Here is a 112,188-nt window from a genome sequence, read left to right on the forward strand (position 1 = left end):
CTGTCGCACACCGGCAGCGGCACGGCCGACCTCGTCTGGCACCTGCACTACGCCGACGACTACCGGCGCGAGGACGGCACCTGGCTGTTCCGCCGCCGCCGGCTGTACATCGACTTCATCGCCACCGCCCCGGTCCGCCGCTGGCGCCCGCCGGACCAGCAGGAGCAGAGGTGACGGGCCCGGGCGTCGGCCGGCTCCGGCCGTCGCCCGGGGGTGCAGCGGTGCAGGCAGCGCGGCGGATACCGGAGCAGCAGCGACAGCAGACCCAGGGGAGGCAGCAATGACCGCCGCAGAGCAGGGCGCCGACGGCACCGGACCGGCCGGTGCGGGCCGCGCCGCGGCCCGCCCGCCAGCAGACCGCGGCGGCGATCGCCCGGTCGCCGCGGTCACCGGAGCGGGCGGCGGTATCGGCGCGGCCACCGCCCGCAGGTTCGCCGCCGACGGCCACCTGGTCATCGTCAACGACATCGACCCCGATGCCGCCGCGGCGACGGTCCGCACCATCGCAGCGGAACGGGCCGCAGCCGGCGATGCGTCCGGCAGCGCCGCCGCCGTGGCCGTGCCCGGCGATGCGAGCGCCCCGGAGACCGCCGAAGCGGTGCTCGCCGCGGTGCGCGGCCCCGGCGGCGGGCGGCTGGACGTGCTGGTGAACAACGTCGGCGACTTCCGGCCGAACTCCCGTACGTTCCTGCGGTCCACCCCGGAGAAGTGGCAGCGGCTCTACGAGGTCAACCTGCTGCACGTCTTCCGGATGACGCACGCCCTGCTGCCGCTGATGACCGAGCGCGGCAGCGGCGCCGTCGTCAACGTCTCCACGGTGGAGGCGTTCCGCGGCATCCCCGGAAACGCCGCCTACTCGGCCTTCAACGCGGGCGTCGCGGCGTTCACCCGCAGCCTCGCGGTCGAGGTCGGCCGGCACGGTGTGCGGGTCAACGCCATCGCCCCGGACCTCATCGACACCCCGCAGACCCCGGCCGAGGCCATGCTCCGCGGCCGCGACCCCGACCTCGTCCGCACCTGGGTCCCCCTCGCCCGCTTCGGTACCCCGGACGACTGCACCGACGCCGTCGCCTTCCTCGCCTCTCCCGCCGCCCGGTTCACCACCGGCCACACCCTCCCCGTCGACGGCGGCACCCTCACCGCCTCCGGCTGGTACGCCCAGTCCGACGGCCCCTGGTGGACCAACATGCCCGACCGCGCCTAGGACCTGTCCTGCTGCACACCGCCCCGGCACGCACCTCGCCGCGTCGGTGGCGGACCGCCGCCGGCCGCGGTGTGCGGACGGCACGGTTGGAGGGCCGGCCGGCATGCAGGGCAGCGCGGCCAACCGGTAGTACGGGCGGGCGGCGCTCTCTGTGCAGCCCGGGTGCGCGCCGCAGCGCTCCGCACCCGCTCCGTCCGAGCGTTTCGGCCGCGCGAGCGGGGGAGCGCCGCGCGGAGTGCCACCGCAGGTGCGGATCCTCCTCACGTCTCGACCGCCCTGGAGGGCCGGCCGGGGTTGGGATATCCCGATGCCCGCGGGCGTGGAGGAACCGGCGGGAGAGGGGCCAGCCGGGGCTGGCCCCTCTCCCGTCTCAGTGGACCGCCGGCTCGGCGAGGACGCAGCGGGTGCCGGCGGGGATGGTGGGCATGCACCTGTTGCAGTGGATGCACAGGGAGTCGGCGGCGGGGTCGGCGGCGATGCGGTTGACGAGGTCGGGCTGGCGGAGCAGGGCGCGGGCCATGGCGACGAACTGGAAGCCCTCCTGCATGGCGGTGTCCATGGCGGGGCGGTCGGCGACTCCGCCCATCAGGATCAGCGGCATGTCCACCTCGGCCCGGACCTGGCGGGCGTCGGGGAGCAGGTAGTTGGCGGAGTAGGGGAAGGGGCGCAGCAGAGCCGAGCCGGCCAGCCGCAGTCCGAGGCGGACCGGCTGCCGCTGCACTGCGGCGAGTTCGCGGACCGGGGCGTCGCCCCTGAGCAGGTACATCGGGTTGAGGAGTGAAGAGCCGGCGGTCAGTTCGAGCGCGTCGAGCGAGCCGTCCTCCTCCAGCCAGCGCGCGACCTGGATGGACTCGTCGAGCCAGAGTCCGCCGGGCACTCCGTCGTCCATGTTGAGCTTGGTGATCAGGCCGATCCGGTCGCCGACGGCGTCCCGGACGGCGCGCCCGATATCGCGCACCAGCCGGGCCCGGTTGCGGAGGCTGCCGCCGTAGGAGTCGGTGCGCCGGTTCAGCCGCGGACTCAGGAACGCGCTGGCCAGGTAGTTGTGGCCGAAGTGGACCTCCACCGCGTCGAACCCGGCCTCCGCGGCCATGGCGGCGGCCGCCGCATGCCGGCGCACCACCCGGTCGAGGTCCGAGCGGCGCGCCGGGCGCGCCACGGACAGCGCCTGCGGGTTGGGGGTGCGGCCCGGCCCGATCGCCGGCAGGCCGGTGCTGCGCGGGTCGGCGACCGGGCCGGCGTGGCCGATCTGGGCGGAGACCGCGGCGCCCTGCCGGTGTACCGCGTCGGTGAGGCGGCGCAGGCCCGGCATCGCCTCGGGGCGCCAGTACACCTGGTCGCGCGTCGTGCGGCCCTCGGGGGAGACGGCGCAGTAGGCGACCGTCGTCATGCCGGTGCCGCCGGCCGCGTGCCGCACGTGGAAGTCGATGAGCTCGTCGCTGACCAGGCCGCCGGGGGTCATCCCCTCGAAGGTGGCGGCCTTCAGGATGCGGTTGCGGAGCCGGACGGGCCCCAGGGCGGCCGGGGCGAGGACGTCAGGGGCCTGGCCGTCGGTCGGTGCGATCACGGTTCCTCCTCGATTCCTCCGTCGGAGCCTCGGCCGCAGCTCAGCGGCGGGTGCGGCAGGGACGGACACCAGCATGGGCACCGGGAGCGGGAGCGCACCATCCGCGGGAGTCGGTAATGGGCGATCTGTCACTACTGCTGGCGCTCTGTTGACCTCCGCGAACGCCCCGCCCCCCACCAGGGTGTCCGCCGGACCGGACGCCCTCGCGGGCCGGTGGTGGCCCGCTGACCGGGACAGCCCGCCCTCGCGCCGCCGCAGCTCCCTAGGTTCGAGGCGTGGCGCCCGCCGGGCGGCCGGCTCCGCCGCTCTGCGGGGTGCGGTCGGCCGGCAGGCGGGCGCCCACGAGGCGCACCGACGACCCGCGAGCGAGGACGGACCATGAGCTCACCCACCGACCTGGACGGCAAGGCCGCGATCGTGACCGGCGCCGGCGCGGGCCTGGGCCGCGCGGAGGCACTGGCCCTCGCCGACCGCGGCGCCGCCGTCGTCGTCAACGACATCGGCGCCGACGCGGACGCGGTCGCCGCGGAGATCACCGCCCGGGGCGGCCGGGCCGTCGCGGTCCGCGGGGACGTCGGCGACTGGGCCACCGGCCCGGCCTTGGTGGACGCCTGCGTGGACGCGTTCGGCGCGCTCGACGCCGTCGTGAACAACGCCGGCGTACTGCGCGACCGGATGGTCTTCAACCTCGACGAGAAGGACTGGGACGACGTCATGCGCGTCCACCTGAAGGGCCACGCCGCGCTCTCCCGCGCCGCAACCGCCCACTGGCGGGCCCGCAGCAAGGCCGCGGGGGCACCGGTGGACGCCGCCATCGTCAACACGTCCTCGGAGGCGTTCCTGTTCGGCGGCGCCGGCCAGCCGAACTACGCCGCCGCCAAGGCGGGCATCACCGCCCTCACCCTGTCGACCGCGCAGGGCATGCAGCGCTACGGTGTCCGCGCGAACGCGATCTGCCCGCGGGCCCGCACCGCGATGACGGCCGGTGTCCTGGCCGGTCCGGACGGCGGCGATGACGGCGGGGGACTGGACGTCCTCGCGCCGGAGCGGGTGGGCACGTTCGTGGCCTACCTCGTCTCCCCGGCCGCGGCGGCGATCAGCGGCCAGGTCTTCGTCGTCTACGGCGGCATGGTGGCGCTGATGGCGGCGCCGGAGGTCGAAACCCGCTTCGACGCCGACGGCGGCGCCTTCACCACCGACGGCCTGCACGCGGCCCTCGCCCCGTACTTCGCCGACCGCGATCCGGCCCGCACCTACGCCGCCTACTCCGTCGCCGAACTCGACGACACCGGCGTCGGCAACACCGCCGCTCCGCGCTGAACCGCCCAACCTGCGGCCCGGGCCGCGGCCGCTCCCCGTTCCCGCGGCCGCGCCCCGGTTGCGGCCCCGTGGTTCCAGGCCGGTGGTCTTTCGGATTCCGCGGTGCCGGCCCGCCGGCGTCCGACCGCGTGCGGGGCGCAGGGCGGCTCCCGCCGCTCCCCGGGGCGGCTTCGCCACTGGCCCCGGCGGCGCTGCCGCTCCGGGTGCCGGCCCTGGCGCCTGGCTGGAGTGGATCGCCGCGCGGCCTTGCCCGCGGTCTCGTCCGCGGAGTGGGAGCGCCCCGGCGCCTACCCGCTGGCTTCAGGTCGGCGGCTCATCGGAGGGCCGACGGACGTGCGCCAACGCCTGGGCGTGTGCTGAGGCGTGCCGTTTCGAGCGCGGCAGGAGCGGACCGCCCTGGCGCGCGATGGCCGGTCAGGTCTCGCTGGTGAAGCCGCATTGCGCGGGCCCCGCGGTGCTGCGCTGCCGCTTCCGCGCTCGGCCGCTGCCGAGGGGTCGTGCACCGTGTCGGCCGCGGCGGTGCGGCCCGGCGTGCGCGGCTGACCGACGAGCGGCGCGCCTCCAGCGCCGTGTCCGGCCGGCCTCCGGTGCATCGCGGACGGCCGGGGCCGGGCGGGGACGCCCGGCCCCGGCCGCCGGCGGCGGCAGGATGCCCGATGCCCCCCACTGCCGCCCCGCGGCGCTTCAGAGGCGGGCGGCGCCGTTGATGCGGGTGATGGTGTCGACCATGTGGGAGCGGATGAGGCGCAGGAGAAGGTTCTCGTCGCCGTCGGTGATGGCGTCGAGGATCTTCTGGTGCTCCTCCACGAGCTCGCCGGGCTCGGGGTAGACGTCCTGCATGACCGTGAGGCACATGCGGGTCTCCACGAGCAGCGTCTGGGCCATCCGCTCCAGCCGGTCGTTGCCGGAGCAGGACACCAGGGTCTGGTGGAATGCCTGGTCGGCGTCGCTCATCGCGACCCGGTCCGACGTGGCGGCCGCCTCCTCCAGGCGCTGCAGTGCCGCCGTCAGCCGCGCGACGGCCTCGCCGCGGTTGCCGTGCATGATGAGCTCGCACGCCGTCCGCTCGACGGCGAGCCGCGCCACGTAGACGTCGTGCACGTCGTCCGGCGTGAGTTCGCGCACGAACAGGCCCCGGTGCCGCTCGCTGCGCAGCAGCCCTTCCTGCACCAGGCGCTGCATCGCCTCGCGCAGTGGCCCGCGGCTCACCCCCAGCCGCCCGGCGAGGTCGGTCTCGCCGAGTTGGTCGCCGGGCGCCAGCGTGCCGTACATGATGGCCTCGCGCAGCTGGTCCGCGATGAGCGCGGACGTGGAGCGGCGCGGGACCGGATGGAGTCCTCCTGGCGAGGTCATGGCATCAGTTCACCCTTTCCCGGGCGGATCGTGCGCCCATCGGACGGGTCCGCTGGGCCGGTCGGGCGGGGGTGCGCCGCCCAGGCCGCACCCTATGCGGCTGTGCGGCCGCGGCCTCCCGGGGGAGCCCGCGGCCGCAGCCGCCCGCGCTGTCGGTTCGCTGCCGCCGCTTCCGGCGCGGCGGCCGCTTCGCTCGGTTCCCTCTCTCGTTGTTCCCGGATCTCGGGGGGCGGTGTGTCCGGCCGCTGGCCGCCCGCGGCCCCCGGCGGCCGGCCCGCCGGGGCCCGGACTCAGCCTGCGGCGACCTCCGCCGCGGTGCGGAACAGGGTGCCCAGGCCCCGCCGCGGAGCCGTGTCCCCGGCCAGGCGCAGGCCCTCCCACACGGTCACCTGGTTGGCCGTCAGCACCGGCTTGCCGAGCCGCGCCTCCAGGTCGTCGAGGATCTCCGCGCTGTGCAGCGCCGTGTCCGGGACCAGGACCGCCTCGGCGTCGGGGTGGTCGCCGGCAGCCACCCAGTCCAGCACGTCGCCGGCCTCCAGGGTGCCGACCTCCGCCGCCGTCACGATGCCGCGGCCGCGCCACGCGGCGACCTCGACGCCGGCCCGGCCGAGGAAGGCGGCGAACCGCTCCGCGACGTCCTCCGGGTAGGTTGCGGCCACCGCCACCCGGGACAGCCGCAGCTGCCGCGCCGCCGCGACGAACGCGAAGGACGTGCTGGACGCCGGCACCCCCGCCTCGGCCGCCACCCCGGCGGCCTGCTCCTCGGCGCCCTCCCAGCCGAACACGAAGCTTCCGCTGGTGCAGGCCCACATCGCGGCGTCCACGCCGGCGGTGCGCAGCGCCCGCGCGCCTTCGCTGAGCACGTCGGCGCCGCCCACGTCGAGTAGCGCGTCGACGCGGTGCGCGTCCTCCCGCATCAGGGTGTGCACGACGTGCAGGCCGACGCCCGGGCCGAGCCGCTCGGCGAACCGGGGGTAGTCGTCCTCGGCGCTGTAGCCGGGGTAGAGGAATCCGACGCTGGTCATCGTTGCTGAACCGCCTTTGCTCTCGGGGGGCGCCGCCCTCGGGTGCTGCGCCGCCGGGTGCTGCGTCCGGTGCTGCGGATGCACTGCATGCGGTGGTGCCGTGCTGCGGGGGTGGGCGGGGCGCGGTGCCGCGGACCGCCCCGGGCCGGTCATGTCTGCGCGGCCCGCGCGGTGGCGTCCACCAGGTGCTGGCCGCGGGCGACCGCGCCGCGGCCGATCGCGCGCAGGGCCGCCCACATGGTGACCTGGTTGGCCGCGATGACCGGCTTGCCGAGCATGCGCTCCAGCGGCGCGATGATGTCGTAGGTCAGGACGTTGGTGCAGCTGATGTAGACGGCCTCGGCGTCCGGCCGGTCGGCCTCGCGCACCGCCTGCGCCACCTCGGCGTAGCCCACCCGCCAGATGTGGCCGAGCAGGCCGAGCCCGACACTGGACGTGGTCTCGATGCCGTGCTCGCCGAGGTAGGCGAGGAGCCGGTCGGTGACGCTGTCGACGTAGGGCGTGACGACGGCGATCCGGCGCAGCCCGAGCGCCTCCAGGGCATCGATCATGGCGCCGGAGGTGGTGACCGCGGCCGGCGCGCCGGCGTCCAGGATCGCCTGGGAGAGCCGCAGCTGCCCCTCGGTCCCGTGCACGAAGCTGCCCGAGGCGCAGGCGTAGCCGATGACCAGCGGCTCGGGCGCCATCAGGTCCCGGGTGGCCCGCGCGGCGCCGCTGCCGTCGCTCAGCGCCGACGCCTGGTCGACGGTCACCGGCACCGGAACGAAGGGCAGCCGCGTCACATAGAGCGAGATGTCGTCGGGCGCCCACCGCCAGAGCTCGCGGTCGAGGGCGAAGTCGTAGGGCGCGATGATGCCCACCCCGGACTGCCAGGGCGCCTCGGTCAGCGCCGAGATCTCCACCAGGCCCTCCGCGATGCGGGGGTCCGGAAGCCGCCCGGGCTCGCCGAGCAGTGACATCGTCGCCGCGGCTTCGCCCGCGGCCGCTTCGGGCGGCTGCGCGCCGGCGGAGCCCTCCGGATCGTCACCCGATGCCGATGAGCCAAGGTCGGTCCGCATTGGTCACTCACCTCCTTCTCTGCGTTCTCCACCGGTGTTCGGGAGGCTCCCGGCGGCGGTGCGCCGGGCGCCCTGTGCGGGGGATTGGGGCCGGGATCCCGGCTGTGCTCGGTCGCGGTGCGGACTCCGTGCGGAGGTGCGGCGGCCGGCGCCGGGACCGGTGCGGCGCAGCGTCAGTCTTCGATCCGGCGGTAGACGAGCCGCTCGCCGACGGCACCGGAGCGCCACACGTCGTTGCATGCCTCGGCCATCCGGTCCAGGCCGTCGACGATGCCGGCGTAGACGTTGCCCGGCACCCAGCCGACGTCGCCGTTGAGCAGCAGGTTGTTGCGCCCGTAGAAGATCGCCAGGTCGATCACCCCGGGCAGGTGGTCGATGCTCTTCTCCTCTTTGAAGCGGCGGTCGAGCATGCCGCCGTTGAACGAGAAGTAGACGACGTCCCCCGGGATGGGCGTCACCGTGGGGTTCTCCTGGCCCGGCTCCTCGTCGGCGAACCGGGGCACCATCGTGTACACCTCGTTGCGGGCGTACTTCGCGTGGTAGATGTCGCCCCCTTGGGGCAGCGCGTTCCACACCGCCTCGCAGGTGCGCGGGGCGTCCTTGTCGTAGAGCTCGGCGACGCATTCGACGCCGCGCTTCTCCAGGGAGATCGACATGTACCGGGGCATGGTGAACCTGCCCTTTCTGGACCGGGGGTGCGGGCGGGGGCCGTGTGCCGCGGCGCGGAGCCGCCCCTGTGCGTCGGTGCGGCGCAGCGGATGGGCGGCGCCGCGGCTGGGCCGCTGTTCTCTCTGTGCTGTCTATAGAAGGGCCGCCGCCCGCTGATTGTCAACAATCGTACGATCGCGGGCCCCGACGGGCAATGGCTCCGCCGCCGCGGTGTGTTACTTCTTTGTGACACCGTGCGGTGCGGTGCGTGCGGCGGCTCCGGGAACGCAGTGGGGCGGGAGTGATCGAGCGCGGGGGCGGGGCCGCTCCGCTGTCCGAGTGTTCCGGACACGGCGGCAAATGTCGATTGTTGACAATCCGACGTGCGGGTCCCTAGCGTGTGCCTCGCCGGACGGCCCAGGCCGTCCGGCGCCAGCGGACCGGCCGCCACTACACCGGCCGCGGGCACGCCGACCGTGCCGATCGCACCGTGGAGCGCGCGCCGACCCGTCTGCAGCGCACGAACCAGCATCGCCCGCCACGTCCGCTTCGGAGCCGCCCCCGTGACCCGCCCGACCAGCAGTGCAGCCCCCGCCCTCGTCGTCCTGCACGGACGCGACCTGCCGCCCGGCCACGAGCGCATCGACGGCCATCCCGGCCTCGGCGCCATCCGCTATGCCACGGCGGACACCCTGCCCGCCGCGCTGCCCGGCGCGCAGTACCTCCTCGTGTGGGACCTGTTCACCGAGGCGCTCACCGCAGCGTGGCCCAAGGCGGATGCGCTGGAGTGGGTGCACGCCGCCACGACCGGCGTCGACAACCTGATGTTCCCCGCGCTGGTGGACAGCAGGGTCGAGGTCACCAATTCGCGCGGTGTCTTCGACGGGCCCATCGCCGAGACCGTGCTGGGCTTCGTCCTCTCCTTCGCCAAGGGCCTGCACACCACCCGCGACCGGCAGCGCGACCGGATCTGGGAGTGGCGGGAGACCGAGCGCGCCGAAGGCCGGCACGCCCTGGTCGTCGGAACCGGCGGCATCGGCCGCGCCACCGCGCGCCTGCTGCGCGCCGCCGGGCTCACCGTGGAGGGCGCCGGCCGCACCCCGCGCACCGGCGACCCCGATTTCGGCACCGTGAGCGAGGCCCGGCTGGGCGTGCCCGGCGGTCTCGACGACGCGCTGCCCCGCGCCGACTACGTCGTCTGCGCGGCGCCGCTCACCCCGGCCACCCGCGGCCTCTTCGGCGCCGGCGCGTTCGCCCGGATGCGCCCCACGGCGCGGCTGATCAACGTCGGCCGCGGCCCCACCGTGGTCGAGGCCGACCTCGCCGCCGCCCTGGAGTCCGGCGCCATCGCCGGCGCCGCGCTGGACGTCTTCGAGGAGGAGCCGCTGCCGGTGACCTCGCCGCTGTGGTCCCTGCCGCAGGCCATCGTCTCGCCGCACATGTCCGGCGATGCGGCCGGCTGGCGCGGCGAGCTGGTCCGGCTCTTCCTCACCGAACTCGACCGCCGCCTCGGCGGTGAGGCCCCGCTCAACCCGGTGGACAAGGAGCGCGGGTACCCCGCCTCCTGAGCCCCACCCCCGCTGATCGGCCCGCCGGGCGCCTCCCAGCAGCACCCGGCACCGCCCGCACCACCAGCCGCCGCCGCTCGCTGAGCGGCCGCACGGAAAAGAGGTCATGGGGATGACGACGAGTTCCGACCGGGTCCCGGCGGGGGTGCCCGCCCAGCCGGGTGCCGGCAATGCCGACGCGAACCCGGCCGACCTCCCGGCCACCGACCTGCTGGCGCACTACGCCTCCGGCGCGCTCTCCCCGGTCGACGCCACCGAGGCGGTCCTGGAGCGCATCGAGCGCACGAACCCGGCCGTCAACGCGTTCAGCCAGGTGTGGGCGGACGAGGCGCGGGCCGCCGCGGCGGAGTCCGACCGCCGGTGGCGGGCCGGCGCCCCCTCCGGCGCGGTGGACGGCGTCCCCACCGCGATCAAGGACATCATGCTCACCCGCAGCCGCCCCACGCTGCGCGGCTCGGCCACCGCCGACGCCGACCGCGACTGGCCGGAGGACTCGCCCGCCGTTGCCCGGCTGCGCGAAGCCGGGGCCGTCTTCACCGGCAAGACCACCACGCCGGAGATCGCGTGGAAGGCGGTCACCGACTCCCCGCTGACCGGGGTCACCCGCAACCCGCTCGACCTCGCGCTCACCCCGGGCGGCTCCAGCGGCGGTGCCTCCGCCGCGGTCGCCGCCGGCATGGGGCCGCTGGCGACCGGCACCGACGGCGGGGGCTCGGTGCGGATCCCGGCGGCGTTCACCGGCACCGTCGCGCTGAAGCCCACCTGGGGGCGCGTGCCGCACTACCCGGCCAGCGCGTTCGGCGCGCTCGCGCACTCCGGTCCGATGACCCGCACCGTCGCCGACTGCGCGCTGATGCTCGACGTCATGTCCGGACCCGATCCGCGCGACTGGGGCGCGATGCCGCCGCCCGCCGAGTCGTTCCGCGCCGCGCTCGACACCGTCGACGTGCGCGCGCTGCGCATCGCCTACAGCCCGGCGCTGCACGGCCTCTACGTCGATCCGGAGGTCGCGGCCGCCGTGCGCGCGGCAGTCGCGGAGCTGGAGCGGCTGGGCGCCCGGGTCGAGCAGGTCGACCCGCCGCTGGAGGACTGCCGGCAGGCGTTCCACGTGCTCTGGTTCAGCGGCGCAGCGAAGGCCATGGCGGGGGTGCCCGGCGACAAGCGCCACCTGATCGACCCGGGCCTGCAGGAGGTCATCGAGGAGGGGCTGGGCTACACGGCGCAGGACTACCTCGACGCCACCGCCGTGCGGATGGCGCTCGGCGAGGCGATGGGCCGCTTCCACGAGCAGTACGACCTGCTGGTGACCCCCGCGGTCGGCATCGTGCCGTTCGAGGCCGGCCGCGAGGTGCCCGAGGGGTGGGACGACCCGCGGTGGACGTCGTGGGCCGGGTTCAGCTACCCGTTCAACATGACCTCCCAGCCCGCGATCAGCGTTCCCTGCGGCACTGCGCACGACCTGCCGGTCGGCCTGCAGATCGTCGGCCCGCGGCACGCGGACGCGCGGGTCCTGGCCGCAGCCCACGCGTTCGAGGGGGCCGACCGCCGCTAGCGGCGGTCGCGTTCCGGAGGTCCGCGCGGGGCGCCCGGGGCGGCGCGAGAGGCAGGTGTCCGGCGCCGGCCGGGTGGAGCAGCCGCACCCGGCCGGCGCCGCGTTGCTCTGCGGGGCCCGCGCCGCGGACACCGCCGCGCCCCGGCCTGCACCGCAGGGTGCGCCGGTACGCCGCGGCACGGCTGAACGTGAGCCTTCGGCGGTTCAGGACCTTCGTCGCCGCCGATCCGCGACTTTTGGCGCGGTTGCGAACCGCGGGTCCGGATACCGTCGATCCCGTGCGGAGGCCGCCGCTGAGGCGCCGCCGGACGGCGATACGGTCAAAGCGCGGCCGTCCGCATCGCCCGTTCGGGCGGCGCGGAGCAGCCCGGCGGAACGGCGCTGGGGCCGCAGCGCGGCGGCGCAGCCGGCCGCCGCGCAGCAGCACCGAACCGACAGCGCAAGCAGCCCCGCGACGGCGCGGCCACCGCGCGGACCCGGTCCGCAGCGGCCGCAGCCCGGCGCGGCACAGACCAGATACGGCGGAAGGCGGACCATGGCCGAGGCGTCAGAGCGGGAACCGATCCGGGTGTTCCTCGTCGATGACCACGAGGTCGTCCGCCGGGGTGTGTCCGCCCTGCTCGAGAGCGAGCCGGACATGAAGGTGGTCGGCGAGGCGGGCACCGCCGAGCAGGCCCTCGCGCGCATCCCGGCCGCATCGCCCGACGTCGCGGTGCTGGACGTGCGGCTGCCCGGCGGTTCCGGCGTCGGCGTGTGCCGGGAGATCCGTTCCGAGCGGCCCGGCATCGCGTGCCTGATGCTCACCTCGTTCGCCGACGACGAGGCGCTCTTCGAGGCGGTGATGGCCGGCGCGGCGGGCTACGTCCTCAAGCAGATCCACGGCGCCGACCTGGTCGGCGCGGTCCGCACGGTCGCCGCGGGCGGCTCGCTGCTCGACCCGGGCAGCACCGGCCGGGTCATGGAGCGGCTGCGCAGCAGCACCGTCGAGCCCGACCCGCTGGCCGAGCTCAGCCCGCAGGAGCGGCAGATCCTCGACCTGATCGGTGAGGGCCTCACCAACCGGCAGATCGGCGAGCGCCTGTACCTTGCCGAGAAGACCGTGAAGAACTACGTGTCGAGCCTGCTCTCCAAACTCGACCTCAAGCGCCGCACCCAGGCCGCCGTCCTCGTCGCCGAACTCCGCAACCGCAACCGCCCCAGCGGCTCCGACCACTGGTGACCGCGGGCGCGGCGCCCTAGGACGTGTCGGGTGGGTGGCGTTCGTCGCGCAGTAGCGCAGTTGTCCACCAAACACGCCCTAACGTCGGGGCATGGTGAACCCCCCTCCGGCATCCGGCCTCCCGGGCGGGCCCCCGCCGCCCCCGGCCGCAGCCGCCTTCGACCAGATCGTGGTGAACGCCGCCGATCCCGCCGCTCTGGCGCGCTTCTGGGGCCGCCTGCTCGGCGTCGAACCGGCCGTCCGCGCGGATGGCTGGGCCGTACTGGCGGGCGAGGGCGCGCGGCCGCGCCTCTCATTCCAGCCCGACCCGGCCCCGGTTCCGGTGGACCGCATCCACCTGGACCTGAGGGTCGGCGACATCGCGGCGGCCTCCGCGGCAGCCGTGGCCCACGGCGCCACCGCTGTCGGTGCCCCGGTCACCGACGAGCAGGGATCCTTCCAGGTCCTCCGCGACCCCGAGGGCAACGTCTTCTGCCTCACGGCCCCCGCGCAGCGCTGAGAGCGCTGTGTACGGGGGCTGGGGCCGGGCCGCGCGATCCGGGAAGGCCGGGATCCCCCGCGGCGGCTCCGGGAACGGTGCCGCCGACCGTCAGGCGTAGTCGAAGCCGGCGTTCTCCGCGGCGGCGGAGGACAGCGGGACGCTCCAGGCGAGGACCGTGCCGCCGTCCGGCGCGGGTTCGGCGGCGAAGCGGCCACCGAGGCCGGCCGCCCGCTCCCGCATGTTGCGCAGCCCGCTGCGCCGGCCGCCCTCCGGGATGCCGCGGCCGTTGTCGGTGACCTGCAGCGTGACGTGGTCGCCGACGTCCACGGACACGTGCACCTCGGTCGCCTGCGCGTGCCGGGCCACGTTGGACAGCGCCTCGCCGAGCACGGCGAGCAGGTGTTCGGCCACGTCCGGGCAGACCGACGCGTCGATCGGGCCCTCCAGGCGCACGCCCGGCTGGCAGCCGAGCGAGCGCGCCGCGCCCTCGGCCGCCGCGAGGATGCGGCCGCGCAGCGACGTGTCCTGCTGGGACGGAGCGTGCTGCAGCGCGAAGACGGTCGAGCGGATCTCGCGGATGGTCTCGTCGAGGTCGTCGATGGTGTGCTGGACGCGCTTGCGCGCCGCGTCGTCGCCGATCAGCCGCACCGTGCTCATCAGCGACATCGCCGAGGCGAACAGCCGCTGGATGACGACGTCGTGCAGATCCTTCGCGATCCGGTCGCGGTCCTCCAGTACGGCGAGGCGCTCGGTGTCGCGCCGCGCGTCGGCGAGCTCCAGGGCGACCGCGGCCTGCCCGGCGAAGGCGTTGATCATCTGCCGGGTGGGCTCGGCGAACGGCGCGCGGCGGGCCTGCTTGCCGAGCAGTAGCACGCCCCGGGTCCGCTCCGGGGTGCCGAGCGGGATCAGCAGGCCGGGGCCGAAGCCGCGGTGCGTGAGCATGGGGCAGTTCGCGTGGCGCAGGTCGGGGATGGCGACCGCGTCCCCGCTCCGGTAGCACTCGCCGCAGGCGGTGTCGGAGATGAGCAGCCGGGTGCCGATCACCTCGGAGGCGACGGTGCCGTTGGCGATCTCCGCGGTCAGCTCGGTGCCGTGCCGATCGGGCAGCAGGACCACGGCCACGTCGGCGTCGGACATCTCGCGGGCGTGCTTGGCGAGCAGCTGCAGCACTTCGCTGGTGTTGTCGCCGGACAGCAGGCGGGTGGTGATCTCGGTGGAGGCGGACAGCCAGCGCTCCCGGGAGAGGGTCTTCTCGTACAGGCGGGCGTTGGTGATGGCGACGCCGGCGGCCGCGGCGAGCGCGGTGACCGCCGACTCGTCGCTCGCGTCGAACTGGCCGCCGCCGCGCTTCTCGGTGAGGTAGAGGTGGCCGAAGACCGTGCCGCGCACCTGGATCGGCACGCCGAGGAAGGTGCGCATCGGCGGGTGGTTCCTCGGGAAGCCGGTGAAGCGCGGGTGCTCGGTGAGATCCGCCATGCGCAGCGAGGAGCGGCTTTCGGTGAGCGCGGAGAACAGGCCGGTCCCGTGCGGGAAGCGGCCCATCCGCGCGGTCCCCTCGGCGGTGAGGCCGACCGGGATGAACTCGGAGAAGCGGCCGTCGTCGCCGATCACGCCGAGCCCGGCGTAGCGGGCGTCGACGAGGTCGGCGGCGGCCTGGGTGAGCCGACGCAGCACGGTCGCCAGGTCGAGGTCGCCGCCGATGGCGAGCACCGCTTCCAGGAGCGAGTCCATCCGGCCCCGCGTCGACGCCTCTGTCCGCAGCTGCGTGTTCAGCTCCGCCAGCAGCAGCGCGAGCCCGGAGCGGTCCGCGCCGCCGGCGCGGTCGGCTGCACCGGCCGGGCGGTCCTCGCGGGCGGTGCGGTCGGCTGCACCGGCCGGGCGGTCCTCGCGGGCGGTGCCTGCGGCATGCGCCTCAGCGGAAGGCCCCGGTGTCCGCGCCGCGGTCCCGGACGCCTCTGCGCGGGTGGGCCCGGTTGCGGCCGGCGGTGGGACGGGCGTACCGGAAAGGGGGTCGGCGGCGCCGGGGCCCGCCGTCCAGGGGGCGGAGCCGGGGCCCGGGATGTCCGCGGGGGCGGGCGTTTCAGGGGGTTCGGCCACGTGTCCACACCTCCGCCGACCACGCTACCCCGCCCGGGCCGCACGCACGTTCGGATCCCCACTTGCCGGCCCCGGGGCGCCCTGTTCCGCGCCGCCCCGGCGCACTGGTGGCACGGTCCGCTGCCGGCGCCGCCGGACGCGCCCCAGCGCGGATGGAGCATCCGCGCGGAGTGGTCGGGGACGGCGCCGATATCGATTCTCGGGTGACCGAAACCCGAATAGTGGTACCGTCACAATCGGTAGCGCATCGAATTCGCCCCGTCATATCGGCGGGCCCGGCCGGATCGAGGTCTCCCGTGCAGTGCAGCCCCGCGACGGAGCGCGCCGAGTGCGCGCGCGCCGCGCTGCTGCGCCCGCTGGTGCGCCTCCTCTGCCTCTGCGCGATCGCTCTCGCGGCCTGGACCGCGGCGGCCGCCGCTGCGGCGGCGGACACGGCCGCAGACAGGGCCGAAAGCGTGCTCGGCGGTGCCGCGCAGGTCGCAGGGCAGGCGGACGGCGCGGAGCACGCGGAGCCGCCGGAGCACACCCCCGACCCGCCGGAGGACGCACCGCAGCCGCCCACGCCGGCGCCCGGGGCAGAAGGGGCCGTCGGCGACGGCGTCGCTGCGGTCACCGGGGCTGTCGCCGAGACCGGAGCGCCCGACACGGTCCGCGGTGTCGTCGGCGCTGCCGCCTCCGGCGGCGAGGCTCCGCGCCCCGCCGCCGACCTGGTGGAGCATGCGGGCAGCGCCGTGCGCGCGGTCGGCACGGCCGCGGCGGAGACGGCCCCGCCCCGCGGCGCCGGGTCCGCAGACCTCGGGGCGGTCCGGCTGGGATCGGCCGTTGACGCGCTCGGTGCGGTGGCGGACCCGCCGGCCGATCCGGGCGGCACGCAGCACCACCCGCACCAGCGCACCGCAGCGGACTCCGACGGTGCCCAGGCTGCCGATCACGGGGACGAGCGCACTGAGCGGCCGCGCGCGGAGCGTCCGGACCGCGGTGGTGCACAGCCGCGCGCCGCACTCCAGCAGGCAGCCGCGGACGGTACGGCGGCGCAGGCCGGCGACCGCGGCTCCGCCGAGCGGCCGGAAACGCCGGCCGGCGGCGAGCGCAGCCCCCATGGATCGGCGCCGCAGACCACCGTGCAGACCGCGCCGGTCGCCCACCCGGGCCACCTGCCGTCGGCGATCGCCGCCGTGCCCGGCCCCGTGCAGCGGCTGCTCCCGGCCGACGCCGCAGGCGGCGCGGTCCGGCAGGCCGCCGACGAAGCTGCCATCTCGCCGGACTAGCCGCCCGCTCGTGCGGCCCGCCGGCCTGGCCGGCGGGGCACCCGCGCAGCGCCGCGACGGCCGTCCCGCATCTCACTGCCCGCCCAGTCCCTGGGGGCCGACGTGAGCCCCTTCCGCCCGCGGAAGTGGTTCACGCCGGCCGGCGCAGATCCGACCGCACCCGCAGCAGCGCAGCGCCTCCGGCGCGGCGGACGCCCTGCGGGACACCGCAGAAGCACCGCAAGCACATCGCCAGCAGATCAGGACGCGCGGGAGGCGCCCAGCCGCCGCCCGGCCCGACCGAAAGGACCCGTCTTCATGTTTGACTTCGCCCGCACATCCGCCACCGCCGCCATGGTCGCCGCCGGCGCGGCCGGCTTCGCAGCCCTGGGCGCCGGCGTCGCGTTCGCCGCGGGGCCGTCCCCCCTCGACCCCGCGACCGGCCCGGTCACCGACGCGCTGGGGGCGGCGCAGGCCGGCTACGCACCGGACGTGCCCGAGCTGTCCGTGGTGCTGCCCGCGCCGGACACCCGCAACCTGGGGAGCTCCGCCGGCGACGCGTCCGGCACCGGTCCCGCCGTCGGCTCCGGGCTGACGGCGGCCGACGACGTGATCGGCACCGCGAGTGACGCGGCCTTCGGCAGCGTCGGACTGGAGCCGCGGCAGCCGCAGTCCGCGGAGTCCGCGCCGTCCCTGGTCGGCAACCCGCTGCCGGACGCGGGCGCGGACCTGCGCGACGCGGCGAAGGGCGTCACCGACATGGTGGTGCTGATGGAGCAGGACGACCCGCGCGACATGCTCAGCCACGACCAGGGCGGCGACGAGGCACCCGGCGGTGCGGCAGGGCTGCCGCTGGCCGAGCCGGACCTGAACGCATCCGCCCCGTCCGGGGTCCGCACCGACCTGCTGCCCGCCGACGAGGAGCCGGGCAGGACGCTGGCCGGCGTCACCGGCGTGGACACCGCGCCTGAAGCGGGCTCGCCGGTGCACAGTGCGGCCAGCGCGGACGCCGGCGCCGCGGCCGAGGAGCTGCCCGAGCCCGACGACGCCGCCGGGACGGTCCGCTCGGCCCTGCCCAACACCGCCGAGGCCCTGGGCGACGGCGTTGACGCGGTGGCCGCCGAGCCCCTGGTGACCGTCGACCGCGAGGCCGTCGCCGGCGTCACCGGCGGCACCCCGCTCGAGGAGCCCGTGGACAGCGCCCTGACCGAAGGCATCAGCCTCCAGCACGGCGCCTGAGAAGCCCCGCCGCCCGCGGTGTCCGCTGGGACCGCGGGCGGCGGCCGCCCCGCGACACCCGCTGAGGTCGCGGGGCTTTCGCGTGCCGGGGCCCGGTGCCCCTGCCCGGGCCCGCAGCGCGCGGGAACACCGCCTGCGCGCGGCAGGGGGTGCCGGAGGAGCCGCCCCCCGGCGCCGCGACGGCACGGAGCCCGCGCCCCGTCGTTCCGGGGCGCGGGCTCCGTGCAAGTGTCGGGCCGGACGGCTACTCGGCCGCTTCGGCCTCGGCGTGGTGCGGGGAGCCGGGGGTGCCGGCCTCGGTGGTGTCGGTGGGCTCGCCGAGGGCGCTGCCCTCGAGCCACTTGTCCCAGTCCTCCACCCAGAAGCCCCAGCCGTTGTCGACCTCCATGGGGCGGCCGCTGTTCACCACGTCCACCGGGTCGCCGGGCAGCGACTCGTCGTAGAACCACTTCGCGTCGGCGCTGTCCATGTTGATGCAGCCGTGGCTGGTGTTGGCCTCACCCAGCTGGCCGTTCCACGGGGCGCTGTGCAGGAACTCGCCCGAGTCCGAGATGCGGACCGCGTGGTCCACGATCTCCTCGTAGTAGGTGGGGTCGTCCTTGCTGACGCCCATCGTGTCGTTGCTCATGCGGTAGTTGGTGTGCTTGTCCATGGTGAGGTGGACACCGCTGCGCGTCACCCAGTCCTGCTGCGTGTTCTGGCCGAGGCTGACCGGGAACTCCTTGACCTGCTCCCCGTCGCGCTGCACCGTCATGGTGTGCTCTTCGTTGTCGACCTCGGTCAGCTGCTCGCGGCCGACCTCGAAGGAGAACTCGCTGTTCTTCATGCCGTAGACGCCGTCCGACGCCTCGACCCCGGCCAGGTTGAGGTCGACGGTGACCTTCTGGTCCGGCTCCCAGTACTCCTCGGTGCGGAACACGGCCCGCTTGTCGCCGAACCAGTTCCACGCGCCCTGCGCCGGCTTCTCCGAGACGACGTCGATGGCCGACTCGACCTCCGCCTTGTTCTCCACCGGCATGTCGAAGTCGACCACGATCGGCATGCCCACGCCGACCTTGGAGTCGGTGATCAGCTGGCGTTCGCGGGTGTCGGTCTTCACCTCCAGGCGCGGACCGTCCGCGGCCTCCTCGGCGGCGAAGGTGCTGACGGCTTCGGTGCCCTCGCCGTCGGAGTTCTCCGCGATCGCGGTGACGGTGACGTCGCTGCCCGGCGTCAGCGTCCAGTCGCTGGTCCAGGTGGCCTTGTCCTTGCTCAGGCTGCCGGTGAGCGACGTGTCGGCCTCGCCCTCCCCGTCCGGCGCGCTCTGCTCGACCACCACGTCGGTGATCTCCCCGTTCTCCGCGGCGACCGTGATCGGCGCGCCGAACGGCACCTTGGTGCTGCCGTCGGCGGGGGAGATGGAGACTTCGGCCTTCTCGGCGGCGCCGGTGAGGTCGCCCTCCTCACCGCCGCTGCATCCCGAGGCGAGCAGGACGACGGCGGCGGCGCCGATCGCCCCCCGCCGGATGGCAGGGGATGGGAAGGAGCGGGGAGTCACTGCGGGTCCTCCAGAGCGTCGGAGTGGAGACGGGCGGTCGGTGCGGCGGAGTCGCCGCCGGTCGGCCGCCGGCGCAGCCGGGGCGGCGGTGCCAGCGGGGCCGTGCCGACACTTCGTCGCGGCGACGAGCGGGCACGGTGTGCGGGGGGTGACGGGGGATCAGATGCCGCGGCGCCGGGGCCGGTTCCCTGAAGGGCGGTGCCACTGTGTGCGGGTGGGGCCCGGTACTACCCGTTGGGACCCGGTTCGCGGGCATTCGGTTCGGTTCTGATCATGCCATCCGGTGCCGGATCCAGCCGCTGAGCACGCGGGCGGCGGCCGGATCCGGACACGGTGCACGGCAGTGCACCGGCGGCTCAGTCGGCGGGCTGGCCACCGCCCTCCTCGTCGGTCCCCTCCCCCAGGCCGTCGCTGCACGGGTCGGCGGTGGCGTCGCGGCCCTCGATGGAGTCCTCGTCGGCGCCTTCGCCGTCCTCGTCGAGTGCGACCGGGGTGAATGCGGCCCCGCCGTCGAAGCCCGCCGGGCCGGCATCGCCCGGTTCCCGGTCCGCCTCCGGGGAGGCGGACGGCGATGGGGACGGGGAGGCCGACGGGTCGGCGCCGTTCGACTCCAGGTCGGCGTCGATCGGCCGGTCCTCGCGGATCGACGTGAACAGCCGCGCGGCGTCGTCCTCCCGCCACACCACCCGGTTGGGGTCGAAAGGCGCGGTCGTCCACGGCACCGTGTAGAACTCGATGTCGGTCAGGTCGGTCTCGGCGAGCGTCGCGCCGATCGACACCATCTCGGAGAAGACCAGGTCGTCGTCTGTCGCCGTGTGCGCGGTGACCGCCCGCAGCAGCCCGTCGAGCTTGCCGGGGTCGGAGAGCACGTCGCTGCCGGTGGCCTCCTCGGCGAGCGCACCGAGGAACATCTGCTGCCGGTCGATGCGGCCGATGTCGCCGCCGTCGCCGATCTCGTAGCGGGCCCGCACGAACGCGAGCGACTCCTCGCCGTCGAGCCGCTGCTCGCCGGCGTCCAGGTCGAGCTTGGCCCGCTCGTCCTCCATCGGCTCGGGGATGCACATGGTGACGCCGCCGACCGCGTCCACCATGTCGCGGAAGCCGACGAAGCTCAGGTGGGCGAAGTGGTCGATGCGGATGTCGGTCAGCGACTCGATGGTCTTGACGACGCACGGCGGGCCGCCGTGGAACAGGGCCGCATTAATCATCCCGTAGTAGGGGGCGGTGCCCTCGGTCTCGCCGTACTCCCCGCATTCCGGCAGCTGCACGAGGGAGTCCCGGGGGAAGTTCACCACGGTGACGCGGCTGTCCGGGGAGATGTGGGCGAGCATCAGCGAGTCGGAGCGCTCGCCCGCGAAGTCCTTGCCGCCGTACTCGGCGTTGCCGTCCTCGCGCCCGTCCGAGCCGATGAACAGGATGTTGAGGTCGTCGCCGATCTTCTCCGGGCGCTCCTCCTCGACGAGGGCGCTGCCCAGGTCGTGCTGGACCATGTCGGAGCGGAGCGACCGGAAGTAGGCGGCCGCGCCGCCGGCTCCGGCGGTCAGGACAAGGACCAGGCCGACGGCCGTCCAGGCGGCGATCCGACCGCGGCGGCGCTTGCGCGGCGCCGGGTGCGAGCCGGTGGCGGCGGTACCCGCCGCGCTCTCGGCGCCCGGGGCGGCGCTGGCATCAGCGGCGGTGGAGTCTGCGCCGGTCGCGGACCGGGTTTCGGTCTCGGATTCGGCTTTGCCGGTATCGGTGTCCGTGGCACCTGAAGCGGTGTCTGTGCTCTCCGCGGCGGCAGGGGATTCCGCGTCGGGGGCGGGTGCGCCGGCGGCGGGTCCGTCCGGGTTCCGCGCGCCGCCGTCGGGGCGTGCCGGGTCGCCGTTTGCGGATGCGTCATCGGGTTCAGCGGGCATCGAGGGGTTCTTCTCGGCTCGGCGGGCGGGCGGGAGCAGGTCGGCCCGGACGCCGGCGGCGGCCGCAGCGGAGACGGGCAGACCAGAACGCAGTGGGGGAGGGAGGCGTACTGCTGTGGGGCAGTGCAGCAGATCCTATGAGACGGGCGCCTAATAATGCGCGGCGGGGATGCCCGAATTTCGATTCAGCCGCCCTGATTGCCGCCGGAAAACATGTCGGATCGTGATGGCGCCGCGTCCTCCGGATGCGCTTTCGGCGCTCGTCGGGTGTTCTGTCCCCGCGCCCGGCCGTTCGGGGCCGCAGACGCGGCCTGCGGGGGCGCGCCGGAAAAACGGGCGCACCCCCGGGCCGGCGCGGTCAGCTGCGCTTGGCGTAGAGCCCGTCCACGAGGTAGACCAGGGCCGCGGCCACGACGATCTGCACGATCAGCACAAACAGCCAGGCCGTGGCGAAAAGCGAGGCGATCCAGCCGCCGACGAATGCGGCGACGATGCCCAGCACCAGGGTCAGCCAAATGGGCAGATGCTGCTTTCCTGGGATGACGAGCCGTCCGAGTGCACCGATGATCAGCCCGACCACGATCGCGCTGATGATGCCGCTGATGGCCATGGGTTCCCCCTTCCGCGCTTCTGAGGGGATGCGTGCCCTCAGGGGGCATTGTTGCCGGACGGCCGGAAAAAATGTCTGCTTCAATGCACTTTGCGAACTTGTGTGGCGGCCTTGGTGCAGCTCCAGGAGCCGATCGGCTGCGCTGGCCGGGCGCATGCAAACGCCCCGCCGGCCCGCAGACTCGTGCGGGCGGGCGGGGCGCGGTGCTGTTCGCGGAGGGGGCGGCGCGGGAGGCTCCCGCCTCGCGCGGAGGGAACGGGGTGCAGGCCCACTCGGGAGGGCGTCCCGCCGCTGGTGCGGCGTACCCAGTGCAGCGCCCCCGGTGCTGCGGCCCCCAATGGGGTGGCGTGGGTGCACGTCCCTCAACGCGCCGGCGCCGTGCCGTGCGGCCTCACACGCTTACTCGTTCCAGAAGGAGCTTTCCTCGGGGTCCTTCGCGACGGCGCCGGTGCGGCGCGCGGTGTCTGCGCTGTCGTCGGCTCCTGCCGAGCGCGGACGGCGGCCCGGCTTGCGGGTCGGCTCCTTCTTCGCCTCCTTGGTGCTGCCGGAGGCGCTGCCGGCGCCCGGGGCGCCGGTGTTCTTCGGGGCGGCCTTCCCGGCCGCCTTCGCCGCGCCGGCCTTCCCGGCGGGGACGGAGCCCTTTCCGGCGGGGCTCGGCGCCGGGGCGGCGGGTGCGCCGCCGGTGTGGATGTTCAGCGCTTCGTCCTCGACGTCCAGCATGCGCTGGACGGGTTCCGGTACGGCCGGCAGCCGCTCGCCGCGGAAGTGCGCGCCGAGGACCTCGAGGGCGTGGTCGCAGATGATCCGGCGGCCGGACTCGCCGGTCTGGCCGCCGAGCTCCTGCAGTTCGGGCAGGTGCAGCTCGCGCAGCAGCCGGATGAGCGCGCGGACGCGCTCGCGGGTCTTGCGGTCGGTCACGGCGACCGCCATCATCTCCGCCTCGGCGACCGAGGCGGTGGGCGAGCGCCCGTCGACGGCCGCCTCGCGCTCGGCGATGAACAGGCCGGTCAACTGGCGGGTCGACTCGCGGGTGGCGGTCCGGACCTCGCCGCGGTGCACGTGGCGGGCGTGCAGCCAGGTGACGGCCACGCTACTGACGAGGGCGATGCCGCCGCCGGTCAGCACGAGTAGGAAATCGTTCACGGGGTTCCTCCGGTATGGAGCGGGGGCGTTCGGGGGCGCCACGTGGTCCGGCAGCATTCGCGAGTGCGGGGCGAATTGTCAAGTTGATGGGGGTACGTCCGCCCTTGGCGGTCGCTCCGCGGCGGTCCGTCGCAGAACTGCTGACCTGCAGGAAATACAGGGGCCGCGGGCCGGGGGCACCGCGGTGGCGGACATGCGCCGGCCGCGCCGTCCACAGGCTGTGGACGGCGCGGCCGGTACGGTGCGGGCGCGGCGGTGCGGCCGCGCCCGCGGTCGGTGCAGCCGAGAGGGCTCGGCCCGCTAGTGCGAGGTTGCCTTCTCTGCGCCGATTCCGGTGAGCGAGCGGACTTCCATCTCCGCCTGCTTCTTCGGGTTGGACTCGTTGTTGGTCACCGTTCCCAGCCAGCCGAGCAGGAAGGACACCGGGATCGAGATGATGCCCGGGTTGCTCAGCGGGAACAGGGCGAAGTCGGCGCCGGGGAGCATCGCCGTCTCCGACCCCGACACGGCCGGCGAGAGCACGATCAGGACCAGAGCGGTGGTGAGGCCGCCGTACATGCTCCACAGGGCGCCGCGGGTGTTGAACCGCTTCCAGAAGAGCGTGTACAGGATGGTCGGCAGGTTCGCCGAGGCCGCGACCGCGAAGGCCAGCGCCACCAGGAAGGCCACGTTCTGGTTCTTCGCCAGCACGCCGCCGGCGATGGCGGCCGCACCGATGACCAGCGCGGTGATCCGGGCGATCTTGACTTCGTTGACCTGGTCGGCGGCGCCGCGCCGGAACACGTTGACGTAGACGTCGTGTGCGAAGGACGCCGACGCCGTGATCGTCAGGCCGGCGACCACCGCGAGGATCGTCGCGAAGGCCACCGCCGCGATGAACCCGAGCAGCAGCGGACCGCCCAGCGCCAGTGCGAGCAGCGGCGCTGCCGAGTTGACGCCGCCGGGAGCGCTGTTGATGGCGTCCGCACCCACCAGGGCGCCCGCGCCGTAGCCCAGCACCAGCGTGAACAGGTAGAACAGGCCGATCAGCGAGATGGCCCAGACGACGGACCGGCGGGCCTCCTTAGCCGTCGGCACCGTGTAGAAGCGCATCAGCACGTGCGGCAGCCCGGCGGTACCCAGCACCAGGGCGATGCCCAGGGAGACGAAGTCGAGCTTGGTCAGCCAGCTCTCGCCGTACTGGGCACCGGGCGCCAGCAGGGCCTCGCCGGCACCGTCCTCCCGGGCGACCGCCTGGGCGAGCAGCTCGGACAGGTTGAAGCCGTTGAGCGCCAGCACCCACAGGGTCATCACCAGGGCGCCGCCGATCAGCAGGCCCGCCTTGATGATCTGCACCCAGGTGGTGCCCTTCATGCCGCCGATCAGCACGTAGATGATCATGACGACGCCGACCGCGGCGATCACCAGGTTCTGGCCGATGTTGCTCTCGATGCCCAGCAGCAGGTTCACCAGCGAGCCCGCACCGGCCATCTGCGCCAGCAGGTAGAAGAAGGAGACCGCCAGGGTGGCGACGGCCGCCGCGGCGCGGACCGGGCGCTGGCGCATGCGGAACGCCAGCACGTCGCCCATGGTGAACTTGCCGGTGTTGCGCAGCAGCTCGGCGACGAGCAGCAGCGCCACCAGCCAGGCCACCAGGAAGCCGATCGAGTAGAGGAACCCGTCGTAGCCGTGGATCGCGATGGCGCCGCAGATGCCGAGGAACGAAGCGGCGGACAGGTAGTCGCCGGCGATGGCGAAGCCGTTCTGCGGGCCGGTGAACGAGCGGCCGGCCGCGTAGTAGTCCGCCGCGGTCTTCGTGTTGCGGCTGGCCCGGAACACGATGAACAGCGTGATCGCGACGAAGAGCCCGAACACGCTCATGTTCAGCACGGGGTTGATCTCGGGGATGGTGCCGGTCTCGGCGGCAAGGCCGGCGTCGAGGGGGGCGTGGGTGGTCATCGGCTCGTCTCCTCAAGCTCGGTGCGGAGCTTGTCGGCGATCGGGTCGAGCCGCCGGTTGGCGTAGCTCGCGTACAGGCCCGTGATGGCGAAGGTGGTGACGAACTGCAGCAGCCCGAAGATCAGGCCGAGGTTGACGTTGCCGAACACCGGGGTCGCCATGAATTCGGGCGCGTAGCTGGCGAGCAGGACGTACAGCAGATACCACACGATGAAGAAGGCGGTCATGGGGAAGACGAAGACCCGCAGCCGCCGCTTGAGCTCAGTGAATTCGGGACCGGACTGGACATCGGTCCAATCGCGCTCGGACGCGGAACCCACGTCCTTGTCGTTATCGGGGCCGCTCACTCCGGACCTCCTGGGGGGATGGATGGCTGTGTTCCAGGCCACACTAGGAAGCCGGTTTTCCTGCCGGTAACCACCGGTGGCCGGAACCGCCGGAGTGTGCGGTGAGCGGTCGGTGAGCGGTCGTCCGCGCGCGACGAGCGGATCCGCGTGTCAGCGCAGTGACGTTCCGCGGTGGTCGTCGTCGAGGTGCAGCCGGAGGAGTGCGGTCCGCGCCCACTCCGGCGGCCGGCCGGACAGCGAGACCGCGATCATCGCGGCGAACGCCAGCGGCACCGTCCACGGCGCGGGCTGCACCACGAGCACCCCCGGCCAGCCGCCGATGTCCGGCCCGAACAGGGCCAGCGCGATCGCGCCGCAGGAGGCGCCGAGCCCGGTGAGCACGCCGGCGACGGCGCCCGCCCGGGTCAGCCGCGGCCACCACACGCCCAGTACGAGCAGCGGGCAGAACGTCGACGCGGCCACGGTGAAGCCCCAGGTCACCAGCACACCCGCGTCGATCCGCACGGCGAGCAGCGCCAGCAGGACCATCACCGGAGCCGCCGCCACCACCGCCAACCGGAGCCGCCGCAGCCCGCCGGGCAGCAGGTCGTGCGCCACGGCCCCCGCGATGACCAGCAGCAGCCCCATCGACGTCGCGAGGAAGGCGGCGAACGCGCCGGCCGTGAGCAGCGCGGTGAGCAGACCCCCCTGCCAGCCGGAGTCGAGCTGGGCGGGCAGCGCCACCACCGCGGTGTCGGTGGCGCCGGACAGGTACAGCTGCGGCACCAGCACCCGCGCCAGCGCGCCGTACACGCCGGGGAAGAGGTAGAAGACGCCGAGCAGCGCCACGGTGAGCGCCGCGGTGCGCCGCGCGGACCGCCCGTCCGGGCTGGTGTGGAAGCGCATGAGGATGTGCGGCAGGCCCATCGTGCCCAGCACGGTCGCGGTGAGCATCGCGAGGGTCCCGAGCAGCCGGTGGCCGGAGCCGTCCACGTCGAGCAGCGGCCGTTCCCAGTCGGTGCCGCCGGGCGCGGCGCTGCCGACCACCTCGGGCACCGGGGCCCCTTCGGCGAAGACCAGCATGCGGCCGGCGCCGAACCGGTGCTCGCCGGGCGCGGCGGTCCACACCGTGCCGTCGGTCTCGGTGAGCCGGGTGGGCTCGCGGAACTGCAGCAGCGCGTCGGTCTGGAAGGAGACCGTGGCGTCCTGCTCGAAGTGGGTGAACTCGGCGGGATCGACCGCTTCGGCGCGCACGTCCGGGCCCGCCAGCGCCAGCAGCCACAGGGCGGGCACGATGAACAGGACGAGCTTCAGGCAGAACTGGAACGCCTGCACGTACGTCGCGGCCCGCATGCCGCCCAGCGCCAGCGTGGTGGCGACGACCGCGCCGGAGATCGCCACCCCCACCCAGTAGGGCGTGCTGCTCACGGCGCTGAGCACCAGCCCGGCGGTGCGCAGCTGCGGGACCAGGTAGAGGCCGGCGATCACGAGCACGACGACGGCGCTCAGCCGCCGCAGCCCCGGGGATCCCAGCCGCGCCTCCGCGAAATCCGGCACGGTCAGTGCCCCCGAGCGGCGCATCGGCGCCGCGACCAGCACGAGCATGGCCAGGTAGCCGGCGGTGAAGCCGACGGGGTACCAGAGCGCTCCGGTGCCGTGCTTGAGCATGAGCCCGGCGATGCCGAGGAACGAGGCGGCCGACAGGTACTCGCCGGAGACCGCCGCCGAGTTCAGCAGCGGCGACACCCGCCGCGACGCCACCAGAAAGTCCGACGTGGTCCGCATCGCCGCCACCCCGCGCAGCCCGATGACCAGCGTCACCACCACCAGCGGAGCCAGCGCCACCAGCGCCGTCACCGGTCCTCCCGCCCGGATGCGCCGCCGGGATCGCGGCCGTTCTCCGGCGGGCCCGCGCCGCCCGCGGAGGAACCGCGCCGGGGCCCAGCGTGCGGGCCGTCGCCCGGCTGTTCGGCCTCGGGGGGTGCCGCCCCGCCCGGTCCGGGGTGCTCGCCCCGTGCAGAGGGGGCGCTGCCGCCGGATTCCGGGTGCGGGCCGGCGCCGCCAGCCCACCGGCCCTCCTCAGGTGCGCGGGCACCGGTGTCCGCGCCCGCCCCCGGGCCGGGTCCGCGGGCGCCCCCGGCCGGGGGCGCGGGGGACGGAGCGTGCGGCGCCGCAGCCGCCGGGCGGCGGCGGACGCGGACGGCGATGCGGAGGCGGTGCTGGGCGGCGTGCGGAGCGCCGGGGTCGGGGGCGCCGGCCGGGTCCGGGGCGGTCGGCGCCCGCTCGATGTGCTCGGACCGGTAGAGCTGCCAGAAGCCGATGGCCGCCATCGCCGGATAGGGGAGGACGCCGAGCGCTAGCCACGACACCGGGATGCCGAACAGGGCCACGGCGTCCAGATCCGGGCGGGCCCACAGCAGCAGCGGCAGGCCGGGCACGACGAGCGCCACGCCCAGCAGAGCCAGGCCCGCCTGGGTGCGCTGCCGCCGGTAGTGGACCTCGGCGCGCTCGGCGTCCCCGGCGTCCAGCCGGGCCACCCGCCAACGGCCGCGGGCCCGGCCCCGCGCGTGGGCGAGGCGGGTCTGCGGGCTGGTCACCGCGACGCGGCGGCTGCGCTCCATCAGCCGCGGCCGCCGTTCAGCTCGCCGCGGCGCGCCGCCGCCATCAGCTCCTCGCGCAGTGCGCGCGAGTGGCGCCGGCTGACCGGGACGTCGCCGATCTCGGTGTGCGCCAGCAGCCCGCCCGCCGTGTCGCTGCGCAGCTCGCGGACCGCGTCCAGCGCGACCAGGTAGCCGCGGTGCACGCGGCTGAACCCGGCCGGCGTCCAGTACTCCTCCAGCCGGGACAGCGGCATCCGCAGCAGGTGCGCGCCGGCGCGGGTGTGCAGCCGCACGTAGTCGCCGTTGGCCTCGGCGTAGAGCACCTCGCTGCGGCGCACGTACCGGATCCGGCCGGCCGTCTCCACCGGCAGCACCGGCATCGTGTCCGGTACCGCCGCGGACTCCGGCGCGCCCGGAGCCGGAGCTGGTGCCGTGCGCCCCGCGGTGCGCGCTCCGGACACCCGCACCACCTTGTCCAGGGCCTCGGCGAGCCGCTCCGCCCGCACGGGCTTGAGCAGGTAGTCGACGGCGCCGACCCGGTAGGCCGCCACCGCGTGCCGCTCGTGCGCGGTGACGAAGACGATCGCCGGCGGCTCGCTCAGCCGCGCCAGCAGCGAGCCGAGCTCCATCCCGTCCAGGCCGGGCATCGAGATGTCCAGGAACACCGCGTCGAACCGGTCGCCCTGGATCTTCTTCAGTGCCGCGAGCGGGTCGCCCGCCGTGACCACCTCGGCGACGTCGGGCTGGTCGGCGAGGAGCCGCCCGACCTCTTCCAGGGCGGGAACGATGTCGTCCACGGCCAGTACGCGCAGCCGGGCGCGCGGCCGCCGCGCGGGGCTCACGGCAGCACCCCCGGCTGGAAGCGGGGCACCCGGACGACGACGCGCGTTCCGGCGCCCTCCGCCGTCTCCACCACCAGCCCGTACCAGGAGCCGTAGACGTGCCGCAGCCGCCGGTCGACGTTGGCGAGCCCGACCGAGTCCGCGTCGCCGTTGCCGGCCAGCACGCTGCGCACCGCTTCCGGCGGCATGCCGCGGCCGTCGTCCTCGACGCTGATCACGCAGTCGTTGCCCTCCGCTTCGCCGCACACCTGGACGGTTCCGGTGCCGGAGTGCGGCTCGATGCCGTGCCGGATCGCGTTCTCCACCAGCGGCTGCAGTACGAGGTAGGGCACTGCGACGCCGAGCACTTCGGGTGCCACCCGCACCAGTACGTGGAGGCGCTCGCCGAGGACGGCCCGCTGGAGGGCGAGGTAGGTCTCCACGGCGTGGAACTCGTCGGAGACCGTCGTGTAGTCGCCGTGTGAGGCGAGGCTGTAGCGGGTGTAGTCGGCGAAGTCGAGGAGCAGGTCCTGGGCGCGGTCCGGATCGGATCGGGCCGCCGACGCGATGACGGTGAGCGCGTTGTAGACGAAGTGCGGCGAGATCTCGGCGCGCAGCGCACGGAACTCGGCCTGCGCGGCGCGCTCGGCGGTGGCCTCCAGGCGGGCCCGCTCCAGAGCGTCGGAGACCAGCGCGGCAGCCTCCCGAGCGGCCTGCGCGGGTACGTCGCCGTGCACCACCAGGGCCCCGGCGAGCTCCTCGTTCGCGAGCAGCGGCAGAGCGGCCAGCGGGGCGCGGCCGCTCGGGGCCTCATTGCGCAGGACCGCGTCGATCAGCGGCGCTGTGTTGGCGTGCTCAGCCAGGCGCCCGGACCAGATGGGGGTGCCGGACAGGTCGGCCAGTGCGAGGCCGTCGGCGCCGAGGAGGCGGCGCAGGCCGCGCGCGGCCGCCCGGCTGCCGGGGCCGCCGAGTCCGTCCTTCAGGCGCTCGCGGACGCTCCGGGCCGCGGCGAGCGCAGTGGCGGCGGCCGCGCCGGGAGCGGGCCGGGGCTCAGTGCGCGGCCGGAGGAGCCGGAGAGGCGAGGCCATGGTCGATTCCGCTTCGGGGGGTGAGTGACGTGGGACACCGTTCCCCCAGGAGTCTAGAGGTTGTGGTCCCGCGGCACCGCGGCGGTGCAGGCGGCCCGACTGCGCCGCCTGCACCGCCGCGGTCCGGGTCCGCCCGTCAGCCGCTACTCGGAGGGCTGCGGCGGCTCAATGTCCGGACACTCGATGGCCGGGTTGACGCCGAAGTAGTTGAGCGGCCCTACGGCGATCGTTGTGACGGTACTCCCGATCGTGGCGCAACTCCCGTCGAAATCGGTCAGATAGCCGCGCTGCAGCGCCGCGATGGCGCCGATGACGAGCCAGACGGCGAGGAGCGAAGGAAGGATGATCCGTCCGCGCATTCCTACCTCCCGGGGGTGAAGGCGGTCGTGGCCGGGGCCGGGGGCCGGCGCCGGGTACTGCCTGCGGTGCCGCGTCCGCGCCTGCTGCCCGCGGCCGCTGCTCCGCTGCGCTTCTCCGTGCTCTCCTCGGCACGGTCCTCTGATCCTCCTTGCGCATTCCGTGCCCCGATCGGACCGGGCCAACCGGGTGCGTCCGAGGCGCTCCGGGAAAGCGCAGTTCGCGGCGGGGAACCGGGCCCGGCCGCGGTGCGGCGGCTCCGCCGGGACCGCGCCGGGCACCCGATCCGGCTCTCCGACGAGCCATCCCCCCCAATCGTCACTCTGGGTAGTTAATGGGTCGATGGCGGAGGGCGGTTTCGCCCAACGGCGGGTGACGGGGGATGCGCGCAATGGATCCCGGATTCCCCTAGATGAAGGGGCATTCCGTCGGTGTGGACGTGCGTTTTCCCACGTCGGAACCTTTCCCGGAAGGCCTGCGTACGACTCCGGTTAGTACTACCGTGAGTAACGAATTGGCGACGGGCTGTCTGTGTGTTCGCAAGCGGAGCGGCCGCAGTGTCCGCCGCCGGGCCCGCTGTGATGGCGCGCACGCGATCCGCACGCCGGCGCGCTGCTCGGGCGGATCTACCGCGCGCAGGAAGCACTACTGCGGGGACTGTGGTCTGCGCGGCACGGTGCTGTGCATCGGTTCACGCCCCGACCAGGGATTTTCTACCTCTTGTAGGCCCGTTGCTGGTATTTCGCGCCGATATCGCGGTTCTCTCTTGACCCGCAGCGGTGCGGTCCTTTGCGGCGGAGCCGCAAGGCATGACCGCGGTCAACACCGCGGCCGGCAGCACATCTCCCGCACCGCCGTCTGCGCGCGGCTCAACGACGACATCCGCGAAGGAGGGCTCGATGCCCGCTGCGCTGTGGGCGCTCACTCTGGGCGCTTTCGGTATCGGTACGACCGAGTTCGTCATCATGGGGCTCCTGCCCGAGGTCGCAGCCGGCCTCGGAGTCGGCATCCCCGAGGCCGGACACCTGATCTCCGGGTACGCGGCCGGCGTCGTGATCGGCGCCCCGCTGCTCGCCGTACTCGGCTCACGCATTCCCAAGAAGGCCATGCTGCTCGCGCTCATGGGCCTGTTCACGGCGGCCAACGCCGCCTCCGCCGTCGCGCCGGACTACGAGACCCTGCTCGCGACGCGCGTCCTCGCCGGGCTACCGCACGGCGCGTTCCTCGGCATCGGCTCGGTCGTCGCCGCCGACATGGCCGCCGGGCACCGGCGCGGCCAGGCCATCGCACGCGTGCTCATGGGACTGACGCTGGCCAACGTCGCCGGTGTCCCGCTCGGCGCGCTGATGGGCCAGGCGATCGGTTGGCGGACGGCGTTCGCCGCGGTGGCCGCAATCGGTCTGGTCGCGCTGATCGCGCTGCGCGCGGTGATCCCGGACCAGCCGGCGCCGAAGCGCATCCCGGTCCGTACCGAGCTGCGGGTCTTCACCCGGCCGCAGGTGCTGCTCGCCTTCGCGATCGTCGTGTTCGGGTTCGGCGGCAGCTTCGCCGCCTACTCCTACATCAGCCCCATGCTGACCGGGGCCACCGGCTTCGGCCCGGCCGGGGTGACCGCGATGCTCGCCCTGTACGGCGTGGGCATGACGGTGGGCGCCGCGGTCGGCGGGCGCCTCGCCGACCGCGCGCCGATGCGCACGCTGTACGGCTTCACCGGCGCACTCGCGGTGCTCCTCGCGCTCTTCACGCTGACGGTGCACAGCCCGGTCCTGGCGCCCGTCACGCTGTTCGGCATCGGCGCCACCGGGTTCATCGCGGTCACCGCGCTGCAGGCGATGATCCTGGATCGGGCCCGGGAGGCGCCCAGCCTCGCGGCCGCGATGATCCACTCGGCGTTCAACATCGCCAACGCGGTCGGCGCGACCCTCGGCGGCGCGGTGATCGCCGCCGGCCTGGGCGCGCCCGCGGTCAACCTGGCCGGCGCGGCCCTGTCGGCCGTCGGCCTGGCGCTGGCGGTGCTGCTCGGCGTGGTCGACCGCCGGCGGGCGCACGCGCCGGTCGCCGAGGCCGAGGCGGTGCTGCGCGCTGCCGAGGACGGGGAACCGGAGCCCGACCGGCAGCCGGACCGCGTCACCGCCGCAGACTGAGCGGGGCGCGGTACACCGGAGAAGCCGTGCCCCGGACAGAGAGGTGCGGGCCGGCGGAGGGGCTCCCTCCGCCGGCCCGCACCCGGGTCCGCCGGATCAGACGGTCAGCACGATCTTGCCGCGGGTGTGCCCCTCGGCGATGAGCCGCCATGCCTCGGCTGCCTCGGACAGCGGCAGCGCCCGTTCGACGTGCACCGACAGTGTGCCCGCGTCCGCCAGCGAGCCGAGCTCGGCCAGCCCATCGGCGTCCGGCCGCACCCACACGTAGCGGCCGCCGGCCTCGTCCGCTCCGGCGTCGGCGATCGACACGATCCGCGCGGCCGAGCCCACCAGCGGCAGCGACTCCGCGACCTGTCCGCCGCCGACGAAGTCGAGTGCCGCGTCCACGCCGTCCGGCGCCAGGGCGCGCACCCGGTCGGCGAGCCCGTCGCCGTAGGCCACCGGCTCGGCGCCGAGCGAGCGCAGGAAGTCGTGGTTGCGCTCGCTGGCCGTGCCGATCACGCGCGCCCCCTCGGCCGAGGCGATCTGCACCGCGAAGGATCCGACGCCGCCGGCCGCGGCGTGCACGAGCACCGTGTCGCCCTTGCCGATCCGTGCCACACGCACCGACCGCAGCGCGGTCAGCCCCGCCAGCGGAACGCCGGCGGCCTGCTCCCAGGTCAGCGACCGGGGGCGGTGCGCCAGCATGCGGACGTTGGCCGAGACCTTCTCGGCGTAGGCGCCGTTCTGCGCCCAGTCCTTGCGGATGTAGCCGTATACCTCGTCGCCGATGGAGAACTCGCCGGCGTCGAACCCGACGGCCTCCACCACGCCGGCCACGTCCCAGCCCGGGACCAGGGGGAAACCGGTCTCCATGATCGGATCGAGGCCGCCCGCTGCAAGCTTCCAGTCCGCCGGGTTCACCCCGGCCGCCTTGACCCGGACCAGCACCTCGCCGGGCGCCACCTTCGGGTCGTCGAGCTCCACCTCCGCCAGCTCGTCAGCGGTTCCGTACTGCTGCATCGCCATTGCCTTCATACGGGCGTGAATCCCCGTGCGGTCCGCAGAATTCCCGCCGCGGGCCCGGGACGGCATCCCCACGGCCGCGGCGGTGCAGGTACGTGCTGGTTTGTCCGGACCTGGCCGCGGAAACGTAGCCGACGACGGTCGGCCGACAGCGGCGGGGGAGCCATGGGCGGCGGCAGCGGCAGCGGGGGCAGCGGCGACGGACTCGCCGAGTACCGCAGGCGGCGGGACTTCGGCCGCACGGGCGAGCCCGACGGGAGCAGAGCGGGCACCGGGGACGGCTCCGGCGGCGCACCGGTCTTCGTCGTCCAGCACCACATCGCCCGCGGCGACCACTTCGACCTCCGTCTTCAGGTCGGCGACGTGCTCAAATCCTGGGCCGTGCCGAAGGGGCCGTCCACCGATCCGCGCGTGAAGCGGCTCGCGCTGCCCACCGAGGACCACCCGCTCGACTACGCGGACTTCGAGGGCACCATCGCGGCCGGGGAGTACGGCGGCGGCACCGTCCAGGTCTGGGACCGCGGCACCTACACCAACGCCACCGAGAAGCACGGGCAGGCGTTCACCATGGAGGAGGGCCTGGAGCACGGCCACCTGGTGGTGGTCCTGGACGGGGAGAAGCTGATCGGGGGATACGCGCTCAGCCGCTTCCGCACCCGCGAAGACGGCGAGGCGTGGCTGCTCGTCAAGGAGCGCGACGCCGGCGCGGACGCGCGGCGCAACCCGGTCTCCACCGAGAACCGCTCCGTCGAGACCGGCCGGACGCTGCGCCAGATCGCCCGCGCGGACGGACGCACCCTGCACGGCCGGGCCAAGGAGAGCGGCGATGGGTGACCCGCTGGAGCGGGTACCCCCGGATCAGCGCAGCCTCCTGCGCGCGGCGCCGCTGCCCGAGCACCCCGGGGCGATGCTCGCGACGCGGGCGCCGCGGGCGTTCTCCGGATCCGGCTGGATCTTCGAGCGCAAGCTCGACGGCGAGCGCGTCCTCGCCGTCCGCCGCGGCGGGCGCGCCCGCCTGGTCTCCCGCAACGGAAAGGACCTCACCGCCACCTATCCCGAGGTGGCGGTCGGCGTGGAGGGCGACGGCGCCCAGGACAGCCCGGATCTGGTCGCCGACGGCGAGGTGGTGGCGTTCTCCGGCGGGCGCACCAGCTTCGCCCGGCTCCAGCAGCGGATGGGGCTGACCGATCCCGAGGAGGCGCTGGCGGCCGGGGTGGCCGTCCACTACTACGTGTTCGACCTGCTGTCCTACGACGGGTGCGACCTCACCCGCCTGCCGCAGCGCACGCGCAAGCAGGTGGTGCGGGCGGCGCTGGAGTGGGTCGAGCCGCTCCGCTACACCCCGCACCGCAACGCCGCCGGCGAGCAGGCCTACGCCGACGCGTGCCGCAGCGGCTGGGAGGGCGTGATCGCGAAGCGGTCCGACGCGCCCTACCGGCCCGGCCGCGGCCGGGACTGGCTGAAGCTGCCCTGCGTCGCCGGGCAGGAGTTCGTGATCGGCGGCTTCACGCCGCCGCAGGGGTCCCGGATCGGCTTCGGCGCCCTGCTCATCGGCTACTACGCGGACGGCGCCCTGCGCTACGCGGGCAAGGTCGGCACCGGCTACAGCGACCGCACCCTGCGCGCGCTCCGCACCCGGCTGGACGGCATCGCCCGCACGTCCTCCCCGTTCGCCGACCCGGTCGGTGAGCGCGGCGCGCACTGGGTCCGGCCAGAACTGGTGGCGGAAGTGCGCTTCACCGAATGGACCGGCGACGGCCGGCTCCGGCACCCGGCCTACCTGGGCCTGCGCGACGACAAGGCGCCGGCCGACGTGGTTCGCGAGCCGCCGGGCCCGGGGGGTTAGGCGCCCCCGGCGGCCGGGCGGCGCCGGATGATCCCGTCACCCGCTGAGCACTCTGCGCACGAGGCGGCATGCCGGGGTCCGGGGCCGCGCCGTCAGGCGAACGGGTCGGTGCGCCGCCAGAACACCGGGAGCTGGAGGTCGACGCCGTCGCGGGCGGCGCGGTCGGCGAGGAAGTCGAGGGTGGCGCCGAGGTCGTCGACGGCGTGCGGCAGCGCCCGCGGCGGCCGGTCCAGTGGCCGGAAGAAGTCGTCCCAGTGCACCGGCAGTAGGCGCCGGACCCCGGTCGCGCCCACCGTCTCCGCCCAGTACTCCTCGCGGAACCGGGCTGAGCGGCGGCTGAGCCCGGTGATGCCGAGGTAGGCGGCGTCAGCGCTGCGGCCCTGCAGCGCGCCCGGCACGAACTCGGCGCTGCCGTGCACCAGGACCGTGCCGGCGGGGTGGCCGATGAAGAAGCTGTAGCAGGCGCCGGTGCGCCACGCCCCGGCCCGCGCCGGCGGCGTGAGCGGCGCTTCGACCGTGCCCGGGAAGCGGTCGCCGGCGCTGTGCACCGAGTGCGCTGCGGTCACGGTGAATGCGCCGTACCGCAGCGCGCTGTCGCCGGCGAGGACGCGGATGCGCTCTGCGGGCAGGCCGCCGCCGCGGGCGATGTTGGCGGTGGACTCCGAGCCCACGACGTCGGCGCCGGTCTTCAGCGCGACCGCGGGGGCGTCCATGGCGTGGTCGTAGTGGGAGTGGCAGCACAGCACGGCCGCGCAGGACCGGCGGCCGAGGCCGAGGCGCTGCAGTGAGCGGTCGATGGCGGCGTGGTCCGGGCCGATCCGGGCGGTGCCGACGCGCAGCAGGCCCGGCCGGGAGAAGAAGCCGTCGGTGAGGATTGCGGTGGCGCCGTCGTCCAGCAGCACGGTGCTGGTGCCGAGGAAGACGCCGCGCACCGACCCGGCGGGTGCGGGTTCGGGGGCCGAGGGCTGGAAGATGCCGCGGTAGGGCGCGAGATCGGGGCGGGAGAGGGGGGAGTGCACGGTCCGGCCGCCTTGAGGGGGTTGGGAGAGCGGAGTGCCGACAGCGTAGGGGCCGGGGCGGATCGGGGCGAGAGGGATGAGGACGCGGACTCCGTTCGGCAAACGTGTCCTTTTCGTTACTCTGAGTTTTTATATGCGTGCTCACGGTTACCAACGTGTGCGGGACGGCCGCCCCAACCCGCAACACGGACTCCATCCACAGGAGAGGCAACACCATGCGCATTGCCGCGAAGATCGCCGCCACCACCGCCGTCGGTGCCGCACTCATGGGCTTCGGCGCCAGCGCCGCGTCCGCCGACGACCACTTCCACCACGGTGGCGTGGGCAATGATGACGTCGTCCAGCAGTGCGTTGACCAGCAGGGTGCGCTGGGTCTGATCAACCTGGACCTGAACCTGCTCAACCAGTGCATCGCGAACAACTCCTGATGCACTGAGCCGGCCGCTCCGGGGGCGCTTCCCCGGGGCCGGCCGCTGAGCGAGCGGACCGGTACTGCACGCCGCACTGCGCGGCGGGCGGTACCGGTCCGTGCCGTTCGCGAGATGCTGTGCGCCTCAGCCTGGCTGCTGCGCGGGGTTACGCCGTGCAGCCGTCCTCGGCGAGCAGCGCCTTGAAGGTGTCCGGGCCGACGTCGCCGTCGGCGTCGATGCCGGCATCGGCCTGGAACTCCCGCACCGACTGCTCGGTGACCGAGCCCCAGAGGCCATCGGTCGCCTCCGCGCGCTTGATGTCGTAGCCCTGCGCAGTCAGTGCGGTCTGCACCGCATGCACCTTCTGGCTGGGCTCCTCCTCGGTGCCCTGCCCGACGATGCCGAACGCCCCCCGAAGGCTCTCCCAGGTGTCCGGGTCGATCGTGCTGCCCTCGGGCAGGCCCATCGCCACCCGGAAGTCGTGCACCGCCACACCGGTCCCCTCCGTGTAGACCTCGTCCGGTTCCCCGTTGTAGTGGCCCCATTCGGCGAGCAGGTGCTCGACCGACTTGACCCGCCAGTCCTCGGCCCCCGCCTGCAGGTCGACCCAGGAGCACTCCTGGATCTGCTGGCGCACCTGGGGCGAGGTGTCCGGACCGTCAGCCAGGGCGGCCGGCGCCCCCGCAGCAATCCCTCCGGCGAACAGCGCAGCGGACGCGAGAACGGCGGTCGCCGCGGCCCGGATGGTCTTACCTGCGTGCATGGAGTGGTCCCCTTCCACTGCTGTGTTCCTGCGGACATGAGAGGAGACTCGGCCCAGACGCGCATGGTTCACGTAAAGCTGCGAATACGTCCCCCGAGATAGGAAACGGTCACCTTTCCCCGCATCGGACAACCGAATACGCATTTAAGCGTCGGTAGTGCCCCGGGATCGTCCGGAACGCCTCGCGGCACCGCGCTGGTCAGCGGCAGACGAGGGCAAACCCCTGCCGGCCGTCGGCGGGCGCCGCTACGGTCGCTTCCCATGGGAAGCCGAATCGCTGTTATCGCCATCGACGCCAACGACCCCGAGGCGCTCGCCGAGTTCTGGAGCCGCGCGCTGGACTGGCCGGTCGTGGAGGTCGACCCGCGGGACGGGGGGCAGAGCCTCGCGCCCGAACCGGGGGCGCCGCTGGGCATCGACATCTTTCCGGTGCCGGAGGTGAAGCCGGCGCAGAAGAACCGGCTGCACCTGGACCTCCGTGCGACGCCCGGGACAACGGTCGAGCAGGAGTTGGAGCGCCTGATCAGCCTCGGCGCCCGCCACGTCGACGTCGGCCAGCCGGACGACGCGCCCTGGACGGTCCTCGCCGACCCCGAAGGCAACGAGTTCTGCCTCCTGCACCGCCCCGACGCCCCGCCCGCCTGATTCGTCGCCCGGTTCCGGTCGCTGCGCACCGCTTTCGCGCTGCGACCGGAACCGCTTCGGTTGTCGCGCGTCAGGAATGGGCGCGGACGTGCAGCGCGCGGATCTGCTCGGCCAGCTCCGGTGCAGGCCCGTCGACCGGCACGCCCGGGGCGACCTCGCCGATCGGAAGCGGGCGGACCGGCCCGGGGGCGACGCCCAGCTCGCTGAGCCACGACGTCAGCTGCTCCGTCGACGACGCGTACACGATCCGCCCCAGGCCGACCCACCCGTGCGCGGCCGAGCACATTGGGCAGTGCTCGCCAGAGGTGTAGACGGTCGCCGCCGCCCGCTCATCCGGCTCCATGTTCTCCCCGGCCCACCGCGCGATCGCAAACTCCGGGTGCTGCGTCGCGTCACCCCCGGCCTCCTCGTTGTGCCCCTCGAACAGCACCTCCCCGTCCGACACCAGTACCGACCCGAAGGGCCCGTTCCCCCCGTCCAGCGCCTGCTCGGCCAACTCCACACACCGCCGCAGAAACCCAAGGTCGTTCGCTTCCACGCTCTCCCCCTCCGCTGATCCGATTCACGGCCAAGAGGCCAAGGCTATGGCCGCGCTCGCCGGCGCGGATTGCAGGTGCGTTCCGGTGGAGGGTGAGGAGGCCCGGAGCAAAGACGGGACCCTTTCCGGATGCCCGCGGTCCGTTCCGGCAGTTCCCGCACGCGCCCGGACGGTGGCGGTCGGGCCCGGCGCGGCAGTGGCAGACATCGCCACAAATTGCGCGGAGTACACGTGCGCAGGAAATTGCAGGTGGGGAAGTCCGTGCGATGCGCGCTCAATTCGGACGCGTGCGCGAAATACCCCCGATGCCTTATCTCGTGATTGCAGTGTGATGATTTTGTGATGATAGTGTGATGTCTCACTGTCCGCCGAAGCGCGTGTGAGCTGCTCCTCCAGATCGCGCGCGTGGCGGAGGTCCTGAGTCGACGACGATGAGGCGGAGGAAACAAGAAATGATCATGATCGGAGACCTGCGCTCCCTCGGGCGGGTCGTGGTCGTCGTGCTGGTGGTGCTTGTGGCAGCGGGCTTCACGGCAGCCGGATCCGCGATCGGCACGGCGGTTCTCCTCGGTGCGGCCTCACTGGGCATCGCCGCCGAGCTTGCGCTCCGCCTGGTGCCCAGCGGGGAGGCGGCGTGACCGGGCCCGAGCACTCGGCGGCCTCGGATCCGCCCGCGGTGCCCGATCCCTCCCTCCGCTACTACCGGGACCACTTCCGCCCGGACCCCGCGGCACTGCCCCGTGCTGTGCGGACGACCGAGGGGGGAGAGGTCTACGCGTGGACGCGCCTGATCCCCCGGCAGCGACCCGTTGATCGGCCGACGAGACGGACCGAACCGCAGATTCCGCTCCCCCCGGACCCCGTTTCCGAGTTCCGGCCGCCGCTCGTGGCGGACCTCGATGGCCATGGCACCCTCAAGCCGGACCCCTTAGCCGCGGACACCCCGGCGGAATTCGTTGCGGCGATGCGGCGCTTCCGCGCATGGGCCGGGGACCCGAGCGTCCGTGACCTGGAGAAGTACAGCGGGGGCCTAGTGCCGCGGTCGACCTTCCAGGACGCGCTGCACGCCGGCACACTCCCCAAGCAGACCGTCCTGGCGGCGTTCATCTCTGCCTGCGGCGGAGGCGTCGAGGAGGTGAGCCGCTGGGTCACCGCCTGGCGCGCCCTGCGCCTGCGCGCCATGGACGGCGGTTCCCCCACCTGACCGCCACTCGCTGAGCATGCTGATCGGCCCCGCCCGTACTCCGGTACCGGGCGGGGCCGCTTCCGTCTCAGTCCTCGATCGGGACGTCGGGGACGGTGCCGTAGCCGGGGGCGATGAAGTCGAGGGTGTCGGTGTCGGGCTGCGGGGCGGGGATGTAGAAGGAGCCGTACTGGGTCGGCGTCGTCGTTCGACGCTCCAGCCTCCGGTGAGGCAGTCGCCCCGCCGCCCTCCTCTGGTGAACCGCCGCCTCCCTGGCCCGGCAGCAGCCCGCATCCAGCGGTGCCGAGGGTCACTGCGGTCAGCGCCGCCGTCGATCGAACGCTGTTTCTCAGCGGGATGCCCACCCGAACCTCCACTCTCCGAAGTGAAGGTGGGACGGGACGTCACCGCCGCGGGTTCCGCCGCGTTGCGGCGGCCGGGAGTCCGGATGCGGACGTGGCGACGCCCCCGCCGGGTACGGAGGGGGCGATCGGTCGCACTCAGGGGTCTTCGTCGTCGGGTGGGCCGAGGCTGTTGAGCCAGGCCAGGTGGCTGGTCAGGGCGGTGCGTCCCTGCGGGGTCAGCCGGAACCAGGTTTTGGGGCGGCGGCCGACGGCTCCCTTGCGGACTTCGAGGTAGCCGGCGGTTTCCAGGGTCCGGCTGTGTTTGGAGACCATCGGGTCGCTGATCCCGATCATGTCGCGCACGGCGGAGAACTCCACCCACTTGGCGCCTTGCAGGAGGGCGCAGATCGCCAGTCGCGGACCGGTCTCCAGTTCCGGATGCCGCTCGGACGTGCCCTGGTCGTTGGCGGTCACACCCGCACCCGGCCGGCCTCGATATCGCGGCGCATGGCCGCGTACATCCACAGGTTCCCTGCCAGAGAGGCCAGCGCGACGGGCGCCAGGACGATCAGCGCTGTGCCCTCCTGTCCGCGGTCCACCAGCGTGAAGATGGCGATCAGGCCGAGGAGCGTGGCGATCAGGACGGCCACATGCAGGCGGCGGGCGCTGGGGTAGGCCATGGCGTGGCGCGGCAGGGACACCCCGGAGCGCCGGCGCTGGAACCAGGCGGAGGCCGTTGCCAGCAGAGCCACCGCGGCGAGAACCCACGGGAGGTAGTTCCCTTCAACGCCCAGCAGCGACATCCAGATGGGCAGGCCGGCAGCGAGGACGCCGCCGATCCCCTGGGTGACCCAGAAGGATGCGGGCGGGGCATTGCGTGCGGCGAGTGCGCGGCGGGCTTCGGCGGCCTGGTCGAGCGGAGTGGCGTCGGGGTCCATGGTGAGCTCCTGTCCGTTCGCAACTACTTTCTAATAGGAAAGTAGATACCGAAGGGCGAGTTCTTGTCAACCGTGCGGGGGTGCTGCCGTCCGGCACGGCGGTGCGTCGGACGCCGTCGAGGGCTCTCTGAGCAGGGAGGGCGCCGGACCCGCGGCGGGCGCGGGCGAAGCGAGCGGCGCACCGGGTCCCGCCAGCCGGCTGTGCACCGGATCGCGGCGTGGCTGGGCAGCGGCAGCGCTGAGCCGGTGTGCCCGGGGCTGCGGGCGCCGCCGCAGCCCCGGGGATTCAGCCGAGTGCCCGGGGCTGCGGCTTCACCGTCCCCCTGGAGCGTTCACGACAGGGGGCGCCGCCGCACCGCGCGCTGGACGATGTACCCGGCCGCGGCAGCGGCCCCCACGGCAAGCCCGGCGATGCCGACGGCGTGCGGGAGCCGAGGGTGCCGCGTCACCGGCGCTGCCGGACGAAGCGGCGGGGTCCGGTGGAACTCCTCGTCCAGGATGCGGTTGAAGCGTCCCAGGCGGCCCTCGGTGACGACCGCGAGGCGCTGCTCCCGCGCCGCTTCCCAGTAGGCGCGGCCCGGAGGGGCGGAGAACATCTCCCGTGCCACCGCACGGAGCCGCTTCTCCGGCATGGCGCCGGTTTCGTAGGAGACGCCCCACTGAGTGACGATCATGTTGACGTAGAGCTGCTGGCGCCGCGTCTTCGCGTCTTCAGCGGTGGGGACCGGGCCCCAGCATTCGTCCAGGTCGGGATCGTCCATCGCCATCATCAGCAGGTCGCTCATCGCCTGGCGGCGTGATTCCTGGACGGCGCGCCGATTCTCTCGGGACTGCAGAACCAGGGTGGCGATCACTCCGGCGAGGGCGATTGCGGCGATCAGTGCAGAAATGGCCCCGTACGTCTGCCCAATTGCGCTGAGACGCTGCCATTCCCCATCAGAACCGCGGAATACAGAAAGCCCAAGGGGTGACGCCACCACCAGTGCTGCCGCCGCGATCACCACGGTGCTGAGCGCAGCGATCATGGACCGCCGCAGTGCTCCCGTGTCGGACTGGTACGCGGAGCGGACGGATCGGGCGGCGGTGCTGGAGCGGGGGAGTCGAGTCACTGAGGCGGGTCCGGTGGGCCCAGGGGGGCGATTTCTCGCGCAAAGTACTCCTGGACGGGCTCGGCCCGGTCGTAGAGGCCGGCGACCAGGACTTCCATGTCGTGAACCGCCGCGGGGTCGTCAATGCGGACGGCGCCGATGGGTTCCATGTCTTCCGTATAGCGGACGTTGTAGAGCAGGGTTGCGCCGAGGATCAGGAGTTCGGGCAGGGGGCCGCCCGTCTCGTGGCCGGCGGCCTTCGCCGCGTCGAGAACCCTGATGTGGCGCCCGCTCTCGGAGAAGACCCGGAGGCTGTGCATCTCCCAGCGGAGGTAGGGGCTCGGTGGGTGCTCCACGAGGCGCAGGCGCCGCAGCTCGGCTCCGCGCTCCGCTTCGGCGGCGACCTCCTGCGCCGCTGGCTCCCGATCCAGCTCGAACAGCGCGAGCACCCGTTCCCAGTCGCCCGCCAGGAAGGCATCCCACGCGGGATCGCCGACCTCGGAGAAGTGCTGGGCGCGCTCCAGCTTCCAGAGGGTTCCGGAGTGCGCGGCGAATTCCCGCGCCAGGTCAGCGTGGTACTCCGGCCGGTCCAGAGTCCGGCCGGAGAGGGAGGCGAAGCGGTCATGCATCCGGGATGTCCTTCTTCGCGGCGCGGAGCATAGCGCCGGGTATCACGACGAGGCGCTCGTCTGTGCCGACACTCAATCCTTCGGGGAGGCGGTGGGCGTAGAGATCGGTCGCGTCGCGGCCCACCACGGCCACATCGCCATTGCTCAACTCCCACAGATCGGGGCAGTCCGGCGTGGTCCTGCTCTCGCCGAGTTCGAGTGCGGATTTCCCCAATCGCCGCTGGAATGCGGCGGTGGGATCGATCTCCCAGGGCCTGTTCATCGGGGGTCTCCTTGCGGACAGCGTCGCGGGTGTACAACCACAGTGCCCCGATGGGGCGATCGCCACACAAGAATGATCGCCACATGTCTCGAACGTCCATTCAAGCAATTGCGGCATTGGAATCCCTGGAAAACAAGGAATGACCGGCGGCTCCGCCTGGAGTGGGCGGTCATTCCCGGAAAACGGCACCGGGGGGGGGTTCGGTTCGGGCCGGCTGCTCCGGTGGGGAACGAGCCGTATCGGGTGGAACCCGCACCAGGGCTCCCCGGCCATTGGACCGCGGGCCTGGCGGGGTTCTCCGCGCCCCGACCGGTCTGGGCTGGTTTGCCGCGTCTAGGGTGAGGGAGCGACGGGAGCCAGGAAGCCGGTGTGAATCCGGCACGGTCCCGCCACTGTGACCGGGGAGCCGAGTCCGACGGAGGCCACTGCGCGGAGCGCGGGAAGGCCGGACGAGGCGGTGATCCGGGAGTCAGGAGACTGACCCGTCGCGATCGTCGACCAGGGGCGCGGACCCCGGGTGGGCCCGGGGTGTGCCGGGAAGCCGGCCGCATCCCGCGCGACGCCTCGGAGCACCGCGTCCGGACTCCCGGAAGAGGACCAGACGTGCACCGATCCGCCCGCCTCGCCCCCCGCCGCCTCGCCCCGCCCGCCCTTGCCGCCGGCGCCGCCCTGTTCCTCGCCGGCTGCGGCGCAGGGGATGCCCCCGGCGAGAGCGCGGCAGCCGACGGCTTCCCGGTCACCGTGCAGGAGTGCGGGAACGAGGTCACCGTCGACGCGCCGCCGGAGCGGGCCGTCACCCTCAACCAGCACACCACCGAGGTCATGCTCGCCCTCGGGCTGGAGGACCGGATGGCCGGCACCGCCTTCCTCGACGACGCCGTCCTCCCCGAATACGAGGACGCCTACGGGGACATCCCGGTCCTCGCCGACCAGTACCCCTCGTTCGAGGAGATCCTCGCCGCCGAGCCCGACTTCGTCTACGGCGGCTACGCCGGCAGCGCGTTCGACGCCAACGAGGGGCGCGGCCGCGAGCAGCTAGAAGAGGCGGGTATGACCACCTACGCCAACATCGAGCAGTGCACCGGCGACGTCACCATGGACACCGTCGCCACCGAGATCCGCAACGTCGGCACCCTCTTCGGCGTCGAGGACCGCGCCGACGACGTCGTCGCCGGAATCGACGAGCAGATCGCCGGTGTCGAGCAGTCCCTGGAAGGCACCGAGCCGGTCGACGTCCTGGTCGTGGACAGCCTCGACGGCACCATCTTCACCTCCGGCGGCGCGGGCATCGGCGACGAGATCGTCACCGCGGCCGGCGGCCGCAACGTCTTCGCCGATCTCGACGACGTGTTCGGCGACGTCTCCGTGGAGCAGGCCGCCGAGCGCGAGCCGGACGCGGTCCTCTTCTACGACTACGGCGGTACGCCCCTGGCGGAGAAGCAGGAGGCGGTGAAGAACGATCCGCTGCTGTCCGGCCTGGAGGCCGTCCAGGAAGAGCGCTTCGCCGTACTGCCGCTGACCTCGGCCGTCGTCGGCAACCGGGTCGGCGGCGCCGTCGAGGACGTCGCGGAGCAGCTCCACCCGGAGGCGTTCTGACCGCGACCGCCCGAAGGGGAGCGGGCCCCGCGCCGCGCGGCGGTCCGCCCGCGCGCCGGAGCGGTGCCGCGGCGCGCGGCCGCGTCCCCCTCGGGCTCCTCCTGCCGGTACTGCTCGCGGCGCTCCCGGTCACGGCCACGTTCGGCGTGATCGCGGGCTCGGTCGACGTGTCCTTCGCCGACACCTGGCGCATCGCCGCCCACCAGGCCGCGCCGGGCCTCGTCACCCCCGACTGGCCGGCGGCGCACGAGGCCATCGTCCTCAAGGCCCGCGCGCCGCGGGTGCTGCTCGCGGCGCTGGTGGGAGCGGGGCTGGCCGCGGTCGGCGGCGTGCTGCAGACGCTGGTCCGCAACCCGCTCGCCGACCCGCTGCTGCTCGGCATCTCCTCGGGCGCGACCCTGGGAGCGGTCGCCGTGGTCGTCACCGGCATCAGCGTCTTCGGTGCGCTGACCCTGCCGTTCGCGGCGTTCCTCGGCGCGCTGGCGACGCTCTTCGCCGTGTCCGTGCTGGCGCGCACGCAAGGGCGCATGTCGGTGATGCGGCTGATCCTGGCGGGTGTGGTGGTGGGCCAGGTCTGCCAAGCGGCGGCCAGCCTGGCGATCCTGGCCTCCGGCAACCCGCACATCTCCGCCCAGGTGCAGCGGTGGACGATGGGCGGCCTGGCCGGGACGTCGTGGGCGACGCTGCCGCTCGCCGCGGCCGCGGTCGGACTGGCCCTGCTCGGGGTGGCGGCAGCGGTCCCCGCGCTCAACGTCCTGCAGCTCGGCGAGGAGATCGCCGTCGGGATGGGCCTTCCGGTGCAGCGGTTCCGCGCCCTGATGTTCGTGACGACGTCCCTGGTCACCGGTGTGCTCGTGGCGGTGTGCGGTCCGATCGGGTTCGTCGGGCTGATGATGCCGCACATCGCGCGGCTCCTCGTCGGCTCCGACCACCGGCGCATGCTGCCGGTCGCGGTGCTGCTCGGCGCCCCCTTCATGATCATCGCCGACCTCGCCGCGCGGATGGTTGCCGCGCCGGAGGAGATCCCCGTCGGCATCCTCACTGCCCTGTGCGGCGCGCCGTTCTTCCTCTGGCTCATGCGGCGCGACGCCACCAAGGGGCGGACGATGGGCTGACCTCGCCGGGGCGGCGGCATGCCGAGGTCGGACATCGGCCGCCAAAGCGGGCGAGGTAGCCTCGTCCTGCCAGATGAGCCCCTCCGGCGGAGGGGCGAGGGAACCCGGTGCGATTCCGGGACTGACGCGCAGCGGTGAGGGGGACGGACGAGCAGGCCCGCGGGGTGACCCCGGGCGGCCACTGGAGCGGAGCTCCGGGAAGGCGCTCGATCCGGACGAACCCGAGTCCGAAGACCTCTGGCGCCGGCGGCACCCGCCGCCGCGACCACCCGCGGGCCCCGCGTACGGGCCCCTGATCGCGAAGGATGCGCATGCCTGCGAGGGATGCCTGCGCTGATTCCGCAGCGGAACCGGCGCCTGAGCCGCACTCCGGCGCGCCGAGGAGCGCTGCCCCGGCCGCAGCGGCCGAAGGCGGACCGGTTTCAGCGGCCGCGCAGCGCACCCGGCCCGACCGCTGCCCCGGGGCGCTGCGCCCGTGGGCCGCCGATGACGGCCTCCTGGTCCGGCTGCGGCTGGTCGGCGGGCGCCTCCCGGTCGCGTCCCTCCGGGCGCTCGCCCAGGTGGCCGAAACCCACGGGTCGGGGCGCATCCACCTCACGCTTCGCGCCAACCTCCAGGTGCGCGGACTCCCCGCGGGAGACGGGCCGGGCGCGGCCGTGGCCGCCGGCGCACTGCGGGCGATCGAAGCCACCGGCCTGCTGCCGTCCCGCTCCCACGAGCTGGTCCGCAACATCATGTCCTCCCCGCTCAGCGGCTTCAGCGGCGGACGCGCCGACCTCCGCGCCGCCGCCGCGCAGCTGGACGCCCTGCTCTGCGGAGCGCCGCACCGCGCGCAGCTGCCCGGCCGGTTCCTCTTCGTGCTCGACGACGGCCGCGGCGACCTGCTGGACCGCCCCTGCGACCTCGGCCTCGCGGCACTCGACGGAGACACCGCACAGCTGCGCGTCGGCGACGGCTACGGCCCGGTCGTGCCGCTCGCGGATGCGCCCGGCGAGCTGGTGCGGCTCGTCGACGTGTTCCTGGAGCAGCGCGGCACCGGCGCCGGCGCCGCCTGGCATGCCGCGGAGCTGGCCACACACCTGGCAGCGCCGGCAGCCCCGGATCCGCGCCTGCCCGAGGCGGCGCCGCCGCTGCCGTTCGGCCCCGTGCCCGGCGGCGGGCGCCACGTCGCGGTGCCCGACGGCGGGCTCACCCGCGCCGGCGCCGAATCCGTCGCCGCCGAAGCTGCCGGTGCCGGTGCCGCGTCCGTCGTCGTCACCCCCTGGCGCGGCATCTTCATTCCGGGAGGCCCGCGGTGAGCCGCTGCCCTTTCGGTCAGACCTCCGCCGCGGCCCGTGCCGGAGCCCGGTCCGCCGCCGCCCGCACCGCTGCGCGCCGCCCGGCTCGGTTCGCCGCAGCGGCCGCGCCCGCCCGTCCACAGGGTAGGGGAGCGCAGCTGCTCCGCGCAGTTCCTCCCCGGCGGCGTTCGGAGCCGCCGCGGCCCGGCGGCCGCGGGCCCAGCCCCGGAGCGGGCGCGGGGGAGGCGCCTGCGGCCGTTGCGGCGCGCGGCCGGACCCGGATCCGCATCGGTCCCGCGGGCGGGGGGGCGGTCCCCGGTTATCCACAGGCCTGTGCAGGGCCGCAGCGGGGAAACGGGCGCTTCGTGCACTCTGGTGCCGAAGCAGGCGGCGGTTGGATTGTCGACGTTGGCGGAGGTGTGCGGTGACAGGTCCTGAGGCGAATGCCCGTGCGGGGGAGGTGCGGCGGCCGCGGCGGCGGTACGCCTACGTCGACAGCGGCCCGGCGATCTACGCGGACTCGTTCGCGACGATCCGCAGCGAGGCGCGCCTCGGGCACCTGCCCGCGGACGCCGAGCGGATGGCCGTCCGCATGATCCACGGCACCGGCCAGGTCGACCTCGCCGATGACCTGGTGATCCACCCCCGCCTCGTCGCGGCGGCCCGCACCGCCCTGCGCTCCGGCGCGCCCATCCTGTGCGACGCCACCATGGTCGCCACCGGCGTCACCGCCGACCGCCTCCCCGCCGGCAACGGCGTCCACTGCCTCCTGCACGACGAGCGCGTTCCCGCCCTCGCCCGCGCGTGGGGCACCACCCGCACCGCCGCGGCCGTCTCGCTGTGGGAGCCGCTGCTGGAGGGCGCCGTCGTGGCCATCGGCAACGCGCCCACCGCGCTGTTCCACCTGCTGGAGATGCTCGCCGACGGAGCGCCGCGCCCCGCTGCGGTCATCGGCTGCCCGGTCGGCTTCATCGGCGCCGCCGAATCCAAGCAGGCCCTGACCGGATTCGCCGAGGAGTACGGCATCGACATCCCCTACGTGGTGGCCCTCGGCCGCCGCGGCGGCTCCGCCATGACCTCGTCGGCCCTCAATGCGCTCGCGAAGGAGGAGGAGTGACCGGCCGCCTCTACGGCGTCGGCGTCGGCCCCGGCGACCCCGAGCTCATCACCCTGAAGGCCGCGCGGCTCATCGCCGCCGCCGACGTCATCGCCTACCACGCCGGCGCCGGCAAGGACTCCAACGCGCGCCGCACCGCGTCAGACCTCATCCCGGCCACCGCGGTCGAAGAGCAGCTCACCTACCCGGTGACCACCGGCACCACCGACCACCCCGGCGGCTACGCCGGCGCGATGGCCGACTTCTACGCCGAGTCCGCCGCGCGCCTCGCCGCCCACCTCGACGCCGGCCGCGATGTCGTCCTCCTCGCCGAGGGCGACCCGCTCTTCTACGGCTCCTACATGTACATGCACGACCGGCTCGCCGGCCGCTATCCGGCCGAGATCGTGCCCGGCATCGCCGCGTTCACCGCCGCCAGCGCTGCGTCCGCGGCCCCGCTGGCACGCCAGACCGACGTCCTCACCGTCCTGCCCGGAACCCTGCCCGAGCCCGAGCTGGCCCGGCGCCTCGCCGGCACCGACGCGGCCGTGATCATGAAGCTCGGCCGCACCTTCCCCGCGGTGTGCCGCGCCCTGGAAGCGGCGGGGCGGCTGGAGCACGCCGTCTACGTGGAGCGCGCGTCGATGGGCACCGAGCGGCGCCTGCCGGTCCGCGAGGTCGACCCGGCCACCGTCCCCTACTTCTCCGTCATCCTCGTGCCCGGCGACAGCCGCAACGGCGCCCGTTCGCGCGACGGTGCCGTGGGCCCGGCCGCGGCGGAGCGCGCAACCGGGGCGGCGGAGGCCGCGGAGCTGCTGGTGATCGGTCTCGGCCCCGGCCCCGACCGGTGGCGCACGCCCGAAGCCGAGGCGGCGCTGGCCGGCGTCGAGCACGTCGTCGGCTACGGCCCCTACGTCGACCGCGTCCCGCAGCGGCCCGGCCTCACCCGGCACGCGACCGGCAACACCGTCGAACTCGACCGCGCCCGGCACGCCCTGGAACTGGCGCGCGGCGGCGCCCGCACCGCGGTGGTCTCCGGCGGCGACGCCGGCGTGTTCGGCATGGCCACGGCCGTGTTCGAAGCCGCCGAGGACCCGCGGTTCGCCAGCGTTGCGGTGCGCGTGCTGCCCGGGGTGAGCGCGGTGCAGGCCGTCGCGGCGCGCGCCGGCGCCCCCGTCGGCGGGGACTTCGCCGTGCTCAGCCTCTCCGACCGGCTCAAGCCCTGGGAGACGGTGGAGCGGCGGCTGCGCGCCGTCGCCGAGGCGGATTTGGCGGTCGCCCTCTACAACCCGGCCTCCCGCTCGCGCCGCGAGCAGATCGTCCGCACCCGCGCGGTGCTGCTGGAGCACCGCAAGCCGGAAACGCCGGTCGTGGTGGGCCGCGACATCGGCCGCGACGGCGAGTCGCTGGAGGTCACCACGCTGGACGAACTCGACCCGGAGTCGATCGACATGCGCTGCCTGCTCATCGTCGGTGCCGCGCAGACCCGCGCCACCGGGTCCGGCCGCGTCTGGACCCCGCGGTGGGTGCGGCCATGACGGTGCACTTCGTGGGCGCCGGGCCGGGCGCCGCCGACCTGCTGACGGTCCGCGCCGTGCGCATGCTCGCGGCGGCCGGCACGGTCCTCTACCCGGGCACCTACCTCGACCCGGAGGTGCTGAGCCACTGCGCGCCTACGGCGGAGCTGGTCGACACCCAGGGCCTCGACCTGGACCAGATCACCGGCCGCCTCACCGCCGCGCACCGCGCCGGCCGCGACACGGTCCGCCTCACCTCGGGCGACCCCTCGCTCTACTCGGCACTGGCTGAGCAGACCCGCCGCCTCGACGCGCACGGTGTCCCGTGGGACGTCACCCCGGGCGTTCCGGCCTACGCGGCCGCATCGGCGCTGGTCGGGCGGGAGCTGACGGTGCCGCTGCTCGCCCAGTCGGTGGTCCTCACGCGCACCCGCGCCCGGTCGACCGCCATGCCCGAGACCGAGTCCCTGCACGCGTTCGCCGCGACCCGCGCCACCCTCGTCCTCCACCTCGCCATCCGCCGTATCCGCGCCCTCATGGCCGAAGTCGAACCGCACTACGGCGCCGACTGCCCGGTCGCCGTCGTCTACCGCGCGAGCCAGCCCGACGAGTCGGTCCTCCGCGGCACCGTCGCCGGCATCGCCGACACCGTGGAGGCCGCCGACCTCCGCCAAGCCGCCGTCGTCCTCGTCGGCCGAGCACTGGACCCCTCTCCGGGCGGCGAATCCTTCCTCTACGACCCGCGGCGGCCCCGGCCGGCCCCCTGACGGGCGGGGTTCGCGGGGGCGCGGCGCTGCTCGGTGCGGCCGCGGCGGTTCGCTGATTCGGTGGGTGGCCTTACCGGAGGCCGATGCGCGAGGGGCGGAAGGAGGGCGTGTGGATGATGCCGCGGTGCTCCGGCTGGCCCGGCAGCGCTGTCCGGGCCTGGACGCGGTGGAGGTGCTGGCGCACACCGGAAAGTGCGTCGTGGTGGCCGGGACCTGGCGGCAGCGTGCGGCGGTCGCGAAACTGCTCCTCAGCGACTCGCCGCTGTGGCGGAAGCGCTGCGCCGCCGAGGCAGCGGTATACCGCGCGTTCGCGGCCCGCACGCCGCCGGTCGCGGTGCCGCGGCTCCTGTCCTCCGATGCCGAAGCCGGAGTTCTGGTGCTCAGCCGCGTGGACGGTGCTCCCGCCGCGCACGAGCGCCATCCCGCCGCACTGCCGCCTGCTGCGGCTGCGGCGGTGCTGGCAGCAGTGGACGCGATCGCGGCATGGCGGCCGCCCCGCGGCGTCGACGCCCGCGTGTGGGATTACCCGGAGCGCTTCGCCCGCTATGGCCCTGCCGGCCATGGCGTTTTCACCGGCGCAGACGTCGCCCGCCTCACCCGGATCGACACCGTGCTCGGCCCCGATGCGTGGACGTTTGCCCACGGGGACGCACTGCCGTCGAATTTCCTGCTCGGCCCGCACCGGACCGTGGTCCTGGACTGGGAATGGGCCGGCCGCTACCGGCCCGGGTGGGACCACGCCCTCCTGTGGACACTTCTCCGCGATGACGCGCCGACCCGCGCGGCCCTGGTCGGGAGTGCCGCCGCCGGTCATTGGTCACGGCGCGCGGGATTCTGGCTCAACGCCGCCCTGGCCGCCGCGCGCGAACTGCGCCTGCACCGCCACCCTGATCCCGGCCCCGGCCAGGAGGGAGTCTGCGCCGGGCTCACCCGCGACCTCGACGAGGTCCGGCGCCACCTCGCGGACCTGGCCGACCGGATCCGCGCCTGACACCCGCCCGTGCTGATCCGCGCCGGTCCGGTGCCATTGGCCGCGCCGTTCCCGACGGGCCGGGGGCGGGAAGGCCGGGCGGCTCCGGCGCTGCCTGATACTGGGAGCACCGACGAAGGGCGCGTGGTCTGTGCGTGATGTCCGGGACTTCCGTGCGGGTCTCGTGGTGCGGCCGAGCCGCGGGGCCGGGCTGGCCGTTCTCGCCGTGGCGGCGGTCGCCGGTGCGGCTCTGACCGCCGCGGCAGCCTCCGGTGCGGCGCCGGCCTTCTTCGCGGTGGCGGTCGGGGCCGCGTTCGCAGCGATGACCGCGGCGGGGACCGTGGCGCTCTACCGCGCCCGGATCACTCTGACCGGGGACGAGATCACCGTGCGGGGCGCGTTCTCCACCCGGCGCCGGAACCGCTCCCGCGTCACGCACGCGGTGCGCGCGGTGATCACCGCTCCGCGCGGAGCATCCAGCGAGAGCCTCTTCCTGCTCGGCGGAGACGGCGGCCTCGTCATCAGGGTGCCCAGCGGCGCCTACGCGCGCGCCGACATCGACCGGCTCCTCGACGCGCTCGGCGTGCCGTGCGGCGGCCCCGGCCGCCCCGTGGACCCCCGCCGGTTCGCCGAGACGTATCCGGGGCTCCTCCCCTGGGCCGAGCGGCACCCCTACCGGCTCGCCTTCGCGATCACCGGCGCGGTCGCCGCCGCGGTTCTGGTCCTGGTCGGGGCCGCATCCCTCTGACCGGCCGCGCAGGCGCCAGGTCTAGGCGCGGTGGCCCCGGTGTCCTGGGCGCCGGCGGGAAGCGCCCGTCCAGCAGGGCTACCCCTTCACCCACGACCACTGCGTCACCGTCCGGGACGGCGTCCACCCGGTGAAGGCGCCGATGGGGGCGGTGGTTTCCACGGCGATGCGGGTGAGGTCGCCGCCGTGGCTCCGGAAGGCAGCGGCGAGGAGCTGTTCGGTTTCCAGGGTGACGCCGTGGACGACGAGGCGGCCGCCCGGAAGGAGCGCGTCCAGGCACGTGTCGAGGACGCCCGGGCGGGTGGCGCCGCCGCCGATGAAGACGGCGTCCGGGGCGGGGAGGTCCGGCAGCAAGCCGGGAGCCCGGCCCTGGACGACCTGGAGGCCGGGCACACCGAGGCGGCCCGCGTTGCGGGCGATGCGGGCGGCGCGGCCGGCGTCGGCCTCGACTGCCGTTGCCGTGCAGGCCGGGTGGGACCGCATCCACTCGATACCGACGGCGCCCGAGCCCGCGCCGATGTCCCACAGGTGGGCACCGGGCGCCGGCGCCAGCCGGGCCAGCGCCGAGGCGCGCAGGTCGCGTTTGGTCAGCTGCCCATCGTGCTCGAACGCGTCGTCCGGAAGCCCCGCCAGCAGTCCGTACGCCGGCGGCCCGGCACACTCCACCGCGAGCACGTGCAGTGCGGGCAGCTCCGGGGGCGCCGCAGCCCAGTCCGACGCGGTGCCCGACGTGCGCGACTCCCGGTCCGCACCCAGGTCGCCGAGTACCGTGAGCGTGCTTGCCCCGTAGCCCGCGGAGTCGAGCAGGCGGGCGACGCCGGCCGGGGTCGACGCGTCCGCGGACAGCACCAGCAGCCGGTGCCCCGGGGAAAGGTGCCGCAACACCAGGCGAGGGTCGCGTCCGACCAGGGTGACGACGGTGCAGCGCTCCGCCGGCCAGCGCATCCGCGCCCGCGCGAGCGCCACTGACGACAGGGCCGGCTCCACCTCGACGGCGTCCGGTCCGAGCAGGTCGATGAGCGCGGTCGCGATCCCCGACACCAGCGGGTCGCCCGAAGCCAGCGCGACCACGGAGCGCCCGTGCACCGCGCCGAGCAGGTGCGGCAGCCCTTCGCGCAGCGGTGACGGCCAGGGGCGCCGGTCCTGGCCGGGGGAGTCCGGCAGCATCGCCAAGTGGCGGCGGCCGCCCAGCACGGCACCGGCGCCGAGCACACGCCGGCGCAGCCGCTCGGGCAGGCCCGCCCAGCCGTCCGCTCCGATGCCGATCACGGTCACCGCGGCGTCCCCCGCTTCCGAGGAGTCTCCGGCTGCGGCAGGTCCGCGGCCGGGTTCCGGTGAGGTCCCCGCGGCGCACCCTGCGCTGCCGGCGCTGCCGCGAGCGTCCTGCGCCGCCCCGGCCTCCGCTGCTTCCTGCGTCTTTGCGGCGGCGTTCCCGGTGCCGCCGGCGGGGAGGGGAGGGCGCTGATCAGCCGTCATGGCCCTGACGTTATCGTGGCGGAGGCGTGGGGTGCCCCGATCGCCCACCTTTCGTACCGTCCCGGAGGACGGGCGGGAGATGCGGCGCGAAGGGGAGAATCTGGGAAGCCGGTGAGAGTCCGGCACAGGCCCGCTGCGGTGAACTGGGCCCCTTGACAGGGGACCCGGCCAGTCCGAAGACCGGCCCCGCGCCTGTTCCACCCATGGCGCAACGAGCGGGAGCCTCCCATGCCATTGCGGGCATCGCCCTATCCGTTTTCCGCGATCGTCGGCTGCGACACCGAGCCGCTCGACGACCTCGGCCTCTCCCTCGCCCTGACCAGTGTCTCCCCGGAGATCGGCGGCGTGCTGGTGCGCGGCGAGAAGGGCACCGCCAAGTCGACCGCGGCCCGCGCGCTCGCCCCTCTCCTCCCCGCCATCGGCGTCTACCAGGGCGACCGCTTCTCGGTGGACCCCGGCGACCCCGCCCAGACCTCGCCGGACGGCCCCTTCGAGCCCGGCACGCCGGTGGAGAGCCGGCCGGTGCGCCTGGTCGAACTTCCGGTCGGCGCCACCGAGGACCGCGTCCTCGGCTCCCTCCACCTCGAACAGGCCCTCTCCCGCGGCCAGGTCGCCTACGAGCCCGGCCTGCTCGCCAAAGCCCACCGCGGCCTGCTCTACGTCGACGAGGTCAACCTCCTCCACGACCACCTCGTGGACCTGCTTCTGGACGCCGCCGCGACCGGGCGCGCGTCGGTCGAGCGGGACGGCTTCTCCGTCGAGCACCCGGCGCGCTTCCAGCTCATCGGCACCATGAACCCCGAGGAGGGCGAGCTCCGCCCGCAGCTCCTCGACCGCTTCGGTCTCACCGTCGAGGTCGCCGCGCCGGCCGACCCGGCCGCGCGCGTCGAGGTGGTGCGGCGCCGGATGGCGTTCGACGCCGAGCCGGAGGCGTTCACCGAGCGCTACCGGCCGGCCGAGAAGGCGCTGGCCGAGCGGATCGCCGCCGCGCGGGACGCCGTGCGCACGGTCCGGCTGTCCGATGCCGCCCTCACCAAGATCGCCGAGGTATGCGCCGCGTTCGAGGTCGACGGGCTCCGCGCCGACCTCGTCACCGCCCGCACCGCTGTCGCGCACGCTGCCTGGGAGGGCCGCGGCGCCGTCACTCGTGCCGACATCCGCCGCGCCGCCCTGCTGGCTCTGCCGCACCGGCGCCGCCGCGCCCCGTTCGACGCCCCCGGCCTGGACGAGGAGCTGCTCGACCGCATCCTCGGCGACGACGAGCCCGAGCCCGACCCGCCGCAGCCCGAGCCGGAGCCCGACCGCCCGGACGGCGGCCCCGACGACTCAGCGCCGCCGGAGGCCCCGGAGGGCAGCGAGCAGGAGTCCTCGGACGGAGGCGAGGAGGACAGCGGCCCCCAGGCCCCGGCACCGGAGAACGGTCCCGGAGCGGACAACGACACCCCGCCCGACACCCCGTCCGGCGACACCTCCGAGCCCGAGGAGGAGGCCGGCCAGCAGCCCGCTCCCGGCGCGGCACCGGTCGCCGCGGAGAAGCCGTACCGCCCGCGCACCTTCACGGCGCGCGGCACCGGCGCCGGCGCTGACGGCCGCCGCAGTCGTGCCCGGGGCACCCGCGGGCGCCGGGTCGGCGCCGTGGAGCCCGGAGCCGGGAGCGGGTCGGCGATCCACCTGGTGGAGACGGTGCGCACCGCCGCGACGCGTCCGCGGGCCGGATCCGGCGGAGACACCGCCTCCGAGCCGGGCGGCGCCCCGGGCGGGCGGCCCCTGCAGATCCGGCCGGGCGACCTGCGGGTTGCCGTCCGCGAGGGGCAGGAGGCCAACCTCGTCCTGTTCTGCGTCGACGCTTCGGGCTCCATGGCCGCGCGCAAGCGCATGGCGGCGGTGAAGACCGCGGTCCTGTCGCTGCTGCTGGACGCCTACCGGCGGCGCGACAAGGTCGGCCTGGTCACCTTCCGCGGCAGCAGCGCCGAGCTGGCGCTGCCGCCGACCCGCTCGGTCGACATCGCCGCGGCCCGGCTCGACGCACTGCCCGCCGGCGGCCGAACGCCGGTCGCGGAGGGACTGCTGGAGTCGGCGCGGGTGCTGCGCCGCGAGCGGCTGCGCGACCCGCGGATGCGGCCGCTGCTGATCCTGGTCACCGACGGCAGGGCCACCGGCGGCCGCGGCGCCGTCGCCCGCGCGCTCCAGGCCGCCGACCACGTCGCGGGCATGGGCGTCACCTCGGTCGTCGTCGACGGCGAAGCCGGCCCGCTGCGGCTGGGCCTGGCCGCGAACCTGGCCACCCGCCTCGGCGCCGACCACCTCCCGGTCGCCGAGGTCGACGCTGCCGCGCTGGGCGCTGCCGTCCACCGCGGCACTGCCGCCGACCGCGCCGGCGGGCCGACGGCCATGGGCGGTGCGGCATGACCGTGCGGGCGGCGCGGCCACGGGTGTTCCCGGCTTCCGCGGCGGCTGTCCGCGCGGCGGTGCGGCGTTCCGCGGGCGGCGCGGTTCCCGAGACGCGCCGCCGGACCGCTGTCCCCGCCAGGCGCGGCGCGGCCGCGCCTGCCGTGCGGGTATCCGAGACCTCCGCGGCAGGTCACCGTGGAGCCGCAGAGGGCTCCCGCTTCCGTGCGGCTGCTGAGACGGAGAGGCCCTGGGGCGCCGGTGGCCGCGGGGTCGCGGTCGGAGAACGGTCGGCGTCCCCAGCAATCCAGGGCTGCTGCAGACCCCACGCAGGCATCAGCGGCCGAGCGGTGCCCGCCGGCGGCAGCGCCGATCTGCCGCGCCACCGCACCGCCGGCGATGGTCGGGCCCCGGATGCGCGTCCACCGGGCAGTCCCCGCGAACGTCCGGACGCCCGCGGCCTCGGGTCCGAGGCCCCAGGGCCGTCGAATCCCAGGGTGGCGCGAGGCGGGCCCGGGGCTCCCGAGCGCGGAGCGCCCGGCTGCGCGGGCGCCCGGTTCTCCGCCTCGAATCCGCTTCCGCACTCCTGCACACCCTCCGCACCACCGCGCCGAACACCGAAGGGCAGGGCCGCCTGATGCCGCAGGGACAGCCGAGCAGCGTTCCCGACGACGGGCTCACCACGCGGCAGCGGCGGAACCAGCCGCTGTTCGCCGTGCACACCGGGGACGGGAAGGGGAAGTCGACCGCCGCGTTCGGGCTCGCCCTGCGCGGATGGAACCAGGGGTGGCGGATCGGCGTGTTCCAGTTCGTCAAGTCCGCCAAGTGGCGCATCGGCGAGCAGACCGTGCTGGAGCGCCTCGGGAAGCTGCACGAGGAGACCGGCGAGGGCGGCCCGGTCGAGTGGCACAAGATGGGTTCCGGCTGGTCGTGGATCCGCAAGGAGGGCGCGGAGGAGGACCACGCGGCCGCCGCGGTCGAGGGCTGGGCCGAGGTCAAGCGGCGCCTCGCCGACGAGCGGCACGACCTGCTCATCCTCGACGAGTTCACCTACCCGATCGCGTGGGGCTGGGTGGACGCCGGCGAGGTGGCCGACACCATCGCCGCGCGCTCCGGCCGCCAGCACGTCGTGATCACCGGACGCCGCGCCGACGAGCGGCTTATTGACGCGGCCGACCTCGTCACCGAGATGACCAAGGTCAAGCACCCGATGGACGCCGGGAGGAAGGGCCAGCGGGGGATCGAGTGGTAGCCCGGCCCGCCTCCTCCGCAGCGCCGCACCCGCTCCCGCGGCTGATGATCGCGGCGCCGATGACGGGCCAGGGCAAGACGACCGTCGCGACCGGCCTGATGGCCGCGCTGCGCGCAGCGGGGCACACCGTCAGCGGCCACAAGGTCGGACCCGACTACATCGACCCCGGCTACCACGCCCTCGCCACCGGCCGACCGGGCCGCAACCTCGATCCGCACCTGGTCGGCGAGGAGCGCGTCGCGCCCCTTCTCCTGCACGGGGCGCGCGGGGCCGGAGCCGCCGTCATCGAAGGAGTCATGGGCCTGCACGACGGCCGGCTGGGCACTCGCGGGTTCGCCTCGTCGGCGCACGTCGCGGCGCTCACGCAGACGCCGGTCGTGCTGGTCGTCGACGTCGCGCGCATGTCCCGTTCGGTGGGCGCGCTCGTGCAGGGGATGGCCGACTACGATCCAGCGGTCAACGTCGCCGGCGTCATCCTCAACCGGGCCGGATCCGCGCGCAACACCGACGAGATCGTGGGCTCGCTGCGGCTTCCGGTGCTCGGCGTGGTCGGCCGCGACGAGCGGATCGCCCGCCCGTCGCGGCACCTCGGCCTCGTCCCCGCCGCCGAGGACGAGGGCGCGGCGGCCGGCGTCGTCGCCCGGCTGGGCGAGCAGATCGCTGCGCACGTCGACACCGACGCGCTGCTCGACATCGCCCGGAGCGCGCCGCCCCTGGACACGGACCCCTGGGACCCGCTCACTGCCCTCGGTGCGACGGGTGCTCCCGATAGCGCCCTCCCCGGAAAGCCCGGCACCGCAGGCCGCGGCGGAGCGCCCGGCGGCACCCGCCCCGTGCTGGCCGTCGCCGGCGGCCGCGCGTTCACCTTCCACTACGCCGAGACCGCGGAGCTGCTGGCCGCGGCAGGGTGTCGTGCCGCCCCCTTCGATCCCCTCACCGACACGGCCCTCCCGCCCGGGACGCGCGGCATCTACCTCGGCGGCGGTTTCCCCGAGGTCCACGCGGCGGACCTGGCGGCGAACAGCCGGCTCCGCGCCGAGCTGCGCGACGCGGTCGCCGCCGGCGTGCCGACCGTGGCCGAGTGCGCGGGCCTGCTCTACCTGGCCGCTTCCGTGGACGGAACGCCCATGGCGGGGGTGCTCCCCGCCGATGCCCGGATGGCCGACCGGCTGACGCTGCGCTACCCGGTGGCCGTCGCCGCGGCCGACACCCTGCTGACCCGCGCTGGCGAGGAGGTGGGCGCACACGAGTTCCACCGCACCCGCCTGACCCCGGGGGCACCCGAGCGCGGCCCCTGGACCCCGGCCTGGACCGTCGGCGGCGCCCCGGAAGGCTTCGCCACCGCCACCCTGCACGCCTCCTACCTGCACACCCACTGGGCGGGGCACCCTCGTCTCGCGGCCCGGTTCGCGGCGGCGGTGCATGCTGCGGTGCCGGCGGCCGGCCCGGAGGGGGCTGCGGTGTAGAGAGGGACCGGCGGCCGGCGCGGAGCGGAGCCGCCGCGCAGAACCGACAGGGAGCAGGAGCAGCGAAGTGAGCACAGAAGTGACCGGGGCCGTCGCCGACCCGCTGCGGCACCACGGTGACGTGGAGGCGCGGGACGGGCTGGTGGACCTGGCGGTGAACGTCCACCCGGGCGGCCGGCCCGCATGGCTGGACGCCGCGCTGCACTCCAGCCTCGACCACGCGGCGTCCTACCCCGACGCCGGACCCGCGCGGGAGGCGATTGCGCGCGCCCACGGGCGCGCCCCCGGCGAGGTGCTGCCGACCGCCGGCGCCGCCGAAGCGTTCACCCTGCTTGCGCGGCTGCGGCCGTGGCGGCGCCCGGTCGTGGTGCACCCGCAGTTCACCGAGCCGCACGCCGCCCTCGAACAGGCCGGCCACACCGTCACGCCGGTGCTGTGCCGGGCCGACGACGGCTTCGCATTCGACCCGGCCGCGGTCCCCGGCGACGCCGACCTCGTCGTGGTCGGCAACCCCACCAACCCCACCGGTGTCCTGCATCCGGCCGAAGCGCTGCGCCGGCTCTGCCGGCCCGGCCGCCTCGTCGCCGTGGACGAGGCGTTCATGGACGCCGTCCCCGGCGAACCCGAGTCCCTCGCCCCGGAGCGCATCCCCGGCCTGGTGGTGCTGCGCAGCCTCACCAAACTCTGGTCGATCCCCGGTATCCGCGCGGGCTACGCCGTCGGGGACGCCGCGGCGGTCGCGGAGATGGCGCGCGCGCAGACACCGTGGTCGGTCTCCGGCCCGGCCGTCGCGGCGATGCTCGCCTGCACCGCTCCCGACGCCGCCCCGGAGGCCGAGCAGCGGGCCCGCACGCTCGACGGCTGGCGCGCCGCGCTGGAGACGGGCCTGCGCGGCGCCGGCGCCGCAGTGGTCCCGTCGCGCGCCCCCTTCGTGCTGGCCGACGTGGGCCAGGGCGTGCACGCCGCGCTGCGCGACCACGGCATCGCCGTCCGCCGCGCCGACACCTTCCCCGGCCTCACCCCCTCCTGGATCCGCGTCGCCGCCCGCCCGCCCGAGACCACCCGCCCCCTCCTCGACGCACTCGCCCACCCGCGGAAAGCGGCCGGCTGAAGGCGGAAGGCAGCCCCGTCCGGTCCCGGCGCGTCGCGGAAGACGCGCACCGGACACGTGGAACGCTACGCCGGCCCCGCGTCCCGCTCCCGGGCTTCCCCAAGGCTGTGGATAACCGGACGCCGGGCGCAGAGAGCCGCAGGCGGCTTCGCCGGCAGAGAAGCAGAAAGAACCCCGACCGCAGGCAGAACGCGGCCTCCGCTGCGTGCCAGGACGCCGTCCTCGGGGGCCGAGCAGGTGTCCGCGTTCCTGGTCGGCCCAGGCCGCGCCGGCCCCGAGCCGGGACCGGGCGCCTCAGCGAGTACCAGCCCGATGGGGAAGACGCTCGAAAGGGCCGTCGGCTTGAGTCCTAGCCGTCGACTCGCCCGTTGCTACGGGCAGGCCAGCGAATGCCTTCGTAACCGTCAGCGTGAGGCCTGCGCGTCCACCCATTCGCGGGCGGCGGACGGCTTGTGCACGACCGGGACCCCCGCCGGGGCCTCGGGGCGGCGGATGATGACGACCGGGGTGCCGAGGGTGCGGGCGGCGGCCATCTTGGGCCAGGTGTAGGTGCCGCCGGAGTCCTTCGTGATGAGGACGTCGGCGCCGTGGCCGGACATCAGGGTGAGCTCGCCGTCGTAGGTGTAGGGGCCGCGGCTGCGGACGATGCGCCAGTGGGGCGGCGGGGCGGGGTCGGGGTCGTCGACGACGCGGGCCAGCACTGCGCGGCCGCCCAGGGCGGGCGCGAAGCGGGCGAGTTCCTGGCGGCCGACCGTGATGAACGGCCGCTGTCCCAGGCCGGCGGCCATCCGGGCGGCTTCTTCGTGGCTTTCGGCGTAGTGCCATGACGGGTCGGGGTCCCAGCCCGGGCGCTCCAGGCGCAGCAGCGGGGTGCCCTCGGCGGCGCAGGCGGCGACGGCGTTCGCGGTCATGCCGAGGGCGAAGGGGTGGGTGGCGTCGACGGCCGCGTCGTAGTCGGCGAGCGCCGCGCGCAGGCCCGGCACGCCGCCGAAACCGCCGATGCGCACCTTGCCCTCCGGCAGCCGCGGCCGCGCCACCCGCCCGGCCAGCGACGACGTGACGTCCACGCCCGCCGCCACCAGCGCGGCGGCAAGCTCCCGCGCCTCCGACGTGCCCCCCAGCAGCAGCACGCGCAGACCTCCGCGGGCGTGCGCCGGAACGCCGCCCGGAGCGGCCGCTCCGGCCTGGTCCGGATTCGTCATCGCGCCGCCTCCGGGTGCGGGTCGGGAAGGTGCGGCGGGGGGCCGCTCCGGGCGAGGTCGAGGAGCGCGCCGACGTCGAGGTGCGCTTCGACCAGGTCGGCGAGGCGGTCGATGCGGGCTTCGCGGGCGGCGGGGAAGCAGGTGCCCGACGCCGGCAGGCCGAGGGCCTCGCCGAGGAAGGCCGCGCGGAACGCGTCGTTCTCCAGCGCGCCGTGCCACAGCGTGCCGAAGACCCCGCTCGCGCGGGCTCCGTCCAGGAACCCCTCGGCACCGTCGCCGACCGCGACCCGCCCGTGGTGGATCTCGTAGCCCCGCACCGGTGCGCCCAGGGCGGTGCCGGAGGGCAGGCGGAGGGTCTTCTCGGCGGTGAAGTCGGTCCGCACGTCGAGCAGACCGAGCCCTTCGGCCGCCGCGCCCGGTGCCGCCTCGACGCCGTCCGGGTCGGCCACGGTGCGGCCGAGCATCTGGAACCCGCCGCAGATCCCCAGGACCGGCCGGCCCCGGCGGACGTGCGCGTGCAGGGCCGCATCGAGCCCGCGCGAGCGCAGCCACTCCAGGTCGGCGAGCGTGGACCGGGTGCCGGGGAGCACGACCAGGTCGGCGTCTGACAGGTCGCGCGGCTGCGACGCGAACACCACGTCCAGGCCCGGCTCCAGGCCGAGCGCGTCCACGTCGGTGAAGTTGCTGATCCGCGGCAGCCGGACCACCGCGACCCGCCGCACCGGCCCGGCGGAGCCGTCGGAGCGGCGGCCGTCCAGGTCGAGGGCGTCCTCGGAGTCCAGCCAGAGCCCGGGGTCCCACGGCAGCGTGCCGTAGACGCGCCGCCCGGTGCGCCGTTCCAGATCGGCCAGCCCCGGCGCGAGCAGGGAGTGGTCGCCGCGGAAGCGGTTGGCGATGAAGCCGGCGACGAGGTCCCGGTCGGCCTTCTCCAGCAGCGCCACGGTGCCGTACAGCGCTGCGAACATCCCGCCCCGGTCGATGTCGGCCACGACGACCGCCGGCAGGCCCGCGTGGCGGGCCAGCCCCATGTTGACGTAGTCGCCGGCGCGCAGGTTGATCTCGGTGGGGCTGCCCGCACCCTCGGCGACGACGACGCCGTACCGGTCCGCCAGGTCGTCGAACGCGGCGTGGGCGGCCTTCGCGAGGTGGCGGCGGCCGTCCTCCCAGCTCGACGCGGAGACCTCGCCGGCCGGATGGCCGAGGAGGACCGCGTGGCTGCGGCGGTCGCTGCCGGGCTTGAGCAGCACGGGGTTCATCGCCGGCTCCGGCTCGGCGCGGGCGGCAAGAGCCTGCACCCACTGCGCGCGGCCGATCTCTGCGGGGCGGCCGTCGGGGCCGAAGCAGACCATCGAGTTGTTCGACATGTTCTGCGCCTTGTACGGCGCCACCCGCACGCCGCGCCGCGCGAACGCCCGGCACAGCCCGGTGGTCACCACGCTCTTCCCGGCGTCCGACGTGGCGCCGGCGACCAGCAGTCCGCTCACGGGGCCCCTTCCTCGAAGTCAGCGGCCGACGGGCCGGCGGGTGCTGCGCTAGAGCGCGGGCGGTGCACAGACAGTCCCCCGGTCATGCCGCCGGCTCCTCCGGCCGGCGCAGCAGGGCCGTGTCCATCACCCATCCGGCGCGGGCGCGGGCGCGGGTGCGGGCCGCGTCGAGCTCCGGGAGCACCGCGTCGATCCGGCCGCTGACCAGCTCTTCGGATTCCGTGCCGAGGTTGGCGCCCCACCAGATGGACCAGTCGCCGGGCACCGGCTCGAAGCCGTGCCGGCCGGTCAGCATGGTGACGATCGCGCCGTTCCCCGCGGCCACCGCCTCGCCGAGCCGCCGCGCCGGCGTGATGTGCACGGGCTGGCCGACCCCGTGCAGCACGATGCGGTGCCGGGCGGCGAGCAGCTGCGGCGCCGCGATGCCCGGGATCACGTCGTAGTCGACGGCGACGGTGCCGCGCGCGGCGATCGCGGCCACGATGCGCAGCGTCGAGTCGTACAGCGACGGGTCGCCCCAGACGAGGAACGCGGCCGTTCCGCCGCGTTCGGCGAGCACCGCCTCGAACGCGGCGGTGCGCGCGGCGTGCCACTCGGCGACGGCCGTGCCGTAGCGGGCGGCATCCGTCGCGCCGTCCCGCTCCCGTTCGGCGTCCGCGACGGCGACCAGCGGCAGCCCGAACTCCGCGCACACGGCCGAGCGCAGGGCGAACAGCTCGTCGGACGCGCCGCCCGTGCCGCGCTTGCGGGCGGCCACGGCGTAGTCGCAGCCGCGCAGCGCTGCGGCGGCCTCCGCCGTCAACTGGTGCGGCCCCATGCCGATCCCGATGATCCGGACTCGCACGCCGCCCCCTTCCCGAACTCCCCGCCGGCCCTGCGCGGACTGCGCCGGCCGCCGTGCACACCCTGTGGACACCGCCTGCGCCCCGTTGGGGAACCGGTACCCGCGGCGGGCGGACGGCGCGCCGCCCGCCCGCGGCACACCGGTCCGGCCGGCGGTTCAGTCCACTGCGCCGGCATGCGGCGCAGCGCTGCGGGCCGCGGGCCAGGGCCGGCGCCGACCGCGACTCGGGGGGCGCGGCCGCCCGCGTTCCGGCGGGGTTCCGCGTCCCGGGTCACTCCGCGCGCTCCTCCAAGTCGCCCTCGACCTCCAGGTAGACCTCGGTGAGGGCCGTCAAGGTGGCCGGGTCGGGCTCGGCCCAGAGGCCGCGTCGGGCTGCCTCGTGCAGGCGTTCCACGATGCCGTGCAGGGCCCACGGGTTGGACCTGCGGAGGAACTCCTGCGTCTCCTCGTCCAGCACGTAGGAGGCGGCGAGCTGCTCGTACATCCAGTCGTGCACGACGCCGGCCGTGGCGTCGAAGCCGAACAGGTAGTCGACCGTCGCCGCCAGCTCGAAAGCGCCCTTGTAGCCGTGCCGGCGCATGCCGGCGATCCACCGCGGATTGACCACGCGGGCGCGGAACACCCGCGCCGTCTCGTCGGCCAGCGGGCGGGTGCGCACCGCGTCCGGCGACGTCGAGTCGCCGACGTAGGCCTTCGGATCGGCGCCGGTCAGCGCCCGCACCGTCGCGATCATGCCGCCGTGGTACTGGAAGTAGTCGTCCGAGTCGGCGATGTCGTGCTCGGCGCTGTCGATGTTCTTCGCGGCGACCTTGATCCGCCGGTAGTTCGCCCGCATGTCGTCGGCGGCCGGAACGCCGTCCAGCCCGCGCCCGTAGGCGTAGCCGCCCCACGCGGTGTAGACCTCGGCGAGATCGCGGTCGCTGCGCCAGTCACCCGACTCCACCAGCTGCAGGATCCCGGCGCCGTAGGAGCCGGGCGCCGAGCCGAACACCCGCGTCGTCGCGCGCCGGTGGTCGCCGTGCTCGGCCAGGTCGGCACGGGTGTGGGCGCGGACGAAGTTCTGCTCGTCGGGCTCGTCCAGGTCGGCGACGAGCCGCACCGCGTCGTCCAGCATGGCGACGACGTGCGGGAACGCGTCCCGGAAGAACCCGGAGATGCGGACCGTCACGTCGATGCGCGGCCGGCCCAGCTCCGCCAGCGGCACCACGTCCAGCCGGGACACGCGGCGCGACGCCTCGTCCCACTCCGGCCGCACGCCCAGCAGCGCCAGCACTTCGGCGATGTCGTCGCCCGACGTGCGCATGGCCGACGTGCCCCACACCGACAGCCCCACCGACTCCGGGTAGCTCCCGGTGTCGTCCAGGTGCCGGCGCAGCAGCGACTCCGCCATGGCCTGGCCGGTCTGCCAGGCGAGCCGCGAGGGCACGGCGCGGGGGTCGACGGTGTAGAAGTTCCGCCCGGTCGGCAGCACGTTCACCAGGCCGCGCAGCGGGGAGCCGGACGGACCGGCCGGGATGAAACCACCGTCCAGGGCACGCAGCACGTGGTCGACCTCGTCGGTGGTGCCGGCGAGCCGCGGCACGACCTGCTCCGCCGCGAACTCCAGCGCGGCGCGCACGTCCGCGTCGCCGTGCAGCGCCGCCGCAGCCGCGGGATCCCACGCGGCGGCCTCCATGCCTTCCACGAGCGCCCGCGCCTCGGCCTCGATCCGGTCGACCTCCCCGGTCGCCGCGCCGTCCTTCAGCCCCAGCGCGGCGCGCAGGCCGCGCACCGACGCGCCCGCTCCGCCCCACACCTGCGCGGCGCGCAGCACCGCCAGGACGAGGTTGACCCGCGCCTCGCCGCCGGGCGCCTCGCCCAGCACGTGCAGGCCGTCCCGGATCTGGGTGTCCTTGATCTCGCAGAGCCAGCCGTCGACGTGCAGCAGGAAGTCGTCGAACTCCTCGTCGCCGGGCCGCTCCTCCAGCCCTAAGTCGCGGTGCATCTCCGCGGCCCGCATCAGCGCCCAGATCTCGCCGCGCACCGCCGGCAGCTTCGCCGGGTCCATCGCCGCGATGTTGGCGTGCTCGTCGAGGAGCTGCTCCAGCCGCGCGATGTCGCCGTAGCTCTCGGCGCGCGCCATCGGCGGGATGAGGTGGTCGACGACGACGGCGTGCGCCCGCCGCTTCGCCTGCGCGCCCTCGCCCGGGTCGTTCACCAGGAACGGGTAGACGAGCGGCAGGTTGCCGAGGACCGCGTCGGTCGCGCACGCCGCCGAGAGCGCCGCGTTCTTGCCGGGCAGCCACTCCAGCGAGCCGTGCTTGCCCAGGTGCACGACGGCGTGCGCGCCGAAGCCCTGCTCCAGCCACCGGTAGGCGGCCAGGTAGTGGTGGCTCGGCGCGAGCTCGGGGTCGTGGTAGATCGCGATCGGGTTCTCGCCGAAGCCGCGCGGCGGCTGCACCAGCACGACGACGTTGCCGGCGCGCATGGCCGCCAGCACCAGCTCGCCCGCGTCGTTGACGTACAGCTTCCCGGGCGCGGGCCCCCACGCCTCCTCGATCGCGCCGGTGAGCGCCGGGTCGAGGCCGGCGGTCCAGGCAGCGTACTCCTCGCCGGTGATGCGGACGTGGGCGTCGGTGAGCTGGCCGTCGGTCAGCCACTCCTCGTCCTGGCCGCCGGCCGCGATGAGCGCGTGCATGAGGGCGTCGGCCGCCTCGGCCTCGTCCGGCAGGTCCAGGCCGGGCAGCGCGTCATCGCCGCCCAGGTCATAGCCCTCGGCGCGGAGCCGGCGCAGCAGCCGCACCATCGACCGGGGCGTGTCCAGGCCGACCGCGTTGCCGATGCGGGAGTGCTTGGTGGGATAGGCCGACAGCACCACCGCGATCCGCTTCTCCGCGGCGGGGATGCGGGAGAGGCGGGCGTGCGCGGCGGCGATGCCGGCGAGCCGGGCGCAGCGCTCGGGGTCGGCGACGTAGCGCGGCAGGCCGTCCTCGTCGACCTCCTTGAAGGAGAACGGGACGGTGATGATCCGGCCGTCGAACTCGGGGATGGCGATCTGGTTGGCCGAGTCGAGCGGCGTGGTGCCCTCGTCGTTGGCCTCCCACTCCGCGCGCGAGCTGGTCAGCGAGAGGCCCTGGATGACGGGGATGCCGAGCGCGGCCATCCGCTCCACGTCCCAGGACTCGTCGTCGCCGCCGGCGCTCGCCGTGGCGGGCGCACTGCCGCCGGCGGCCAGCACGGTGACGATCAGGGCGTCGAACCGGCCCAGCGCGGTGTACAGCTCGTCGGGGGCGGAGCGCAGCGATCCGGCGAACACCGGGACGCCGGTCGCCGTGCCGGTGGCGTCGATGGCGTCGGCCAGCGTGTGCGCGAACGCGGCGTTGCCGCCGGCCTCGTGCGCCCGGTAGTAGACGATGCCGATCCGCGCCAGCCCGTCCGCCGCGGGCGCATTGCGTTCGGCGAAGCCCCACTGCGGCAGCTCCAGCGGCGGCTCGAAGCCGTCGCCGGTGAGCAGCACGGTGTCGGAGAGGAACCCGTGCAGCCGCGCCAGGTTCGCCGGACCGCCCTCGGTGAGGTAGCGGTGCGCGTCGGTGGCCACGCCGATGGGCACGGTGGAGTGCTCCATCAGCTCAGCGCTGGGCTGCTGCTCGCCGCTGAGGACGACGAGCGGGGTGCCGCGCTCGCGCACCCGGGCGAGCCCGGGCCACAGGTCGTGCGGCGATCCGAGGAGGCGGACCACGACGAGGTCGGCGCCCTCGACGGCGGCGTGCAGGGCCGCGTCGGAAGTACGGGAGGGGTTGGCCCACGTGTAGCCGGCACCGCTGCCGCGTGCGGACAGCAGGTCGGTGTCGGACGTGGACAGCAGCGCGATCCGCGCCGTCATGGCGGCGTTCCTTCCTCGGGGTTCTCGCCCCATCGGCGGTCGGACTGCCGCGGCCAGTGTCTGGCTGCACCCGCGCCGAGCTTTCGGACGGGCGTCACAGTGGCGGAACCGCCCCGGAATCGCACCGGGTTCCTGCAACCGCGGACAGAGGCTCCACCCTAGGGGCCCCGTCCTGCCGCGCTCCACGCGGGGGCCCGCGTCGGCGCGGCCGGCACCGCGCCGCCCGCGTGCTGCGGCAGTGTGCGGCGCCGCGCCGCCCCCCCCCCCGCCGGAGGTGCTCAGCGCTTGCGGCCCACCCCGCCGTACTGGTCCATGCCGCCCGGCGCGCCCACCTCGGTCGGCTCCGGCCGCCACAGCGGGAGCGGCACGATGCCGGGTTCGACCAGCTCCAGTCCGTCGAAGCGCGCGGCGATGTCCTCCGGCGAGCGCAGCAGGTAGGGGAGGCCGCCCTGGGCGTTGCCGTGCTCCATCGCGGCGTTGTAGGCGGGACTGGTGTTGGTTCCGTCGTAGACGGCCAGGTAGCTGCCGGGCGGAAGGGCGCCGACGAGCCGGCGCACGGTGGGCAGCACGTCGCCGTCGGGCAGGTGGCCCAGGATTCCGAGGAGGAGCAGCGCGACGGGGCGGTCGAAGTCCAGCGTCTCCGCCGCGCGGGCCAGGATGGTGTCGGGGTCGCGCAGGTCGGCGTCGAGGTAGGCGGTCGCCCCCTCCGGGCTGCCCGCGAGCAGGGCGCGCGCGTGCGCGAGCACCAGCGGGTCGTTGTCCACGTAGACCACGCGCGAGTCCGGTGCGAGCGACTGGGCGACCTCGTGCGTGTTGTTCAGCGTCGGCATCCCGGTTCCGACGTCGAGGAACTGCCGGATGCCCGCCTCCTGGGCCAGGTAGCGCACCACCCGGACGAGGAAGGAGCGGCCGGCCCGCGCCAGCGCGGTGATCTCCGGGAACGACGCAGCGACCTGGTCGCCGACCTCCCGGTCGATCGGGTAGTTGTCCTTGCCGCCCATCCAGTAGTTCCAGATCCGCGCGGAGTGCGGCACCGAGGTGTCGATCGCCGGCTCGGCGGGCGACGACTGCGCCGCGGCCGGCTGGAAGGGCGGCGCGCCCTCCGTGAGGCCGTCCTGTCCAGTGGGGGTCGTGCCGTCTGCCATGGGGGTCCTCACTCGGTACGTCGCGCCGTCAGGTCCGGAAGCGGGGCCCTGCCGCCGGACGGGCCCGGTGGATCCGGCCTCCCCCGAAAGCCCGCAGTGGCAGAGGTTCCCGCCTTCGCGGCCGAGCATAGGCGCCGGCGCCCGCCGCGGCCGCGCTACCCGTCCGGGGTTTCCGGGGAACCCGGGCGGAGGAAGCGGATGACCGGGTGGCCGGGGCCCGGGGCGACCTCGGCGGCGACGCCGTAGACAGCCTGGATCGTGGCGGGGGTGAGGACCTCCGCCGGGGTGCCTTCGGCGACGGCCGTGCCGCGGCGGAGCAGGACCAGCCGGTCGCAGTACATCGCCGCCAGGTTCAGGTCGTGCATGGCGATCACGGTGGTGACCGGCAGGCTCACGACGAGCTCCATCAGGTCGATCTGGTACTGGATGTCGAGGTGGTTGGTCGGCTCGTCGAGAAGCAGCTCGCCCGGCTCCTGGGCCAGCGCCCGCGCGATCTGCGCCCGCTGCCGCTCCCCGCCGGACAGCGTGTGCCAGGACCGCGCCGCCAGCTCGGCCAGCCCGGTCCGCTCCAGGGCCGCGGCGACCGCCGCGCTGTCCGCCTTCGACTGCGGCGTCCAGGCGCGCCGGTGCGGTGTCCGGCCGAGGGCGACCACCTCGCGCACCGTCAGCTCGGTCTGCGTGTGCGCCACCTGCTCGACCGCGGCGATGCGGCGGGCGGCCGCGCGCCGCGGGACCCGGGCGAGCGGGGTGCCGTCGAGCAGTACCGCGCCGCCGGACGGCGCGAGCACCCCGGACAGTGCGCGGAGCAGCGTCGACTTCCCGGACCCGTTCGGGCCCAGCAGGCCGACCGTTTCGCCCGGCCGGGGCGCGAGCGTCACCCCGTCCAGGATCCGCGCGCTGCCGATGCTCCGTTCGACCCGGTCGGCGCGGAGCCCCTGCCCGGCGGCTTCCGGCGGGGGTGCACCGGGGGGCGCTGCGGAATGGGGAGCGGACTCGTGCCGGGTCATGTCATCCTCCGGGACCGGTAGAGCACGGCGATGAAGGCGGGCACGCCGATGAGGGAGGTCATCACGCCGACCGGGATCTCCTGCGGATCGAGCGCGGTGCGCGCCACCGTGTCCACCCAGACGAGGAACACGGCGCCGGCCAGCGCGGCGATCGGCAGCAGCCGGGCGTGGCCCGAGCCGGTGAGGGCACGGGTGGCGTGCGGCAGCACGAGCCCGACGAAGCCGATGGCGCCCGCCGAACTGACCAGCGCCGCGGTGAGCAGCGCGGTCGCGATGAGCAGCAGCAGGCGAGCGCGGGCGACGCGCACGCCGAGCGCGGCCGCGGCTTCCTCGCCGAACGCGAACGCGTCCAGCACCGTGGCGTGGCCGAAGCAGACCGCCAGCACGCCGGCCAGCACGGCGGCGCACAGCACCACGTCGGCCCAGGTGGCGCCGCTGAGCGAGCCGAGCAGCCAGAACAGCACGGCGCGGGTGGTGTCGGAGTCGGCCGAGTTCAGCACGATGAAGGAGGTCAGCGCGGAGAAGAGCTGCATCGCGGCGACACCGGAGAGGACGACGCGGTCTATCGTGGCGCCCAGCGTCTGGGCCAGCAGCACCGTCATGCCGAACGAGAGCATCGCGCCGACGAACGCCCCCATGGAGAGTGATACTGCCCCGGCGCCCCAGCCGAGCACGATCACGGTGACCGCCCCGGTGGAGGCACCCGAGGAGACGCCCAGTACGAACGGGTCGGCCAGCGGGTTGCGCAGGAGCGACTGCATCACCGCGCCGCACACCGCGAGGCCCGCTCCGCACACGGCGGCGAGGATCGTCCGCGGCAGGCGCAGGTCCCACACGATCGCGTCGTGCAGCGCCGACAGCGGGGTCGCGCCGATGCCGAGCCGCGCCGCGGCCGACCGCAGCACCTCGGCGGTGGTGATGTCGGCCGGGCCGATGGTGACCGCGAACGCGCACGAGAGCGCGAGCAGCGCCAGCCCGGCGGCGGCGAGCAGTGCGGTGCGTGTCCCGGACGCGGTGCGGGTGCGGCTCACTTCCCGGCGTCGAGGCCGCGCAGGCCCTCGGCGACCTGCTCGACGCCCTCGACCGTGCGGTAGGAGGGGTTCATCGCCTGCCCGCTGAGCAGGATGTAGCGCTCTTCGCGCACCGCGGTGAGGTCGCGAGTGGCGGCGTTGGACTCCAGGAAGTCGATTTTCGCCGCGGCGCTCTCGGCGGTCTCGGAGTTGCGGGTCAGGTCGCCGAGCACGATCACTTCGGGGTCGCGGTCGGCCACCGTCTCCCAGTTGATCTGCGGCCACTCGTCCGTCGTGTCGTCGAAGGCGTTGTCGGCGCCGAGTGCGCGGGTGATCGCGCCCGGCGCGCCGCAGCAGCCGGCCAGGTAGGGCGACTCGGAGTTGGCGAACCAGTACATGAGCGAGACGCCGGAGGCGTCGGCCTCGTCCGCGGCGGCCGCGACGCGCCCCTCCAGTTCGGCGACCAGCTCGCCGCCGCGCTCCTGGACGCCGAAGACCGCCGCCAGGTCGCGGATCTCGCCGTAGACGTCGTCCAGCTCCAGCGGTTCGGTGCGCGACCCGTCGCCGCCGCTGTCGTTGTCCTTGCCGGCACCGCAGTCGGCGGGGGAGACGTAGGTCGGCACACCGAGCTCGTCGAACCGGTCGCGCTCGGCCACGCCGCCCGGCCCGAGCGTGGAGACGAAGGACGCCGCGACGAAGTCCGGCTCGGACTCCAGCACCTTCTCGAACGACGGCGCGTTCTCGGCCAGCCGCGGCACGCCCTCGTCGGCCGCCTCCAGCTCCTCCGGGAGCGGATCGGTCCAGGTTGCTGTACCGACGACCCGGTCCTGCAGGCCGAGCGCGTACAGGATCTCGGTGGTGCCCTGGTTCAGCGAGACGACCCGCTCCGGCGGGTCGCCGACGGGCACCTCGTGCCCGCAGTTCTCGATGGTCTCGGCTGCGTCGGGCGTACCGGATCCGCCCTCGGGCGCCGAGCACGCGGCCAGTAGCAGCACGGGCGCCAGCACAGCAGCGCGCGCCCGGTTCGGGCAGGACAGGGGAGAGGGCATGGCGGCGCCTTCGGTCGGGGCCCATTCGCGGAGCCGGACAGCTTGCTCACCCTCCGCGGCGCGGAGGCGCCAGCGGGTCTTCGGACTCGGGTTCTCCCAGACGGAGCGCCTTCCCAGGCCAGCAGCCCAGTGGCATCGTGCCCCGCCCGTCCCCCTCACCGCTGCGCGTCAGTTCCGGACTCCCACCGGATTCCCCGACCACACACTGTGGCGCGACTGGCCGCGCCAGCGTAGCAATCCGCCTCCGCCCCGTTTCCGCCCGGTCTGACGGGCTCCGCCGAGACGCCCCGATCAGGCAGGCACCCCCTCCACCACGCTCACCCCCGTGCAGTCGGTGATGCCGGTGAGGCGGAAGCCGGCGGTGGTGAGGAGGGTGGTGAATTCGGTGGGGGTGCGCTGCTTGCCGCCGCAGTGGGCGAGCATGCTGAGGTCCATGAACGTGGCGGTTCGGGCCGGGGCCGCCTCCTCGGGCACCACCACTTCGGCGAGGAGGAGGCGGCCGCCGGTGTCCATGGCGTCGCGGCAGTGGGCGAGGATCCGGGCGGAGTCGGCGTCGTTCCAGTTGTGGATGACGCTGGCGAGCAGGTAGGCGTCGCCGCCTTCGGGGACGCGCGTGCAGAAGTCGCCGCCCTCGACGCGGAAGCGGCCGGCCAGCTCGGGCTGGGCGAGTAGCGGGTCGGGTTCGGCGATGACTTCGGGGCGGTCGTAGAGCACGCCGGACAGGTGCGGGTAGGCCGTGAGGAGCATGGCGAGCAGGCGGCCCCGGCCGCCGCCGACGTCGACCAGCCGGTGCACGCCGCCGAAGTCGAATTCGGCGGCCAGCGAGCGGGTGATCTGGGCCGAGATGTCGGTCATGCCCTGGTCGAAGAGGGCGGCGTCGCGCGGGTGGCTGCGCATGTGCTCCCAGACCGGTGCGCCGTGCACGTCGGCGAACACGGGGCCGCCGCTGCGCACCGCGTCGGCGAGGTGCGCCATGGTGGCGCGTTCGGCGCGGCTGCCCACCCAGCGGGCGTAGTTGCGCAGTGAGTCAGGCGCGTCGGTGCGCAGCGCGCGGCCGGTGTCCGTCAGCGCGAAGCACCGGCCGGGGTGCTCCTCGACGATGTCCAGGTCCGCGCAGGCCCGGAGCAGGCGGTGGAGCGCATCGGTGTCCGCGCCGACCTGCGCGGCGAGGTCGGCGACCGGTGCGGGGCGGTCCGACATCGCGTCGGCGACGCCGAGGTCGGCGGCCGCGGTGACGGCGGCGGCCACCCAGCTCGCGGTGGCGAGGTCGAAGATGCGCAGGGCCGCGCCGCTGAGCGGGGCGGCGTCCGCGCGGCCCTTCGGGGACGCTGCGGCGGACGGGGCAGAGGGAGAGTGCGGCACGGGAGGCGGCGGCCTTTCCGGTGAGTGGCTCGGCTGGTCCTGGCGGGTTCCGGCTGCCCGCAGCCACCCGCGGGAGGGCGCTGGACGGCCGGTTGGCGGGAGAACGCCCCGGGGGCAGGCCGCGTCAGTATATTACTCTCCGGATTCATTCAGATTCAGAGAGTGGGGAGTTCGTGGGGAAGTCCGATCTTCGGACCGAAGCCGACCCGGACGCGGGCGAGCAGGCGCTCCGCGTCCTGGCCACGCGGCGCGCGGTGCGCGCCTTCAGCGGACAGGCAGTGGACGACGCGCTCGTGGCGCCGCTGCTCAACGCCGCGGTCGCCGCGCCGTCGGCCTCCAACAAGCAGGCGTGGGCGTTCGTATCGGTGCGTCGACCGCGGACGCTGAAGCTGCTGCGCGCGTTTGCGCCCGGCATCATCGAGCCGCCGCCGATGGTGGTCGCCGCCTGTTTCGACCGGTCGCGGTCGGTCGGCGGCGGCGCCTGGGACGAGGGGATGCTCTGCGTCGCGATGGCGGTACAGAACCTGCTCCTGGCGGCGCACGCGCTCGGCCTCGGCGGATGCCCCACGGCGAGCTTCCGCAGGGAACCCGTGCGCCGCTTCCTGGGCCTTCCCGCCCGTATCGAGCCCCTCCTCCTGGTGACGGTCGGCTACCCGGCCCGCCCGCCGGAGGCGGCACCCCGACGCGACCACAGCGAGGTGATCAGCCATGAGTACTGGGGCGAATGAGCCGCCGGAGGCCACCGAGGAGCTGCTGCTTCTCGCGGCCTACCTGGTGAGCAGCAGCCGCGGCCTGCTGGAGGAGCCCGCCGACTACGGTCCGCTGCGCTGCCTGGACGCCGCGCGGCGGGTGCTCGCGCTGCGGGCGTCGCTGGGCGGACCGGAGGGCGCAGACCTGGCGGCGGTGCGCGAGCGGCTGGACGGCGTCATGTGCGGGGCCATGGCAGACCGCGACCTGCGCACCCTGCTCGACGAGGCGTGCGACCGGCTCGCCGCCGCAGCTGAGGAGCCCGGTGCCGTCACCGCCTGAGGCCGTCGGTGCGCTGACCGCGGGGGAGCTCGTCGCCCGCCCGTTCAGCCCCGAGTGCGCGCGCCTGGCCGTCCGCGGCGACCACGCCCTCATCGGGATCAGCGCCGGGAACGGCTACTTCACCCAGGACCGGCTCGCCGGCCTGCTGCACTGGACCGGGCACCGGTTCGCCCGCGTCGACCTCCTCTACGCGGACCTGCACGTCGCCGCCATGCACCGCGCGGACGGCGCCGACCCGCAGCAGGCGGAGAAGAAGGCGGCGCGGGCGCTGCGGGACGTCCGGCGCCGGATCCGCAGGGCGATGGAGGCGGCGGAGAAGGTACCGGCCCGCGTCCGCGCCGTCGCCCTGTCCGAGATCGCCGGCCTCCCCGGCTACCGGGCGGCCGCCGACCGCATCGACCGGCGGATCGACGAGGACCCGCGGGTGCGCCACGCGTGCGAAGAGCACGTGCGGACCGTGCTGGACTGCGCGCCGGATTCGGCGGAGGCGCGGTTCCGCGCGGGCTGGGACTACCTCCGCGCGGAGCTTCCGATCCTGCTGCGCACCCCCGAGGTGCTCGGCGTCGAGTCCTCGGTCTGCTGCTACCACGAGCAGCTGCCGATCCTCGCCGGCCTGCACGGAGACGCGTCCTTCCACCCCGGGCAGGGGCACGTGATCATCCGTCCCGCGGAGAGCGGGGCCCGGGACGCCGCGCCCGTCCCGAACTCCGGGGCCTGACCGTCGGCGTAGGGGTTTGTGCACAGCGGGGGCGGGCGGAGGCGGGCAGCGGCGCCCGCCTCCGCTCTGGCGGGAGCGGCCTCGCTATCCCTGCGGCGGTTCGCCCGGAGCGCGGAGCCGCGGCGCCCATCGCAGGCTCCGAGGTTGGACCGGCCAACCGAGGACGAACTCGGAGTCCTGCCCGGCACCTGGACGGTCGGGCTACGACGCCGCTGGCTGACCGGCGAAGGGCGGCAGGGCGCCAGGGCAGGCCGGCGGGCGCGCTCCGAGCGCCCGCCGGCGCGCCCCGCCTACCGTCAAGGGCGGAGAGCGGGCGGCCCGGTCAGACCGGCCGCACGTCCATCACCGCTTCCGCCTCCCGGACGGGGTGGACGGAGTGCAGCGCGAGTCCGGCCGACGCGAAGAGCGGCGCGTACTCCTCGGCGGACCGCAGCGGCGCGCCGTACAGCACGAACATGCTGAGGCCCATCGCCTCCAGGTAGGGGTCCGGCGCGGCGCGGTCCGGCAGGTGCCCGGCGATGAGCAGGCGCGACGACGGCTCCATCGCGGCGCGCACGGTCCGGAGGATCTCCGCGGCGGACCGGTCCGGCCAGTTCTGGAGCACGCGCACCATCAGGTAGACGTCGGCGCCGGCCGGGACGGCGTCGAAGAAGCTGCCGCCCACCACCGTGCAGCGGTCGGCGACGCCCGCGTCGTGCAGGACCGGCGCCGCGCCCTCCACCGCGGAGGGCAGGTCGAAGAGGATGCCGCGGGCGGCCGGCCGGTCGCGCAGCAGGCCGGTGAGGGCGGCGCCGTCGCCGCCGCCGAGGTCGGCGATGGCGGCGTCGGCGGGGATGTCGATGCCCTGCAGCAGCGCAGCGCCGGGCGCCGAGGCGTTCATCGCGCGGTGGAACACGGCGGCCGGTTCGGGATGGTCGTCCAGGTAGCCGAAGAGCTCCTGGCCGGTCGTCAGTTCGAACGCCGAGCGGTCTGAGCGCACCGCGTCGCCGAGGCGCGTCCAAGCGCGGAAGAAGTCGCCGTAGGTGCACCACCGGAACAGGTCGCTCAGCCCGCGCGGGTGGTCGGCGCGCAGCACGCTGCCGGCGGCGGTCAGCCGGTAGGTGCCGGGCGGCTCCTCGGCGACCAGGCCCGCGGCCGCGCCCGCGCGCAGTACGACCCGGAGCCGCCCGGCCTCGGCGTCGGCGTCCTCCGCCAGCTCCTCGGCCGTCCGCGGCCCGTCCGCGAGCCGCTCCACCGCGCCGAGTTCGACCAGCGCCGACACGCCGTGGATCAGCATCGCCGACGCCACGATCCCGTGCAGCGCGCCCGCCGCGCCCGCGTCCTCGGCTGCCTCGTCCGCCTGCACACTCGTCACGTCCGGCTCCTCCGCTCGGCCTGTACCGCTACCGAGAGCGACGATGCCACTCCGGCGCGGCCCGCGGGCCCTTTTCGCCGGCAACGAACGGCGTCCGCGCGCGGTCCGGGCAGAGGGCAGGCGGTCAGCGCGTCACCGCCCGTGCGTCGCCTGCCCGATGCGCCGCGCGGCCGCGACCACCGCGCGCCCGAGGGGTTCGGGATCGCCCAGTTCGAGGACGGAGAGGCCGACGCTGGCCACCGGCTTCCCGCCCCGGCCGGGCACCGGCGCGGAGATGCCGGTGACCGCGTTGGTGACCTCCGCGTGGGAGACGGCGTAGCCGTGCACGCGGGCCGCGCGCACCTCGTCCCGCTCGCCGTCGCGCTCGGGCAGCGCCGCCAGCAGGGCGAGCCCGGCCGAGCCCTGGTCGAGCGGGTCGACGCGGCCCGCCTGGAAGGCGATGTGGGCAGCTGCTCCGCGGGGTTCGACCACCAGCAGCGCCCGCGCCTCGGCATCGCCCTCGGGCACGACGAGGTGCGCGGTGGCGCCCTGCTCCTCGGCGAGGTCGGTGAGGACGGGCCGGGCGACCGTGCGCAGGTCGGTCTCGACCGCTTCGGAGAGTGCGATCAGGCCCGGGCCGAGGGCGATGCGCTTGAACGCGTCGCGCTTGCAGAGCCGGTGCTCTTCGAGGGTGCGCACGAGCCGGTGCGCGACCGTGCGGTGCACGCCCAGGCGGTCGGCGATCTCGGTGACCGACAGTCCGTGCGGGTGCTGGCCGAGGAGCTCAAGCACCTGGATCCCGTTGTGCAGGGTCTTGGAGATGGGGGCTTTGGCGGCGGGGGGCGCGGCGGGCGCCGTCGCGGCGGAGGGGCCGCTTTCGCCGTGAGCTGGGGGCATCTGGCTCCTTTCGCACCGTGAACCTACACCTCACCCCTTGACCCCGGTGACGTGGCACACGTACGTTAACTCTTAATTGCACGCCTAGTGCGATTATCGCACATATTTGCACGGGGTTGAGGGGGAGCGATGGAGACGTGGCTGGCGGAAGCCGCACGTATCGCCGTGATCCAGCAGTTCTACGCGCGCCAGGCACGGCTCATCGACACCGGCCGGGCCGCCGAGTGGGCCGCCACCTTCACGGAGGACGGCGCGTTCCACTCGCCGACCTACGGCGCCCCCGTCACCGGCCGGGCCGCGCTGCAGGCGTTCGCCGAGCGGTTCACGGCCTCGGCCGCGGACGCCGGCGAGGTGCACCGGCACGTGGTCACCAACGTCGAGGTCGCCGAGACCGGCTCCGCAGCGGCGCGCGCCGAGGCCTACCTGCAGATTGTCGCCACCGGACCCGGCGGCGCCGTACGCACCCTCCGGTTCACCACCTTCGCCGACCGCCTGGAGTGGGCGGACGGCGCCTGGCGGGTCGCCCGGCGCGACGTGCACCGCGACGACCAGCAGCTACCGGCGGCGTCCTGACGGCGTCCCGGTGCCGGCGGGCGAATCCCCACGAGGCCCGCTGAGACGCGGCCCCGAACGCCCGGCAGCAGGCACCCAGCGCACCAGGGCGGCCCCACCTCCCGACGTGCGTTCCACCATTCGCCATCCCCACCGCCTGAGAAAGGCCCGCAGCATGTCTGAGTTCGTGTCCCATCCCGAGAGCGCCGGACCGGCCCGCGTCGTCGACCGGCCCGTCACCGCCATCCACCCGGAGATGGCGGGCCGCACCGCCGTCGTCACCGGCGGCGCGCGCGGCATGGGGCGCAGCTTCACCCGGGCCCTGGCCGCCCGCGGCGTGAACGTGCTGGCCGCCGACATCGACGACGCCGCGATGAAGGAGACCGCCGAGGCGCTCAACACCGAGCTCGCCGCTGCCGCCGCGGACGGCACCCCGCCCGGCCGCATCGCCGCCCGCCGCATCGACGTCGTCGACCCCGACCAGCACGAGGAGACCGCGCAGGCGGCCCGGGACGAGTTCGGCTCGCTCAACTACTGGGTCAACAACGCCGGCGTCTTCCCGTTCGCCCTGGTCGGTGAAGTCAGCAGCGCGCAGATGTCGTCGGTGCTGGACGTCAACGTGCAGGGCGTCCTGCACGGAGCGCAGGCCGCCGCGCGGCACATGCAGCCCGGCGGCGCCATCGTCAACATGTCCTCGGTGTCGGCCGTGCGGGTGCGCCGGGGCCGCGCCGCCTACTGCGCCTCCAAGGCCGCCGTCGCCCACCTCACCGAGTCGCTCGCGGTGGAGCTCGGCGACCAGGGGCTGCGGGTCAACGCCATCGCGCCCGGCTTCATCGACACCGAGATGACCCGCTGGCTGCAGGACGACCCCGAAGCGCTCGAAGCCGCCCTGGACTCGGTGCCGCTGCACCGGGTCGGCTCGCCGGAAGAGGTCGTCGGCGTGCTGCTCTTCCTGCTCTCCGACAGCAGCCGCTACGTCACCGGCCACAGCATCGCGGTCGACGGGGGGTCCCGCCATGTCTGAGCCGGCGCACCCGGAGGCGGCGGCCGACGTCGTGGTGGTCGGCGGCGGCGGCGCCGGACTGGCAGCAGCCGCGACGGCGGCCGCGGCGGGCGCGTCGGTGCTGCTCTTCGAGTCCGAGGAGGTCCTCGGCGGCTCCACCCAGCTCTCGGCGGGCCTGTTCACCGCCGCCGGGACCGCGGTCCAGCAGGGCGTCGGCGTCGAGGACACCGTCGAGCGCTTCTACCAGCACTACATGGACCTCAACCACTGGATGCTGGAGCCCGGCCTCATCCGCACGTTCTGCGAGAACGCCGGCCCCACCGTCGAGTGGCTGGTCGGCCTCGGGGTGGAGATCCCCGCCCGGGTCTCCACCAACGCGCACATGCCCGGCCTCACCCAGGCCGGCGTGGAGGACGCCTGGCGCGGCCACGTCCCCAAAGACCAGGGGCTCGGCCTGGTCGAGGTGCTGGCGGCGGCCTGCCGCCGCGCCGGCGCCGAGATCGTCGTCAACACCCGGGTGGAGCGGCTGGTGACCGACGGCGGCCGGGTTGCCGGCGTCGTCGCCGACGGCGTCGAGGTCCGGGCGGGCGCCGTGGTGGTGGCGTCCGGCGGCTTCGCCCAGGACGAGGAGCTGCTGAAGCAGCACTATCCCGACGCGTTCGCCGCCGGCGAGCACGCCTTCGCCGTCGCCGCGCCGGGCAGCAAGGGCGACCACATGCGCTTCGGCGAGCAGGTGGACGCCTCCATCGCCGGCTCCGGCTGGGGGCTGCTGCTGCCCACCGCCTACTTCCAGCGGCAGCACCACTGGCAGTCCGGCTTCCCACCGCCGTCCCGCGTCTACGTCAACTCCGCGGGCCGCCGGTTCATGGACGAGGACGCCTCCTATGCGGTGTCCACCGGCATCATGGCCGCCCAGGGCGGCCCGGTGTGGTGCGTCTTCGACGAGCGGGCCCGCCGCGGCCTGCCCGCCGGCTACTCCGACTGGACGCCCGAGCGCATCGCCGAGGAGGCCGCAGCCGGGCGCACGCTCACCGCGGACACACTGGACGGCCTCGCGGAGCTGATGGGGGTGCCCGCCGACGCGTTCGGCGCCACCCTGCGCACGTGGAACGAGCAGCTCCCGGCCGGGCGGGACGACCGGTTCCTCCGGCACGAGGCGCTGGCCGCGAAGGGCAAGAGCGCGCCCGACCCGATCGCCGAAGGGCCGTTCTACGCGGCGCGGATGCTCCCCAACGAGCTGGTCTGCACGCACGCCGGCCTGCAGATCGGCGCCGACGCCGGGGTCCTCGACCGCACCGGGGCGCCCGTCCCGGGACTCTACGCCGCGGGCGAGGCCGGAGCCGGCGTGCTCGGGCTCCGCTACGTGGGCGGCGGCAACGCCGTCGCCAACGCCCTGACCATGGGCCGCATCGCCGGCCGGGAAGCCGCCGCGCGGGGCTGACACTCCTGCGCAGCACCACCCGCTTCCCGCACCGGACCACCGCAGCACCCCACCCCCCACCCACCCCCGCGGGCGGACCGCCGCATCCCCACGAGGGCGGTCCGCCCGAGTCCCACTGCCGCAAGGAGGCAGCATGTCGCTGGACCAGCGCCCGGACGGAGCCGCAGACGGCCCCGCGCCGGAGAGCACGCCCGGGACCGCCGCGGCGCCCGGCGCCGAGGGCGGCTTCCGCGCCCGCCTGAAGGTCATCCGCGCCGCCGTGCTCGGCACGGTCGTGGAGTACTACGACTTCGGCATCTACGGCTACATGGCCACCTTCGTGGCCGCGCTCTTCTTCGTCGACGACGATCCGGCGGCGGCGCTCCTCGGCACGTTCGCCGCGTTCGCGGTCGCCTTCTTCATGCGGGTGCCCGGCGGCATCTTCTTCGGCCACATCGGCGACAAGTACGGCCGCAAGAAGGCGCTCTCCTGGACGATCCTGCTGATGGTCCTGGCCACCGCCCTCATCGGCGTGCTGCCCAACTACTTCACGCTGGGCGTGTGGGCCACCGCTCTGCTCGTGCTCTGCCGCTGTCTGCAGGGCTTCGCGGCAGGCGGCGAGCTGGGCGGCGCCAACGCGTTCGTCGCCGAGTCGGCGCCGGCCAAGTGGCGCGCCACCCAGACGTCGCTGGTCAACTCCGGCACCTACCTGGGCTCGCTGTTCGCGTCGCTGGTGGCGCTGGCCGCCACCTCGGTCTTCACCGAGCAGCAGATGCTCGACTGGGCCTGGCGGATCCCGTTCCTGCTGAGCCTGCCGATCGGCATCATCGGCCTCTACATCCGCAGCCACCTGGACGACACGCCCCAGTTCAAGGAGCTCTCCGAACAGGGCGAGACCGAGAAGCTGCCGGTCAAGAAGCTGCTGAAGACCAACTGGCGGTCCGTCCTCGTCATCATCTGCCTCGGCGCGGTCATCACCGGCGGCTACTACATCGTCTCGGTCTACGCGGCCACCTACCTGCAGACCACGGCGGGGCACTCGTCCCAGCTCGCGTTCGGGTCGACCGCGGTGGCGATGGTGGTGGGCGTCGCGACGCTGCCGGCCGCCGGCTACCTCGCCGACGTGCTCGGCCGCCGGAAGGTGCTGTTCATCGGCAGCATCGGTGCGGCGGTCGCGGGCGTGCCGATGTTCATGATGATGTCGGCCGGACCGGCGTGGGCGGCGGTCGTCGGCCAGTCGGTGCTGTTCGTCTTCGTCTCGGTCGTCAACGGCGCCTCGTTCGTCACCTACGCCGAGATGCTCGGCGCGTCCACCCGCTACAGCGGCATCGCGCTCGGCAACAACGTCACGAACACGCTGCTGGGCGGCACGGCGCCGTTCGTCGCCACCTGGCTGATCAGCGCCACCGGCTATGCGCTGGCGCCGGCCGGCTACTTCGTCTTCACCGCCCTGGTCACGCTCGCCGCCGTCTTCTTCGTGAAGGAGACCCGCGGCACCGAGCTGCGCATCGACTAGCGGGCCGGGCCCGGCCGCGGGGGCGGCTGGGCCCGCAGCCGGCAGTGCATCGGGCGAATGCGGGCGGCTGCCCGCGGAGGAGGCAGTGGTGACGGAAGCGGAGTTGGAGTCGGAGATGCCGCAGCACGGAATGGTCGGGCGGACGGTCCTGGTGACCGGTGCCGCGAGCGGCATGGGCCGCGCGGAGTCGGTTGCGCTGGCCGCGCAGGGAGCCCGCGTCTGGATGGCGGATCTGGACGGGGAGCGGGCGGCGGAGGCCGCCGCGGAGATCGCCGAGACCGGCGGGAGCGCGCGGGCGGCTGCGCTGGACGTGGCCGACCCGGACGGCTGGCGCGCGCTGCACGACCGCATCGCGGAGGAGGACGGTGCGCTGCACGGGCTGGTGAACAACGCCGGCGTCAGCCACCGGTTCGGGATCACCGCGACCGAAGACGCCGACTGGCGGCGGGTCCTCGACGTCAACCTGTCCAGCGTCTTCTACGGCATGAAGTACATGGCGCCGCTGCTGTGCGCCGCCGAGTCGGCGTCGGTGGTGAACGTGTCGTCGATCGCCGGTATGACCGGCTACTTCTCGGCCGGCTACGCGGCCAGCAAGTGGGGCGTGCGCGGGCTGAGTAAGACGGCGGCCATGGAGTTCGCCGACGCCGGGGTCCGGGTGAACTCGCTGCATCCGGGGCTGGTGGAGACGCCGCTGCTCAACTCGGGGTCGTCGGACTTCGTGGCGGCGAGCCTCCGCTCGGTGCCGGCCGGCCGCACGGCGTCCCCGGAGGAATTGGCCGCCACGGTGCTGTACCTGCTCTCGGACGCTTCGCGCTACGTGACGGGCACCGAGATCGTGGTGGACGGCGGTCTGACGTCGGGCGGGCTTTACCACCGGATCCTCGACGACCTCGCGGCCGGTTAGTCGGTCGGGGGCCCGGCCGGGCCCCCGACCGGCCGAGCCCCCGATGGGAGGGGCCCTGGGTGCTCAGTCGAGGACCGCCGTCGCCTCGACCTCCACCAGGTGCTCCGGGACGTCCAGCGCGGAGACGCCGATCACCGAGATCGGCGGGACCGGCCTGCTGCCCAGCATTTTGGCCGCCCGGTCCAGGCCTTCTTCGAGCACCGGCATCTGGTCCGGGGTCCAGTCGACGACGTAGACCTTCAGTCGGGCCACGTCGTCGAAGGTGGCGCCGGCTGCGGCCAGCGCGGTCGCAACGTTGCGGTAGGTGTGCTCGATCTGGGCGGCGAGGTCCCCGGGGGCGACCGCGGTTCCGTTCTCGTCCCAGGAGACCTGCCCGGAGACGGACACGAGCTTCGACCCGGTCGCGATCGACACGTGTTCGTAGAGGTGGTTCTTCGGCAGTCCGTCGGGAGACATCAGTGTGATGGCCATGCTGTCCTCGCCTCGTTCTCTCTCTTGCGGTTACTCGGAAACCGTAGGAGAGTGTTCGGCGACTGGGAAGAACGCACTTTTTCGTGACTGGGGAACCCGATGGTGACCAAGCAGGTCAGCGGAGTGGACGGCGCGGAAATCGATCTGCCCGCCAACGCCGACCTCCGCCGCGCGGACTCGCTCGCGCGCGAGATCTTCTCCGACATCGCGAACAAGTGGGCGCTGCTGATCATCGAGGCGCTGGGCGACCGCACGCTGCGCTTCAGCGAGCTGCGCACCGAGGTCCAGGGCATCAGCCACAAGATGCTCACCCAGAACCTGCGCATGCTGGAGCGCAACGGCCTGGCGGACCGGACCGTGCACCCCACTGTGCCGCCCCGGGTCGAGTACACGCTCACCCCGCCGGGCCGGGCGCTGCGCGCCGCCGTCGACACCATCTGCGACTGGACCCAGGACAACCTGGAGCACATCGAGGACTCCCGCGCCCAGTTCGGGGCGTGACAGCGTGTTCGTTCAAGGCATCGACATCCCTGCAGGGCTCGATACTCCGGACGTAACCGAGTGGCCCTACTCGGTGCCGGCCGTCGGCTCCCTGCTCTCCGAACCGCTGGAGTTCCGGGCGCCGGTGACGTTGCTCGTGGGGGAGAACGGGTCGGGCAAGTCGACGCTCGTGGAGGCGATCGCAGAAGCCTACGGACTGGATGCGCGCGGCGGCAGAGCCGGGCGCAAGTACGCCAACAACCGCGCCAAGACTCCTTTGGGCGAGCGGCTGCGGCTGGACCTGACCGTTCGCGGCGCCCGGCAGATGAGTTCCGGGCGCCGAGGACGCAAGGGCTACTTCCTCCGCGCCGAAACCACCTTCGGCCTCGCCGAGGCGGTCTCGGGGATGAACGGCTACTGGGATGAGAACCTCGCCGAGTACAGCCACGGCGAGGGGTTTCTGATCATCCTCCAGAACAGGTTCGACGAGCCCGGTCTCTACCTGATGGACGAGCCCGAAGCCGCGCTGTCGTTCCTGTCGTGCCTGCGCCTGGTCGGGCTCATGCATGACCTCGCCCAGTCCGGATCGCAGATCATCTGTGCCACGCACAGCCCGATTCTGTCCGCACTTCCGGGCGCCGACCTGATCGAGCTCGGCGACCTCGGTGCGCGCCGGGCCAAGTGGGATGAGCTGGAGACGGTCGACCACTGGCGCCGCTACCTGGCCAACCCCGACCTCTACCTGCGCCATATCGTCGGCCCATGACCGTCGAGTACTGAGTCAGAAGGAGTCGCGCTTCGCGGAGTCGACGAAGGCGCGCCACTCGGAGGTGGGGAAGAGCAGGGCGCCGAGCCCGCGGTTCTTGGTGTCGCGGACGGCGCTCAGGTGGGCGGCGTCGGCAACCTCGACGCACTGCCCCCCGTTCTGGGAGTAGCTGGACGTGCGCCATGAATCTGGTGGCGGTACCAGAGCCGCCTCGACGCAGTGGTTGCTGTCAGGAGCGGTGTAACTGGACGTGTTCCAGTGCTGAGACAACGGCATCGAAGGGCTCCTTCCGCGTCGACCGGTACCTACCCCGCGCCAAACCGCGGCCTTAGTCGAGGAGTTCGTGGCCGTCGTGGGCGCGGATGGCGGGGGTTCCGGGGACTTCGGTGAGGGCGTCGAGGATGCGGCAGGCGTAGGCGGGCAGCATGCGGTCCTCGATTTCGGCGAGGGAGAGCCAGGCGACTTCGGTCGACTCGTCGGACGGCCGCGGCGCGCCGGCGACGGGTGTGCAGCGGAAGACCAGGGCGACGATGCCGCGCTTCATGTTCTTGTAGACGCCGGTCAGGCGGTCGACGTGCACGTGGACGCCGGTCTCTTCGAGGACTTCCCGGCGGACGCCGGAGGCGAGGTCTTCCTCGAGTTCGAGGATGCCGCCCGGCGGCTCCCAGTGGCCGTTGTCGGCGCGGCGGATCGCGAGAGCGCGGCCGTGGGCGTCGACGACCGCGCCCGCGACGGAGACGGAGTGCTGAGTCAGAAGGAGTCGCGCTTCGCGGAGTCGACGAAGGCGCGCCACTCGGAGGACGAGAAGTGCAGGGCCCCGAGGCCGCGGTTCTTGGTGTCGCGGACGGCGCTCATGTGGGGGGCGTCGGCAACTTCAACGCAGTTGTTGCTGTCGGGAGCGGTGTAGCTGGACGTGCGCCACGCAGCCGTGGTCAGGTCCATCGGGTCCTCGCTTCGGTGGTGGGCGTCAGTCAGCGAGCGCGCCTTCAAGGAAAGCCGCCGAGTCCTCGGCAGACAGTGCGGTTCCCTGCATGCGGCTGAAGATCAGCCTATGGCGGGCGATCTCCTCTTCATCTTCCAGGTAGAAGCCGTCCCCGCGCGACTCAATGTAGACAACACTGCCGGCGATGCTGCCTCCGTCGAACCCGAGCAGGACGAAGGGGATGGAGCTTCCGGCGTGCGCTCCTGCAGAGAAGGGGACGACCTGGATCTGGATGTTGGGACGCTCGGCGAGCTGGAGCAAGTGTCCGATCTGCTCACGCATGACTTCGCGCCCTCCGACCTCCCGGCGGACGGCCGACTCGTCGATGACAGTCATGATCGTTGGCGGCTTCGGCCTTGCGAGCACAGACTCCTGCCGTTCAAGGCGGATATCGAGGCGCTGCTCAATCTCCGCCTTCGGAATCCCGACCGCTCGATCGAGGAGTTCCGCGATGTAAGCGCGTGTCTGAAAAAGACCAGGAACCAGCCCGATACTGAACTCCTGGATGAGGTCGGCTTCCGCCTCCAGCCCCACGAACGCACCGGGGAGCACGTCCTTGTACTGGTACCACCACGGCAAGTTCTTGCGGGAGTCCCGGGCGATCTGGATCAGCTCATCAGCCTCGGCCCTCTCGGCCTCGTAGAGCTGGCACAGAGCCATGACGTCGCCGGCTTTGACGCGCTGAAAGTCTCCGGCTTCGAGCCGTTGGAGCTTCGCCCTGCTCCAGCCGAGCGACTTCCAGACGTCGTCCTGTGAGAGGCCCGCGGCGCGACGCATGCGCCTGAGCTGAATGATCAGGTGCCGCCGCCTGACCGGCATGCCACCCGGCATTGGGCCTCCTCACGTGATGTTTCAATCCGGCGATCGTAGTACTCCCGGCCCCAGAAGCGCGCGAAAACGAATTTGATGCACATATAGAACGATGCTCTTGTGAAACGAGGCGGCCTCATTTATGTTGTCGTTCACTCTCAGCGTTCGTGTACTCACGAACGAGGAAACTCCCTCGGGGGCACAGCATGGCCACCACACCCAGGAGTCCGATCTCCGCCGAATTCCACCCCACGCGGTGGGAGCCGCGGGCCTACGCCGGAGGGCTTGACCAGGCGTCGCGGGTGCGCAAGCACATCCGGACCGACCTGAGCGGGTTCCCGGACGACACCGTCGACACCGTCCAGCTCTGCTGCTCCGAGCTGTTCGCCAACGCCGTCAACTACACCGCGTCCGGTGCCGAAGGCGGCGAAGTCGTCCGCCGCCTCTGCCGCCCGCACCCCGACCAGCTCCGTCTGGAGATCACCGACGGCGGCTGGACCGACCGCCGCCCCACCGTCCCGATCCACCGCACCTCAACCGAGTGGGCCGGCGCCGAGGGCCAGCGCGGCCTCCTCCTCGTCGCCTCCTGCGCCACCGCCTGGGGCTACCTCCCGGTCATCGCCCACCCCGGCTTCAACCTGGGCCTGCGCGTCTGGGCCGAATTCCCCCTCGACGCCCGCGCCGCCCCGACCCTCGACCGCTACATCTTCACCGCCGGATGACAGGACAACGATCGCCATGGCCGCTCTGACCGCCCTGCCCCTGAAAAGCCCCTGCCGCCAACCGCACCGGACCCGCCGCGCCCGCCGATCTCGCAGCTACACCGCCCTCCGATCCGCCACCGGCCGCCGCCCGACCACGCTCCGCCTGCCCCCGCTGCCCTGGCTGCGAACTCCCTGCCCCATCCTGGTGCGCACCTTCGCACTGGACATCCGCATCGCGTAGCTGCCGCCCTCAAACAGGCAGGGTCAGTGCTTCGGCGGCTGCGGCTCGCCGAGCCCTTCGCGGGCGCGGGCCCTGCGGCCGACCCCCTCGACGGCGCGCAGAGCGTCGCGGACATCGCGGTGCGACGGGCTGAACGGCAGGTTGTGGATCGTCTCTCCGGGCGCCATCGCACCCTCCACCACCCGGTCCAACACGGCGTCGTCGGCATCCCCGAGCCCCGCTTCTGTCAGCGTCACCGGCAGTCCGACGCGGGCCGTGAACGCCGCGAAGTCATCGACCTCGCTGGTGGCGGCCCCCTCAAGCAGCAGCTGCGTCAGCGAGCCGATGTTGACCTTCTGCCCGTGCACCAGCCCGTGGGTCTGCTCCACGGCGGTCAGCCCGTCGTGGACCGCGTGTGCGGCGGCCAGGCCGCCGGATTCGAAGCCCAGGCCCGACAGCAGCGTCGTGGCCTCGACCACGGATTCCACGTCCGGCGTCACCAGGTTGCGCTCCACCGCGTCCAGCGCGGGCAGCGCCGACTCCCACAGGATGTCCCAGGAGAGCCGTGCCAGGGCGGCGCCGGCGCGGGTGGGCCGGCCGCCGACCATGTTCTCGGCGTCGGTGCCGCGAAGGGAGCGTGCTTCGATCCAGGTGGCGAGGGCATCGCCGACGCCCGCGGCGAGGAACCGCGTGGGCGCCTCCGCGACAAGCTGGGTATCGACGACGACGAGCGCCGGGTTGCGGTCGTAGAAGCGGTACGCCTCGAAGGCGCCCTCGGCCGTATAGACCACGGAGAGCGCGGAGGTGGGCGCGTCGGTGGAGGCCACGGTGGCGGCGCTCACCCAGGGAACGCCCGCGTTGTCGCCGGCGGCCTTGGCAGCGTCGATGGCAGCGCCTCCGCCGAGGCCGACCACGACCTCGTGCCCGCCCTCGCCGATCACCCGCGCGACGCGTTCGGATTCGGCCGCGGTGGGCACGCCGCCGAACCGCTCGAATGTGAGGCGGACGCCAGCGTCGGCGAACGAGTGCTCAAGGGTGTCGCCGACAAGTTCGCGCACGAAGTCGTCGCCGAGGACGAGTGCGCTGCTGCCCAGGAGGCCGACCCGCTCGCCCAGGTGGGCCATTGCTCCACGCCCCTGGACGTACCGGTCCGGCGAGGCGAAGACGAACGCTGCGCGGTCACCGTTGTGCTTTGCACTGCTCATGGCTGTCCCCTGTGGCATGTCGGCTGCGGTCCCCACCCGTTCCCCTGGCCGCAGCCGCCCCCACTGAAACATGGCGCGCCGGACCTCTGCCGAGCCTTTGCCCGTCCATCCGCGGTGCGCGTGCTCACCCGTCGCCGGTGTCCCGCAGGAACACGACGGCGCCGACGGCGACTGCGACCAGGAGGACCGCGCCGCCGATGCCGGCCCAGACGAAGCCTTCGGTGAACGCCGCCTGGGCGCGGGCCACCAGTTCCGGACCGACCGTCTCGGCTTCCGCCAGCGCACCTTCCAGGCTCTCCAGCGCGCCGGCCGGGACGCCGTCGGTGCCCGACGCCGCCATCCGGCTCCGGTACAAGGCCGTGCCGACGCTGCCGAGCACCGCGATCCCGGCCGCCACCCCGAACTCGGCCGCCGTCTCCTCCAGCGCCGAGGCCGAACCGGCCCGCTCCTGGGGCGCGGACCCGACCACCAGGTCGGCGCCGAGCACTGTGGCCGGACCCATGCCGAGGAACGCCAGCGTGACGCCGGCCTGCAGCAGCAGGAAGTCCGCCGACGCGGGGTCGGCCTTCCCTGGTATGGCAGTGGCGGCCACCAGCAGCAGGCCGGCGACCGCGACCGCGAGGCCGCCGGCGGAGACCGTGCCCGGCTGCGCGCGGCGGGCCAGCGCGGGTGCCGACAGCGACCCGACCAGGAGCCCGGCCGCCGAGGGCGCCATCCAGATGCCGGCCCACAGCGGCGAGAAGCCCGCCACCTGCTGCAGGTAGGCGGAGAAGAGGAACTGCAGCCCGCCGAAGACGAACAGCACCAGCGCGATCAGGAGCAGCGCGGCACTGAACGCACGGCTGCGGAACAGGGAGAGGTCCAGCAGCGGGTCGGCGATCGCGCGCTGCCGGCGCAGGAACACCCAGCCGACGGCCACTCCGGCTGCGGCCGCGCCCAGGGTGAGCGGGGTGAGGCCGTCGGTCGCGGCGTGCTTGACCGCGTAGATGACGCCCAGCACCGCGACCAGCGAGAGCGCGACGCTGACCAGGTCGAGCGGGGCGCGGGAGGTCGGATCGCGGTACTCGGGCAGCAGGAACGGGCCGGCGATCATCAGCAGCACCAGGAACGGGACCCCGATGAGGAGAGTGGAACCCCACCAGAAGAACTGCAGCAGCGCGCCGCTGAGCAGCGGGCCCAGGGCGATGCCCACCGAGAGCGAGGTGGCCCAGACGGCGATCGCGGAGGTGCGCTGCCGGGCGTCGTGGAACATGCTGCGGATCAGGGAAAGCGTGGACGGCATGATCGTCGCCCCCGCCACACCCATCAGGCCGCGGGTGAGGATCGCGGTCTCCGGCGTGGGTGCGAAGGCCGCCGCGATCGACGCCACCGAGAATGCGGCCGCGCCGATCAGCAGCAGCCGGCGCCGCCCGATCCGGTCGCCCAGGGTGCCCATGGTGATGAGGAAGCCGGCCACGAGGAAGCCGTAGATGTCGGTGATCCACAGCCGCTGGGCCGCGTCCGCACCGAGTTGCGCGCCCAGTTCCGGCTGGGCCAGGAACAGCACCGTCGTGTTGATGCCGACCAGCAGTGTCGGCAGCGCCAGCACCGCGAGCCCGAGCCATTCCCGCGGGCCGGCCCGGTGGGCCGTGGGGGTTGCCATCCGCTCCTCCTCCATAGAACACCTCCGAATAGAACGGTCACTCTAGCGAGACTAGAGCGATCGTTCTATCCAGTAAAATCGGGCGCATGGACTCGCCGACGGAGAAACCGGCACCCACCCGCGACCGGATCCTGCAGGCCGCCTCGGTACTGCTGCGCAGGCAGGGCTACGACGGCACCGGCGTGAAGCAGATCGCCCGGGATGCGGAGGCGACGCTCGGCTCGCTCTACCACTTCTTCCCGGACGGCAAGGAGCAGCTCGCGGCCGAGGCCCTCCGCGGCGACGCCGAGCACTACGCCGATCTGCTGCGGAACGGAATGGCAGCCTCGGCCGACCCGGCCGACGGAATCGCGGCCTTCGCGCACCTCCTCGCCGACGAGCTGCGCACCTGCGACTGGTGGGCCTCCTGCCTCGCCTCGGCCGCCGCCCTGGAGCAGGTCGGCCGCCAGTCACTGCTCCAGCAGGGCTACGCCGAGGCGCAGGACACCTGGCGCGACATCATCGCCGACCGCCTCCGCGCCGCCGGCGTCGCCGACGCCCCCGCCGACGACGCGGCCTGCTTCGCCCTCAGCGCCCTCGAAGGCGCCGAAGTCCAGTCCCGCGCCACCCGCAACGACAGTCCCCTCCGAAGCGCCGCCACCCACCTCGCCGCCCTCTTCGCCGCACTGCCGCGGGAGGGGGCGGCGGATCAGTGATGTCCGCTGCTTCCCCTCGGGCGGCGGCTCCGGGGGGGGGAAGAGTAGAGAGGACGGCTTCGCGGGCAGTCTTCCCCCGCCCCTTCAGGACCCGTGCGGCCAAGGGCGGTGCTGGTCGCGCGGCGGGGTTCACGGCGTTGCAGCAAGGGGGCTTCGCCGGCAGTCTTTCCGCTCTGTCCCGCCGCTTCAGGACTCGCGTGCGACCAGAGTTTCTGCAGTTCACGGGGCGGGCGCGGGTGACGCAAATGCGGCAACGACGGCGGAGCTGAGGGGGCTCGGCTGGTCGGCCGGGCGGCGCCCTGGTCGCGTGGCGGGGGTGGGGGGCAAACGGCAGTAAATCGGAAACTGCAACGGGGATTCCTGCAAACCCCACCCAAGCAGAAGAGGTCTTTCCTCCCTACCGGCTCTGCTTGCAGTGTCCGTTTTCCTGGCATTTGTCCCCCACTCGCGGCCCGTCGCCGCCCGGCCACCCGCCTGAGGCGCCGCCCGGCTCTGCCGTTGCTGTCGCTTTTACGCCTGTCCGACGCAAAGAACACCGGAAAAGCCGGCTACCGAGAAGCGGGAGCCTGCGGTCTCACCCGCGCCCGCCCCGTGACCAGTAGAGACTCTGGTTGCACAGGGGGCTTGAAGTGGTGGGACAGCGGAAAGTCTGCCGGCGAAGCCGTCCGGTGCCGTAAGCCCCGCCCCGCGAACAACAGAAACACTGGCCGCACACCTCCCCGAAGCGCGGAACAGAGCGGAGCGACTGCCGGAGAATCCGCCCTTGCTGTTCAGGGCAGGCAAAAGCCGGCACGGAACAGTGTCCGTGCCGGCCGTGGCGGGTCAGCCGATCCCGATCGTGCGGGTCAGCAGGTGCTCTCGGCGGGTTGGCCGTCGAGGCGGTCGGCGAGCCAGCTCTGGGCCTTGCCGGAGTCGGCGAGGAAGCTGGTCAGGTGGGGTCCGGAGAAGGTGCGCTGCCACTGCACGCTGGCACCGGCGGCGCAGAAGTCGTCGCGCAGCTCCTCGCCCTGGCCGATCGGGATCACGTCGTCGCCGCGCGAGTGGTACAGGTACACCGGAGCCTCCGGCGCGGTCGCGCCGGGCCTGTTCTCCTCCAGGCGGGCCTGCCACTCGGGCGTACCGATCAGGTCGCTGGTAACCGTGTCCTCCATGGTCATCCCCATGCCGGCCGGCAGCGCCTCGACCATGCAGCCGTCGACCGACGCGTCCATGAGCTTGCGGCCCCGGTCGGTCAGATGCTCCTCAAGCGAGAGCTCCGGGTACGCCTCCGCGAAGCCGTAGGCGGTGAAGCCGACGAACGCGAAGTACAGGCTGCCGTCCAGGTTCTCCGCCACCTGTGTCAGATCGGCCGGCACGCCGCCCGCGGCCACTCCGGCCAGCGGCAGCTCCGGCGCGTAGTCGGGCTGCAGCTGGGCCGCCCACGCCGAGGCGCCGCCGCCCTGCGAGAAGCCGGTGATGCCCATCGGCGCCTCGGCGGAGACGTCCGCCTCCTCCAGCCGGGTCGCGGCGCGCAGCGCGTCGAGCACCGCGTTGCCCTGCGACTGGCCCACCATGTAGGTGTGCGGCCGGTCGATGCCAAGGCCTTCATAGTCGGTGACGACGAGCGCGTGGCCCCGGTCGATCACGCTCTTCATGCTGGCGGCCTCGTAGTCGAGGCCCTGCGGCAGGCCGACGGACGGAGCGCAGTGCGACCCCAGCCCGTGCGTGCCGATCGCGTAGGACACCAGCGGCCGCTCACCCTCGCCCTCCCACGGGTCGGTGGGCACCAGCACCGTGCCGCTGACCGGCATCGGCTCGCCCGTCGCGTCGGTGGACAGGTACATGACCTTCCAGACGTCGGCGTCGAACTCGCCGATGCCCAGCGGCGCCGTGAACGCCTTGCTCGGCTCGGCGGCGATGATGTCGCCGGGTTCGCCGTCGGGCAGCGGGTCGGGCGGCGTGTAGAAGTCGTCCTGGGCTTCCGGCGAGTCCGGCTCGGGGTGGTCCAGCTCGTCCCAGAGTTCCAGCGCCTCGCGGGTCTCCTGCTCGGTGGCGCCCGGAACGTCGGGCACGTCGGGCGGGACGGGGTCCGCGGCCGCCTGCGCCGGCTGCAGGAGGACCGCGCCGAGGACACCGGCCGCGCCCGCCGCCACCGCCTTCCAGGTTCGCGTCATGGGGGTGCTCCACTCCGTAGGGGGACGGATACCCTCTGACTCTCGCCCGGACGTGATCCACGGCACTACGTCCGCCACTGAGCAATCCCCCGGAGGACACGCTCACCCAGCGACAGGCCGCCGGCTCCGCGCCACGTCAGCCCGGCTGCGGGCGGCCCGCGCGGCGGGGCGCCGGTTTCCGCCGGTGAGGGCGGGGAATCTGTTGCCCAGTGCTGCCGCACCCGCGGAGCTCCCCCCTGACACCCCCTGAGTGCACATGAAGGCCCTGGCATCCCTGCCCCCGGAACTCGCCGACCGCCTGCGCGCCCACGCCGCGTCGATGACCGAGATGGCTGCTGCGCAGATCCACGAGGACGTACCCGAGTACCTCCGGCCGGGCAATCCGGCCTACCTGGCGTCCACCCGGGCCGCCGTCCGCGACGCCCTGGACGCCTTCCTCGACCGGGTCGGCACCGACGCTCCGCCGCCGCCCGGGCTGCGCGAGCGGTTCCGCCGCGTCGGCGCGGGCGAGGCGCGCGAAGGGCGTTCACTGGACAGCCTGCAGACCGCGATGCGGACCGCGGTCGTGACCATCTGGCGGCGGATCACCGCCGAGCACGAGGGGCAGCCGCCGCTGGTCGACGCCCGGCACGCGGGCCCTGCGGCGGAGGCGCTCTTCCTCTTCCTGGAGGAGATGGCGAGTGCCGCCACCGAGGGATACGACCGGGCGCGGGCCGAGGTGTCCGGCGAACTGGAGCGCCGGCGCTGGCGCCTCACCCACCTGCTGCTGTCCGAGCCGGAGATGTCCCGCCCGATGGCGGCCGACCTCGCCGCCGCCGCGGACTGGCGGCTGCCCGACTCGGTGGCCGTCGCCGTCCTCGCCGGCCCGCAGCGTCCTGGGCTGCCGCCGCAGCTCCCCGGCGACGCCCTGCACGACTTCCAGCGGGCCGAGCCGTGCATCATCGTTCCCGACCCGGACCGGCCGCGGCGCCGCCTGCTGATCGAGCGCGCCCTGCAGGGCCGGACCGCGGTGATCGGGCCGACGGTGGACGTCACCCGCACGCCGGTGTCGCTGGCCCGCGCCGGCGAAGGGCTGCGCCTGATCGAATCGGGCGCGGTGCCGGCGCAGGGCGTCGTCGCGTGGAGCGATCTGCTCGCTCCGCTCCTGCTGCTTCGCAACGAGGCCCTGCTGGGCGAGATGATCCGCACCCGCCTCGCGCCGCTGGCTCCCCTCCGCCCCGCCCAGCGCGAACGCCTCGCCGAAACCCTGCTGCACTGGCTCCAGAACGGCTTCAACGCCGCCCGGGTAGCGGAGCTGCTGCACGTCCACCCGCAGACGGTCCGCTACCGCCTCCGCCAGCTGCACGACCTGTTCGGCGACGCGCTCGACGACCCCGACCGCCGCTTCGAGACCGAGGCCGCGCTGCGCGCCGAACGCCTCGCCTCCCGCGCCGCCCCGGGCACGGACGAGTCCGCGCTGGCCCCGCCCGCCGAGTGACCCGGGTGTGCAGGGGGCCGGTGCAGCGCCCCCTGCAGCCGGTGGATCACTGCGCTGCGAGGACGCCTTCGGCGCGCAGCAGCGCTCCCTGCCGGGTGCTGTAGTAGACGAGGCCGCGCGGCCGGTCCAGCGCCACGCCGCAGATCTGCCCGGAGTCCTGCACCACTGCACGGTGGAACCCCTTGTCGGCGCCGTCCGCGATGGCGACCTCGCGCAGCGTGCGGCCGGACGGGTGGGAGACGTAGGCGCGCTCCGGGCTGCCGCCGATCGCCAGCCGGACGCTCTCGCCCAGGCCGGCCGCGACCTTTTCCGGCTCCCCGCCCGCCGCCTCCGGGTCGATCTCCCACAGTTCACCGAGGTTGTACTGGCCGACGTAGAGCCGGCCGCCGTGCAGCGCCACCCCCGCGGCCCGGGCCACGCTCCACCGGCGCTGCTCCGCGGCCGGCAGACTGGACGTGCCGAAGGCGAGCACGGTGCCGGCGCCGACGTCGGTGGCGTACAGCCGGCCGCTCGCGGAGTCCACGGCGACGCCGTACGCGGCGAAGCCGGAGGCGACCTCGGTCCGCTCCGCCGTGTGGTCGGCCACGCTCAGCGCGACCACCCTCCTGCCGGTGTACTCGGCGATGTACAGCGTGCCGCCGGAGGAGTCCAGGGCGACGTCGTTCGGCTGGGACAGGCCGGTCACCGTCCAGTCGGTGCCGCCGGTGGCGAGGTCCACGCGGTGGACGCTGCCGCCGTTCCGGTCGGCGATGTAGGCCTTCTGCGCCGCAGCGTCGACCGCGAGCCCCTCAGCCCGGCCGAACCCCGACGCGACCTCCTCGGGTGCAGGCCGGAGCGGCTCCGGCTGCTCGTCCGGCTTGTGCAGCGGGTGGTCCTTCTCGTCGAAGTGGAGCTTCTCCAGTTCGAACACCTGGTGCTCGCCGGCGAGCGTGGACACCAGTTCGGCTTCGCCGCGCTGCAGGAACGGCCTGCCCTCGTCGGTCAGGTCGAAGCTGTCGTTCCCGCCGCTCTCGCCGAGCTTCCAGGCGAGCACCGCCGAGTACTCCGGCTCCGCCTCCTGCGGGCCGTTCGGGCGGGTCTCCTTCACTTCGACCGGCTCGGGGTAGTACAGCGCCACCCAACCGCCGAAGGAGATCGGGAACTCGTAGTCGAACCGCCGCACCTGGCGCCGCTGCGTCGCCAACACGTCGACCCGGCTTCCCACTTCGCCGCTGAGCGTGGACGACGTGGAGAAGCCCGTGGTCACCGAGCCGCTCACGGACGCGGTGATCCCCAGCATGAGCTCCGCGGACAGCTCGCCGGTGCCGGTGGCGGTCCCGGTCGCGGTGGTGGTCGACGTCGCCTGCGCCTGGGATTCCACGTCGACGCCCTGGTTGTCCTTGCTGTTCTTGCCGGTGGTCTTCTGCGAGCTCATCATGGCCATGCTCTGCTGGAGCTGGGACTGGAGCGACGCAGTGCTCTTCGCGCCGAACGTGAGCTGCACCTGGCCCTGCAGGGACCAGCTGATGGTGTTGGAGACCGAGAACTCGACCGTGTGCGACCAGGTCGTCGGCGTCGGGTCGGTGCGGTTGACGTAGGTCTGCTTCGACACGACGTCCGGCGGCGGCTGCGCGACGTCGCTCCGCTCGTCGACCAGCGGCACCCCCACGGTCATGTAGGCGCGCCAGCCGCGCGCGTGCGCTGTCGCCCGGTCGGCCGGGTAGTCGCCGAACCGGACCTTGTTCAGCGAGAAGCCGGTCGGGAAGACGGTGCGGTCGCGGCCGTCCGGCCCCTTCCGTTCCGCCTTCCGCTTGAGTTTCTCCCGGTCCCGTTCGAGGATTCCGGCGGCCTTCGCCGCGATATCGAGTTCCTTCATGTTCCTTCCGGTGAGCGGATGGCGGATGAACCGCTCCCCGAGATAGACCGTGCTCACGTTGTTTTCGGTGGGTCCGCCCATGTTCTGCACCTTCCTCGGTTAGGAGAGACCTGTGGTTCCACCGCTGCGCATTCCGGTCAAGCATTTCGGGGCGGGAGAGGGGGTGCGGGCCTTCTCGTTCCCCTACCGCTGCCGGAATGGATTTCGTGCATCGGGTGCGCACCCGCGGGCGGCCGGGAGATCCGGAATCGAACCACTCTGCTCGGCCCGGGCGCGCGGTTGGGGCGAACGGTCGCGCGGGCGGTCAGTGCGGGCTGTTCTCCGCCGCCTTCTCGGTGTCCTTCCGTAGCCGATCGCGCTCTTTTTCGCTGATCGCGGGGCGGTCCTCGTCCGGGATCTCCGCATCCATCGAGGTCGAGGCTTCGTCCCTGGTGGACGCCGCCATGTCGGCCGTCGAGGCAGGGTCCTCACTCGCTCCGCGCTGGGCGTCCGCCGCCGTCTGGGTGTTCTGGAACAGCGGAGTGACGAACCCGTCCAGCAGCCCGAGCGCTTCGGGCGAGGTCTCGCGGACCAGCTTCGGGTCGCGCTCGGGCAGGGTGACGCCCTCGAACAGTTCGGGGTCGACGCCCTCCCACTCCGGCCGGGCGCCCGGGACCGTGCTGCGGATGCCCTGCGACGCTTCCTCCGCGGCGCCGGCCCCGGTGCTGCCGTTGTCGAAGATGTTCTTGAAGGTCATGGAACTCCCCTGATTCGGATTTCTGCGGTCCATCGCAGCGCAGGCCGGTTCCGCAGATGCGGCGGGTGTGAATGGATCGGTGCCGAGGGGTTGTCTTCGCGTATCTCCGCGGGGGCATTCGTCGGAGCGGAAAAAGGCTCTTCGGGAGCTGGGCATCCGCAAAGGGGCGGCGGCTCCGGGAGGGAAACGGAGTTCCTCCCGGAACGGAAGTGCCGGAAAAAAGGTGCGCTGGATCGAGTTCGGCGGAGGGGTCGAGGGGTCTGCCGTAATCGGCTCCGCGTCTCGGTGTACCCGGGCTGCCGTCGCGATATCCGGTCCGATCCCGAGTTTTTCGCCGGGAGGCCGGTATCCCTGGGAATCGAGGATTTCGCGGCCATAGTCCTTGTTCTCCGGTTATTCCGAGATGGACGCATTGCGGGAAATGGGAGGGATCGGTCCCGCGGGGCGGTCGCCCGCTTCCAGGTGGGCTCTGCCCCACCCCGGGGCGGGGGCCGCGCGTAGTGTGCCCGGGCACCGGGCGGCCGTAGGTTCTCGGCGCGAGCCGTCGACGGCTCGGTCGGAACGAGGAGGTCCAGGTGGCCGAGGGTGCGTCCGCTGATCGACGTCTGTACGGACGCTGGGCGGTGACGGTGCTGGCCGCGATCCTCGCGGCCGCCGGGGCGGTCGCGGCGGCGCCGCGGCCCTATGAGCTTCCACCGGTGTCCAGTGGGGACGCTGCGCTGGCCGAGCGCGTCCGTGAGGGGATCGGCGACACCACCGGTTACTTCGGGCTGTCGGTCGCGCTGGTGGAGCCGGACGGCGCCGGCGGGTTCGACGTGCGCACGGCGGGGATCGGAGGCACCGGGGCGGACGCGGAACCGGTGGGGGAGCACACCCTGTTCGGCTCCGCGTCGGTCGCCAAGGTGCTGCCCGGAATGCTGCTCGCCGACATGGTGGAGCGGGGCGAGGCCAGCCTGGACACCGAGGTCGGCGGCCTCCTCGACCGGCCCGTCGCCGACCCCGCTCTGGCGGGTGTCACGCTGGAGGAGCTCGCGACGCACACCGCTGGGATCAGCAGGGAGGAGACCGGGCCGCTGCAGACGCTCTGGCAGTTCGCGGCCAAGCGGCACCCGGATCCGCCCGAGTCGGTCGCCGCCTTCATGCGGGCGGTGGCCGAGGACGTGCGGGTCGATCCCGCGCTCCGCGGCGCCAACCACTACTCCAACACCGGCATCGACCTGCTCGGGCACGCGCTGGCAGCGCGCGCCGGCACCGAGTACCCGCAACTCGTCCGCGAGCGGATCCTCGACCCGCTGGAGATGGACGACAGTGCTGTCTGGGGCGAGGAGGCGCCAGCCGGGCTGCAGGTCCACAACGCCGACCTGGGGCGCCCGATCGCACTGGACCACTCGGCGGCCGCCGCGCCGTCGGGCGGCCTGGTGACGACGGCGGGCGACCTCGGCCGGCTGCTGGTTGCGGTGATGGACGGTACAGCGCCGGGTGCCGGGGCCGCGCGCCCGGTGGCACCGGGCGACGTGGAGCGCCGCGCGCAGGGGCTCGGCTGGTACGTGGAGACCCTGGACGGTACGTCGATCACGGGCCACGGCGGCAACGCGACGACCAACGGCTACACGGCGTGGATCGGCCACACCGGCGACCGGGGTGCGGTGGTCCTGTCCAACACCCACCGGTACAGCGAGGACATCGGCATGCGGCTCCTCGGCGTCGGCGGCGGCAGCCCCGACAACCAGGCGGGGGAGCGGGTCTATGCGACCGCCACGGCCCTCCTCGCCCTCGTGCCCGGAGCGCTCGCGCTGGGTTTCGCGGCGCGGCGCCGGCCCGGGCGCCGGGTGCGCCGGGCTACCGACCGCCTGGGGCTCATCGCCTACGGGGCCGCCGGCACCGCGGTGCTCACCTATGCCTACCTCGCCGGATTCTGGCACCTGGTGTCCCCGTGGGTGTGGGTCGCAGGGGCGCTCCTGCTGGCAGCGGCGGCTCTGGTGGGCGCGAACCGGTGGCCGCGCCTTCCCGTCGCGCGGGGGCGCCGGCCACGGGTCCGGTGCCTCCTGACGGCGCCGGTCGCGGCGGTCGGCGCAGCGCTGACGGTGCTCCTGGCACTCATCTGACGGGCTGGGCCGCTGCCGTCGGAGCTGACGGCCGGGAGCCGGTCCGGGCACTATCCAGGGTTTGGCCAGTCGTGATCTCGGAGAGTGATAGTCCGTAACGGAGCGCCGCGCGACCATCGGGCCCCGCCTCGGTGCCGAAGGCGGCCTGCACGGGCGCGGCGCCGACGGCGGCCGGACGGGCGGGATGCGGACGCGGATGAGGGCGGATCGGGACACTCCCTATCTGGTGGGCCTGCTGGTGCTGACCGTGGCCACCGGTGTCGTGGACGCGGTCAGCTATCTCGCATTGGACCGTGTGTTCACCGGCAACATGACCGGAAACGTGCTCTTCGTCGGGTTCGGTATCGCCGGGGCCGGCAGCCTCTCGCTGCTGAAGAACGCCGTCGCGCTGGCCGGGTTCCTCGCCGGCGCCGTTACTGCCGGGCGCATCGTGCGCGGGCGGAGGCACGGGACGCGGCTGCCGACCGCCCACCTGCTCCTCCTTGCCGGAGCCGCGGCGGCGATCATGGCGATCGGACTCCTCTGGCTGCTGGTGGACGGCATCGCGGGCGGTTGGCTCCTCGGCGTGACCGCGGTGCTCGCGGCGGCGATGGGCATGCAGGCGGTCGCCGCCCGCGGCGCCGGGATCTCCGACGTCACCACCGTGGTGGTCACCAGCACCCTGGTGAACTTCGTGCTGGACAGCCCGCTCGCCGGGGGCGCGGGTGAACGGTGGGCGCGCCGGGTCGGCGCGGTGCTGTCCATGGCGGCCGGCGGGGCGCTCGGCGCGCTCCTCGTCAACGCCTGGTCCGGTGCTGCCGCGCTGCTCACCGGCGGCGCCTGCATGGCTGCCGGGGCCCTCACCTTGGCCATCGCCCGGCGCCTGAGCGCCTGAACTGCGGTGTGCGGCCAGGCCGCCCGCCCTGGTGGAGGGAACGGGCGCGGGCTCGGGCCGTGCCTGATCTGCTCGGGGCCTGGCAGGGACAGGGGCAGCGGCGGCGCCTCGTCGGCGGCGGGGCTGCCGGCGCCACCCCAGGGGCGGGTCCGCGCGCCGTGTCCGATTCGGGCGGGGCTGCCATCCCGTGCTTGGCTGCCGCAGGGCGGCCGAGACACCGCGACTGCGCCCCGAACTGCGGCCCCGACACGACGAAGGGGCCCCGCGCCGAAGCACGAGACCCCTTCCGACCGGCGGAGGATATGGGATTTGAACCCATGAGGGGATTGCTCCCCAACCGCATTAGCAGTGCGGCGCCCTAGGCCTCTAGGCGAATCCTCCTGGCTCCGGAACAGCTTACAGGCGCGCAGGGAGTGCGCAAAACGGCATTGGGGACCGGGGCTCCGGGACGGGGCCGGCGCGGCGCAGGCGGCGGTGGAGCGGGCTGCAGGGCGGTCAGGAGGTGGCCCGCTCGATCACGAGGTCGGCGTCGTCGCGGAGTTTGGCGACGGCGCGGGAGGCCGTCGACTTCACCGTGCCGATGGTGACGCCCAGTTGCGCCGCGATCTGGGCCTCGGTGAGGTCCTGGTAGTAGCGGAGCCGCAGGACCTCCTGCTGCCGCTCGGGCAGCCGGCCGATGGCCCGGCGCACGACGTCGGCCAGGTCGGCGTCGGCCGTCGGGTCGTCGACCCGCTGCTCGGGGATCTCGTCGGTGGGGTAGACCTCCAGGTGGTTCCGGCGCCACTCGGAGATCTGGGTGTTGACCATGGCGCGCCGCACGTAGCCGTCGCGCGCACGCGGGCTGGAGATGCGGTCCCACGCGAAGAACGTCTTCAGCAGCGCCGCCTGCAGCAGGTCCTCGGCGTCGGCGTGGCTGCCGGTGAGGGACCGGGCGATCCGCAGCAGCGCGGGGCCCCGCTCGTGCACGTACTGCGTGAACTGCTCGTAGCGCGTACGCTCGGCCGCCTCGGGCATGGAATCACCGGCCCCCGCTGGGTTGTTCGCCGACGGTCGCGCGGCGAGTGCGTTCGGTCACCTGTCCATCACCTTTCCACGGTGCTCGCCACAGGCGGCCGAATCGGCACCCATGTTCTGGCAAACCAGTGCAAACTCGGCATGCGGGACAGCGCTGAGCGCCCGATGTCGGCGCGTGCCGGTATCTCCCGCGGTGCGCGCCGTCCCGGGCGTGTCGCAGACGTCGCGGACGCGACGAATGGGGGAATTGCGTCATCCGTCGGCGTGTACCGCCCCTGACCGGCACGTTCTGGTGAGAATGGGAGGTAGCCGGCCGGTGTGCGCGCCCGCCGGCCACGGCAGGACGCAGAGGGGGAGAGGCGATGACGGCCGACACGTCGGCACTCACCACGGCCGGGGAGGACGCGCGGCGCAGGTTCACCGCCGCCCTGCTCGGCTCCGAGGCGGCGCCGCCGCCGGACGTCCCGCCCGCCTCGATCGTGCGCGGGGTCGTCCTGGAGGCCACCCGGCACATGGTCAGCATGGCCACCGCGGACGGCGAGTCCCGCCTGCTCTTCTCCTCCTCCACGGCGGTGTGGCGCGGCGGTCCGGCCACCGCCGACGACCTCCGCCCCGGCGACGACGCGATCGTGCGCTGCGGCCCGGGCGGCCGATGGCTGGTGGAACGCGTCTGGGCGCAGCTCGCACGCGCCACCGGCACGATCACCTCCGCCGACCGGGACGGCGCGGGCGGCGACACCGTCGTCGGAGTCGATCCCGGCCACGGGCGCCCGCCGCTGACCGCGGTGATCCCCTACCGCTCCTCGGGCCGGATGGACGTGCGCCACCCGGTGCTGGAGCCCGGCTACCTGTTCGACGCCGTCGGCATGTGGCGCAACGGCGCGGTCATCGCGACCACCCCCGCCACCACGCAGCCGCCCTACGCGGTCGCCGCGGCGCCCCGCCGACCGCGGACCGAGTCCGTGCCGAAGGCGATCGAGGGCATCGCCACCTGGTTCGACCCGGTGCTGGGCCGCAGCGCGCACACCGACCCGCGCGCCTGGGCGGCGGGTGCCGCCTACCCCGCGCTGGATCCGCCCGGCAACTGCGGCCCCGGCTGCGACCGGGGCGACCCCTGCCTGCCGCTGCCCCGGCTGTCCCTCGGCGCCACGCTGACCGTGGCCGTGGAGGACGGGGAGACCGCCGTCGTGCCGGTGACCGCGTGCGCCTCTGCGGCGTCGCGCTTCTGCGACCGGTGCCGCGGCGCCGACGGCCTCGGCAGCCGCGCGTCCGGGCGCGTGGCCGAACTGACCCTGCCGACGTTCATCGGCCTCGGGGGCGACCCGGAGGCCGGCTGCGTGCCCGCCACAGTGAGAGTGGGGTAGTCCCGTGCTCGCCACGTTTCTGCAGATTCAGGCCGCCGTGCTGGCGCTCCTGCTGGCCCTGGGCGCGGTTGGCAAGGCGTTCGACTCCTCCGGGGCCGGGCGTGGCCCGGGATCGCTTCTTCCGGTCGCGGCACAGCGGCCGTTCAAGTTCGCCGCAGTCGCCGTGGAGGCCGTTCTCGCCGTTGTGCTGCTGGTGTCCGCCGGCCCGCTCGGGACGGCGGCGCGGGTGGCTGCCGCGGTCGTCTTCGCCGGCTCGGCGTTCGCGCTGGCCGCGGTGCGCCGCCGCGACCCGCAGATGAGCTGCGGCTGCTTCGGCGGCCTCAGCTCCGAGCCGGTGGGACGGCGCACCATCGCCCGCCCCGCGCTGCTGGCCGCCGCCGCTGCCGGATCCGCCGCCGTGCTTCCGGCGCAGAGCGGGATCGCCGCCCTCGCCGCCCTGGACGCGGCGTCCGCCGGGCTGCTCGCCGCCGAAGTGGCGGTGCTCGCGGCGCTGTCGCCCGAACTCTCGGCCGCGGTGGCGCGGGCGGTGCGCCCGGAACCGTGCGAGGTGCGGCGGGTGCCGGTGGCCCGGTCGATGCGCCGGCTGCGCCGCAGCGCCGTCTGGCGCGCCAACCCGGTCGAGCTGCTCAGCACCGATCCGGTTGATGTCTGGCGGCAGGGCTGCTGGCGGCTGCTGCGGTTCGACGGCACCCGCTACGGACGCGCGGTCGACGTGGTCTACGCGGTGGAGCTGAGCACCCGCCGGCCGCGTGTGCGGGCCGCAGTGATCGATGCGGGCAACGGCGTCACCCAGGCCGTGCTCGGCGAGCTGGCCGACGCCGCTGCTGAGGTGCCGCTGCCGCGCACCAAGGACGGCGAGCCGCACCCCACCGGGACCGTCCGCCCGCACCGGGGCAAAGTCGACGCGGAGCAGTCGGCCGACGTCCCCGGCTGAGGCCGCGGAACGGGTCCGCAGCGCCCCGCACGCACCTCGGCGGGCCGGCCGGATCGGGGAAGCGCGGGAGGCGCATCCGCGCTGGAGCGGCGCGCGTCAGCGAGCGGTGACACGGTCGAGGAAGGTGCCGAGCGCCGTCCGCAGCCGGTCGACCTTCTCCTGGGCGGTGGCGAACTCGTCCATGCTGCCGCCGGCGCCGACCTTCTTCAGACCGCGGGCATAGAGCGAGCAGTCAAGGTCGGCGCAGATGTAGAGCCCCACCGAGTCGCCCTGGCGGCCCGCCGGGCCGGTCTTGCGCGCCGCCATCAGCGCCACTCCCGCACCCGGGTGCGTGGTGAGGCAGATCGAGCACGCCGAGCGGTGCAGGAATCCGCGCTTGGTGGCCGAGGCCCGCAGCACCACCCCGGCCGTCCGCCCGCCGTGCTCGGTGACCAGGTAGGCGCGGTCCGGCGCGCCCAGGTCCCGCCAGCCGAGGAAGTCGAGGTCGGCCCAGGGCCGCCGGTCTAGGTCGCGCGGCAGCGGGAGACGGGACGCCTCGCCCTTGGTGCAGTTCACGAAGGCGCGGCGCAGCCCGGATTCGTCGATGGGGTCCATTCCGCCCACGCTAGATCCGCCCCGCCGCAGACTCGAACGGTTTTCTTCCGCGCCGGCCCCGGGGGCCGGCCCCGGAGCCGGCCGGTCAGCGCGGTGCGCGGCGGGGGCCGGCCCGGCGGCCCGTCGTCAGGAGCAGTCGTCGGTGCAGGTGGGGATGGGCCGGCCGGCGGCGTCGAGGACCTCGCGGTCGCCCAGCGGTTCGGTCAGGCGGAACTGCAGGGTGCGCGGCTGGGCGTCGGCGCCGCAGCGCGGCTCGCCGCGGCCGGTATCGACGGTGACCGTCACCGTGTCGTCGCCGATGTCGGCCGAGGGGAACGGCGCCGAAGGCATGCACTCGCCGGGCTCCACGCGGATCGAGATGCGCTCGCCGTTGGCCCCGGGGGTGCCGTAGTAGGCGATTCGGCCCCATGCGGAGTCCTCGGTGGTCAGCACGTCGCCGTCCGGAGGATCCGGCGTCTCCGAGGGCGAGTCCGGCGGCTCCGCTGGCTCCGTCGCCTCCGCCGCAGTGCCGGCCCGCTCGTCGCTGGAGCCGCCGTCGGCCACTTCGGTCACCCAGAACCAGACCAGGGCGGCGGCCACGACCACCGCCCAGATCCGCACCATGAGGAAGTAGAGGTCGCTCGGCTCGTTGGCGTCGGGATCGCGGTAGGACCATGCGCGGACCCACCAGACCAGCCGCGGCTGGATGACGAGCGCGACCTGCACCAGCAGGAGGAGGCCGATGAAGAGGGAACCCACAGTGTCTCCGAAGGGGATGGGGGCGGGGGAAGAGGCACGGAGTCGGGACCGGTGTCCGCGGAGCCCGCGAACCGCGGCCGGTCAGGAGACGGCTGCTACCCGGCCGCCCGGTGCGCAGCCACTGCGCCGGCCCCGGCGCGCGATCCGGTCCGCAGCCTGGGGAGGTGCGCCCCGCTCGGTTCGCCGGCCTCGGGATCGCGGTGGGCCCGCGCCTGCGCCCACCGGGTCAGCCGTGGCTGGATGGCCAGGGCGGCGAGAACGAGCAGCGGAAAGCCGAAGAGCGAGTCCACAGCGCCTCCTGGCAGAGCGGGGGAAGAGCGGACCGCAGGGCCGGCAGTCCAGCCGGTGGTGTCCGGGGGCGCTGCCGTCCGGTGCATCGCGCCGTCTACAGGATTATAGGGAAATCCCGATAATTCTCTAGAGGGCGCTCGACACCGGTAGGCGGCGGGCCGGGCGGTCAGCCCGGCTGGCGGCGGAGGTACCGGCCGAAGTGCGGGACGGTGAAGGCGATCACGCCGCGCTCGGCGCTGTAGACCAGGCCCTTCTTGATCAGGCTGTCGCGCGCGGGGGAGAGGCTGGACGGGCGGCGCCCCAGCGACGACGCCACCTCTGTGGTGGGCACGGGCTCGTCTCCCAGGGAGGCCATCGCCCGCATGTAGTCCCGCTCGGCCGGGGTGGCGCGCTCATACCGGCTGCCGAAGAAGCCGACCGCGAGCTCCTCCTCGGCTTCCGGAGCGGCGACCCGGACGTCGTCCGCCGTGATCGGGCTGCGCAGGGCCGAGTCCCAGGTGACTTTGCCGTAGGCCTGCACGAAGTACGGGTAGCCGTCGGACACGTCGTAGAGGGCGTCAAGCGCCTCGGCAGAGAAGCCGACCCCCTCCTCCTCGGCCGGCGCGCACAGTGCGTGGTCCGCGGCGCTCTTGGCCAGCCGGTCGATCCGGGTGTAGCGGAACAGCCGCTCGGAGTAGCTCTTGGAGGCCGACAGCACCGCCGGCAGGTGCGGCAGCCCGGCGCCGACCACGATCAGCGGGCCACCGCTCTGCGACAGCTCGTGGCAGGCCGAGCAGAGTGCAGAGACGTCCTCGTCGTGGAGGTCCTGCATCTCGTCGATGAAGAGGGCGATGCCGACGCCGAGGTCGGTGGCGACGGAGGCGGCATCGGTGAACAGCTCGACCAGGTCGATCTCGATGTCGCCCGAGTCGGCGCGGCCGCGCACCGCGACCGCATCGATCCCCGGCTGCCAGCGCCGGTCCGACGCCTTCGCCGATTCCGGCTTCACCTGGGCGAACGCCTTCAGGACGCCGAGGACGTGCTCGATCCGGTCCGGTGCCCGGTGCCGCGGCGCCAACTCCCGCAGCGCCATGTGCAGGGCGGCGGCAAGGGGGCGCCGGATGGACTGCTCGGGACGCGCCTCGACCTTGCCGGTGCCCCACAAGCGCTGCACGGCCATCGAGCGGAAGGCGTTGAGCAGCACGGTCTTGCCGACGCCGCGCAGGCCGGTGAGCACCGTGCTGCGCTCCGGGCGGCCGCGGGCAACCCGCTCCAGGACCACCTCGAACTGGCGCAGCTCGCGCTCGCGCCCGGCGAGTTCCGGAGGGCGCTGGCCCGCGCCCGGGGCATAGGGGTTGCGCACGGGGTCCATGCGATCGGACTCTATATGCGGTTCTAGCGCTCTTTCTAGAGATCGGTAGAAGGCGGCAGACGAACCCGCATCCCACGCAAGCGAGCGGAGCAGGTGCCGGTCCCCGTGGGCATCCGCGCCGGGGGCGCCGGGAGAGTGGGGGGCACGGCCGGGTCCGCCGAACCCGGCCGCGTCCTGACCCCTGACGTGCGCTGCCGTGGCCATTCCCCCCAGCTCCCTTCGTTCGAACGCCAGTTCGAATAAGTTCACTGTAGCGGACTCCGTCGAACCCGCGCCACCGGGGCGCGCGGATCAACCGGTACCCAGCCTGTGGACAACTTCGGGCCGCCCCTCCTGAGCTGCTGCGGAGGATCAGCGGGCGGGCCGGGCGCTCGGCCGGAGGCAGGGCGCCCGGCCCGGGGCTGCCGGTTCAGGCGGTGCCGCCGCCGGGTCCCGGCCCTCCCTCCGGCGGGCGCGCGGTCAGGCGAGCACCTTCTCCTCCTGCTCGACCGCGGACTCCGTGAAGCCCTGGAGCAGGTCGGCGTAGTCCTCCTCGGCGTCCGGACCGACCAGGGTGGTCGCGCCGAGGTGGTCCCCGTGCCGGTAGACGATGCTGTACATCCACACCGGCTCGCCGTCGGTCTCGGTGCGCACCCGGAAGGCGTTCGAGCTGTCGGCGACCTGCTCCGCCTTCAGCGGCGCCACCTTGTACGACGACTCCGTGCCGTCCTCCATGGTGGCCGTGTAGGAGGTGCACGCCTCGTCCGGGACGGCCGCCGCGACCGCCTTCTCCGCCTCCTCCTCGGGCACCGCCATCAGCGTGTGCGAGATCGTGTCGTCCCCGCGTGCGAACACCGCCACCGACGCCGGCGCGTCATGTACCGCCTCCGACGCCGACCAGCCGTCCGCCGTGTCAGCGCAGTCCGGCTTGTCCAGCTCGGTCTTCTCCCGCAGCTCCTCGGTCTGGGCGACGCCGGCCAGCTCGGCGTAGACGCCCGTCTGGCCCGCCTCGGGGACGACCTTGGCGTCCTCGTACTGGACGATCTGCGCCTCCGCGAGCTCCTCGGCCTCGGCGGGCGCAGCAGCGCCGTCCCCGCCGTCCCCCGCGCCGCCCCCGCCGCAGCCGGCGAGGAGCGCGAGCAGGGCCGCCGCGCCGCCCGCGAGGGCTGCAGTCCGTGCCGTTCGAGGGTGCTCCATGGTGCCTTTACCTCTTCTGTGCGATATTTCCGCTGGAGGGACACGCCTGCCCGAACACGGCTTTCATTGCCCTGGGTAGCGTGTTCCTTGCACTGAGTATCGAGGAAGGACAATGGTGTCGGAGCGGAATTCGCCATATTTCCGGGCTGTCCTCGCGGGCATCCCGCCGTACACGCCGGGCAAGCGGGTCGTCGGCCCGGACGGCCGCTCGGTGAAGCTCTCCTCCAACGAGAACCCCTTCGGTCCGCTGCCGTCGGTCACCTCGGCCATCGCGAACGCCGCCCAGGAGGCCAACCGGTACCCCGACAGCGGCGCCGACGAGCTCACCGCCGAGCTCGCCGCGCGTTTCGGGGTCCCTGCCGAGCACGTCGCCCTGGGGGCGGGTTCGGTCGGCATCCTGCAGCAGCTGCTGGAGGCCACCGCCGAGCCGGGCGCCGAGGTCGTCTACGCGTGGCGCTCGTTCGAGGCCTACCCGCTGCTCACCGAGCTGTCCGGCGCGACTGCGGTCCAGGTGCCGCTCGCCGATGAGGCCCACGACCTGGACGCGCTCGCCGGTGCAGTCACCGACCGCACCCGGATGCTGCTGGTGTGCAACCCGAACAACCCCACCGGGACCGCGGTCCGTGAGGCCGAGCTCACCGCGTTCCTCGACCGCATCCCCGAACACGTGCTGGTGGTCCTGGACGAGGCGTACCGCGAGTACGTGATGGACCCCGCGGTGCCGGACGGCCTGCGGCTGTACGCCGACCGCCCCAACGTCGCCGTGCTCCGCACCTTCTCCAAGGCCTACGGGCTGGCCGCGCTGCGCGTCGGTTTCCTGGTCGGCCACCCGGAGACGGCGGCCGCCGTGCGCAAGACGATGGTGCCGTTCGCGGTGAACCACATCGCGCAGGCCGCGGCGGTCGCGTCGCTGCACGCCGAGGACGAGCTCACCGCGCGCGTGGCCGCCACCGTCGCCGAGCGGACCCGGGTGCGCTCGGCGCTACTCGCCGACGGCTGGACGGTGCCGGAGACCGAGGCCAACTTCGTCTGGCTCCGGCTCGGTGCGGACACCGCCGCGTTTGCCGAGACCTGCGCCGCAGCCGGGGTGGCGGTGCGCCCGTTCGCCGGCGAAGGCGCCCGGATCAGCATCGGCACGCCCGAGGAGAACGACGCCTTCCTCACGGCCGCTGCTTCCCATCCGCGCCGCAACAGCTGAGCCGCACGCTGCACGGCCGCCGCGGCAGTCCCGCGGCGGCCCTGCTACTTCGCGGCCTTGTCCTTGTCGAGCTTCTCGATGATGAGCCGGTAGAGCTGGCGCGGCCGGCCCGGCTGCAGTGTCCGGTTCGGCGGAAGCGGCCAGGCCAGGCCCTCCTCGACGAGCGTGCGCAGCAGCCGCCGCGCGGTGCGCGGCGTCACGCCCAGCATCCGGCCGGCGTTCTCCGCGTCGACGACGAGCGGGCCGTCCTCCTCGGCGATGCGCTCGGAGAGCCGGGTCAGCGTCTCCCGCCCCTTGCTGCGCAGCGATTCGCCGGTCTGCCGCTGGGGGGCCCGCTGCGCCGGGACGAGCGACCGGCCCTCCCGGTCCACGGCGAAGCTCTGCCGGGTCGCCTGCGCGCGGCTGAGGGCCGCGCGGGCGTGCGTCTCGGCGTCCTGCGTGGTGCGGCCCATGCCGATGCCGACCTCGATGGCGATGCCGAGCTCGGACTTGATCCGCTCCACGAACGGCGGCTGCCGGAACCCCTCGGTGGCCGTCACCAGCGAGCCGCGGGTGGCCGTCACCATGAACGTGTGGTCGTCGACCGGGTGCGCGGTGGCGTTGATCCGGTGCGCCTCCTGCAGCAGCAGCCGGTGCAGTGCCAGGCGCAGCTCGTCCCGCCAGTAGCGCGGCGTGGACCGGCGGGTGGAGTCGCGCAGTGTGGGCACGTCCACGATGACGACGCCGAGCTGGGCCTCCTCCAGCCGGTGGTGCGCCCCGAGCAGTCCGGCGGTCTGCAGGGCGCTGCGCACGCCGGAGTTGGTGGGCCGCAGCCGCATCACCGGGACGCCGATGGCCTCCAGGCGCTCGGCGACCCCGCGCACGCAGGTGATCGCCATCCGGGTGGCCTTGCGCCGCCACAGGCCCTCGTGGAACGAGGTGAGCTGCGCGGTGCTGGTGAGCTCCTCATGCACGTGGATTCCGTCGACCGGCAGGTCGACCTCGGAGTACGCCTCGACCACATCGCCCCGGGACAGCACGTCCAGGCTGGCCCGGGTGGGGTCGAACCTGTCGTCGAGCGTGGCGCGGAGCAGCGCCTCGTGCAGGCTGGCGCCGCCGAGCGGCACAAAGGTCGCGGGCATGGTGAGCACCCCGGCCTTGCGCGCGAACTCATAGGGGACCGGGCTGGCGAACAGGTAGGCGTCGATCGCCGACCCCAGCCGGAGCACCTTGTCGGTCGCTTCTTGCTCATCTCGATAAGCGGCGGCGATCAATCTGGCGTTGAGAGGTCCAGTGGACCCCGGGCCCATGAGCATGACGCGCTCGACGACTTCATGCGGGCCGATGACGCCGATGGTCAGATCGCCAGTTCGCTGCGCACTCACCTCGGGCTGCTCCCCGCTACCATTCCACGCTCTTCACTCTGTGCGCCCACTGGTTCCCGAACCTGTTTCTGTCACGGCATGATTGCCGCGATCGTACCCATTGTGCGGGGCCGATGATGATCGTTTCCTGCAGATGGACGAAAGCCGGAGTGGAAGTGTCGCATAGGCGACGCCCCACCCCGGCCTGCCCCGGCCGGGACGGACGGCCGGTCCTCAACGCAGCTCGGTTGGCGTGCTCAGCCGACCAGGTCGCGCGTGACGTCGGCGCCGAGCGCTGCGAGCCGCGTCGCGAAGTTCGCGTGGCCCCGGTCCACCAGGTATCCGGCGGACACCAGGGTCTCGCCCTCGGCGACCAGGCCGGCCAGCACCAGCGCGGCACCGGTGCGCAGGTCGTGCGCGACGACCTCGGAACCGCGCAGCGTGGTCGGGCCGTGCACGATGGCGCGGGTGCCCTCGACCTCGATCTTGGCGCCCATCTTGTTGAGCTCGTCGGCCAGCGCGAAGCGGCCGTCGTAGATGTTCTCGTGCAGGTAGCTTTCGCCCTCGGCCAGCGTGGCCAGCGCCATCAGCGGCGACTGCAGGTCGGTGGCGAAGCCGGGGAACGGCGAGGTAACCGCGTTGATCGGGCGCATCGGCACCGACGGGTCGCGGCGCACGTGCAGCACGGCGCCCTGCTGGGAGAACTCGACGCCCATCTGGTCGAGCTTCCAGCGGGCCACGCCCAGGTGCTCCAGGTGCGCGCCGACGAGGCTGACCTCGCCGCCGGCCGCAGCGGTGGCCATCGCGAACACGCCCGCGTCGATGCGGTCGCTCATGATGGTGTGCTCGACCGCGGTGAGCTCCTCGACACCCTCCACGGTGATGAGACCGGTGCCGCCGCCGCTGATCTTGGCGCCCATCGCGGTCAGGAACTCGATGACGTCGATGACCTCGGGCTCGAGCGCGGCGTGCTCGATGACGGTGGTGCCCGGGGCCAGCACCGCGGCCATGATGAGGTTCTCGGTGCCGGTGTGCGACGGCGTGTCGAGGTAGAGGTGGCCGCCGCGCATCGCGTCGGAGGTGATGTTGATGTGGTTGCGGTCCTCGTCCTCGGTCACCTCGGCGCCGAGGCGGGCGAAGCCGCGGTAGTGGAAGTCGAGTTTGCGGCTGCCCAGGTTGCAGCCGCCGACGCCCTCGATGCGGGCGCGGCCCATGCGGTGCATGAGCGCGGGGACGAAGAGCACCGAGCCGCGGAAGCGCGCGGCGATGTGCGCGGGGAGGACGGCCCGCTCGGGGTCGCCGATCTGGGAGGCGTCGATCACGACGGTGCGCTCGGCCTCGTGGAACTCGACCTTCGCGCCGATGTGCTCGGCAAGCTCCAGGGCGCGGCGGACGTCCTCGATGCTGGGGACGTTGCGCAGGACGGTGCGCCCCTTCGCCGCGAGCAGGGCCGCGCCGATCATCGGCAGCACGGCGTTCTTCGCGCCCTGGATGAAAGCCGTCCCGTTCAGGGGACGGCCGCCGCGGACGCGGTAGCGAACCTCCTGGCCCATGCTCATGTGCTCCTTCGTGAGGCGGATATAAGACTCGTGCTCATGGGACGCGCCCATGGGGTGAGACGCCCCGATCGCCGGGTCCGTTCCGGTAGGCACGGTCAGCGTGCTCTGCTGTGCTCCGGGCGAGAAACCCTGCTCATTCGTATTTCGCCCCATTGTCCTGTATCTCCGGTCGGAGGGAACGTCGAAACGCGGGGCGGGGGCAGGTGCGATCGGATGCGGCCGCCGTGGGCACGGACGGTCACGTGGCGGTCCCCTGCGGGTTACGCGGCGGGCGCGAAAGGGCAAAGGACCCGTACCACTGTATGCGCTCAATGCTGCTGCAGCGTCCATCGTGGTGCGGATCACCGGCTGCCGGGCCCTGCGCCACAAGGGATTCCGCGCCCGGCCGGAACCGGTCCAGCCGCTGCCCGCCGGGCTCCCGTGCGCCCCGGGGGCACGCCCCCGGCCGTGCGCCGCGGACGCCGGGCGGCGGCCGCGCACCGCGACGCTCCGTACTGTCGCATACTGCCCGGTTCTGTACGAATCGCCCGGATGGGCGTCCGTCCCGCCCCGGGCCCCGGGCCGCACGCGGGCGGCCCGGGGCCGGCGGGTCAAGCCGGTTCCCGATCAGGCCAAGGGACACGCCGCGCGCAGCAACCACACCGTCAAGACCCCGGCGGGATCGGGTCTGCAGCGCGCCTCAGGCGAACGCCGGCCGCTCGCCGGTGAGGAGCTCGAACGCCTCCATGTAGCGGGCCCGGGTGCGCTCCACAACGGCGTCCGGCAGCTCCGGCGGCGGCTCTTCGCCGGTCCGGTCCCAGCCCGATTCCGGGCCGGCCAGCCAGTCGCGGATGATCTGCTTGTCGAAGGACGGCTGGGCCCGGCCCGGCGCGTAGTCCGCGGCCGGCCAGAACCGGGACGAGTCCGGAGTGAGCACCTCGTCGGCGAGCACCAGCCGCCCCGCCGAGTCCCGCCCGAACTCGAACTTCGTGTCGGCCAGCAGGATGCCGCGCTCCTCCGCGATCTCCCGGCCGCGCCGGTACAGCGCGAGGGTGAGGTCGCGCAGCTCGGCGGCTGCCGCATCGCCGACAAGCTCCGCGACGGCCGCGTAGGAGACGTTCTCGTCGTGCTCGCCCACCGCGGCCTTCGCCGCGGGGGTGAAGACCGGCGCGTCCAGCCGCGAACCGTCGACCAGGCCGTCCGGCAGCTGCACGCCGCACACCGCACCGGTGGCCCGGTAGTCGGCCAGCCCGGAGCCGGTCAGGTAGCCGCGCGCGACGCACTCCACCGGCACCATCTCCAGCCGCCGGCAGACCAGCGTGCGCCCCTGCCAGTCGGCCGGCGCGCCCGCGGGCGGGACGTCCGAGAGGACGTGCGAGGGGGCCAGGTCGGCCAGCCGCTCGAACCACCACAGCGACAGCGCCGTCAGCAGCCGGCCCTTGTCCGGGATCTCCGTGGGCAGCACCCAGTCGAACGCGGAGACCCGGTCGCTGGCCACCATCACCAGCGCACCGTCGCCGTCGGCGTACAGGTCGCGCACCTTGCCGGTGTGCAGGTGGGTCAGGCCCGGGACCCGCGCCGGCTCGGGAACGGTGGTGAAGCCGCTCATCCGAGCTTCTCCAGGCGGGTGAAGACGCCGTCGAGCC

At 74.0% G+C, this 112,188-nt stretch carries 103 protein-coding genes, 1 tRNA gene and 5 riboswitches (2 of these 109 running past the window's edge); of the genes, 46 read left to right on the forward strand and 58 right to left on the reverse strand.

The annotated features are described in order from the left end of the window. Nucleotides 1-174: the final stretch of a nuclear transport factor 2 family protein gene (locus ACYVGT_RS06115; protein WP_460855429.1), read on the forward strand. 300 nt of this gene lie to the left of the window's left edge; 174 of the gene's 474 nt are visible here — the last part of the coding sequence; its start codon lies beyond the left edge, outside the window; the stop codon is at nt 172-174. A 106-nt stretch (nt 175-280) separates the two neighbouring features. After that, entirely contained in the window at nt 281-1,204 is a 924-nt protein-coding gene (locus ACYVGT_RS06120) for an SDR family NAD(P)-dependent oxidoreductase (RefSeq protein ID WP_460855430.1), read from the forward strand. A 370-nt stretch (nt 1,205-1,574) separates the two neighbouring features. On the opposite strand, the gene ACYVGT_RS06125 is transcribed toward ACYVGT_RS06120, so the two are convergent. Further along, nucleotides 1,575-2,771: an NADH:flavin oxidoreductase gene (locus tag ACYVGT_RS06125; protein WP_460855431.1), complete on the reverse strand. Its 1,197-nt coding sequence runs from the start codon at nt 2,769-2,771 to the stop codon at nt 1,575-1,577. Nucleotides 2,772-3,149: 378 nt separating this feature from the next. Between ACYVGT_RS06125 and ACYVGT_RS06130 the strand changes: the two genes are divergently transcribed. After that, on the forward strand, nt 3,150-4,091 hold the full coding sequence (locus ACYVGT_RS06130; protein ID WP_460855432.1) for an SDR family NAD(P)-dependent oxidoreductase: 942 nt from the start codon (nt 3,150-3,152) through the stop codon (nt 4,089-4,091). A gap of 684 nt (nt 4,092-4,775) precedes the next feature. Here the strand turns inward: ACYVGT_RS06130 and ACYVGT_RS06135 are convergent. The 4 genes from ACYVGT_RS06135 to ACYVGT_RS06150 form a co-directional block, all read right to left on the reverse strand. Then, on the reverse strand, nt 4,776-5,444 hold the full coding sequence (locus ACYVGT_RS06135) for a GntR family transcriptional regulator (RefSeq protein WP_460855433.1): 669 nt from the start codon (nt 5,442-5,444) through the stop codon (nt 4,776-4,778). A gap of 290 nt (nt 5,445-5,734) precedes the next feature. Further along, complete coding sequence (locus ACYVGT_RS06140; RefSeq protein WP_460855434.1) at nt 5,735-6,469, reverse strand: maleate cis-trans isomerase family protein; 735 nt, start codon at nt 6,467-6,469, stop codon at nt 5,735-5,737. A 149-nt stretch (nt 6,470-6,618) separates the two neighbouring features. Next, nucleotides 6,619-7,527, reverse strand: coding sequence for a maleate cis-trans isomerase family protein (locus tag ACYVGT_RS06145; protein ID WP_460855435.1), 909 nt, complete (start codon nt 7,525-7,527; stop codon nt 6,619-6,621). A 173-nt stretch (nt 7,528-7,700) separates the two neighbouring features. Further along, on the reverse strand, nt 7,701-8,183 hold the full coding sequence (locus ACYVGT_RS06150; protein ID WP_460855436.1) for a DUF3830 family protein: 483 nt from the start codon (nt 8,181-8,183) through the stop codon (nt 7,701-7,703). Nucleotides 8,184-8,738: 555 nt separating this feature from the next. On the opposite strand from ACYVGT_RS06150, the gene ACYVGT_RS06155 reads away from it, so the two are divergent. The 4 genes from ACYVGT_RS06155 to ACYVGT_RS06170 all read left to right on the forward strand — a co-directional run bounded on the left by ACYVGT_RS06155 (nt 8,739) and on the right by ACYVGT_RS06170 (nt 13,013). After that, on the forward strand, nt 8,739-9,743 hold the full coding sequence (locus ACYVGT_RS06155; protein ID WP_460855437.1) for a D-2-hydroxyacid dehydrogenase: 1,005 nt from the start codon (nt 8,739-8,741) through the stop codon (nt 9,741-9,743). A 112-nt stretch (nt 9,744-9,855) separates the two neighbouring features. Beyond that, nucleotides 9,856-11,295 (forward strand): amidase, encoded by a 1,440-nt coding sequence (locus ACYVGT_RS06160; protein WP_460855438.1) that lies wholly within the window; start codon nt 9,856-9,858, stop codon nt 11,293-11,295. Nucleotides 11,296-11,830: 535 nt separating this feature from the next. After that, nucleotides 11,831-12,514 carry a response regulator gene (locus ACYVGT_RS06165; RefSeq protein ID WP_460855439.1) on the forward strand — a complete coding sequence of 228 codons (684 nt, stop codon included), beginning with the start codon at nt 11,831-11,833 and terminating at the stop codon, nt 12,512-12,514. A 91-nt stretch (nt 12,515-12,605) separates the two neighbouring features. Then, a complete protein-coding gene (locus tag ACYVGT_RS06170; RefSeq protein ID WP_460855440.1) occupies nt 12,606-13,013 on the forward strand; it encodes a VOC family protein in 408 nt (135 codons plus the stop codon). A 90-nt stretch (nt 13,014-13,103) separates the two neighbouring features. On the opposite strand, the gene ACYVGT_RS06175 is transcribed toward ACYVGT_RS06170, so the two are convergent. After that, nucleotides 13,104-14,783, reverse strand: coding sequence for a sensor histidine kinase (locus ACYVGT_RS06175; RefSeq protein ID WP_460855541.1), 1,680 nt, complete (start codon nt 14,781-14,783; stop codon nt 13,104-13,106). Nucleotides 14,784-15,388: 605 nt separating this feature from the next. Here ACYVGT_RS06175 and ACYVGT_RS06180 point away from each other — a divergent pair. Next, on the forward strand, nt 15,389-16,360 hold the full coding sequence (locus ACYVGT_RS06180; RefSeq protein WP_460855441.1) for a hypothetical protein: 972 nt from the start codon (nt 15,389-15,391) through the stop codon (nt 16,358-16,360). A 297-nt stretch (nt 16,361-16,657) separates the two neighbouring features. Further along, nucleotides 16,658-17,578 (forward strand): hypothetical protein, encoded by a 921-nt coding sequence (locus ACYVGT_RS06185; protein ID WP_460855442.1) that lies wholly within the window; start codon nt 16,658-16,660, stop codon nt 17,576-17,578. A gap of 244 nt (nt 17,579-17,822) precedes the next feature. On the opposite strand, the gene ACYVGT_RS06190 is transcribed toward ACYVGT_RS06185, so the two are convergent. The 11 genes from ACYVGT_RS06190 to ACYVGT_RS06240 form a co-directional block, all read right to left on the reverse strand. After that, nucleotides 17,823-19,115 (reverse strand): L,D-transpeptidase, encoded by a 1,293-nt coding sequence (locus ACYVGT_RS06190; RefSeq protein WP_460855443.1) that lies wholly within the window; start codon nt 19,113-19,115, stop codon nt 17,823-17,825. Between the two features lie 356 nt (nt 19,116-19,471). Next, complete coding sequence (locus ACYVGT_RS06195) at nt 19,472-21,013, reverse strand: LCP family protein (RefSeq protein ID WP_460855444.1); 1,542 nt, start codon at nt 21,011-21,013, stop codon at nt 19,472-19,474. Between the two features lie 358 nt (nt 21,014-21,371). Next, nucleotides 21,372-21,623 (reverse strand): GlsB/YeaQ/YmgE family stress response membrane protein, encoded by a 252-nt coding sequence (locus ACYVGT_RS06200; RefSeq protein WP_460855445.1) that lies wholly within the window; start codon nt 21,621-21,623, stop codon nt 21,372-21,374. Nucleotides 21,624-22,022: 399 nt separating this feature from the next. After that, nucleotides 22,023-22,766: a hypothetical protein gene (locus ACYVGT_RS06205; protein WP_460855446.1), complete on the reverse strand. Its 744-nt coding sequence runs from the start codon at nt 22,764-22,766 to the stop codon at nt 22,023-22,025. 300 nt (nt 22,767-23,066) lie between these two features. After that, nucleotides 23,067-24,704, reverse strand: a complete 1,638-nt coding sequence (locus ACYVGT_RS06210; RefSeq protein WP_460855447.1) for a solute symporter family protein — start codon at nt 24,702-24,704, stop codon at nt 23,067-23,069. Next, on the reverse strand, nt 24,701-25,051 hold the full coding sequence (locus ACYVGT_RS06215) for a DUF485 domain-containing protein (RefSeq protein ID WP_460855448.1): 351 nt from the start codon (nt 25,049-25,051) through the stop codon (nt 24,701-24,703). Before ACYVGT_RS06215 ends, ACYVGT_RS06210 begins: the two co-directional genes overlap by 4 nt. A 150-nt stretch (nt 25,052-25,201) precedes the next feature. Further along, a complete protein-coding gene (locus ACYVGT_RS06220) occupies nt 25,202-26,887 on the reverse strand; it encodes a sodium/solute symporter (protein WP_460855449.1) in 1,686 nt (561 codons plus the stop codon). Next, nucleotides 26,884-27,651: a hypothetical protein gene (locus ACYVGT_RS06225; RefSeq protein ID WP_460855450.1), complete on the reverse strand. Its 768-nt coding sequence runs from the start codon at nt 27,649-27,651 to the stop codon at nt 26,884-26,886. The genes ACYVGT_RS06220 and ACYVGT_RS06225 overlap by 4 nt, the downstream gene beginning before the upstream one ends. Further along, nucleotides 27,651-28,472, reverse strand: a complete 822-nt coding sequence (locus ACYVGT_RS06230; RefSeq protein ID WP_460855451.1) for a LytR/AlgR family response regulator transcription factor — start codon at nt 28,470-28,472, stop codon at nt 27,651-27,653. Before ACYVGT_RS06230 ends, ACYVGT_RS06225 begins: the two co-directional genes overlap by 1 nt. Continuing rightward, entirely contained in the window at nt 28,469-29,539 is a 1,071-nt protein-coding gene (locus ACYVGT_RS06235) for a sensor histidine kinase (protein WP_460855452.1), read from the reverse strand. Before ACYVGT_RS06235 ends, ACYVGT_RS06230 begins: the two co-directional genes overlap by 4 nt. A 143-nt stretch (nt 29,540-29,682) precedes the next feature. Continuing rightward, entirely contained in the window at nt 29,683-29,898 is a 216-nt protein-coding gene (locus tag ACYVGT_RS06240; RefSeq protein ID WP_460855453.1) for a hypothetical protein, read from the reverse strand. Nucleotides 29,899-30,795: 897 nt separating this feature from the next. On the opposite strand from ACYVGT_RS06240, the gene ACYVGT_RS06245 reads away from it, so the two are divergent. Continuing rightward, nucleotides 30,796-32,040 (forward strand): MFS transporter, encoded by a 1,245-nt coding sequence (locus ACYVGT_RS06245; RefSeq protein WP_460855454.1) that lies wholly within the window; start codon nt 30,796-30,798, stop codon nt 32,038-32,040. A 96-nt stretch (nt 32,041-32,136) separates the two neighbouring features. On the opposite strand, the gene ACYVGT_RS06250 is transcribed toward ACYVGT_RS06245, so the two are convergent. Continuing rightward, nucleotides 32,137-33,057, reverse strand: a complete 921-nt coding sequence (locus ACYVGT_RS06250) for an NADP-dependent oxidoreductase (protein WP_460855455.1) — start codon at nt 33,055-33,057, stop codon at nt 32,137-32,139. A gap of 153 nt (nt 33,058-33,210) precedes the next feature. Here ACYVGT_RS06250 and ACYVGT_RS06255 point away from each other — a divergent pair, with 153 nt between their 5' ends. Next, complete coding sequence (locus tag ACYVGT_RS06255; RefSeq protein WP_460855456.1) at nt 33,211-33,879, forward strand: DNA polymerase ligase N-terminal domain-containing protein; 669 nt, start codon at nt 33,211-33,213, stop codon at nt 33,877-33,879. Beyond that, nucleotides 33,872-34,891, forward strand: a complete 1,020-nt coding sequence (ligD, locus tag ACYVGT_RS06260; protein WP_460855457.1) for a non-homologous end-joining DNA ligase — start codon at nt 33,872-33,874, stop codon at nt 34,889-34,891. The genes ACYVGT_RS06255 and ligD overlap by 8 nt, the downstream gene beginning before the upstream one ends. 92 nt (nt 34,892-34,983) lie before the next feature. Here ligD and ACYVGT_RS06265 read toward each other — a convergent pair whose 3' ends face one another. After that, a complete protein-coding gene (locus ACYVGT_RS06265) occupies nt 34,984-36,012 on the reverse strand; it encodes an MBL fold metallo-hydrolase (protein WP_460855458.1) in 1,029 nt (342 codons plus the stop codon). Between the two features lie 113 nt (nt 36,013-36,125). Between ACYVGT_RS06265 and ACYVGT_RS06270 the strand changes: the two genes are divergently transcribed. Continuing rightward, the gene (locus ACYVGT_RS06270; protein ID WP_460855459.1) at nt 36,126-36,338 is read left to right on the forward strand and encodes a hypothetical protein; all 213 of its coding nucleotides are present in this window, start codon (nt 36,126-36,128) and stop codon (nt 36,336-36,338) included. A 148-nt stretch (nt 36,339-36,486) separates the two neighbouring features. Here ACYVGT_RS06270 and ACYVGT_RS06275 read toward each other — a convergent pair whose 3' ends face one another. Beyond that, the gene (locus ACYVGT_RS06275; RefSeq protein WP_460855460.1) at nt 36,487-37,083 is read right to left on the reverse strand and encodes a peptidoglycan-binding domain-containing protein; all 597 of its coding nucleotides are present in this window, start codon (nt 37,081-37,083) and stop codon (nt 36,487-36,489) included. Nucleotides 37,084-37,344: 261 nt separating this feature from the next. Here ACYVGT_RS06275 and ACYVGT_RS06280 point away from each other — a divergent pair, with 261 nt between their 5' ends. After that, nucleotides 37,345-37,728, forward strand: coding sequence for a VOC family protein (locus tag ACYVGT_RS06280; RefSeq protein WP_460855461.1), 384 nt, complete (start codon nt 37,345-37,347; stop codon nt 37,726-37,728). 70 nt (nt 37,729-37,798) lie between these two features. Here ACYVGT_RS06280 and ACYVGT_RS06285 read toward each other — a convergent pair whose 3' ends face one another. After that, nucleotides 37,799-38,266, reverse strand: a complete 468-nt coding sequence (locus ACYVGT_RS06285; protein ID WP_460855462.1) for a nucleoside deaminase — start codon at nt 38,264-38,266, stop codon at nt 37,799-37,801. Nucleotides 38,267-38,718: 452 nt separating this feature from the next. Here ACYVGT_RS06285 and ACYVGT_RS06290 point away from each other — a divergent pair, with 452 nt between their 5' ends. Both ACYVGT_RS06290 and ACYVGT_RS06295 read left to right on the forward strand, forming a co-directional pair. Then, a complete protein-coding gene (locus ACYVGT_RS06290) occupies nt 38,719-38,904 on the forward strand; it encodes a hypothetical protein (RefSeq protein ID WP_460855463.1) in 186 nt (61 codons plus the stop codon). A 248-nt stretch (nt 38,905-39,152) separates the two neighbouring features. Continuing rightward, entirely contained in the window at nt 39,153-39,470 is a 318-nt protein-coding gene (locus tag ACYVGT_RS06295) for a hypothetical protein (RefSeq protein WP_460855464.1), read from the forward strand. Between the two features lie 479 nt (nt 39,471-39,949). On the opposite strand, the gene ACYVGT_RS06300 is transcribed toward ACYVGT_RS06295, so the two are convergent. From ACYVGT_RS06300 to ACYVGT_RS06320, 5 genes are all read right to left on the reverse strand, one after another. Continuing rightward, nucleotides 39,950-40,267: a winged helix-turn-helix domain-containing protein gene (locus tag ACYVGT_RS06300; RefSeq protein WP_460855465.1), complete on the reverse strand. Its 318-nt coding sequence runs from the start codon at nt 40,265-40,267 to the stop codon at nt 39,950-39,952. Further along, nucleotides 40,264-40,731, reverse strand: coding sequence for a hypothetical protein (locus ACYVGT_RS06305; protein ID WP_460855466.1), 468 nt, complete (start codon nt 40,729-40,731; stop codon nt 40,264-40,266). Before ACYVGT_RS06305 ends, ACYVGT_RS06300 begins: the two co-directional genes overlap by 4 nt. Before the next feature lie 332 nt (nt 40,732-41,063). Then, nucleotides 41,064-41,756: a DUF6082 family protein gene (locus ACYVGT_RS06310; protein WP_460855467.1), complete on the reverse strand. Its 693-nt coding sequence runs from the start codon at nt 41,754-41,756 to the stop codon at nt 41,064-41,066. Nucleotides 41,757-41,836: 80 nt separating this feature from the next. Next, nucleotides 41,837-42,448, reverse strand: coding sequence for a DUF6879 family protein (locus ACYVGT_RS06315; RefSeq protein WP_460855468.1), 612 nt, complete (start codon nt 42,446-42,448; stop codon nt 41,837-41,839). Next, the gene (locus ACYVGT_RS06320; RefSeq protein ID WP_460855469.1) at nt 42,441-42,710 is read right to left on the reverse strand and encodes a hypothetical protein; all 270 of its coding nucleotides are present in this window, start codon (nt 42,708-42,710) and stop codon (nt 42,441-42,443) included. The genes ACYVGT_RS06315 and ACYVGT_RS06320 overlap by 8 nt, the downstream gene beginning before the upstream one ends. Nucleotides 42,711-43,013: 303 nt before the next feature. Further along, nucleotides 43,014-43,210: riboswitch (cobalamin riboswitch) on the forward strand. A gap of 103 nt (nt 43,211-43,313) precedes the next feature. Here ACYVGT_RS06320 and ACYVGT_RS06325 point away from each other — a divergent pair. The 8 genes from ACYVGT_RS06325 (at nt 43,314) to ACYVGT_RS06360 (ending at nt 51,796) form a co-directional block, all read left to right on the forward strand. Next, nucleotides 43,314-44,306, forward strand: a complete 993-nt coding sequence (locus tag ACYVGT_RS06325; protein ID WP_460855470.1) for an ABC transporter substrate-binding protein — start codon at nt 43,314-43,316, stop codon at nt 44,304-44,306. Between the two features lie 110 nt (nt 44,307-44,416). Then, nucleotides 44,417-45,421, forward strand: coding sequence for a FecCD family ABC transporter permease (locus tag ACYVGT_RS06330; protein ID WP_460855542.1), 1,005 nt, complete (start codon nt 44,417-44,419; stop codon nt 45,419-45,421). Nucleotides 45,422-45,518: 97 nt separating this feature from the next. Beyond that, a riboswitch (cobalamin riboswitch) is annotated at nt 45,519-45,658 on the forward strand. Between the two features lie 74 nt (nt 45,659-45,732). Beyond that, nucleotides 45,733-46,719: a nitrite reductase gene (locus tag ACYVGT_RS06335; RefSeq protein ID WP_460855471.1), complete on the forward strand. Its 987-nt coding sequence runs from the start codon at nt 45,733-45,735 to the stop codon at nt 46,717-46,719. Nucleotides 46,720-47,158: 439 nt separating this feature from the next. Beyond that, nucleotides 47,159-47,815: a precorrin-8X methylmutase gene (locus ACYVGT_RS06340; protein WP_460855543.1), complete on the forward strand. Its 657-nt coding sequence runs from the start codon at nt 47,159-47,161 to the stop codon at nt 47,813-47,815. Continuing rightward, nucleotides 47,812-49,332 (forward strand): precorrin-2 C(20)-methyltransferase, encoded by a 1,521-nt coding sequence (locus ACYVGT_RS06345; protein ID WP_460855472.1) that lies wholly within the window; start codon nt 47,812-47,814, stop codon nt 49,330-49,332. The genes ACYVGT_RS06340 and ACYVGT_RS06345 overlap by 4 nt, the downstream gene beginning before the upstream one ends. After that, complete coding sequence (locus tag ACYVGT_RS06350; protein WP_460855473.1) at nt 49,329-50,078, forward strand: cobalt-precorrin-4/precorrin-4 C(11)-methyltransferase; 750 nt, start codon at nt 49,329-49,331, stop codon at nt 50,076-50,078. Before ACYVGT_RS06345 ends, ACYVGT_RS06350 begins: the two co-directional genes overlap by 4 nt. A 109-nt stretch (nt 50,079-50,187) precedes the next feature. Next, the gene (locus ACYVGT_RS06355) at nt 50,188-51,069 is read left to right on the forward strand and encodes a phosphotransferase family protein (RefSeq protein ID WP_460855474.1); all 882 of its coding nucleotides are present in this window, start codon (nt 50,188-50,190) and stop codon (nt 51,067-51,069) included. A 163-nt stretch (nt 51,070-51,232) separates the two neighbouring features. Continuing rightward, nucleotides 51,233-51,796 carry a hypothetical protein gene (locus tag ACYVGT_RS06360; protein ID WP_460855475.1) on the forward strand — a complete coding sequence of 188 codons (564 nt, stop codon included), beginning with the start codon at nt 51,233-51,235 and terminating at the stop codon, nt 51,794-51,796. A 78-nt stretch (nt 51,797-51,874) separates the two neighbouring features. Here the strand turns inward: ACYVGT_RS06360 and cbiE are convergent, their stop codons facing one another. Further along, nucleotides 51,875-53,071: a precorrin-6y C5,15-methyltransferase (decarboxylating) subunit CbiE gene (gene cbiE / locus ACYVGT_RS06365; RefSeq protein ID WP_460855476.1), complete on the reverse strand. Its 1,197-nt coding sequence runs from the start codon at nt 53,069-53,071 to the stop codon at nt 51,875-51,877. 268 nt (nt 53,072-53,339) lie between these two features. Continuing rightward, a riboswitch (cobalamin riboswitch) is annotated at nt 53,340-53,475 on the forward strand. A 25-nt stretch (nt 53,476-53,500) separates the two neighbouring features. Between cbiE and ACYVGT_RS06370 the strand changes: the two genes are divergently transcribed. The 4 genes from ACYVGT_RS06370 (at nt 53,501) to cobC (ending at nt 59,489) form a co-directional block, all read left to right on the forward strand. Then, nucleotides 53,501-55,681, forward strand: a complete 2,181-nt coding sequence (locus ACYVGT_RS06370; protein WP_460855477.1) for a VWA domain-containing protein — start codon at nt 53,501-53,503, stop codon at nt 55,679-55,681. Between the two features lie 616 nt (nt 55,682-56,297). Beyond that, the gene (cobO, locus tag ACYVGT_RS06375) at nt 56,298-56,912 is read left to right on the forward strand and encodes a cob(I)yrinic acid a,c-diamide adenosyltransferase (RefSeq protein WP_460855478.1); all 615 of its coding nucleotides are present in this window, start codon (nt 56,298-56,300) and stop codon (nt 56,910-56,912) included. Further along, nucleotides 56,906-58,378, forward strand: a complete 1,473-nt coding sequence (locus ACYVGT_RS06380; protein ID WP_460855479.1) for a cobyrinate a,c-diamide synthase — start codon at nt 56,906-56,908, stop codon at nt 58,376-58,378. The genes cobO and ACYVGT_RS06380 overlap by 7 nt, the downstream gene beginning before the upstream one ends. A 67-nt stretch (nt 58,379-58,445) precedes the next feature. Next, nucleotides 58,446-59,489: an Rv2231c family pyridoxal phosphate-dependent protein CobC gene (cobC, locus tag ACYVGT_RS06385; protein WP_460855480.1), complete on the forward strand. Its 1,044-nt coding sequence runs from the start codon at nt 58,446-58,448 to the stop codon at nt 59,487-59,489. A gap of 404 nt (nt 59,490-59,893) precedes the next feature. On the opposite strand, the gene ACYVGT_RS06390 is transcribed toward cobC, so the two are convergent. From ACYVGT_RS06390 to ACYVGT_RS06430, 9 genes are all read right to left on the reverse strand, one after another. Further along, nucleotides 59,894-60,625: a cobalt-precorrin-6A reductase gene (locus tag ACYVGT_RS06390; protein ID WP_460855544.1), complete on the reverse strand. Its 732-nt coding sequence runs from the start codon at nt 60,623-60,625 to the stop codon at nt 59,894-59,896. Nucleotides 60,626-60,687: 62 nt separating this feature from the next. Further along, nucleotides 60,688-62,175 carry a cobyric acid synthase gene (locus ACYVGT_RS06395; protein ID WP_460855481.1) on the reverse strand — a complete coding sequence of 496 codons (1,488 nt, stop codon included), beginning with the start codon at nt 62,173-62,175 and terminating at the stop codon, nt 60,688-60,690. Between the two features lie 82 nt (nt 62,176-62,257). After that, complete coding sequence (gene cobF / locus ACYVGT_RS06400) at nt 62,258-63,019, reverse strand: precorrin-6A synthase (deacetylating) (RefSeq protein ID WP_460855482.1); 762 nt, start codon at nt 63,017-63,019, stop codon at nt 62,258-62,260. Nucleotides 63,020-63,290: 271 nt separating this feature from the next. Continuing rightward, nucleotides 63,291-66,881: a cobaltochelatase subunit CobN gene (gene cobN / locus ACYVGT_RS06405; RefSeq protein ID WP_460855483.1), complete on the reverse strand. Its 3,591-nt coding sequence runs from the start codon at nt 66,879-66,881 to the stop codon at nt 63,291-63,293. A 34-nt stretch (nt 66,882-66,915) separates the two neighbouring features. After that, nucleotides 66,916-67,039: riboswitch (cobalamin riboswitch) on the reverse strand. A gap of 120 nt (nt 67,040-67,159) precedes the next feature. Further along, the gene (locus tag ACYVGT_RS06410; protein ID WP_460855484.1) at nt 67,160-68,026 is read right to left on the reverse strand and encodes an SAM-dependent methyltransferase; all 867 of its coding nucleotides are present in this window, start codon (nt 68,024-68,026) and stop codon (nt 67,160-67,162) included. A 155-nt stretch (nt 68,027-68,181) separates the two neighbouring features. Continuing rightward, a complete protein-coding gene (locus ACYVGT_RS06415; protein ID WP_460855485.1) occupies nt 68,182-69,033 on the reverse strand; it encodes an ABC transporter ATP-binding protein in 852 nt (283 codons plus the stop codon). Further along, entirely contained in the window at nt 69,030-70,064 is a 1,035-nt protein-coding gene (locus ACYVGT_RS06420) for a FecCD family ABC transporter permease (protein WP_460855486.1), read from the reverse strand. Before ACYVGT_RS06420 ends, ACYVGT_RS06415 begins: the two co-directional genes overlap by 4 nt. After that, the gene (locus tag ACYVGT_RS06425) at nt 70,061-71,092 is read right to left on the reverse strand and encodes an ABC transporter substrate-binding protein (protein ID WP_460855487.1); all 1,032 of its coding nucleotides are present in this window, start codon (nt 71,090-71,092) and stop codon (nt 70,061-70,063) included. Before ACYVGT_RS06425 ends, ACYVGT_RS06420 begins: the two co-directional genes overlap by 4 nt. A 68-nt stretch (nt 71,093-71,160) precedes the next feature. Beyond that, a riboswitch (cobalamin riboswitch) is annotated at nt 71,161-71,313 on the reverse strand. A gap of 70 nt (nt 71,314-71,383) precedes the next feature. Beyond that, nucleotides 71,384-72,454, reverse strand: coding sequence for a methyltransferase (locus ACYVGT_RS06430; protein ID WP_460855488.1), 1,071 nt, complete (start codon nt 72,452-72,454; stop codon nt 71,384-71,386). A 173-nt stretch (nt 72,455-72,627) separates the two neighbouring features. Here ACYVGT_RS06430 and ACYVGT_RS06435 point away from each other — a divergent pair, with 173 nt between their 5' ends. From ACYVGT_RS06435 to ACYVGT_RS06445, 3 genes are read left to right on the forward strand one after another with little or no spacing between them, the layout of a single operon-like run. Further along, nucleotides 72,628-73,182, forward strand: coding sequence for a nitroreductase family protein (locus ACYVGT_RS06435; RefSeq protein ID WP_460855489.1), 555 nt, complete (start codon nt 72,628-72,630; stop codon nt 73,180-73,182). Next, on the forward strand, nt 73,163-73,483 hold the full coding sequence (locus tag ACYVGT_RS06440) for a DUF6092 family protein (RefSeq protein WP_460855490.1): 321 nt from the start codon (nt 73,163-73,165) through the stop codon (nt 73,481-73,483). Before ACYVGT_RS06435 ends, ACYVGT_RS06440 begins: the two co-directional genes overlap by 20 nt. Further along, complete coding sequence (locus tag ACYVGT_RS06445) at nt 73,467-74,201, forward strand: tRNA-dependent cyclodipeptide synthase (protein WP_460855491.1); 735 nt, start codon at nt 73,467-73,469, stop codon at nt 74,199-74,201. The genes ACYVGT_RS06440 and ACYVGT_RS06445 overlap by 17 nt, the downstream gene beginning before the upstream one ends. Nucleotides 74,202-74,523: 322 nt before the next feature. Here the strand turns inward: ACYVGT_RS06445 and ACYVGT_RS06450 are convergent, their stop codons facing one another. Both ACYVGT_RS06450 and ACYVGT_RS06455 read right to left on the reverse strand, forming a co-directional pair. After that, complete coding sequence (locus tag ACYVGT_RS06450) at nt 74,524-75,555, reverse strand: methyltransferase (RefSeq protein WP_460855492.1); 1,032 nt, start codon at nt 75,553-75,555, stop codon at nt 74,524-74,526. A gap of 132 nt (nt 75,556-75,687) precedes the next feature. After that, on the reverse strand, nt 75,688-76,431 hold the full coding sequence (locus ACYVGT_RS06455; protein WP_460855493.1) for an IclR family transcriptional regulator: 744 nt from the start codon (nt 76,429-76,431) through the stop codon (nt 75,688-75,690). Between the two features lie 129 nt (nt 76,432-76,560). Between ACYVGT_RS06455 and ACYVGT_RS06460 the strand changes: the two genes are divergently transcribed. From ACYVGT_RS06460 to ACYVGT_RS06480, 5 genes are all read left to right on the forward strand, one after another. Next, nucleotides 76,561-77,004, forward strand: coding sequence for a nuclear transport factor 2 family protein (locus tag ACYVGT_RS06460; protein WP_460855494.1), 444 nt, complete (start codon nt 76,561-76,563; stop codon nt 77,002-77,004). A gap of 154 nt (nt 77,005-77,158) precedes the next feature. Continuing rightward, entirely contained in the window at nt 77,159-78,007 is an 849-nt protein-coding gene (locus ACYVGT_RS06465; protein WP_460855495.1) for an SDR family NAD(P)-dependent oxidoreductase, read from the forward strand. Next, a complete protein-coding gene (locus ACYVGT_RS06470) occupies nt 78,000-79,427 on the forward strand; it encodes an FAD-dependent oxidoreductase (RefSeq protein WP_460855496.1) in 1,428 nt (475 codons plus the stop codon). Before ACYVGT_RS06465 ends, ACYVGT_RS06470 begins: the two co-directional genes overlap by 8 nt. Before the next feature lie 133 nt (nt 79,428-79,560). After that, nucleotides 79,561-80,922 carry an MFS transporter gene (locus ACYVGT_RS06475; protein WP_460855497.1) on the forward strand — a complete coding sequence of 454 codons (1,362 nt, stop codon included), beginning with the start codon at nt 79,561-79,563 and terminating at the stop codon, nt 80,920-80,922. Nucleotides 80,923-81,010: 88 nt separating this feature from the next. Further along, a complete protein-coding gene (locus ACYVGT_RS06480; RefSeq protein ID WP_460855498.1) occupies nt 81,011-81,826 on the forward strand; it encodes an SDR family NAD(P)-dependent oxidoreductase in 816 nt (271 codons plus the stop codon). 63 nt (nt 81,827-81,889) lie between these two features. Here the strand turns inward: ACYVGT_RS06480 and ACYVGT_RS06485 are convergent, their stop codons facing one another. Then, nucleotides 81,890-82,297 carry a RidA family protein gene (locus tag ACYVGT_RS06485; RefSeq protein WP_460855499.1) on the reverse strand — a complete coding sequence of 136 codons (408 nt, stop codon included), beginning with the start codon at nt 82,295-82,297 and terminating at the stop codon, nt 81,890-81,892. 99 nt (nt 82,298-82,396) lie between these two features. Between ACYVGT_RS06485 and ACYVGT_RS06490 the strand changes: the two genes are divergently transcribed. Next, complete coding sequence (locus ACYVGT_RS06490; RefSeq protein ID WP_460855500.1) at nt 82,397-82,798, forward strand: winged helix-turn-helix transcriptional regulator; 402 nt, start codon at nt 82,397-82,399, stop codon at nt 82,796-82,798. A 4-nt stretch (nt 82,799-82,802) separates the two neighbouring features. Further along, entirely contained in the window at nt 82,803-83,543 is a 741-nt protein-coding gene (locus ACYVGT_RS06495; RefSeq protein ID WP_460855501.1) for an AAA family ATPase, read from the forward strand. A gap of 15 nt (nt 83,544-83,558) precedes the next feature. On the opposite strand, the gene ACYVGT_RS06500 is transcribed toward ACYVGT_RS06495, so the two are convergent. Genes ACYVGT_RS06500 through ACYVGT_RS06515 form a run of 4 tightly spaced genes read right to left on the reverse strand, consistent with a single transcriptional unit; the run spans nt 83,559 to nt 85,356 of the window. Further along, nucleotides 83,559-83,819 carry a DUF397 domain-containing protein gene (locus tag ACYVGT_RS06500; RefSeq protein ID WP_460855502.1) on the reverse strand — a complete coding sequence of 87 codons (261 nt, stop codon included), beginning with the start codon at nt 83,817-83,819 and terminating at the stop codon, nt 83,559-83,561. A gap of 52 nt (nt 83,820-83,871) precedes the next feature. After that, a complete protein-coding gene (locus ACYVGT_RS06505; RefSeq protein WP_460855503.1) occupies nt 83,872-84,336 on the reverse strand; it encodes an NUDIX domain-containing protein in 465 nt (154 codons plus the stop codon). Further along, on the reverse strand, nt 84,294-84,485 hold the full coding sequence (locus tag ACYVGT_RS06510) for a DUF397 domain-containing protein (protein WP_460855504.1): 192 nt from the start codon (nt 84,483-84,485) through the stop codon (nt 84,294-84,296). Before ACYVGT_RS06510 ends, ACYVGT_RS06505 begins: the two co-directional genes overlap by 43 nt. A 25-nt stretch (nt 84,486-84,510) precedes the next feature. After that, nucleotides 84,511-85,356, reverse strand: a complete 846-nt coding sequence (locus ACYVGT_RS06515) for a helix-turn-helix domain-containing protein (RefSeq protein WP_460855505.1) — start codon at nt 85,354-85,356, stop codon at nt 84,511-84,513. A 185-nt stretch (nt 85,357-85,541) separates the two neighbouring features. Between ACYVGT_RS06515 and ACYVGT_RS06520 the strand changes: the two genes are divergently transcribed. Further along, nucleotides 85,542-86,057: an ATP-binding protein gene (locus ACYVGT_RS06520; RefSeq protein ID WP_460855506.1), complete on the forward strand. Its 516-nt coding sequence runs from the start codon at nt 85,542-85,544 to the stop codon at nt 86,055-86,057. A 246-nt stretch (nt 86,058-86,303) separates the two neighbouring features. Here the strand turns inward: ACYVGT_RS06520 and ACYVGT_RS06525 are convergent, their stop codons facing one another. Beyond that, nucleotides 86,304-87,464 carry a glycerol dehydrogenase gene (locus tag ACYVGT_RS06525; RefSeq protein WP_460855507.1) on the reverse strand — a complete coding sequence of 387 codons (1,161 nt, stop codon included), beginning with the start codon at nt 87,462-87,464 and terminating at the stop codon, nt 86,304-86,306. 124 nt (nt 87,465-87,588) lie between these two features. After that, complete coding sequence (locus ACYVGT_RS06530) at nt 87,589-89,106, reverse strand: MFS transporter (RefSeq protein ID WP_460855508.1); 1,518 nt, start codon at nt 89,104-89,106, stop codon at nt 87,589-87,591. An 86-nt stretch (nt 89,107-89,192) separates the two neighbouring features. Here ACYVGT_RS06530 and ACYVGT_RS06535 point away from each other — a divergent pair, with 86 nt between their 5' ends. Further along, nucleotides 89,193-89,801, forward strand: coding sequence for a TetR/AcrR family transcriptional regulator (locus ACYVGT_RS06535; RefSeq protein ID WP_460855509.1), 609 nt, complete (start codon nt 89,193-89,195; stop codon nt 89,799-89,801). A gap of 845 nt (nt 89,802-90,646) precedes the next feature. Here ACYVGT_RS06535 and ACYVGT_RS06540 read toward each other — a convergent pair. Next, a complete protein-coding gene (locus ACYVGT_RS06540; RefSeq protein WP_460855510.1) occupies nt 90,647-91,954 on the reverse strand; it encodes a lipase family protein in 1,308 nt (435 codons plus the stop codon). Nucleotides 91,955-92,210: 256 nt separating this feature from the next. Between ACYVGT_RS06540 and ACYVGT_RS06545 the strand changes: the two genes are divergently transcribed. After that, nucleotides 92,211-93,431, forward strand: a complete 1,221-nt coding sequence (locus tag ACYVGT_RS06545; protein WP_460855511.1) for a helix-turn-helix domain-containing protein — start codon at nt 92,211-92,213, stop codon at nt 93,429-93,431. Between the two features lie 46 nt (nt 93,432-93,477). Here the strand turns inward: ACYVGT_RS06545 and ACYVGT_RS06550 are convergent, their stop codons facing one another. Continuing rightward, entirely contained in the window at nt 93,478-95,367 is a 1,890-nt protein-coding gene (locus ACYVGT_RS06550) for a YncE family protein (RefSeq protein ID WP_460855512.1), read from the reverse strand. Nucleotides 95,368-95,590: 223 nt separating this feature from the next. Then, nucleotides 95,591-96,022, reverse strand: coding sequence for a hypothetical protein (locus ACYVGT_RS06555; RefSeq protein WP_460855513.1), 432 nt, complete (start codon nt 96,020-96,022; stop codon nt 95,591-95,593). A gap of 575 nt (nt 96,023-96,597) precedes the next feature. On the opposite strand from ACYVGT_RS06555, the gene ACYVGT_RS06560 reads away from it, so the two are divergent. Then, nucleotides 96,598-98,127 carry a serine hydrolase domain-containing protein gene (locus ACYVGT_RS06560; protein ID WP_460855514.1) on the forward strand — a complete coding sequence of 510 codons (1,530 nt, stop codon included), beginning with the start codon at nt 96,598-96,600 and terminating at the stop codon, nt 98,125-98,127. Between the two features lie 196 nt (nt 98,128-98,323). Beyond that, a complete protein-coding gene (locus ACYVGT_RS06565) occupies nt 98,324-99,001 on the forward strand; it encodes a YoaK family protein (protein ID WP_460855515.1) in 678 nt (225 codons plus the stop codon). A gap of 294 nt (nt 99,002-99,295) precedes the next feature. Here ACYVGT_RS06565 and ACYVGT_RS06570 read toward each other — a convergent pair. Both ACYVGT_RS06570 and ACYVGT_RS06575 read right to left on the reverse strand, forming a co-directional pair. Further along, nucleotides 99,296-99,382 (reverse strand) — tRNA-Ser (locus ACYVGT_RS06570). A gap of 114 nt (nt 99,383-99,496) precedes the next feature. Beyond that, nucleotides 99,497-100,015: a SigE family RNA polymerase sigma factor gene (locus tag ACYVGT_RS06575; RefSeq protein WP_460855516.1), complete on the reverse strand. Its 519-nt coding sequence runs from the start codon at nt 100,013-100,015 to the stop codon at nt 99,497-99,499. A 362-nt stretch (nt 100,016-100,377) separates the two neighbouring features. Between ACYVGT_RS06575 and ACYVGT_RS06580 the strand changes: the two genes are divergently transcribed. Together ACYVGT_RS06580 and ACYVGT_RS06585 are read left to right on the forward strand one after the other, a co-directional pair. Further along, complete coding sequence (locus tag ACYVGT_RS06580; protein WP_460855517.1) at nt 100,378-101,379, forward strand: hypothetical protein; 1,002 nt, start codon at nt 100,378-100,380, stop codon at nt 101,377-101,379. 4 nt (nt 101,380-101,383) lie between these two features. Further along, nucleotides 101,384-102,313 carry a MauE/DoxX family redox-associated membrane protein gene (locus tag ACYVGT_RS06585; protein WP_460855518.1) on the forward strand — a complete coding sequence of 310 codons (930 nt, stop codon included), beginning with the start codon at nt 101,384-101,386 and terminating at the stop codon, nt 102,311-102,313. 96 nt (nt 102,314-102,409) lie between these two features. Here ACYVGT_RS06585 and ACYVGT_RS06590 read toward each other — a convergent pair whose 3' ends face one another. From ACYVGT_RS06590 to ACYVGT_RS06605, 4 genes are all read right to left on the reverse strand, one after another. Continuing rightward, on the reverse strand, nt 102,410-102,907 hold the full coding sequence (locus ACYVGT_RS06590) for an FBP domain-containing protein (RefSeq protein WP_460855519.1): 498 nt from the start codon (nt 102,905-102,907) through the stop codon (nt 102,410-102,412). 126 nt (nt 102,908-103,033) lie between these two features. Further along, the gene (locus tag ACYVGT_RS06595) at nt 103,034-103,645 is read right to left on the reverse strand and encodes a DUF6199 family natural product biosynthesis protein (RefSeq protein ID WP_460855520.1); all 612 of its coding nucleotides are present in this window, start codon (nt 103,643-103,645) and stop codon (nt 103,034-103,036) included. Nucleotides 103,646-104,102: 457 nt separating this feature from the next. Continuing rightward, a complete protein-coding gene (locus ACYVGT_RS06600; protein ID WP_460855521.1) occupies nt 104,103-105,287 on the reverse strand; it encodes an AAA family ATPase in 1,185 nt (394 codons plus the stop codon). Nucleotides 105,288-105,746: 459 nt separating this feature from the next. After that, nucleotides 105,747-106,463, reverse strand: coding sequence for a hypothetical protein (locus ACYVGT_RS06605; protein ID WP_460855522.1), 717 nt, complete (start codon nt 106,461-106,463; stop codon nt 105,747-105,749). A 112-nt stretch (nt 106,464-106,575) separates the two neighbouring features. Between ACYVGT_RS06605 and hisC the strand changes: the two genes are divergently transcribed. Continuing rightward, complete coding sequence (hisC, locus tag ACYVGT_RS06610) at nt 106,576-107,661, forward strand: histidinol-phosphate transaminase (RefSeq protein WP_460855523.1); 1,086 nt, start codon at nt 106,576-106,578, stop codon at nt 107,659-107,661. 44 nt (nt 107,662-107,705) lie between these two features. Here the strand turns inward: hisC and ACYVGT_RS06615 are convergent, their stop codons facing one another. The 4 genes from ACYVGT_RS06615 to purB all read right to left on the reverse strand — a co-directional run. Further along, on the reverse strand, nt 107,706-108,956 hold the full coding sequence (locus ACYVGT_RS06615; RefSeq protein WP_460855545.1) for a transcriptional regulator: 1,251 nt from the start codon (nt 108,954-108,956) through the stop codon (nt 107,706-107,708). A 305-nt stretch (nt 108,957-109,261) separates the two neighbouring features. Then, nucleotides 109,262-110,563 (reverse strand): UDP-N-acetylglucosamine 1-carboxyvinyltransferase, encoded by a 1,302-nt coding sequence (gene murA / locus ACYVGT_RS06620; protein WP_460855546.1) that lies wholly within the window; start codon nt 110,561-110,563, stop codon nt 109,262-109,264. A gap of 679 nt (nt 110,564-111,242) precedes the next feature. Next, complete coding sequence (locus ACYVGT_RS06625; RefSeq protein ID WP_460855524.1) at nt 111,243-112,151, reverse strand: phosphoribosylaminoimidazolesuccinocarboxamide synthase; 909 nt, start codon at nt 112,149-112,151, stop codon at nt 111,243-111,245. Continuing rightward, a protein-coding gene (purB, locus tag ACYVGT_RS06630) for an adenylosuccinate lyase (RefSeq protein ID WP_460855525.1) crosses the window boundary here: on the reverse strand, nt 112,148-112,188 show its 3' end. It continues 1,267 nt past the right edge of the window; 41 of the gene's 1,308 nt are visible here — the last part of the coding sequence; its start codon lies beyond the right edge, outside the window — the gene reads right to left on this strand; its stop codon occupies nt 112,148-112,150. Before purB ends, ACYVGT_RS06625 begins: the two co-directional genes overlap by 4 nt.

This window comes from Nocardiopsis coralliicola, assembly GCF_054779695.1.

Bases quoted from the DNA above. Each gene is read 5' to 3' on its own strand.
- ACYVGT_RS06275 (WP_460855460.1), bottom strand. From the start codon at position 37,083: ATGCACGCAGGTAAGACCATCCGGGCCGCGGCGACCGCCGTTCTCGCG.
- ACYVGT_RS06415 (WP_460855485.1), bottom strand. From the start codon at position 69,033: ATGACCCGGCACGAGTCCGCTCCCCATTCCGCAGCGCCCCCCGGTGCA.
- ACYVGT_RS06370 (WP_460855477.1), top strand. From the start codon at position 53,501: ATGCCATTGCGGGCATCGCCCTATCCGTTTTCCGCGATCGTCGGCTGC.
- ACYVGT_RS06540 (WP_460855510.1), bottom strand. From the start codon at position 91,954: ATGACGCGAACCTGGAAGGCGGTGGCGGCGGGCGCGGCCGGTGTCCTC.
- ACYVGT_RS06170 (WP_460855440.1), top strand. From the start codon at position 12,606: ATGGTGAACCCCCCTCCGGCATCCGGCCTCCCGGGCGGGCCCCCGCCG.
- ACYVGT_RS06200 (WP_460855445.1), bottom strand. From the start codon at position 21,623: ATGGCCATCAGCGGCATCATCAGCGCGATCGTGGTCGGGCTGATCATC.
- ACYVGT_RS06500 (WP_460855502.1), bottom strand. From the start codon at position 83,819: ATGCCGTTGTCTCAGCACTGGAACACGTCCAGTTACACCGCTCCTGAC.
- ACYVGT_RS06310 (WP_460855467.1), bottom strand. From the start codon at position 41,756: ATGATCGCTGCGCTCAGCACCGTGGTGATCGCGGCGGCAGCACTGGTG.
- ACYVGT_RS06410 (WP_460855484.1), bottom strand. From the start codon at position 68,026: ATGGCAGACGGCACGACCCCCACTGGACAGGACGGCCTCACGGAGGGC.
- ACYVGT_RS06460 (WP_460855494.1), top strand. From the start codon at position 76,561: ATGGAGACGTGGCTGGCGGAAGCCGCACGTATCGCCGTGATCCAGCAG.
- ACYVGT_RS06575 (WP_460855516.1), bottom strand. From the start codon at position 100,015: ATGCCCGAGGCGGCCGAGCGTACGCGCTACGAGCAGTTCACGCAGTAC.
- ACYVGT_RS06130 (WP_460855432.1), top strand. From the start codon at position 3,150: ATGAGCTCACCCACCGACCTGGACGGCAAGGCCGCGATCGTGACCGGC.
- ACYVGT_RS06580 (WP_460855517.1), top strand. From the start codon at position 100,378: ATGACGGCCGACACGTCGGCACTCACCACGGCCGGGGAGGACGCGCGG.
- ACYVGT_RS06535 (WP_460855509.1), top strand. From the start codon at position 89,193: ATGGACTCGCCGACGGAGAAACCGGCACCCACCCGCGACCGGATCCTG.
- ACYVGT_RS06160 (WP_460855438.1), top strand. From the start codon at position 9,856: ATGACGACGAGTTCCGACCGGGTCCCGGCGGGGGTGCCCGCCCAGCCG.
- ACYVGT_RS06350 (WP_460855473.1), top strand. From the start codon at position 49,329: ATGACGGTGCACTTCGTGGGCGCCGGGCCGGGCGCCGCCGACCTGCTG.
- ACYVGT_RS06470 (WP_460855496.1), top strand. From the start codon at position 78,000: ATGTCTGAGCCGGCGCACCCGGAGGCGGCGGCCGACGTCGTGGTGGTC.
- ACYVGT_RS06195 (WP_460855444.1), bottom strand. From the start codon at position 21,013: ATGCCCGCTGAACCCGATGACGCATCCGCAAACGGCGACCCGGCACGC.
- ACYVGT_RS06485 (WP_460855499.1), bottom strand. From the start codon at position 82,297: ATGGCCATCACACTGATGTCTCCCGACGGACTGCCGAAGAACCACCTC.
- ACYVGT_RS06520 (WP_460855506.1), top strand. From the start codon at position 85,542: ATGGCCACCACACCCAGGAGTCCGATCTCCGCCGAATTCCACCCCACG.
- ACYVGT_RS06320 (WP_460855469.1), bottom strand. From the start codon at position 42,710: ATGAACAGGCCCTGGGAGATCGATCCCACCGCCGCATTCCAGCGGCGA.
- ACYVGT_RS06525 (WP_460855507.1), bottom strand. From the start codon at position 87,464: ATGAGCAGTGCAAAGCACAACGGTGACCGCGCAGCGTTCGTCTTCGCC.
- murA (WP_460855546.1), bottom strand. From the start codon at position 110,563: ATGAGCATGGGCCAGGAGGTTCGCTACCGCGTCCGCGGCGGCCGTCCC.
- ACYVGT_RS06455 (WP_460855493.1), bottom strand. From the start codon at position 76,431: ATGCCCCCAGCTCACGGCGAAAGCGGCCCCTCCGCCGCGACGGCGCCC.
- ACYVGT_RS06145 (WP_460855435.1), bottom strand. From the start codon at position 7,527: ATGCGGACCGACCTTGGCTCATCGGCATCGGGTGACGATCCGGAGGGC.
- cobO (WP_460855478.1), top strand. From the start codon at position 56,298: ATGCCGCAGGGACAGCCGAGCAGCGTTCCCGACGACGGGCTCACCACG.
- ligD (WP_460855457.1), top strand. From the start codon at position 33,872: ATGGGTGACCCGCTGGAGCGGGTACCCCCGGATCAGCGCAGCCTCCTG.
- ACYVGT_RS06490 (WP_460855500.1), top strand. From the start codon at position 82,397: ATGGTGACCAAGCAGGTCAGCGGAGTGGACGGCGCGGAAATCGATCTG.
- ACYVGT_RS06140 (WP_460855434.1), bottom strand. From the start codon at position 6,469: ATGACCAGCGTCGGATTCCTCTACCCCGGCTACAGCGCCGAGGACGAC.
- ACYVGT_RS06625 (WP_460855524.1), bottom strand. From the start codon at position 112,151: ATGAGCGGCTTCACCACCGTTCCCGAGCCGGCGCGGGTCCCGGGCCTG.
- ACYVGT_RS06590 (WP_460855519.1), bottom strand. From the start codon at position 102,907: ATGGACCCCATCGACGAATCCGGGCTGCGCCGCGCCTTCGTGAACTGC.
- ACYVGT_RS06235 (WP_460855452.1), bottom strand. From the start codon at position 29,539: ATGGCCTCGCCTCTCCGGCTCCTCCGGCCGCGCACTGAGCCCCGGCCC.
- ACYVGT_RS06245 (WP_460855454.1), top strand. From the start codon at position 30,796: ATGCCCGCTGCGCTGTGGGCGCTCACTCTGGGCGCTTTCGGTATCGGT.
- ACYVGT_RS06185 (WP_460855442.1), top strand. From the start codon at position 16,658: ATGTTTGACTTCGCCCGCACATCCGCCACCGCCGCCATGGTCGCCGCC.
- ACYVGT_RS06545 (WP_460855511.1), top strand. From the start codon at position 92,211: ATGAAGGCCCTGGCATCCCTGCCCCCGGAACTCGCCGACCGCCTGCGC.
- ACYVGT_RS06225 (WP_460855450.1), bottom strand. From the start codon at position 27,651: ATGGAGCGCAGCCGCCGCGTCGCGGTGACCAGCCCGCAGACCCGCCTC.
- ACYVGT_RS06150 (WP_460855436.1), bottom strand. From the start codon at position 8,183: ATGTCGATCTCCCTGGAGAAGCGCGGCGTCGAATGCGTCGCCGAGCTC.
- ACYVGT_RS06165 (WP_460855439.1), top strand. From the start codon at position 11,831: ATGGCCGAGGCGTCAGAGCGGGAACCGATCCGGGTGTTCCTCGTCGAT.
- ACYVGT_RS06600 (WP_460855521.1), bottom strand. From the start codon at position 105,287: ATGGACCCCGTGCGCAACCCCTATGCCCCGGGCGCGGGCCAGCGCCCT.
- ACYVGT_RS06335 (WP_460855471.1), top strand. From the start codon at position 45,733: ATGCCTGCGAGGGATGCCTGCGCTGATTCCGCAGCGGAACCGGCGCCT.
- ACYVGT_RS06605 (WP_460855522.1), bottom strand. From the start codon at position 106,463: ATGGAGCACCCTCGAACGGCACGGACTGCAGCCCTCGCGGGCGGCGCG.
- ACYVGT_RS06565 (WP_460855515.1), top strand. From the start codon at position 98,324: ATGAGGGCGGATCGGGACACTCCCTATCTGGTGGGCCTGCTGGTGCTG.
- ACYVGT_RS06305 (WP_460855466.1), bottom strand. From the start codon at position 40,731: ATGGACCCCGACGCCACTCCGCTCGACCAGGCCGCCGAAGCCCGCCGC.
- ACYVGT_RS06530 (WP_460855508.1), bottom strand. From the start codon at position 89,106: ATGGCAACCCCCACGGCCCACCGGGCCGGCCCGCGGGAATGGCTCGGG.
- ACYVGT_RS06510 (WP_460855504.1), bottom strand. From the start codon at position 84,485: ATGGACCTGACCACGGCTGCGTGGCGCACGTCCAGCTACACCGCTCCC.
- ACYVGT_RS06135 (WP_460855433.1), bottom strand. From the start codon at position 5,444: ATGACCTCGCCAGGAGGACTCCATCCGGTCCCGCGCCGCTCCACGTCC.
- ACYVGT_RS06250 (WP_460855455.1), bottom strand. From the start codon at position 33,057: ATGAAGGCAATGGCGATGCAGCAGTACGGAACCGCTGACGAGCTGGCG.
- ACYVGT_RS06315 (WP_460855468.1), bottom strand. From the start codon at position 42,448: ATGCATGACCGCTTCGCCTCCCTCTCCGGCCGGACTCTGGACCGGCCG.
- ACYVGT_RS06120 (WP_460855430.1), top strand. From the start codon at position 281: ATGACCGCCGCAGAGCAGGGCGCCGACGGCACCGGACCGGCCGGTGCG.
- ACYVGT_RS06255 (WP_460855456.1), top strand. From the start codon at position 33,211: ATGGGCGGCGGCAGCGGCAGCGGGGGCAGCGGCGACGGACTCGCCGAG.
- ACYVGT_RS06290 (WP_460855463.1), top strand. From the start codon at position 38,719: ATGATCATGATCGGAGACCTGCGCTCCCTCGGGCGGGTCGTGGTCGTC.
- cobN (WP_460855483.1), bottom strand. From the start codon at position 66,881: ATGACGGCGCGGATCGCGCTGCTGTCCACGTCCGACACCGACCTGCTG.
- ACYVGT_RS06515 (WP_460855505.1), bottom strand. From the start codon at position 85,356: ATGCCGGGTGGCATGCCGGTCAGGCGGCGGCACCTGATCATTCAGCTC.
- ACYVGT_RS06240 (WP_460855453.1), bottom strand. From the start codon at position 29,898: ATGCGCGGACGGATCATCCTTCCTTCGCTCCTCGCCGTCTGGCTCGTC.
- ACYVGT_RS06210 (WP_460855447.1), bottom strand. From the start codon at position 24,704: ATGACCACCCACGCCCCCCTCGACGCCGGCCTTGCCGCCGAGACCGGC.
- ACYVGT_RS06555 (WP_460855513.1), bottom strand. From the start codon at position 96,022: ATGACCTTCAAGAACATCTTCGACAACGGCAGCACCGGGGCCGGCGCC.
- ACYVGT_RS06270 (WP_460855459.1), top strand. From the start codon at position 36,126: ATGCGCATTGCCGCGAAGATCGCCGCCACCACCGCCGTCGGTGCCGCA.
- ACYVGT_RS06440 (WP_460855490.1), top strand. From the start codon at position 73,163: ATGAGTACTGGGGCGAATGAGCCGCCGGAGGCCACCGAGGAGCTGCTG.
- hisC (WP_460855523.1), top strand. From the start codon at position 106,576: ATGGTGTCGGAGCGGAATTCGCCATATTTCCGGGCTGTCCTCGCGGGC.
- ACYVGT_RS06280 (WP_460855461.1), top strand. From the start codon at position 37,345: ATGGGAAGCCGAATCGCTGTTATCGCCATCGACGCCAACGACCCCGAG.
- ACYVGT_RS06475 (WP_460855497.1), top strand. From the start codon at position 79,561: ATGTCGCTGGACCAGCGCCCGGACGGAGCCGCAGACGGCCCCGCGCCG.
- ACYVGT_RS06465 (WP_460855495.1), top strand. From the start codon at position 77,159: ATGTCTGAGTTCGTGTCCCATCCCGAGAGCGCCGGACCGGCCCGCGTC.
- ACYVGT_RS06615 (WP_460855545.1), bottom strand. From the start codon at position 108,956: ATGCTCATGGGCCCGGGGTCCACTGGACCTCTCAACGCCAGATTGATC.
- ACYVGT_RS06550 (WP_460855512.1), bottom strand. From the start codon at position 95,367: ATGGGCGGACCCACCGAAAACAACGTGAGCACGGTCTATCTCGGGGAG.
- ACYVGT_RS06425 (WP_460855487.1), bottom strand. From the start codon at position 71,092: ATGCCCTCTCCCCTGTCCTGCCCGAACCGGGCGCGCGCTGCTGTGCTG.